The sequence below is a fragment of the Devosia salina genome, from assembly GCF_019504385.1.
Lineage (GTDB): Bacteria > Pseudomonadota > Alphaproteobacteria > Rhizobiales > Devosiaceae > Devosia > Devosia salina.
Genome location: NZ_CP080590.1, coordinates 2,213,566 through 2,323,853, shown reverse-complemented (window position 1 = coordinate 2,323,853; position 110,288 = coordinate 2,213,566). Strand labels below are relative to the sequence as shown.

The window sequence follows — 110,288 nt, the reverse complement described above, 5'->3', positions numbered from 1 at the left end:
GCGCACAACGGCGGTGGTGATGACGCGCACGCTGGCGGCGCCCAGGCCCTGCACGAAGCGCAGCACCAGCAACATGGTGAAGCTGGGCGCAAAGGCAGCCGTGATCACGGCGATAATATAGAGCCCGATGCCGGCCAGCAGCGGCGCGCGGCGGCCGAAGCGGTCGGTCAGCGGGCCGAAGGCCAGCTGGGCCACGCCCATGCCGATCATGTAGGCGCTGATCACGAACTGGCGCTCGTTCTCGTTCGCGACATTGAGCGCTTCACCCATATAGGGCAGGGCAGGCAGCATCACGTCGATGGCCAGCGCATTGAGCGCCATGAGCGCGGCCATGAGGGCAATGAATTCAGGACGGGAGAGGACCCGCGTAAAATGATCGGACATGTGTGAAACTCGTCAAAGCCGAAAGGAGTCCGGCCGAAGGAATTGGCCGGACCATGAACCTGTTGCTTTCGTTTGGCAACCCGTCAATCGGCAATAGCCGATGGACGGGTCAGGCCAGCTTGAGCGCGAAATTGGCGTCGCTGCGCTCGTTGATGGGGATGTGAACGGCGGCCGAGGCCAGGCCGAGCAGGATGCCGAGATACCAGACCAGGTCATAGGCACCGGTCAGGTCATAGACATAGCCGCCCAGCCACACGCCGACAAACGAGCCGACCTGGTGGCTCAGAAAGGCGATGCCATAGAGCATGCCCATATAGCGCGGGCCGAAGAACAGGGTCACCAGCCCCGCCGTCAGCGGCACTGTCGAGAGCCACAGCAGCCCCATCACGGCGGCGAAGGCATAGGCCGTCACCTCGCTCACGGGCACCAGCAGGAAAGCGGCGATGGCGATGGCGCGCAGGAAGTAGATCGACGCCAGCAGCATCTGCTTGGGCAGGCGGCTGCCGAGCCAGCCGGAGAGGAGCGAGCCGACAATGTTGAACAGGCCAATGACCGCAATGGTCCAGCTGCCCACTTCAGGCGACAGGCCGCACTGCACGAGATAGGCGGGCATGTGCACGTTGATGAAGGCCAGGTGGAAGCCGCAGACGAAGAAGCCGATCACCAGCAGGCGATAGGACCCGAAGCCCCAGGCGCGGGACAGCGCCTGCATGAAGGGCAGGTCGGCCTGGCCGGGCACCGACTCGGTGCGCCCGCGCAGGGCTGCCGACAGGGGAATGATCAGCAGCAGCAGCACGGCGATATAGACGAGCGCCATCTGCCAGCCGAAGGCGGAGATGAAGCCCTGGCCGAGCGGGGCGAAGATGAACTGGCCGGCCGAGGAGGCTGCCGTGGCGATACCGAAGACAAAGCTGCGCTTTTCGGCCGGCACGACGCGCCCGAAAGCCGCCATGACGACGCCGAACGAGGCAATGGCAATGCCCACGCCGGTCACGACGCCGGCCGTCAGCGTCATGGTCAGTGTATCGGGGGAGAAGGCCATGCCCAGAACGCCGAGCGCATAGATCACGCCACCCACGGCCAGCACGCGGCCCGAGCCATAGCGATCGGCCATGCCGCCGGCAAAGGGCTGGGCAATGCCCCAGACCAGGTTCTGGATGGCCATGGCCATGCCCCATTGCTCGCGGCTGAGCCCCAGATCGGCGGTGACCGGCAGGGTGAACAGCCCGAACGAACCACGGGTGCCGAACCCGATGGCGGCGATGATGCAGCCCGCGATGATGACGAGCGGCAGGGGAACGACAGGGCGTGCGGCAGTGACAGTCATGGCGGGAGTCCCGGGAGGATTGGGTGCACAATCTACGCCCGGCGGGTCATCACGCAAAGCGATAATAGCTTATGGCGTCGATCAGAATTGGTGATGGGTGCCGGTCGGTCCAAGTGCCCCAATGTAACACCAATGCCGTCCTCGGGCCTGACCCGAGGACTACTCGCAACAGCCGCATCTACCTAGAACGGCCCTCGGATCAAGTCCGAGGGCGGCGCGGGGGATGGGGTGAGGGCGGGGCAAAAAAGAAAAAGGCCCAGTCGGTTATGACTGGGCCTTCCGAAATTGATTCCGTGTCAGCGCGCGATCAGGCGCTCTGCTTGACCGTCACGCCGGCCTGCTGCAGATGCGTCTGCAATTCGCCCGACTGGAACATCTCGCGCACGATATCGGCGCCGCCGACAAACTCGCCCTTGACGTAGAGCTGGGGGATGGTCGGCCAATTGGTATAGGCCTTGATGCCTTCGCGCAGTTCGTCGCTCTCGAGCACATTGGCGCTGGAATAGTCGACGCCGAGATAGTTCAGGATCTGGACGACCTGGCCGGAAAAACCGCATTGCGGGAAATCCGGCGAGCCCTTCATGAAGAGGAACACGTCGTTGTTCTTCACCTTGTCGTCGATAAAGGCGTTGATATCGGTCATGGGCGGAGCCTTTCGAAAGTCCGGGTTCAAGGGCCGGCTGAATGCGCCCTTAAATAGGATAGGAGCCGGGCGCTGTCGAGTGCGGCACGATTGCTACAGCCGGGCCTTCACCCAGGGGTGATCGATGAGGTCATCGACGGTGTCGAATTCGATAGCCTCCCATCCGGCTTGGCGGGCGCCTGCAACGACGGGTTCGGAGTCGTCGAAGAACAGAGGAGGTTCCTGACCGGTCCCGATCCGGTCGTCGACGAACCGGTAGAATTTCGGGTCGGGTTTGCGGACGCCGATCCGCGCCGAATAGAAGATGTCGTCGAACAGATCGCCCAGGCCGAGCACCGACCAGAGCCAGTGTGCCCTGAGATGTTCCTGGTTGGTAGCGACATAGAGACGGGCATCGCCGCTGGCCCGCAGTTTTCGAACCACCTCGAGCACGGGGTGATTGAGGTTGGAGTCCTTCTCAAGCCAGTATCGCGCAAAGGCCATGGGACTGCCCTTGTAGCCGAGAGACGGCAGACGCCGCTCCAGCGCATCGATGAAGGCCATTTCGCCCACAATCACCTTCTTGAGAAAGATGTCGAAGGTGAACTCCTGTCTCAGGCGATCGGGATCGACCCCTGTGTCCGCCAGCAGGTTCTTGTCCCAAGGTACGACGCGTTCGGGGTTCGAATGGTAGCCATTGATCAGCACCCCATCGACATCGAAGATCACCGCACGGGTCATGGTGTCGTTCCCGGGGCGGTCGTCTTCAGCGGGTGGCGGATGCCCTTGCCCTCCATGGGCTCACCACGGAACCGGGCGATCACATGAAGATGGGTGTGGCTGACGGTCTGGCCGGCCACTTCACCCACATTCCAACCGAGCGTGAAGCCGTCGGGCCGCCTTGGTGCAAGCGCCTGCCGCGCCCCATCCAATGCGGAAGGCAGGTCGGCCCATTCGGTGGCCGTCATTTCGAAGGGTGAGGTGCTGTGCCGGCGAGGAATGACCATGGCCGCGTGGGGCAGGGCGGGATCATGGCTCATCAGCACGTAGAACTGGCCGGTTTCGAAGACCGGCGCATCCGCGAGCAGGCCGTTGTCCATGCAGAACCGGCAGGGCGCAGCGCTCATCTGGCACGCGCCGGCATGGCGCCGAGTCCGTTTAGCACGTCGGGCGGGATGCGCAGGTCACGGATGACTTCGGTGTGCCGGCGGAAACCGATCAGCTCGCGTTGCACGAAATAGGCCCAGACGGCCTGCCTTGCCTCGGCCAGCCAGGTCTCGCGGTCATTCCCGCTTTCCAGTCCGGCTATGGCCTTGATCACCCGGCGCTCGGCCGCGCTGAGTGAGGAGGCGCGCTCGGCCTGGATTTCATGATCGATGGCGGCGGTGCCGGCCTCGGGCCGCACCATGCGGATCAGGTCGAGCGAGTCCCGCAGGCCCGACACGCGATTATTCCGGCACGCTGGTCTGGAGGGCCAGCGCATGCAGCGCGCCGCCCATGTCGCCCTGCAGGGCCGAATAGACCAATTGGTGCTGCTGCACCCGGCTCTTGCCGCGGAAGGCCTCGGAAATCACGGTGGCGGCATAGTGGTCGCCGTCGCCCGCCAGGTCGCGGATTTCTATCTGGGCATCGGGCAGCGCGGCCTTGATACGGCGCTCGATCTCACTTGCGTCCATGGCCATGTTCTGTCTCCCGCTGGTCAATAGAGCGGCGCGGGCACTGCCCGGCCGATCTTCTTGATATGGCATGCGGAAGAGGACGCTTCAACCGGTCCCCTACTGTGCGGCTGGCGCCTCGTCCTCGGGGACGACTTCGACCCCGATGCAGCATTCGGCATCGGATCGGGTGGCGAAGTTGGCGATGATGAAATCGACTATCGGCCGGGCCTGTTCTGCCTGGTCGGTGGCGTAATAGCAGTCCAGCGTATAGCCGCGGCCATTGGCGACGGTTTCGGTGTGCACCACGGTCAGCGGCATGCCCATGCTCGACTCGGGGCTATTGCCGTCATAGATCAGCGCGGTTGCGTCCTGGTAAGGCGTGGTGCCTTTGCTGCCCATCGCAAAGCCCGGCATGATGTCAGACCAGGAGGCCGCCACCGCGCCATCGTCGAGGGCACCCAGCGCCCCCTCGGCGGTCCAGCCGGTGTCTTCCGCCGGCACCACGCGCATGTCGCATTGTAGCGGGGCTGCCGGGTGATTGATGGTGACCGGGTCTTCGCCCCCGCCGGACGCCACCATGGGCTCGGGAAAGATCAGCGTGTAGGGCAGCGTCGGCAATATCGAGCGGGTGATGTTGACACTCTGGGCGGCCGCCAGCGTCGGGGAGAGAACAAGGCCAAGGGTGGCAAGGGCCACCACCGAAATCTGCTTCATCATCTTCTCCTGCAAGACGCATAGTACCGAGGAGAGCAAAGCGACCCAAACAACGGCGATCATAAGGCAAGGCGGAGGCTTGCCCATGGTTATGAAGCGGGCCCGGCCGCCACAGCCAGGCCCGTCAGCAATAGTCGTGGCGGTCACGCCGGACTGCGGCGGGCGCTCAAAGGCTCGGTTCGCCGCTCATATAGCTGGGGAACCAGCTTTCATGCGCGCCCTTGAGGGTCGCTACCGCCACCGGCTTGGCGGCGCCCAGGGTCAGCGTGGTGCCGCCCGTCGTGCCGATCCAGGGTGCGAAGATGCCGAGCGCCTTGGCCTCTTCCCACAGGGCGGCGATCTCCTCGCCCTGCGGATCGAGGTTCAGCGTCACCAGATAACGCCCCTGGTCCTCGCCGAAGAAGGTGAGGATCGGGTCATTGCCCTCGACATCGGTGACCGTGGCGCCGATGCCGCCGGCCATGGCCATTTCGGCCAGGGCGACGCCCAAGCCGCCATCGGAAAGATCGTGGCAGGCGGTGACGGCACCCGAGCGGATCAGCTTGCGCACGAAATCGCCGGTCTTCTTCTCGGCGGCAAGGTCGACATGCGGCGCATCGCCATCGCGGCGGTCAAAGAGGTCGCGCAGATAGACCGATTGGCCCAGATGCGTCCCCCGCTCGGCCGGGCCGCCAATGAGCAGGATGGGCTGGTTTTCGGCGACAAAACCGATGCCGACGCTCTTTTCCCATTCGGGCAGGAGGCCCACGCCGCCAATGGTCGGGGTCGGCAGGATGCCGCGGCCATTGGTTTCGTTGTAAAGGCTCACATTGCCCGAAACGATCGGGAATTCCAGCACCCGGCAGGCTTCGCCAATGCCCTCGATGGCCTTGACGAACTGGCCCATGATTTCGGGGCGTTCGGGATTGCCGAAATTGAGGTTGTCGGTGGCCGCCAGCGGCTCGGCACCGGTCGCGGTCAGGTTACGCCAGCATTCGGCCACCGCCTGCTTGCCGCCCTCGAAGGGATTGGCCTCGCAATAGCGTGGATTGACGTCAGAGGAGAAGGCGAGACCCTTGGTCTCGTGCCCATCGACGCGGATGACACCGGCATCGCCGCCCGGGCGCTGCATGGTATTGCCCTGGATCAGCGTATCATATTGCTCATAGACCCAGCGGCGTGACGAGCACTGGTGCCCGCCGACCAGCGCCAGCAGCGCCTCGGCAACATCCATTTGCGGCACGTCATCCTTGGCGAGCGTGGCAGGTGCCTTGGGCTCGGTCCAGGGTCGGTCATATTCCGGGGCCTCGTCGCCCAGTTCCTTGATCGGCAGATTGGCGACTTCGTCGCCCTGCCAGATGACGCGGAAGCGCAGGTCGTCGGTGGTGTGGCCGACGGTGGCAAAGTCCAGCTCCCACTTCTCGAACACCTTGCGCGCTTCGGGTTCCTTTTCGGGATGCAGCACCATGAGCATGCGCTCCTGGCTTTCCGAGAGCATCATTTCATAGGCGGTCATCCGCTCTTCGCGCACCGGCACCTTGTCGAGGTCGAGCTCGATGCCGAGATCGCCCTTGGCGCCCATTTCCACGGCCGAGCAGGTCAGGCCCGCCGCGCCCATGTCCTGGATGGCGATGACGGCGCCGGTCTGCATCAGCTCGAGGCAGGCTTCGAGCAGGCGCTTTTCGGTGAACGGGTCGCCGACCTGGACGGTCGGGCGCTTTTCCTCGATATCGTCGCCGAATTCGGCCGAGGCCATGGTGGCGCCGCCGACGCCATCGCGGCCGGTCTTGGCCCCGAGATAGACTACCGGCAGACCGACGCCTTCGGCCTTGGAATAGAAGATCTTGTCGGTATCGGCGAGGCCCGCCGCGAAGGCATTCACGAGGTTATTGCCGTTGTAGCGCGCGTCGAATTCCACTTCGCCGCCCACCGTCGGCACGCCGAAGGAATTGCCATAGCCGCCGACGCCGGCGACCACGCCATTGACCAGGTGCCGGGTCTTTTCATGCTCCGGGGCGCCGAAGCGCAGCGCGTTCATCGCCGCCACCGGCCGCGCGCCCATGGTGAAGACGTCGCGCAGAATGCCGCCCACGCCGGTCGCTGCACCCTGATAGGGCTCGATATAGGAGGGGTGGTTGTGGGATTCCATCTTGAACACCACCGCCTGGCCATCGCCGATATCGACCACGCCGGCATTCTCGCCCGGCCCCTGGATGACGCGCGGCCCCTTGGTTGGCAGGGTGCGCAGCCATTTCTTCGAGCTCTTGTAGGAGCAATGCTCGTTCCACATCGCCGAGAAGATGCCCAGCTCGGTATAGGTCGGCTCGCGCCCGATCAGGTCGAGGATCTTCTGGTACTCGTCCGGCTTGAGGCCGTGGCTGGCGACCAGTTCGGGAGTGATGGCGATGTCGTTGCGAAGGGTCATCAATGGGTCCGGTACGGGATCGTCGGTGGGGGCGACTAGGCGACCTGCTTGAGCACGGACGCAAACAGCGCCCGTCCATCGTCGCCGCCATGGGCGGCTTCGATCAGGTTTTCCGGGTGCGGCATCAGGCCGAGCACGTTCTTCTGTTCGTTGAGAATGCCGGCGATGTCGTTGATCGACCCGTTGGGGTTGGTGCCCTCGGCATAGCGGAAGGCGACGCGGCCATCGCCTTCGAGGCGCTTCAGCGTCTCCGCATCGGCGAAATAATTACCGTCATGATGGGCCACCGGGCAGCGGATGATCTGGCCCTGGGTGTAGCCCCGGGTGAAGTCGGTATCGGCATTGACCACCTCGAGCTTGACCTCGCGGCAGACGAATTTGAGCGAGGTATTGCGCATCAGCGCGCCGGGCAGCAGCCCCGCCTCGATCAGGATCTGAAAGCCATTGCAGACGCCCAGCACCTTGGTGCCCGCGGCGGCGCGTTCGCGCACCTTGTCCATGATGGGCGAGCGGGCCGCGATAGCGCCGCAGCGCAGATAGTCGCCATAGGAGAAACCGCCGGGAATGACGATCAGGTCGGCCTCGGGAATGTCCGTGTCCTGGTGCCAGACGACGGCCGGCTTTTCGCCCCCGATCTTGGTCAGCGCCGCGATCATGTCGCGGTCGCGGTTAAGGCCTGGAAACACGATGACAGCGGCCTTCATCGGTCAATCCTCATCTCTGTCAGGGGTGCGCGTGGCCCTTGTGGTGAGTCTTGTCCGAAAAGGCAAGGGTCTCCCGCGCCGCTCCGCAAAATTTGCCTGCCAATCCGGCGCAATTGTGGGAACCGGCGCACGGCTCCAACGTTGCTCTCCCGTGTTCCCGCAGGGAGGAATGACCATGCAACCCCAGACCCCAGCCGATGGCAAACCGATGACCGTGCGTGGCGCGGACGGCAAGCCGCACCTGGTGAGCGATCTCGACCGCAAGCCGCGCCCGGCACCGCTGCCGCGCGTGCGGCCCATCGTGCCGCCGATCTTTCGCGCCCCGGATTGACCGCCAGACCATGGCGATCAGTGAAATGGGCCGGTCGCTGGACCGGCCCTTTCCTTATTCGGCGGGCACCGTCTTGGACGATGTCTGCCGCCGCGCGCCGGGCAGGTGGGCCCAGCCCGGACGGGTGAACAGGAATTTCCCGATGCCCAGCCTCTCGGTGATCCACCACAGGGCCAAGGGCGCGGTGATCGCGACGAGCATGGTCAAAAGGCTCAGCATATTGGGTTCATCGACCCCCAACCGCAGCAGCAGGATGCGGGCTATGCCCATGGGCAACACGAAGGCCACATAGACGACCAGCGATTTCGATCCCAGCCAGCGCAGCCAGTCCATGGCTGGCAGGCGTGCGAGCAACGCCGCAGTCACGCAGATGGCCGTCGCCCCGGCCAGCGCGAGGATCAGGTGCAGGCCGGGCAGGGCGCCCCAACCCATTTCGATATGCACCGGATCAAGCCGGAACCCGGGCGAGAACACCATCATGGCGTTGACAATGGCCCACACCGTCAGAGCGCCCAGCGCGGCCAATACATGATCGGCGGCCCAGTCGGCCAGCCGGAACAGCTGCCGCGCGAACACGGACCCAGCGTAGAAATAGACGAAGTACTCGGCGAACTGATCGACGAGGTAGCTGCCAGTGTGGATGCTGCCCATCTGCAGGATGGCGGCAACGGTCAGCACGACCCAATGCGGCGCCGTCACTTCATGCAGGATCTTGCTGACAAGGCCGAAGAGCGCGAGCATGTAGATGAACCACAGCACGCCATAGGGCTCGACCACGGCCCAGGCCAGCGATGCCCCTGCACCGCCCGGATCGCGGCCCACAAGCGCTTCCTTGAAGAGAATGTGGATGATGGCCCAGAGGGCATAGAAATAGAAATAGTGAACGACGCGCCGGTCGGCATAGGCCTTCCAGGGACGGTCGATCACCTGGCCGAGGAACAGCCCCGACAGCAGGAAGAATTCGGGCATGCGGAACGGCATGGCGAACGCGATGGTCCAGTGCAGGAACCCGGTCTGCCCGGTATCCTCGCCCACGCTGGCCGCGCAATACATGATGACGACGAGAAAGATGGACAGGCCTTTGGCCATGTCCACCCAGGCGAGCCGCCGCGTACCGATTTCCATCATCCCTTGCCTCCCGCCTGTTGGTGCGGTGCAGCATAGGGGCAAGTCCTTGCCAACCCCATCAAAGGATAGGGTCAGCCTTAAGGAAAATGCTTAATGGGTAAGGATTGGCTGAACAGCCAATCAGACCGGCACGGAGGCGTAAGCTGCAAACAGCAGGCCGAGCGAGGCAAAGAACATGACGGAGAGAGCGAGGGTCTTGCGCATAGTGGTACGGTCCTGCGCCTGAAAGCGGCGCGAATTGGTTTATAGCCGTGAGGCGTTAATTTGAGATTTCGACCGAGTAGTTTTCGATCACGGTGTTGGCGAGGAGCTTGTCGCACATCGCATTGATCTGGGAACGCGCGGCCTCCGCGTCGGTTCCCTCGATCTCGAGATCGAATACCTTGCCCTGCCGGACGCCGGCGACACCAGCAAAGCCGAGGCTGGCGAGCGAGCCCTCGATGGCCTGGCCCTGGGGGTCGAGAACGCCGTTCTTGAGCGTGACGATGACGCGCGCTTTCATGGCCGCTTTCCCCAAACCTACTGCACCAGGCGCGGACCGGTGGTCAGCGCATTGTCGTTTTCAACCAGGATGCCCAGGCGCTGGGCAACTTCGCGATAGTTTTCGACCAGACCGCCAAGGCCCTCGCGGAAGCGGTCCTTGTCCATCTTGTTGCGGGTCTTGATGTCCCACAGACGGCAATTGTCGGGGCTGATCTCGTCGGCCAGCACGATGCGCATCAGGTCACCCTCATAGAGGCGCCCGCATTCGATCTTGAAATCGATGAGCTGGATGCCGACACCCATGAACAGGCCCGTCAGGAAGTCGTTGATGCGGACCGCCAGGCTCATGATGTCGTCGAGTTCGGCCGGGGTGGCCCAGCCGAAGGCGGTGATATGCTCTTCGGAAACCATCGGGTCGCCCAGGGCATCGTCCTTGTAGCAGAACTCGATGATCGAACGCGGCAGGCGGGTCCCAGGCTCGAGGCCCAGCCGCTTGGCCAGCGAGCCGGCGGCGACATTGCGCACGATCACTTCGAGCGGGATGATCTCGACTTCCTTGATCAGCTGCTCGCGCATGTTGATGCGGCGCAGGAAGTGGGTCGGGATACCCAGATCGTTGAGCTTGGAGAAGATGAACTCGGAAATGCGGTTGTTCAGCACGCCCTTGCCATCGATCACTTCATGCTTGGCGCCATTGCCGGCGGTGGCATCGTCCTTGAAGTACTGCACCAGCGTGCCGGGCTCGGGACCCTCGAACAGGATCTTGGCCTTGCCTTCGTAGATTTTGCGTCGACGGTTCATGGCGAATCCGGTGCCTTGGAAGGGGAGGGGGTAAGTTGGGCGCTTCATGCGCCAGAACGGCACAAAAAAGCAAGGGCTTTCGTCCCGGGGATCCTCGCGGGTCATGCCGTCGCAGCCCCGTGCGAGCCGTTGATTTGCGGGCGCGAACCGCCTATGTCCACATGCGAAAGCCGATTGGACGGCAGCAAAGCCAAGTGGGAGTGACCATGAGCGGGTTCGACGAACGCAAGAAGGGCCAGGAAGCCAAGTTCGCCTTCGACGCGGAAAAGAAGTTCAGGGCGGAAGCACGCCGCAACAAGCTTCTGGGCCTGTGGGCTGCCGAACTGATGAGCCTGGAAGCCGACGCCGCCAAGGCCTATGCCGCCGAAGTGGTCGCTTCCGATTTCGAGGAAGCTGGCGACGAGGATGTGTTCCGCAAGGTGTCCGGTGATCTCAAGGCCAAGGGCATTTCCATCTCCGACGATGTGATTCGGGAAAAGATGCTGAGCCTGATCGCTGTCGCCAGCGAGCAGATCGCCTCTGAAGGCTGAACTTGCCGCAGGAATTGAGAAAAAGCCCCGCCAGGAAACTGGCGGGGCTTTTTTGTGTGTCGTGGCGTCCCGTGCTATAGGGTTTTTCATGGCCAAACCTGAGACGATCAGCATTGATGTCTATCCCTGGGCGGCTCCTACGCCGGAGCAGCGCGCGCAATTTGACGCTCTACCGCTTGAGGAAAAGCGAGGGATGATCCGACGGGCCATCGCTGACGGTTTTGATAGCGGTCCGTCCGGCAAGTCGATCGACGATATCATTGCCGAAGCCCGACAGGGCGTCCGGCATGCGTCATGAGATTTCGCGCGCTGCGGAAGCCGATCTAAAGGACATATTTCTCTATACTCTAGAAACCTTCGGATCGCGTCAGGCACAGCGCTACCTGCGCGATCTCGGCGCGGTTTTCGAAATGCTCGGCGACTTCCCCGAATTGGGCAGAACCTTCGAAGCAGACAGTCGCTCCTTCATCCACGGCTCGCATATCGTGATCTATCGAGTCGAAGATGACGTTGTGCTCATAGGGCGTGTCCTGCATGGAGCCCGGGATCGGTCAGATCCCTAGGCTCTCCTCAGCCACATCGCCATGCCGATGGACGCCGGCATCACCGGCTCGAAACCGTATTTGGCATAGAGGTGCTTCGCGTCGCCATCGGCAATCAGGCTGACATAGGCGCCTTCAGGCGCCTCGGCTTTCAGCCGCTGCACGAGCGCCGCCATGATCGCCTTGCCCAGGCCCTTGCCCTGGTGGGCCGGCTCGAGGGCGATATCGACGACCAGGAAGGCCGTGCCGCCGTCGCCGATGATGCGGCCCATGCCGACCACTTCGCTGCCCATGTGGACCGACACGCCGAACCAGGTGTTCGGCAGGCCCTTTTCGGCCTGCTCCCGTGTCTTGGGGCTGAGGCCGGACGCCACGCGCAGGCGCAGGTAATCCTCGATGCCGGGAACCTCCGGCACAATCTCGTAACCGTCCATCACAGCCGCTGCATCAGTCGCGTGAACATCAGCAGGCCCTCCGGCCAGGGTCCGTGGCCGGAATGCACATTGATGTGCCCGGCATTGCCGGCCTGGTGGAAATCCGAACCCCAGGCGCCGGCATAGTCGGCCGCGCATTCGAGCGAGCAGAACGGGTCGCTGTCCGAGATCACCAGCAGAGACGGAAAGGGCAGGGGATCGCGCGGCACGATGCCGAACGCCCGCGCCTCCTCGGGCACGTCCTTGTTGCTCTCGATATCGGGCGGGGACACCAGGAACGCGCCCCTGACCTTGCCTTCGGGGAAGCGCGGCGCGGCCTGCACCAGGGCGATGCAGGCCAGCGAATGGGCTACCAGCACCACCGGCCGCTCGGCCAGCTCGACCGCCTTGACGATGGTGTCGGTCCAGTCCTCCGGATCGGGATCGTCCCATTCGGCCTGCTCGACAATGGCGGCGGTGGACATCTTCTCGGCCCAGCGCATCTGCCAGTGCCCCGGTCCGGAACTGCCCAGTCCCGGCAGGATCAGGATGTCAGCGTCGGCAATTCTCATGCGCCGAACACCCGCGAAAAGATCGTATCGACATGCTTCAAATGATAGCCATCATCGAACATGGCGTCGATTTGCTCGTCGCTCAGAGTCACTTCCGGGTCATCCTTGAGGTTCTGGGCAAACAGGCCGGCGCGATCGCCGCGGTGCTCCCAGACCTTCATGGCATTGCGCTGCACGGCCGCGTAGCTGTCCTCTCTGGAGTAGCCGGCCTGGGTCAGCGCCAGCAGCACGCGCTGGGAATTGTGCAGGCCCCCCAGCAGGTCGAGGTTCTTGCGCATGTTCTCGGGGTAGACCACCAGCTTGTCGATGACGCCGGTCAGCCGCGCCAGGGCGAAGTCGAGCGTGACCGTCGCGTCCGGCCCGATCATGCGTTCGACCGAGGAATGGGAAATGTCGCGCTCATGCCAGAGCGCCACGTTCTCCAGCGCCGGGGTCACCATGCCGCGCACGAGACGCGCAAGGCCGGTGAGGTTTTCGGTCAGCACCGGGTTGCGCTTGTGCGGCATGGCCGAGCTTCCCTTCTGGCCCGGCGAGAAGAATTCCTCGGCCTCGAGCACTTCGGTGCGCTGCAAATGGCGGATTTCCACGGCCACGCGCTCGATGGACGAGGCGATGACGCCAAGCGTGGCAAAGAACATGGCGTGGCGGTCGCGCGGGATCACCTGGGTCGAGACCGGCTCGATGGAGAGCCCGAGCTTTTCGGCCACATATTCTTCCACCGACGGATCGATATTGGCGAAGGTGCCGATGGCGCCGGAAATGGCGGCTGTGGCGATCTCATCCCGCGCCGCGACGAGGCGGGCGCGGTTGCGGGTGAACTCGGCATAGGCCTCGGCAAGCTTGACGCCGAATGTGGTCGGCTCGGCATGGATGCCGTGGCTGCGCCCGATGGTGATGGTGTTCTTGTGCTCATAGGCGCGCTTCTTCAGTGCCTCGAGCAGCGCGTCGATATCGGTGAGCAGGATGTCCGCGGCATTCTTCAATTGCACCGAAAGGGTGGTGTCGAGAATGTCCGAGCTTGTCATGCCCTGGTGCACGAAGCGCGCGTCGGGGCCGACGATCTCGGACAGGTGCGTAAGAAACGCGATGACGTCATGCTTGGTGGTGCGCTCGATCTCGTCGATCCGGGCGACGTCGAAGCCATAGTCGCCGCGCTCGGCCTTCCTGGCGTTCATCACCTCCCAGATCCTGTCGGCGCTTTCCCTGGGCACGACACCCAGTTCGGCCAGCTTGGAGGTGGCATGCGCCTCGATCTCGAACCAGATGGCGAACCGGCTTTCGGCCGACCAGTTGGCAACCATTTCGGGACGGGAATAGCGCGGAATCATGGGCTTAGCCTTGGTACGTCAGAGTTTGATTCAGGGGCGGCGCCAGTCCGCACTCACCCCCACCTAGCCTTCCCCTGAAGAAGGGGGAGGGACCGGATCGAGCTTGCCGCTCGTCCTGTGAACATCACCGGACCAACTCCTCCCCCTTCTTGAGGGGGAGGCCGGGTGGGGGTGCTTTTGCACCTGAATTTTGGCCCTAAACCACCATCCCCGTCGCCGCCGCGCGGATCGCCTTGATCCGTTCGGCATAGGTTTTGGGGTCATTGCCGCCATAGACCGCCGATCCGGCCACCAGCACATTGGCGCCCGCCGAAACGATCGCATGCGCATTGTCGGCGGTGACCCCGCCATCGACCTCGAGATCGATATCCCGCCCGCCGATGAGCGCCCTGGCCTGCCTGATCTTGTTGAGGCTCTCGGGGATGAAGCTCTGGCCGCCAAAGCCGGGATTGACGCTCATGATCAGCACCAGATCGCAGTCCTCGATCACGTGCTGGATGGCGGAAACCGGCGTTGCCGGATTGAGCGCCACGCCGGCCTTCTTTCCAAGCGCACGGACGGCCTGCAGCGAGCGGTGCAGATGCGGTCCGGCTTCGGCATGAACGGTGATGATGTCGGCGCCGGCCCTGGCGAAGTCGGCGAGATAAGGATCGGTCGGCGCGATCATCAGGTGCACGTCGAAGACCTTGTCGGTCACGCCGCGCACCGATTTCATCACCGGTGCGCCGAAGGAGATATTGGGCACGAAATGCCCGTCCATCACATCGACATGGATATAGTCGGCACCCGCATCCACGATTGCCTTCACCTCGTCCCCCAGCCGCGCAAAATCGGCCGAGAGGATCGAGGGCGCAATGCGAAGCGGTCGAGCGGTGGTCATAGGCACCTCAGCCGATGGGGATATGCGCGTGCTCTAGCGCGCGGCGCGGCAGCGGGCAAGGGCGTGGGCGCTGTTCACAGGCCGATTTGGTCATTGGGGCAAATGATGATACCCCACGCCCGGGCAGTCATCCGGCTGCTTCCGTCTGCCCGATTTCAGGTGAGGCGACGAAACAAGGTTAGGATAGTTTTTGCAGGTTCAGGTTCGCGACAACAATATCGACCAGGCGCTCCGCGTCTTGAAGAAGCGCCTTCAGCGCGAAGGTGTGTTCCGGGAAATGCGGCTCCGGAAATATTTCGAAAAGCCGTCCGAGGCGCGCGTGCGCAAGAAGGCCGAGGCCGTGCGCCGCAATCGCAAGGCGGCCCGCAAGCAGGCCATCCGCGAAGGTCTGATCGCCGCCCCCAAGCGCCCGGCGCGTCCGGGCATGGCGCCGCGCGGCTAGAGCATTCCCGTTCTGCTTGAATCAGAACGGGAGCTTTATCTCTTTGTTTTCATTGTGCTTTCGAATAGCAAGAGTGGTGCCCACTCTTGCTGAAAGCGCTCAAGGTGCGGCGTTCTAGCGGCCGGGCTGTCTGGCTTGGCCGAGATCGGCCATCTGCCGATGCAGGCGCCGGATCTGTCGGGCGCCGAGTGTGTGATTGCCCACGCGCAGCGTGGCCCCATGCAGGCTGACCGGGGCGGCCTGTTCCATGGCGAAGCGAATGGCCTTGGCGGCGGAGCCGAAGCGGCGCGCCCCCTGGGCAATGGCAGTTGCAGTGTCGCTGCCGAGGAACAGATCCCCCGGCGCGCTCAGGATATCGATATTCATGGTTTGTCTTTCTTCCGGCCTTTTGGCCGGTGTGTCAGCGCTTGGGGCGCTGGAGGGGATAATCCTGCGCGTCATACTGCGCGCGGATATGATCACCCTCTAATCTGGTGTCGCCGCATTCGATGGCGATGCCGCGCAGGGCTGCGCCGGGCATTTCCTCGATTGCGAAGCGTACGGCCTCTGCGGCCGTCGCAAATCTGAAATAGCGGGCGTTTCGCGTCCTGAAGGTGGAAACGCTGGAATAGAGTTCAGCGGGCGCGGACCAGTCGAGGTCCGAGTTCACCGCTTGTTGATGGCGATGGAGAACGGGCTGTCGCCCTCGGAGAAGACCGTTTTCATCGCCGCACTGGGGCTGAGGTCCACTTCCTCCACCACCCGCTCATTGCTTTCACCCCAGGATTTCACCCGGTAGAGCACCGGGCCCTTGTCGTGGGGCAGGCAGGAGATGACTTCGCATGGCCCGGCGGGCCGGTTGCTGTGGCGTGGGGCCGAACGCAGTTCCAGCATCTGGCCGACTTTATAGAGGTGCGGCACTGAGTGCTCCTACTCTTTCGGGCACGGGGGCGTCAGCGACGCCCCCGGCGGGCAGGCCTTAGGCCAGCGAAATGTTGATCGCGGACTCGCGACCATCGCGACCCTTTTCAAGGTCGTAGGAGACCTTCTGGCCGTCGGGCAGGCTGTTGATGCCGGCGCGCTCGAGCGCGGAGACATGGACGAAGGCGTCCTTGCCGCCGGTGTCGGGCGTGATGAAGCCGAAGCCCTTGGTGGCGTTGTAGAATTTAACGGTGCCGTTGATCATTTTGGCGCCTTTCAATTTGGCTCGAAGCATTGCAAACGAGCAGGTTTCCCCCGCGCACTGCGCAGCAGGGGCCTATCAACGTTTGCAGATCAGAAGGAAAGCCAAGCGTCCGGCTAGCCGGCAGGCTGAGTTTGCCAAAGGGGCAGAAACGTATGCCTGCACCATCTACTGCAATTGCGGTGAAGTCAAGGCGGTGCCTGATTTGGGGAGTTAGCCAAAGGGCGTCACCCGGTCTTCGTGCCACGCTTTCCGAAAATGCCCGGCAGCGGAGCGGCAAGTCTCTTTGCAGCTGAAGAAGTGCCCTTCGAAGGCTTTCGTCAAGAATGGCTGGAGAGGCATTTGTCGGTAAGGCATGTATTGGCCGCAGGCTCCCACCAGCGCGCATGCATCGTCGCTGTCAGAAAACGAACCGCGCCAAGAGCCAAGTCAGGTCTGCTGGTCGGCGGCAAATGGCGGGCGGCAGAGTCCCGCTTGGGACGGTCGGACGTTCCGGCGTCTATCGGTAGCAGCTACGCCAACTGATCGCCAAAGCCCGGCTCTGAGGCATAGTGTAGGAATATAATCTCGCATCCATCCGAGCATTGCCGTTTCCGAAGCCCATCGCTGTACCCGTCCGCAAAGTCGATCCCGTGGGCTCATCTGTTTCTTCGGTGCCGGCCAACTAATTCCATCACTCGGTTTATCCACAGTCGGCCGGCATAGCTGCCGCGTCGATGCTGAGCCCATCCGTCCATGGTCATTTCTGAAGCATACGCGGCTTCAAGATAAGTGTCTGAAGGCAGTGCGGAACGAGGGAGATCAGATAGGCGTTCTATCCTCGGGCTCATCCTGACGGTCGCGACCGCAACAAACAGAGAGATCGTTTTGAGCACCTTTGCGGAACTGTCCCGCCCTGCAGCGCGTGCCTTTGACCTTCTGATGCACCCTGTCTGGGTATTTTCCACCGATACGCTTGCAATCCTCGCATCGAACCGCGCGGCTCAGGACTGGCTGGGCTTCAGCGCGGCCGAACTTGAGGCCCTGACAATCGCTGATCTAAGACCAGAGCGGGCGCGAGAAGCACTAGTGGAACAGGTCAAGACTTTCGAGGGGGAGGCCTGCGACGGCGGCATGTGGACGATTGCCGCCAAGGATGGCCGGTTGTTCAGGGTATCGTTTCATTGGCGAAGAGTGATCTTTGACGGAGCGACTGCGGTCGTGGCCACCATCCAGGACAAGACCGAGGCCGTGGATACCCGCAGCGCCGCAGCTGATCTTATGGCCAAGGTTGAAGATCTGCGCGACAGGTCTGCGCAGTCTGAACTGCGATATAGACAGATCTTTGAGGCCGCGCCTGGGAAAATGCTCGTGGTGCGCCCTCAGACCTATGAGATTGTTGCCGTCACACAAGAATACGCCCAGGCGACCATGATAGATCCGTCGGGTATTTATGGCCGATCGCTCTTCGAGGTGTTTCCTGATGACTCTGAAGACCCCGCATCTGATGGCGTTCGCAACCTCTCTACCTCTTTGGCACGTGTTGAAAAGTTCGGCGCGCCTGACGTCATGCATGTGCAAAAGTACCCGGTACGGCGGCAGGATGGCCATTTTGAAGAGCGACATTGGCTGCCGACCAACAAGCCCGTCTATGATGAGGCCGGTCAGCTTGCTTTCATTATCCACCGAGTTGAGGACGTTACCAATCTTGTAAAAGAATTTGGCGCCGAACAAGTTGATGCTGAAGCGGCAAAAGGCGCCCTTCTCAGCATCCTGCTGGAACTGACAGAACTGAGAACGTCTCTCACGGCACTGCAGGAAAGAGAAGCGCGTCTTCGGACCGCTGAGCGGCTGCTCGAACTGGGCTCCTGGGAATACGATATTGCGAGCGGGGCTATGAATTGGTCGCCACGCGTTTTCGACATCTTTGGACTACCCAAGGAAAACGTGACGCCAGACTTCGAGGGCTATGTCGCATTGGTCCATCCCGAGGACCGCCAGCAAATGATCGATGCCTGCTCATTGTTCGAGCGATCGGGAGAGCCTCACATTGTTTTCCAGCATCGGATCATTCGGTCAGACGGCACGGTCTGCCACATCAGGGGCGTTGGCGAACGCCATGATCTCGACGGCAAGCAGATCATTGTCGGTTCCGTACAGGACATCAGCGATGTCGTTGCATCGCAGGAGAAACTTGCGGATCTTGTTCGGCAGCAGCGCTTTGCCGGACGATTGGCCAAGCTCGGCAGCTGGCGCTTCGACGTCGATCCGCCCAAGCTGAGCTGGAGCCCGGAGACGGCGGCGATCCATGGGGAAGCTGCGGGTTTCTCACCCACTGTCGAGGGCGGCATCAAGTACTACGCCCCCGAGCATCGCGAAACAATTCGCGTGGCGTTCTCCATCTGTTTGGAGACTGGAGCCCCTTTCGATGAAATCCTCCAATTGGATCCCGCCAATGGCAATCGGATCTGGGTGCGCACCATCGGAGAGGCAGTGAAGGATGATCAGGGCAAGATCATCGCGGTCGAGGGCGCGTTTCAGGATATATCGGAACTGGTTGCAGCACGGGACGATGCCGACGCTCTGGCTCGCCGGCTGCACCAAACACTGGATAGCATCAGCGATGCCTTCTTTCTTGTCGATGAAGGATGGCGCTTTGCCTACCTGAATAGCCAGGCGGAAGCTTTGCTACAACGCCAGCGCGGGGATCTGCTGGGAAAGGTAATCTGGGACGAATTTTCTGACGCAGCAAACAGCAGGTTTCAGCGCGAATATGAAAAGTCGGTGCGGACCGGCAGACCGACAAACTTTGATGAATACTTTGCGCCGCTCGAGAGTTGGTTTGCAGTGAGCGCCTATCCAACGCCTGAAGGGCTGGCGGTCTACTTTCGTGACATCACAACATCGCGTGCCCGGGAGGAGCAGCTCCGTCTGCTCGAATCGGCGGTCTCCAGGCAGAACGATATATTGCTCATCACGGAGGCCGAGCCAATTGAGGGACCTGATGGCCCCAGAATTGTTTATGTTAATGATGCCTTTGTCAGACGGACCGGATATCGGCCTGAAGAGGTTATTGGGCGAAGCCCGCGTATTCTGCAGGGTCCCAAAACGCAGCGGCATGAGCTGTCCCGCATTCGCAAAGCACTCGAAACCTGGCAACCGGTCCGCGCCGAGCTCATCAATTATACCAGGACCGGCGACGAGTTCTGGCTCGAGCTCGATATTGTCCCCATTGCCAATGATGACGGCTGGTTCACCCATTGGGTGGCAGTCGAGCGCGACATATCCGAGAGAAAGTACGCCGAAGAGAATCTGCGGATCGGGGACGAACGCTTCCAGCTGGTAGCGAGAGCAACCAATGACGTGATCTGGGATTGGGACCTAGTCAACAATACAGTCTGGTGGAACAAGAACCTCAAGGATGTCTACGGCCTCGACCCGGCCGAGGTCGAGCCAGACGCGCGTTCATGGACAAACCGCATCCACCCCGAAGATCGCCAGCGTGTGCTTGATAGTATCCATGCCGTAATCGACGGTTCGGCTTCTCACTGGTCGAGTGAATACCGCTTCCAGCACTTCGCAGGTCGCTATCTGGACGTGATCGATCGGGGTTTCGTCATTCGCAATGAAGACGGAAAAGCTACTCGCATGCTGGGAAGCATGCTGGACGTCACGCACCGCCGCGATCTGGAGGCCCGCCTCCGACAGGCCCAGAAACTGGAAGCGGTGGGGCAGTTGACCGGTGGTGTCGCGCACGATTTCAACAACCTTCTAACGGTCATTCTTGGCAACTCCGAGCTGCTAATTGAAGAACTCGAGGACCGGCCCGAGCTGCGGGTGCTGGCGAGCATGAGCATGTCGGCCGCACAACGCGGGGCCGAGATGACCACAAGGCTGCTGGCATTTGCCAGAAAGCAGCCGCTTGAGCCCGTTCTGATCGATCTCAATGAACTGGTCGCAGGAATGGAGGAACTTTTACGGCGAACACTGGGAGAGCAGGTGGACATCGAATGGGTGAGAGCAGACCGGCTGTGGACCATCGAGGCCGATCCGGGTCAGCTTGAATCAGCGCTTCTCAATCTGGCGATCAATGCCCGGGATGCCATGCCTGGAGGGGGACACCTCACGATCGAGACGGCCAATGTATCGCTCGATGATGACGATGTGGCTTCGACGCTGGATAGCGCGCCGGGTCAGTACGTGCTGCTTGCGGTGACCGATACTGGTCATGGCATCCCGCGCGAACTCATTGACCAGCTGTTTGAGCCGTTTTTCACCACCAAGGATGCTGGCAAGGGATCGGGACTGGGCCTCAGCATGGTGTACGGGTTCGTCCGGCAATCAGGAGGACACATACGGGTCTATTCCGAGCCAGGAGAGGGAACTTGCTTTAAGCTCTATTTCCCGCGTTCGTTCGGGAGCAGCGAGAAGCAGCCGGAAATCAGGGCCAGGGCCCCAAACCTTGGCGGACGCGAATTGATCCTGATCGTCGAGGATGACCGCCTGGTCCGGGAGAACCTCGCCAACCAGCTGGAGCGTCTTGGCTACCGTGTCCATACCGCTGGCTCCGGAGACCAGGCGCTACAAGTTCTCGAAGAAACGCCCGACATAGACCTGCTGTTCACCGACGTGGTCATGCCGGGTATGAATGGCAGGCAGCTTGCTGACCGTGCGCTGGCGTTGCGACCGGGGCTGAAAATTCTCTTCACGTCCGGGTACACAGAGAACGCCATTGTGCATCACGGGCGCCTCGACCGGGGCGTCGACTTGCTCAGCAAGCCATATAGGCGCGATCAGCTGGCTGCGAAGCTTCGGAAGATGCTTGGCAGCTAGTGTTGATTGTTGGGCAGGCTTCTTCAGATTTGAGCGCGCCGCGGTCCTTGTCCAAGTTGGACCATCCACGCCTGCACCTGGCCGCGCTCGCCTTTGTGATAGCTGGATGTGGCTGACATAGGACTTGCAGGCCGATCAGCGAGTTGGCTCCGAAGATGTTCAATGCTTGGCATTCCACAGATTTCCAAGCGCTTCGTTGTTCTCTACAACCGGGACCATAGCAGGACCTTCACCAAGTCCAGCCCATGGTCCCGTTGAAGCAGTCAGACAGACATCGCGAGGTGCCTCTCTAATTACTGCCGACCATTGGCTGATTGCGGACACTGCAAGCTCCACACCTGCGCCGCTTTCCCTTTTGGATCGGTAAGATGTGATCGGGCCACGTTCTGTTTTGTTAATCAATGTCACTGCAGACTAAAGGCTTTAACGATCTAGTGTTTTGCTGGCATGACAGTTTTTGGCCTGATCAAGAATCTGTTCCAAAAGGAGGATACGGCCCATCTTCTTTCGGGCGATGCAATATTGGTTCGGCGCCCAGCCAAGTCATATGCTCTGGGCGCCGCAGCGCCCAATGACGGACTGGCCCCGAAACCTCCAGCAAATGACGCGCTATCGCAACTGATCAGGCAAAGGAACGATGCGTCGTCAGTGATGGCCGGCAGCTTGGAGCTCGTCGGCCTAGACGAGATCAAGGAGGCACTTGGCAATCGCTGGGAGGGGTTGGCGGCCAGAGCGGCACAACTTGCGGAGCAAGGGATAAGGAGGCGCCTGGGGGACGCCGACGTCTTGCAGGTCCTGAGCGACACCGAGTTCTCGATTTGCTTCGCCAAGCTTGGTCGGGATGCTGCGGTCGAGCGCGCCAGGCAGATTTCGCGCGAGATCAAACAGGAGATTTTTGCGGAACTGCCGGAATTTTCGTCCAGCGTGACCGTCAAACAGTATGTCGCTGAGATCGAGCTAAAGAACCTGGATGGTGACACAGGCAGCCTTGCCGATCGGCTGGTCCTTACACTTCGTCGCATGCGTCTGGAGGCAGACCGGGCAATTTTGAACTACCGTCGTTTGCTGCTTAAGGACTTCCAGATTCTGTTCGCTCCTGTTTGGGAGCCTGAAAGAGCTGTCGTGGACCTCAATCGGTGCGTTTTGGACCTTTCTCTGGGATGTACGACGTTATCGCAATTCCAGGCGATTGCCGATCCGGACCAGATGGTCGACACCCTGGCAGACATGGACTGTCTTGCACTAACTCGCGCGCTCGAAGTGCTGCATCGATATGGGCGTGCCAGCAAAGTCGCCAGTCTGCTCGTTCCCGTGGGCTACCAAACGCTCGCAAGAAGCGCCACACGACGGGAATATCTCAAGCTGCTGACGAGCTTGCCAGAAGTCTATATGCCGTTTGTGAAACTCGAAGTGACCAACGTTCCCTCGCGTCTGAACGTTGACCAGCTAAACTATCTGCTGTTCGCCGTTAGTGCAAAGTGTCCCGGGCTGACCCTGCAGGTCGGCGGCGGCGCGGACTATCTGGCAGGGCTCGATCCTACACCGCTGTGGGGGTTGTCCAGCAATCTGTCGATGGGACAGATGCGCGACGCTTCCTTGAGGTCCGTGCACCCCGCATTCTGGGATTTTGCCAGAACGAACGGGCTTCGCACCTTAGCCCACAGCGCAAACACGATCGGACTTGCGCTTGCTGCCGTCGATAGCGGGTTTGATTATGTCAGCGGTACTGCAATTCACCTGTCTCAGGACACACCTAGGGCGCCGTCGCGGCTTCAGCCTTTGACGTTCCCCAAACGCACCTCGAAATAGGGCCCCATGTCGATCAAGGTGGAGGCAAGCTGGCCATGACTATTCAGCGCCCAGAAATGAATGATCGAAGCGTTGCTTCCGAAGTCAGGCTGTTGGTCCTCGACGACGATCCACTCGTGGGCGATACCGTTGGCAAGATGGCTAAGTCCCTCGGGGCCGCATGCATATACTGCCGGGCCGCGCAGGACTTTTTCGCACAAATTGCCACCTTTGATCCAACTCACCTTGTTCTTGACCTCGTGATGCCGGGAGTGGATGGCATTGGGATCATTCAGCGCCTGGGGGAATTAGAGTGCGATGCGGAGCTGATCATCGCCAGCGGCGTGGACAGCCGTGTACTGGACGCGGCTCAGCGATCTGCGCAACAACACGGACTTAGTCTGGCAGGGGCCTTGCCCAAACCCTTTACACGAGCGGCTTTGGCCACACTGCTTGAAAGACGCTGTGATGTGCCCGTTGAACAGTTCGCCCGGGGGGCACGCAGGAAGGCTGCGGCTCGGGCAACGACGGCGGCGCCGCGTTCGGCATTGTAGCTCTTGCCGGGGGCTAGGCTGCCGGTTTTGGCGATGACATCGGTGCCGTAGAGGGCGTCGTAAAGGCTGCCCCAGCGGGCATTGGCGGCGTTGAGCGCGAAGCGCGCATTGCTCACCGGCACCACCAATTGCGGCCCGGCTATAGTGGCGATCTCGGGATCGACATTGGTCGTATCGATCTCGCAAATCTCGCCTTCGGGCACGATGTAACCAATCTCTTCGAGGAAATTGCGATAGGCTGCGGGGTCATAAATCTGTCCCGGGTGTTGCAGGTGCCAATTGTCGATGCATGTCTGCAAATCACTCCGCTCGGCCAGTAGCGTCCGGTTGATCGGCACCAGATCTGCCAATAGCGCGGCATAACCCTTCCAAACCTGATCTGGGTCGATCTCGGTGCCGGGGGCGATTTCCTGTTCCACCAGGTCCAGCAGGGCCGGGGCGATGCTGATGCCATGGCGTTCGATATACCGGGTCATGTCCGCTCCTCTTCCAGGTGGTCGGCTGGATAGACCGGGCCGTAGGCCGATTGCGATGCTCTCTTCGAGAATTTCCGTCACGTGGAAATGGGCTCCGTGCGTGCTCGCGAAGGCAGCGGGGCGATGCTAGACTTGCACCATGCGCTCAATCATCCCGCCCAAATCCACAGATGCCGACCGGTCCGATCGCGTCCGCTCGGTGGAGCGCGCGCTTAGCCTGCTCGAAGTGCTCGGTGAGCGGGAGGAGGGATTCCGGCTCACCGACCTGGCGACAGAGACGGGTCTTTCCCATTCCACAGTCCATAGGCTGCTGACGACTCTGGAGGCCAGACGTTTCGTCGAGTTCGACCGCACGGACAATGTCTGGCATGTGGGGCGGCAGGCTTTCGTCGTCGGATCGGCCTTTGTGCGCCAACGCAATTTCGTGGCTTCAGCACTGCCCTTCCTGCGCCGGCTGCGCGACCAGACGCGGGAGACCACCAATCTGGGGGTGATCGATGATGGCGAGGTGGTGGTGCTCACCCAGGTCGAAAGCCGCGAGATCATGCGCGCCATTACCCGGGTCGGTGGTCGGGTACCGATGGTGACCTCGGGCATGGGCAAGGCGATTTTGGCCACCTACGCGCCGGCGGATATCTCAGCCATTATCGAGGCCAGGGGACTGATGAAGCGAACGCCGCAGTCGCTGGCCCGTGCCGCCGATCTTCGGGCCGAGCTGGAGATCATCCGTGCCCAGGGCTATGCAGTGGACAATGAGGAATTCATGTCCGGCCTTCGCTGCATCGGCGCTGTTGTTTACAATCACCAGGCAGAGGCGCAATGCGCCATATCAGTATCCGGCCTCTCCGGGCGCGTGACGCAGGATCGTATAGCGAGCCTTGGGACGCTGCTTAAGGCGACCGCCAGAGAGCTCACCATCGCGCTGGGTGGGGTCGAGCCGAGCCAGGTCTCAAGCCCTGCGGTCTGAGCGGCCGGCCGGCATGATTCGGACTCGACGGTCTATGCCTCGGAGAGGAAACGATTGCGCGACTCGAGGATGTGCTGGCGCATGGCCGCTTCGGCGTCGGCGCTGTTGCGCGCGCGAATGGCTGCGATTATCTGCTCATGTTCGTTGATCGCCGTCGAGGTTGCACGGGTGTGATAATAGAGCCTGAATAGGTGCACATGGACATAGAGGCGGGACAGTGCCTCTTGAACCAGTTCATTGCCGCTGCCCTCGGCAATCTTGTCATGAAAGGCGGCATCCTTGCGCGCGAATTCGCTATAGGCGTTGCGCGATCCGCCTGGGGAGATGCCGCCCATGTCGAGCGCCAATTGCTCAAGTTCGCCGATAGCCTCATCGCTCATTTTCTCGGCGGCCTGTCCGGCGGCAAAGGGCTCCAACAGGAGACGCAAGTCATAAAGCTGGGCGAGTTTGTTGCGGTCAATCTGATTGGTAGCGGTGTAGCCGATCAGATGGGTCTTGGTGACCAGCCCCTGTGCCTCAAGTCGAGACAGTGCCTCCCGGATCGGGGTTTGCGAGACGCCGAGTTCGCGCACTAGCGCGTCCACGGAAATTCGGCCTCCGGGCGGAATTTCGAGGGACATGAGCTGGGAATAGATGGCGTTATATACCTCCTCGCCCAGTCGCTGCGGTCGACGGATCGTAACTCTGCTTTCGGTTGCCACTGTCATCTCGCCCCAGTGTTGACAGGGCAGCCATAGCACCCTAGGGTCCGTTCCACAATAATATATCCGATCGGATTTTATATCTTGCCTACCCTTCCTGTCGAGAGTGTCAAAAACGTCATCAGCGGCCTGCTCCAGTCAAAGGGGGTGCCAGAGGTCAACGCGGACGTGCAGGTGGCGCTGTTGATCGATGCCGAGCTCCGCGGGCTGGCCTCGCATGGACTGCTGCGGCTGCCTCGCATCCTCGAGCGCATCGAAAACGGTGTTGCCGATCCGCAGGCCGAGGGTGTCGCGCAATGGGATGCGCCCGGTTTTCTGCGTGTCGACGGACAGAAGGGTCTGGGCCCGGTCGTGGCGATGTCGGCGCTATCGCTGGCCGCGGCTAGGGCACGTGAGCACGGCGTGGTGGTTGCCGCCATCACCAATGCCAATCATCTGGGAAGCCTGGCCTTCTATGCGGAGCGCGTTGCGCGGCAGGGCCAGTGCCTGATCGCGTTTTCGACCAGCGAGGCGCTGGTACATCCCTGGGGCGGGCGTCAAGCGATGATCGGTACCAATCCGATTGCCATCGGCATGCCGGGCGGGGACGAGCCCTTCGTTATGGATACTGCGACCAGTGTCGTCTCGATGGGTAAGATTCACGATCATGCCAACCGCGGCGAGCCGATTCCGGCCGATTGGGCGCTCGATGCGGACGGTGCCCCGACCACTGATGCCACGAAGGCCAAGTCCGGTGCGATCGCACCCTTCGGCGGCGCCAAGGGCTATGCGCTGGGCCTGGCTTTCGAATTGTTGGTTGCCGGGCTGGCCGGCGGGGCGCTGGGGCGGGACGTGCGGGGCACGCTCGATTCCACGACGGTCTGCAACAAGTCGGACCTGTTCATCGTCATCGATCATCCTGTGGAGCCCGTATCGGCCTATCTGGCGGCGATCCGCGATGCCGAGCCGGCGCAGGGTTTCAGCAACGTGCGCGTTCCCGGCGAGCGCGGCCGCGCCTTGCGCCGACAACGCCAGGCTGACGGCCTGCCGGTCGATGACGCCTTGTGGGCCCAGATTGTAGCGATGCGGCAAGAGATGGAGATCAGGTGATGTTTGGTGTCAACAGATCTCCGCGCAACGTCGTGTTCGGTGAAGGGCAGCGGGCCTCTATCGGCCGCTTTGCCGCGCAGCTGGGCCGCCGGGCGCTCGTCGTCACCGATGCTCGCATGGAAAATCTGCCCGAATTCAAGGCAATCCTCGATCAGCTCGACGCGGTCGGGCTGAAGCATGCGACATATTGTGGCGTCGAGGCCGAGTTGCCGGCCGCCTCACTGGATGGCGGGGTCGTCGTGGGGCAGGCGCTGGACGCCGATGTGGTGCTCGGCATTGGCGGGGGCAGTTGCCTGGATGCGGCAAAGGTTATCGCGCTGCTCCTGAGTCATGGAGGGCGGCCCTCAGACTACTACGGTGAGTTCAAGGTTCCTGGGCCGACGCTGCCAGTTATTGCCGTTCCTACGACGTCTGGTACCGGTTCGGAAGCGACGCCGGTGGCGGTGGTTTCCGACAAGGACCGGGCCCTCAAAGTCGGCATTGCCAGTCCGCACCTGGTCCCCCATACAGCCATCTGCGATCCCGAACTCACCTATACCTGTCCACCGGCGCTGACCGCCATTGCCGGGGCCGATGCCCTGGTGCATGCGATCGAGGCCTTCACCACAAAGCCGCGCACCACCGATGGCGCACTGGTGCATGACCATGTGTTTCTGGGCAAGAATGTCACCAGCGATCTCTACGCGCTCGAAGCGGTGCGGAGGATTGGTGTCGGTCTCGCACGGGCCTGCAGCCATCCCGATGATGTGCAGGCCCGGGCCGATGTAATGCTGGGGTCACTTTTGGCCGGACAGGCTTTCGGAGTGGCCGGGACCTCCATCTGTCATGCGGCGCAGTATCCGATCGGGGCCCGCACTCATACACCGCACGGCTTGGGCGTTGCGGCGATGCTGCCATATGCGCTGGAATTTAACCGGCATCATGCCGGGCGCGAGATCGCTCAGATCGGCATGGCGCTGGGAGCCGTCGGGACCGATGTCGCCGAGCAGGAAGCCGTCGAGGTGACCATCGTCTTCATCGAGAATTTGCTGGCCAATATCGGGGTGCCGCCCAATCTCGAGGCGCTGGGACTGGCTGCGACCGATCTCGACTGGACGGCGGAGAACGCCATGTCCGCCAATCGCTTGATCAAGAACAATCCCAGGACGATCGAACTCTCCGACATGGCGGCGCTGCTCCGGGCGGCCCATGCCGGCGATCGCATGCAATTGCGTCAGACCGAACACCGCGAGACCGCTTCATGAACAAGCCAATCATTCCCACCGGCCTTGGCCTCGACCCATCAGGCATTCCCACCGATCTGCATATTGCCGGGCAGTGGCGCGAGGCCCGCACTGGCCAGCGCATCGACGTGTTCGATCCATCGACAGGCGCCGTGATCGCGCGTGTCGCCGATGCTGGTGTCGAAGATGCATTGGATGCGGTGCGTGCAGCGGCCGATGCGCTGCCAGGCTGGTCGGCCACAGCGCCGCGCAAGCGCTCGGAGATCCTGCGACGTTGCTACGAGCTGATGATGGAACAGCAGGACATGCTGGCCGCGCTCATCGCGCTGGAGAACGGCAAGTCGCTCACCGACGCCAGGGGAGAGGTCGCCTATGCCGCCGAATTCTTCCGCTGGTTCGCCGAGGAAGCGGTACGTCTCAACGGTGAACTCTATACTGCGCCCAGCGGCGCCAACCGGATCATCGTTCAGTATCAGCCGATCGGCGTCGCGGTGCTTGTCACGCCGTGGAACTTTCCGGCGGCGATGGCGACGCGCAAAATCGCTCCGGCGCTGGCCGCGGGCTGCACGGTGGTGCTGAAGCCGGCCACAGAGACCCCGCTCACCGCCAATGTGCTGGCCGATATCTACAAGGAGGCGGGTGTGCCCGACGGGGTGGTCAATGTCTTTACCACCTCGAACGCGGGACCGACCATCAGCGCCCTGCTGCACGATCCCAGGGTGCGCAAACTCTCCTTCACCGGCTCGACGCCGGTCGGACGCAAGCTGCTGCGCGAAGCCGCCGACACGGTGATTTCGTGTTCGATGGAATTGGGCGGGAACGCGCCTTTCGTGGTGTTCGACGACGCCGATCTTGAGGCCGCGCTGGACGGGGCCATGGTGGCCAAGATGCGCAATGGGGGCGAGGCCTGCACGGCGGCCAACCGCTTCTATGTGCAGAAGGGCATTGCCAAGGCTTTTTCCGAAGGATTGGCGGCGCGCATGTCGGCGCTTCAGGTGGGCAAGGGCTATGACGCGGCCACCCAGTGCGGGCCGATGATCAACGCGGCGGCCGTCACCCGTATCGGAGAGATGGTCGATGCGGCGAAAAAAGCCGGCGCCGATGTGGTGGTGGGCGGCAAACCAGCCGAAGGGCCGGGTTATTTCTATCCCCCGACCGTGGTCGCTAGCGTGCCGGCCGATGCGCGCCTGATGCACGAGGAAATATTCGGGCCGGTGGCGCCGATCAGCGTCTTCGAGACCGAGGAGGAGGCGATCGCGCGGGCCAACGACACCGAATATGGACTGATTGCATATGTTTATACCCGCGACCTGGCGCGCGGCCTGCGCGTCTCCGAGCGCATCGAAAGCGGCATGGTCGGGCTCAATCGCGGACTGGTCTCTGACCCGGCCGCGCCCTTCGGCGGCGTGAAGCAGTCGGGCCTGGGCCGGGAAGGCGCCCATCACGGCATCCTCGAATTCACCGAAGCAAAGTACATCGCCACCAGCTGGTAGGCGGGAGAGGGAGACAGATGAAGATCACCAAGGTCGAGACCTTCCAGGTCGATTGGAGCGGCGAGGGGTTGCCGGGCGGCCAGGACCGGCCCGCAGGACGCAAAGGCCCGCGCAGCGCCTTTGTGCGCATCGAGACCGATGACGGTCTGTTCGGCATGGGCGAAGCCTCGCCCATGCAGGGTGGTCTGGCCTCGCTCGTCATCATCGCCCAGGACATGGCGCCTGCCCTGATCGGCGCCGACCCCCTCGACCATGCCATCCTGCTCGACACGCTGATGCACAAATGCATCAAGCTGGGACCGGAAGGCGCAATGACTGGTGCGTTGGCGGCGCTCGACACCGCGCTCTGGGACCTCAAGGGCAAGGCGCTTGGCCAACCGATCTACAAGCTGCTCGGTGGCGCCTGGCGCAAGCAGATGCCCTGCTACGCCTCCATCGGCGGCAATGCCTGGCGGACGGTGGACGAAGTGCTGGCCGTGGTGGAACGGCGGGTGGAGAAGGAAAAGCCGGCAGCGGTCAAGATCCGCTGGGATGGCGACCGCACGAGGCAGGACGTCGACATCGCCGGTGACATCAGGAAGGCTGCGGCCGTTCGCAAGCTGCTTGGCGACGATTTCGTCCTCGGATTCGATGCCAATAATGGCTATTCGATCGGCGGCGCCATGCGCGTCGGCCGGGCGCTTGAGGACCTGGGCTATACCTGGTTCGAAGAGCCGGTGCAGCACTATCACATCTCGGCCATGGGCGAAGTCGCCCAGCGGCTCGACATAACGGTGTCGGCCGGCGAGCAGACCTATACGCTGCAGGGCCTCAAGGATTTGATCAATGCCGGGGTGCGCATGGTGCAGCCCGACATCACCAAGATGGGCGGCATTACCGGCCTTATGCAATGCGCCGCCATCGCTCATGCCCATGGCGTCGAACTGGTGCCGCACCAGACCCAGCCGTCCCTGGGCCACCTGGCCAATCTGCATGTTCTGTCCACGCTCATTCATCTGAGCAAACCGGTGGAACTGGCTGACGGCTGGGAGCGCGCCGGTGCCATTTTCGAAAACCCATCCGAACCCAAAAATGGCCTGTTCACCGTCCCGGACGCACCGGGGTTGGGAGCGGTCTTTGATCAGTCGGAACTGCAACGGCGCAGCGTTCCGATTTCCATCTAGCGCCAATAGGGAGGAATAAAATGACAATCAGCAGACGCAGCTTTCTGGCTCGCAGCGGAGCCCTAGGCGCCGCATCCTTCGCGGCCATGCATCTGGCGATGCCCCGAGCCTATGGGCAGACCGAGGACGGCACGATTTCAATCGCGCTGGCCGCTCGTTCGCCTAACGGCATCAATCCGCAGCAATCGGGTCTCACCGGCGGCGACAACTGGGCGCTGTACCAAGTATTCAACGCCCTGGTTGCGTCAAAGCCCGGTACTTTTGCGGTCACCCCGGAGGACTTCCAGCCGGCTCTGGCCGAAAGTTGGGAAGTGTCGGAAGACGCCCGCACCTGGACCTATCACCTGCGTCGAGGTGTGCAGTTCCACAAGGGTTATGGGGAGATGACGTCAAAGGACGTCATGTTCACCTATGGCCGCCAGCTCGATCCGGAGGTCGTCTCCGCGGGAAAGGTACTGTTCGGCAATATCGAGAGCATCGATGCCCCGGATGACTATACATTCGTGGTCACCCTGGTTCGTCCCGATCCGTTGTTCAATGCCAGCACGGCGGTGACGTTGGCGGCCAGCATCATCTGCCAGGCGGCCTTCGAGGAAAAAGGCGAGGCCTTCAATCTCGATCCGGTCGGCACGGGTGCCTATTATGTCGAAAGCACCGATGAATCGGGCATCAACCTGACGGCCTTCGACGAGCACTGGAACGGCCCAGCGGCCACCCGCAATATCCGGGTCTCCTTCATCGCCGATACCACGGCGCGGACGCTGGCCTTTGCGTCGGGGCAGGTGGACATGATTGAGGGGGTGCGGCAGCCGGGCTGGATCCCGACCATGCGTCAGCGCGATGCCAACACGATCTTCGATGCCACCGCACCGGGCAGCTTCAACACCTTGCACCTCAACCTGCAGCGAGAGCCGCTGGACAACATCAAGGTGCGTCAGGCCTTCCGCTATGCCATCGATAATTCTCAGATCGCCGAGGCTTATGGCGAACTCAGCACACCGATGGTCGGCATCATCGCACCGCAATTCGCCGGTTCGGTGACCAAGGAAGAGTTGCCCGAGGAGCTCAAATACGAGCCCAGCATCGACAAGGCTAAGGAACTGCTCGCAGAAGCCGGATTCCCCGACGGGGTGACAATTCCGTGCTTCACCAGCCAGCGCGAGGACTATGCCACGATCATGTTGATGATCCAGGAGCAGCTTCGGGCAGCCGGGATCAATCTGGATCTGAATATCATCGATCATGCAACGATGCATGCGGAGAACAATACCGACAAGAATTCGCTCACTCTGAATTCGTCGAGCTTCCCGCCGGTGCCCACCATGCCGTTCCTGCAGCGTCTGGCCGCCTCGGCGGACACCAAACCCGACGGCAGTGGACAGGGCAATTACAGCCATTATGGTGTCGCTATCCCCGGCATCGACGATCTGCTGGATCAGGCTCAGGACGAGCCCGATTTCGACAAGCGTATCGAGGTGATCAAGCAGATTGAGGAGAAGGTTCTCACCGATCTTCCCCTGCTCGGCATCATCACCCTGTCGTATGTGATCGCCCGCAATCCACGGGTGGATCTTGGCTTCGAGGTCCAGTCCGGTTATGCCTATTGGCCCCTGAACCAAGCCCGCATTACAGGCTGATCCGGGGAGGGTCGCGAACATGCTCCGCATGATCTTATTGCGTCTGGTCGACGCCATTCCAACGGTTCTGTTGGTCTTGACGCTGGTCTTCGTGGCCCTCCGCATTCTTCCCGGTGACCCGGCGCAGGTGGCGCTGGGTGACATGGCGACGCCTGATCAGCTCGAATTGTTCCGCGAGCAGATGGGGCTCAACCTGCCGCTCTGGCAGCAATATTTCATCTTTATCTGGGATATGTTGACGCTCAATCTGGGGCGCTCGTTGGTCTCCAATACCCCCGTGGCTCAGATCATCGCCACCAATCTGCCCTACACAATCGAACTGACAATCGTCGCCACCGGCATGGGGGTGCTTTTTGGCGTGCCTTTGGGCGTGCTCGCCGCCACCAATCGCAACAAGTTGCCGGACAATGGCGTGCGCATTTTTTCGCTGATCGGCTATGCCATTCCCGATTTTTATCTCGGGGCGCTGCTGCTGATTGTCTTCGCACTCAATCTGGGCTGGTTCCCGATCAATGGCGGCGGCACCGATTTCGCCAGCCGCATGTACCACGTGTTCCTGCCGGCCCTGACTCTGGCCATGGTCAAGACTGCCTTTTTGGGTCGCCTTACCCGCACCTCGTTGCTCGAGGTGCTGGGACGCGACTACGTGCGCACGGCCAGGGCCAAGGGCGCCAGGGAAGGTCGCGTCATATACCGCCACGGCCTGCGCAATGCGCTGCTGCCCATCACCACGGGATTGGGACTAAGCCTTCTGGCGACACTGTCCGGGTCGGTGGCGATCGAGATGGTGTTCAACCGACCGGGCTTAGGAGAAACGCTGATCAGCGCCATTGCCGAGCGGGATTATCCGGTCATTCAAGCCGGCGCAGTAATCTTCGCCTTCTTCGTCGTCTTCATCAACCTCCTGATCGACATCGCCTATATTGTGATCGATCCGCGTATTCGGGTTCAGTAATGACCAGTATCGAAACCACGCCGGCTAGCGGTCGGGGCGAGTCACCGTTTCTTACCGGTCTTGCCGCCATCTTTCTGGGGCGTCCCGTGACGATCGTGGCGGCCTGCGTAATCCTCATCTTCGGCTGTATCGCGATCTTTGCGCCAATGCTGGCACCCTATGACCCGCTGGCGCAGAGCTATCTCAAGATCAATGCCTATCCCTCCGCGGAAAACTGGCTGGGTACCGACCAGTTCGGTCGTGACGTTTTGTCTCGATTAATCTATGGCTCCCGCAATTCGCTCATCTTCGGCCTTATCGCGCCGGTACTCGCGGCGCTGGTCGGCACCACATTGGGGGTGATTGCGGGCTATTTCGGTGGCATATTTGACCGCCTCGTCACCCGCCTCATCGATCTTCTGCTCGCCTTTCCCGAACTGCTTCTGGCCATCATCATCTCGGCTGCGCTGGGCGGCGGATTCTGGAACATCATCATCGTTTTGACTATCGCCTTCGTGCCTGGATTCGCCAGGGTGGCACGGGCATCGACCCTGTCGGTCAAGCAGGAGCCTTATATTGAGGCGGCAATTGCAGTCGGGGTGCGCACGCCGGTTATCATTCTGCGCCATGTCGTGCCAAATATCGCGGCGCCGATTGTGGTGCTGATGACCCTTTGGGTGGCCTCGGCCATTCGCCTGGAAGCGGCATTGAGCTTTCTCGGCATGGGCACGCGGCCGCCCCATCCGAGCTGGGGCAATATCATCCGCGACGGCTTAAGCAATATCTTCGGTTCGCCCTGGCCGATCATCGGCGCTGGTTTTGCCATCACCCTGGTAGTGTTGTCCTTCAACCTCATCGGCGATGCCATTCGGGACGTCCTTGATCCGGAGATCAGCGAATGAATAAGCCGTTGTTGAGTATCAAAGACCTCTCGGTGGAGTTCGGTTCACCACAGAACCCCATCCGGGTGGTGGATTCGGTGGGTTTTGAGATCGAAATGGGGGGCGCCGTCGGCCTCGTCGGGGAATCCGGATCTGGCAAGTCGATCACTTCGCTGTCCATCCTAAGGCTTATTCCCGAGCCGCCAGGACGGATCGTCTCGGGCAGTATTGCCTTCGAGGGCCAGGACCTACTCAAGCTGCCAAAATCGCGGATGCCTGCCATACGCGGCCGCGATATCGCCATGATTTTTCAGGAGCCGATGAGTTCGCTCAATCCGGTGATGACCATCGGCGACCAAATTGAAGAGGCGATCAAGCTGCATGAGCGTCTGGATCCGCGCACGCGCCGCGAAAAGGCCATCGAGATGCTGGGCCTTGTCGGCATTCCCGATCCGGCTTCGCGCATGGGCGCCTATCCACACCAGTTCTCCGGCGGCATGCGCCAGCGTGTCATGATTGCCATGGCGCTGGCCTGCAATCCCAAACTGCTGATCGCTGATGAGCCGACCACGGCACTGGATGTCACCATTCAGGCACAGGTGCTCGAGCTGATGAAGTCCATCCGCAACAAGACCAATTCCGCCGTTCTGCTGATCTCACACGATCTGGGGGTTATCGCCGAAGTCTGCGACCGTGTAGTGGTGATGTATGCGGGACGAGTTGTTGAGGATGCGGATGTGAATTCGATTTTCGCAGATCCCCGACATCCCTATACGCAGGGCCTGCTGCGCTCGATCCCCCGTCTTAACGATGATCGCGCCCGGCTCTACCAGATTGCGGGCTCGGTGCCGCCCGCGGGTTCGGTGCGCCAGGGCTGTCCCTTCTATGCCCGCTGCGAGGTGCGGCAGGTTCGATGCCAGCAGGAGATGCCACCCATGTTCGACATGAGTGTGAACCACAAGGCGGCCTGCTGGGTTGCCGGGGAGAACGCCCAATGACCGCCCCCCTGTTGCGTGCAGAAAATCTAGGCAAGGTGTTCGGCGATGCCGGGGGCATCGGCTTCCGGCCCGCCAGACCGCCCGTTCATGCGGTGGATGGCGTCGATTTTGACGTCAAGCGCGGTGAAACGCTGGCCGTGGTGGGTGAATCGGGCTGCGGCAAATCCACGCTCGGCCGGCTGCTGCTGCGCCTGATCGAACCGAGCCAGGGACAGATCTATTTCGAGGGTCAGGACCTGACAACGCTGAGCAAGGCTGGTCTGCGGCAATTGCGGCAGAAGATGCAGATGGTGTTCCAGGACCCTTATGGCTCGCTCAGTCCGCGCCGCACGGTGGGCCAGATCATCGCCGAGCCGCTCGAAGTGTTCGGACTAGCGGGCTCGGTGCGACAAAAGCGCGACGCAGTGGCGGCGCTGCTGGAACAGGTCGGCCTGCCGACTGCCGCCATGGACCGGCATCCACGGCAATTTTCGGGCGGTCAGCGCCAGCGAATTGGCATTGCCCGGGCTATTGCGCTCGACCCGGCCTTCATTGTGGCGGATGAACCTGTCTCGGCGCTGGACGTATCTGTGCAGGCGCAGATCGTTAACCTGTTGCAGGACTTGCAGGCCCAGCGCGGCTTCTCTTATCTGTTCATCGCCCATGACCTGGCGGTGGTCCAACATATCGCCGACCGCGTCATGGTGATGTATCTGGGACGGGTGGTGGAAATCGGCCCCAAAAACCAAGTCTATGGTGCGCCGCATCACCCCTACACCCAGGCGCTGCTCTCTGCAGCGCCGGAACCGGATCCTACGCGAAAAGGAAATCGGATCGTCCTGGAGGGCGACGTGCCTAGCCCCACCAAGGTTCCGCCAGGCTGTAGTTTCCATACGCGTTGTCCTTTGGCCCAACCACTATGCCGGGAGAAAGTACCGCCATTGGCAGAAGTGGCGCCAGGTCAGGCTGCGGCATGTCATTTTGCTGCACCTTTTCCGATTAAGATTTAGCTGGCGCCGCAGCGCGAGGGTTCGAGCAGCACCCGCTTCGAGAATAAGCACCCAGGCAGTGAAACTTAGGATCGGGGAATTGTTGTGCTCTACTGGTCGGTCCGTCGGGTGGCACTCTCTCTTTCTGGCTCTGACTCGAACCTGGCGGGAAGGGCAGGGGCCTTTAATAATCCGTCGGGCAGCAACGCGCCCCATTCCTGCCACTCATGATCCCCGATCAGGATCGCGTTGCTGTGACGAGGCGAGACGGTCCACTCGCCGCGCCCACCGCTCCCCCTCACAACGTCACTCCTGATCGCCCATTTCCAGGCCGGTCCATCCGAAGGAACCGCTAGCTGCCACCAATTGCCGGTGAAGTTCGTCGATCAGCACGGCCTTGGCCCCCGAACGCGACTCGATCAATCCGATCTGCCGAAACACCTGGGGATTGCCGAAAGGGGCGGTGACGAGCGGCACGCTGCTTTCCGCAACCGCAATCTGCGGCACGACTGATACGCCCAGCCCATTGATGACACAGGCCGTGATTGAGGAGACTGTGTCCATTTCGGCGACCTCGTTGAGTACGACATTCATCCTGGCCAATTCGCGGTCGATCATATGAGCAAGTGGGACATTGCTGCGGAACCGCACGAAGGGAAATCTTGCCAGCAAATCCGAGGCTGATCCCGCTGCGGTTCCGGGCGGGGCGATCACCAAGAGGGGTTCGCGCAGGAACGGACGCCAGCGCAATGTCGACGGAAATTCGTTGATTTCGGCCACCATCGCCGCGTCGAGCCGACCCACCACGACATCAGACATCAACGTCTCGGACATCGAAACGCGCAACTTGGTGCGCACCTGCGGATAAAGAGCATTGAGACGGGTAATGGCGTTTGGCAGGAGGCCAAGAGCACTGGTGCGAACAGACCCAAGGGAAAGGGTGCCGCTGATGCTCGTGCCGTTGATCGCATCTACGACGGAGTCGGTGAGGCGGAGCACTTCCTCGGCAAGGCTGACCATCTGCATGCCTGCCGGTGTGAGGCTGGGGGGGCGGCTGGAGCGATCGAAGAGAGATGCCCCGACTTCCGACTCAAGTGCTTGAATCTGCTGGCTGACCGCCGAGGGCGTCAGGTTGACCAGTTCGGCCGCCCGGGCAAAGCTGCCGGTGCGGGCAATGGCCGTCAGCGACTTGAGTTGCCTTGTGTCCATGTTAAGTTTCTCTAATTATAATGGAAAGAATTACCCGCTTTGATTTAGACTGTCTATTGATAAGGTTCCTCATAGACCGGCGGAAGGCCGGCTAGGAGGATTTATGGCATCGACTATCCTGATCACCGGGCCAAGCCTGGCTCCAGCCGCCGTGGCCGTGCTGAGCGAGGCCGGCTATGAGCCGGTCTATCTCCCGGCCTATGCGGATGCAGAGGTGCTCAGGTCCCATGTGGTCGAGCACCGGCCGATCGCAATCATTTCGCGCATGGGCCGCATCGAGGCCCCGATCTTTGAGATCGCTCCGCAACTCAGGATAGTTTCCAAGCATGGCGTGGGGGTCGACAATATTGACCTCGATGCAGCAAGCGCCCATGACGTGCCGGTCATCGTCGCCTCGGGAGCCAATGCGGTTTCGGTCGCCGAGCATGCCCTGGCCTTGCTGGTCGCGGTGGCCAAGCGCCTGGTGCCACTCGACCGGGGCTTGCGGGAGGGACGTTGGGAAAAGCCCGATTTCAAGGGTCGCGAGCTTGCCGGATCGACCATGGGGCTGGTCGCCTTCGGGGCTATTGCCCAGCACACTGCGCGCCTGGCCAAGGCCTTCGACATGGCCGTCATCGCCTATGACCCATTCGCCGCCGACGAGGTCTTCGTGCGCTGCGGTGTGGGGCGCGCGAGCTCGGTTGAGGACCTGTTGCAAAACTGCGATGTCATCAGCCTTCATTGCCCGCTGACCGAACAGACGCGCGGCCTGATCAATCGCGGGTCGCTGGCCCTGATGCGAGAGGATGCTATCCTCATCAACACGGCGCGGGGCGGGCTTATCGATGAGGCGGCATTGATCGAGGCACTCGACGCCGGAAAAATCGCCGGCGCCGGCCTTGATACCTTTGCCAAGGAGCCGCCCGCTGCGGACCATCCCTTCTTTGCTAGCGACCGGGTCGTCCTGACACCCCATATCGGTGGCGTCACCACCGCGGCCAATGCCCGGGTGGGTGTCGAGGCAGCCCAAGGCGTCATCGACTACCTCGCGGGTCGCCCGCTGCCAGCCAGCCGCATCGTCAATCGCGAGCAGCTATCAAAGAGTGCCGCAGTTCAGTTGGCAGGAGGCCTGCAATGATCCCTGGATTCCGAGTCCTCCAGCGCCAAAGGCGGGTCTCCGGCGAACTGGTGGAGCAATTTCGGACGCTTCCCGTCGCCAATGTGAGCGACAGCATGCATCGCATGAGTGCTGCCGGTCCGCGTCTCGCCATGATGCATCGGGACGGGCAGCTGGCCGGCCCGGCGCTGACCGTCAAGACGCGGCCGGGCGACAATCTCATGCTCCATAAGGCCATCGATATGGCCGAGCCGGGCGACGTCATCGTCGTTGATGCGGGTGGCGATCTCACCAACTCGCTCATGGGAGAGTTGATGCTGGCCTAACCGGCTCCATGAAGTTGTGAGAGCGACGCGATGTGATGGCGAAACCGGTCAGGCCGGAAACAGGGACAACCCGTCGAATGTCTGAGGCATCATAGCCTGAATTTAAGATTGGGACCCTGTTCGCCGGCCCCATCAGGGCCAGCAGTCTCTACTGACTGCATCAACAGGCCGGACAGAAGACTGCACCCGACCAACGCGCCAGAACACCGAATTACCTCTTGCAATGCGGGGGCCATCCACAGAAGACATCCGGGCCCCTCGGTCGATTTCCGGAAAGCTGCCATCCGAAACGGCTCAGCAGAAACGCTCTAATGGGGTGGAGACCGGACTGCCAGGCTGTGGAAGGAGGGCATCGAAAGCAGACAAGGGCAGGCGAGGCATCTCTTCTGGAGCAGCAATCGGCCATGTGCGGTTCTAAGCTTCATGCTCAGGATCAATAGGTTCCCTCATACGCCTGAGCCGAAGACGCGGCACGATCAGGGCACTTCCGCCCAAAAGGTTGCTTGTTGCCTTACGTACCTCACCGAAGCTAGCATGGGGCACTCACCGCAGAAGTGAGCAGCCAAATGGCTGATCGAAGGAGGAAGAAATTTTCAGCGTAGAGATAGACGGTCCGCGTCAGGCAATGATGACGGACCGGGCCGAACCGCGTGCCAGCGGAGATGTCGTCAAGGTGAAGATCCTTGTCGCACCCATGTGTACGGAATGGCAGGGTTGGCGCGCCGGAACGCATTCGTGCGAACTTGGTCACGAAGCAGTGGGACTTGTTGTCGATGCGGCTAATTCGACGCGGCTCAGGACTGGCGACCGGGTCATCGTCATGCCGCATGCCGGATGCGGCACCTGTCCGGCCTGCGAGGCGGGCGAGCATATCCACTGCATCGAGCAGCGTGACCTGTTGGTCGAAACCGGATCAACCAGCGGTATCGGCACCTATGCAGATTATCTGCTAAAGCCCGACTACCTGCTGCACAAGGTACCTGACGACATCGAGACCGATCATGCGGCGATGGCAGTTTGTGCCCTTGGGCCCAGTTTCACTGCGATGGAGCGAATGGGGGTCAAGGCCGGTGAGACCCTGCTTGTGTCTGGTTGCGGCGCAGTCGGCCTTGGAGCGGTGGTCAATGGCAGGACAATAGGTGCGCGTGTCATCGCGCTCGAGCTTCATCCCTATCGGGCTGAACTGGCGCGCAAGCTCGGTGCGGAACTTGTTCTCGATCCGCGGGCGGAGGACATTCTTCAGCAGGTGCAGGCTCTAACCGGCGGATACGGCGCCGATGCCGGCATCGAGACCAGCAACAATCCTTCGGCGCCACCAGTTGTTCTGGAACTAATCCGCGCCCGCGGCCGCCTTTCCTTCGTCACTTGGTCGGGTGAGTTGCCGGTCAAACGCATTACCGGCAAGGGAGTCGAAATCTATGGCTGCTGGCACTGGAACCATGATCGGTTTGGCGACGCGATGATGCAACGCCTGCGCGATGCGCGGCCATTGCTCGACGCGCTTATGACACACCGCTTCAGCATGGCAGATGTGGCGAAGGCTTTCGCGCTGCAGGAAACAGGGTCCTGCGGCAAGGTTCTGCTCTACCCAGCCGGGGTGCCGGAGCATCGGAACCAGCACAATTCGCAGCCGGAGGACGTACAATGACCCTTCGGATCGGCGGCTATGGCATCGACTATCAGGGCGATCCGGACGCATATGCACGCGCGCATGTGGAGTTCGGATACAACGCCGCCTATATGCCCAATATCAGCATCGACAAGCACGAGGAGATCGCCGCTATCGTCAAGGCCATGGCTGCTGCTGATGTCGTCATCGCCGAGGGTGGCGCGTGGAAGAACCTCATTGCGCATGACGATGCACAACGACGGGCTAATCTCGACTATGCCGTCCACCAGTTGGCGCTCGCCGAGGAGATGGGTGCCCGGGCCTGCGTTGCCTTTCATGGCACGGTCGGCCATGCAGGTGATCCGTGGCAGTTGAGTGACAACTACGACTATGGCCCGCATCCCGATAACCAGAGTGAAGCGGGATTTCAGCGGGCTGTCGATACGGCCCGCTATGTGATCGACGCGGTCAAGCCAAAGCGGACCAAATTCTCGCTTGAGATGGTGCCCTGGCTCGTCACCGACACGGCCGAGAACTACCTGAAGCTACTCAAGGCGATCGACCGCCCGCAGTTCGGCGCCCATATCGATGCGGTGAACATGGTGATCACACCAAGGCTCTACTTCAACAGTGGGCGCATGATCCGGGAAGCCTTTGCGCTTCTGGGGCCCTGGGTGGTTTCTTGCCACGCCAAGGATATAGTAATGCAGGGTGGCCCAGGTACAATCTCGTTCCACATGGACGAAGTGCCGCCTGGCGAGGGTAATCTCGACTATGCCGCCTACCTGTCCGAGATACATAGGCTCGGTCGTGACGTGCCGCTGATGCTTGAGCATTTCGATGTGCAGGCGTACCGGCGCGGTTTGGCACATATTAAGTTGGTTGCTCAAAGGCTGAGCTTGTCTTGACCTGCAGTCGGTTAGCACGGAGTCGCGTTGACGGCTGGCGATGCGCGGCGTTGCGCCCCCTGCCAGCTCGCCCGGATCGAGGCGTGTCTGGCACGCTATCCAGAGACACGGCTGTTGCTTTTTCTGTCTCTCATTCCAAAGCTGCCCGTCCACTCACGGCCCCGCTCAAGGCGCTGACGTGGAGGATTGGAGGGAAGGGCGCTTTGATGACGCGACGGGCAGATGCGCGACCCATTCCTGCCACTCAGGCTACCGAAGGGCCGGCCCAAAAAAACTGCTGGTTGAAATTTCTAATTTTTGCAATTGCGTTGCGCCCTTCTGGATATTCTCCCGGGTCCTTTTCACGTCCCCGCGGAGCCACAATGCGCAAGGGGCGATACCAATTCCCTGGCCAGCTTCCCTGCGTTGTCAGAGAATCCTCGCGAGGGTTAGTCCGAGATGGCATTTAGCTTTGACAGAGCAAGCTGCGCTCTGCTCTCAACCGCTTGCCGATCGTACGCTTCCGGAAGGTTTCTGGCAGCCGCCGCGCACACCATGCCCAATTGGTGACGCAGTGCCTCCCGCTGCGCCTCGAGCGTCGAGAACTCCGCGATGCGGTGCAGAGCTTCAACCAGGTGAATATAGACCAAAGCTGCGCCACCGGCATTCTGCCTAAGCTGGTTGTATGCAGCACTGACAAGGGTGCCGTAGGTTGGTCTTTGGCAGATCACGCGCAGATGCCCTCGCTGGTCGTGAAGCTGCCCAGAAGGCAAGGCCCGTGCCATCAACCGGCAGAGCGAAGCGGAGAGCTGGTTGATAACAGCGACGGCTGTGTAGGGATCGCTTACCCCTGGTGAAAGTGCACGGACGCCAATCTCCACCAAGTGCCGAATCGAATATTCCGGATCCTGAGCGGGGGTGCGCTGCGACGCGACGGTGATGGCTTTTTGAACTTGCTCACGCGTTCGGTCAGTACATCGGGAAGCTGGATAGACGCCCAGGCCGACGCCGCCCTCAACCACATATTCGCCAGGTCCGAAGCCGATGCTGATGAGCACATCATGCCGCTCCGCAAGGTCCACAAGGTGGGAAAAATCTATGGTGGCGACATAGCCGTCACGTGAGGGGCCAAATAAGGCTGCTCCCGTTCGGTAGTCGTCAGGTACCGGTGCCTCCCAATTCTGCCCCTGCTCGTGGGGAACGGGATCCAGTTCGTCCCATAGCGAGCCGATCTCCTTTCCTACTCTTTCGATTACGCTTTCCGACACAATGGAACGGGCCAGAAAATGAAGGAAGAAGACCAGGAGGCCAACGCTAAGCAGCACGAGTCCTATTGAAAGGCTCACGCTCAGATAGGCTTGCTGCTGATTGGCGGCGCGTGAACCAATAGTGCCCAGAGTGAGCAGACAGTAGATCGTGGTCATCACGAAGGTGCCAAGAACCACCTGCGTGTGCGGGCTAGCCATGAAATTGCGGATCAGACGTGGACCGAACTGGCTGGCAGCAAGTGTCAGAACAACCATGGTTATCGAGAACACCAGGCTCGTCATCGTCATCATCGAACCCAGAAGGGTCGAGGCCACGTCACGGGCGTTGGCGCCGTCGCTGACGTAAATCACCGGCGGGAGCTCATCCCGTTCCAGCAGCGCAATCCAGAGGTCGCCCTTGTGGGCAACCCACGCCAGGGCCATGGCCAGCAAGGCCATGGCTCCGGGCACGAACCAGAAGCTAGTGCGAATGCGATCCCACGTGACCGCCAATCGGCCGGAACGTAGAGGCGAAGACAGGTTGGTTTGCGGTGGCAGTTGCTGCTCCTTACCTCGTGGTGGGCGCGGCCAACGACAATCGGCGGCTAATAAGCACAACGCGGCAGGCTAGCCACGGTTCGGTCATCACACATCGCGCAAAAGAGGGCCGCCTTCGCCGGAGCAGGGCGGTTCTGAGATGGTGGAGGCCACTGAAGGCGACCTGGCAACCGACACGGACGAAGTGGGTGGCCAGGCGATGGGCACTGTGCCGGAGGCGGCGGACAACCTCCTCGAGCGGCGAAATACCAAAAAGTGGGTTACCCGATGGGGTTCGGCGACTCCCGGTCTGTAATCCCCGATCAATGAAATTCAATACTGTTCATTGGACTGGTTTCTCCCGGATAGTTCGCCCCAGCCAAGTTATTGGGTTAAGACTGTTCAAGAGAGCAGCGCAGCACAACTGTCAGAGAGGGCGGTGGCATTTGTTGTTTCCTAACCATGAGCCGGGACGTGATGCCAGGCATACAGAATGCCTGCGATGATTAAGCTCTCGACAATCACTGGTGTGGAAATTCTATGGCTATCAGGAGGTAAGCCGTGGCGTGCTGGAAGAACAACCAACCAGGTGATGGGCTGGGAGAGCCTCAGAATGTACGCCTCCGGCGGCTGAGGTTGGAGCCAGTAGTATGGAAGGCCGGGCGCTAATGATGCAGGTCACCGCATCACAAAACCTCGGTCAAGAATTGGACGATGACTTCGGCATTCTTTCCAGGCTACTCGACCAGGCTCCCTTGCCCAGCTACATCCTGGATCTGCGGGGCGTTGTGCTTTATGCCAACGGACCGGGAGACGAGTTGTTGGGCCGGGGCCGGACAGGGTGTTTGGGCCTAAACCTGGTGCAGGCAGTCTACCCTGCCGATCGTGACGAGGCTCAATGGCTGACTGAGGCATTGCTTGAAGGACGCAGGCCCTCATATCGGGCCGAGCATCGCTTCGTTGATGCGAACAATCGCCGCCTTTGGGTCAGCATATCGGTATCGCTCCTCAATGATAGCTCGGGGCAGCCAAAGTATCTCTGGCTTCAAGCCGCCGATATCGAGGAGCAGAAGAATGCCGCGCTGGGGCTGGCTGCAGCGGAGAGGCGCTGGAGCTTTGCGCTCGAAAGCGCCGGCCAAGGCGTATGGGAGTCTGATCTTGAGCGTGGCACCGTTTTTTACTCTCCGAGCTGGACTTGCCGTCTGGTGTCTCGGTGCAATTCGACTTCCCGCCCGAAGACCGGGGAGAGTGACGCCATGACCGAGAACCAGATGCGCGACCATCCGATCGACGCCGAAATTGCCGCCGTCCGCACAGAGATTCCTCGCTGGATTGACGAGACCATCGAGCTTGTTGAACTCGCCGTGAACCGGGAAAGGGTGGGCAATCGACTCAACCCCGATACGGCCGAGCGTTCGCGGAAGCTCATCGTCGAAGTCGCCCAGTGGCAACAAAAGCTCACCGATTGGCAAAGCCTCGATATCGGTCCGCGTCTCCATGCCGAACTCCGCATCCTCAAGGCGACGCTGGACGCCGCCATGGACGAAGCGAACGCGGCTGCGCGCCAACTGCTGCTGCAATAACGACAGCGCTATACCCGCCACTGCCAATCGCGCGAGGTCGCGCTGGAGACACAGAAATGCAACTGAGTACTGAAAGCCTCCTGATCATCCTCATCGTCGGCCTCGTCGCCGGCTGGCTGGCCGGGGTCATCGTCCGAGGTGCCGGCTTTGGGCTTGTCGGCAATCTCGCGGTTGGCGTGGTCGGCGCCTTCACTGGCAGTTGGCTGCTGCCCCAATTGGGCATAAGGTTGGGCGATGGGATCGTCTCGGCGATCGTCAATGCCACCGCGGGCGCTGTGCTCCTCCTCGTCCTCATCGGACTGGTGCGAGGCAGCGGAACGAGGGGCTTCTTGCGAAGCTGACGGGCGCCGCTGCCAAACCAGGAATCGAGGGTGGATGACGGCGTCGCTGAAAGTCACGGACCACCCCCTGTGGGAACCTGACAATCTGAGGCGCGCGCTGCAGGCGGCGGGCGTCTCGCTGTGGTCCTGGATGTCGACACCGACAGTTCACGATGGACGAACAGGGCTTTGTCCACTGGGGACTGCCCCAGAGCGATACCGTCGCTTTGGAAGACCTTTCCGCTCACATCCACCCAGCCGACCGCGATCGCGTACGGGCAGCGTTCACGGCGACTTCCGCGTCATGCTGGGCGAAGTCATCCACTGGATTTCGGCACGCGGTCTGGGCAATGATTCCGAGCCTCCTCGCCATCGCTGCTGGACTGACCCGCATCTCGGCGCGCTCCACAACCACAGCCAAGGAAATGGCCAACGTCCTCACCGACAGGTTGACTGCCCTGGGGCTGGCCCACGATCTGGTCCGGCCGCTGCCGGGCAAAAGGGCGGTACTGCCCTGCTGGGCGATTTGCTGACCATCCTTCTCGTCCCCTATGAGAACACCGGCGCATTCACCGGCCGCATCCGCGTCGCCGTGCCAGCATGGGCATCGGCGAGAGCACTGCGACCGCGCTGGCTTTGACCGCGCATGAACTGGCCACCAAATTCCTGATAATACGGCGCCCTCTCGATGGAAACCGGAACACTCGATATATCGGGGACCTGCGACGGTGAGGTCGTCACGATCGTCTGGACTGAACGCGGCGGCCCTGATGTGCAGCCATCCAACGGCGCCGATGGCTACGGCAGTCAGCTGGTGATCCGCAGCGTCACGGGTCAACTCGGCGGCTCCATCGCTTACGACTGGTCTGCCGAAGGCGTCATCGTCACTCTCACCATAGCGGGGCGTTGAACCGCCCGATCACTTAGCTGGGACTTTGTCGCATTATCGTTCCATGGTTCCTACATTAGACAAGACAATCACATTACCGGCCGAGGCTTCATGGCGGCGCTCCCCCACTATCCGAGCGACCAGGCGCGTAACGCCGACCTGGTCGTGCATTTGCTTGGCCTCTGCCTTGCCATCCTGGGCGGCGGCATCCTGCTTTGGATGGGCGTTCAGGATCCAGCCCCTGGCAAGCTTGCCGTCATCGCAATCTACTCCCTTGGCGCGGTGTGCATGTTCGGGTTCTCCACCGCCTACAACTTCGCGCCAGCTGAATGGAAGCCCATCCTGCGCCGGCTCGACCACGTCGGCATCTTCCTGATGATCGCGGCCACGTATACGCCGTTCACGGCGTATTTGCTCTCGGGCGCCTGGGCATGGTCGCTGACGACAAGCCTATGGCTGCTGGCCGGCCTGGGAATTGTTGGCAAGATCTTCCTGCCTCCGATAAGCCAGAAGATATGGGTGCCCATCTATCTGGGCCTGGCGTGGATCGGCGCCATCGCGGCAATTCCCCTTGCGAACATGACGTCTGGGGTGGTGCTGGGGCTCCTCGCCCTAGGCGGCCTGTTGTACTCAGCTGGTGTTCTCTTCTACACCAACAAGCGACTGCAGTTCGCCAAAGCCATTTGGCACGGCCACGTGGTCGCTGCGGCTGCGACGCACTGGGTAGCCGTACTGGCGGGACTGTTTGTGGTCCGCTCCTGATCGCCGGGACCAACCGAGCGACACAACATTGAAGGCTGTGGTGCCGCATTCTGGTGCTTTGCTCGGAGCTGCATGTCCGCTTCAATTTGACGGTCTTACGCCCGGCCCTTCAGCCAACCATCAATCTCCCGCTGCACTTCTTCCTTTAGGCGCTCTTCCAGACTTTGATCTTCTTCACTTTCGTCCCTAGTGCCTTCTGCATGCTCAAAGTCATAGGGGGACATCGTGCCCGGTGGGCATTAGTTTGCCCATCCGTCAGGCAGGTACGCGCCCCATTTCTGCCGCTCGACAAACCTTAGCCGGTTCCCGACAGCTGACATCGGCGGACTGCTGGGGTTGGCAGCTCCTGGTAGCTAGAGCTACCGAAAGTGACTTCTGGTCTGCCACCACATGGCAGGTAAACAAATGACGGCACAGGCGCTCAATACTTCGGAGGCGTGGCCGAGCCGCGACGTTACCTCAGGCGGCAGAAATCGGGATCGGCAACGTGCCGCCTTTGCCCGTGATGCAAGGTAGGCGGCCAGTGCTTACGGCGTCGCCGCTCTTGAAGTCCTGGCCAGCAATATTACAGGGAGGATGCCTATGGCGACGATGATGAGGGCCGCCAGCGCCGCGTCCTCATAGGTCCCACGCGCCGCCTCGCCGTAAAGCAAGGTCGCGAGGCTCTCGAAATTGAGCGGGCGCAGCAAGAGCGTTGCCGGCAGTTCCTTCATGCAATCGACAAAGACAAGGAGCCCCGCCGCCGTCAGTGCTGACCGCGACAGCGGCAAATGAACCTTAGTCAAGGTCCCGCCGGCCGACTGCCCGAGCGTGCGCGATGCATGATCGTAGGAAGGCGGAATGCGGCTCAGCCCCGCATCGATGCCGCCGACGGAAATGGCGAGGAACCGCGCTGCATAGGCATAGATGAGCGCCGCACCCGAGCCGAGCAACAGCAACCCGCCAGACAGACCGGTCCAGGCATGCCAGAGATTGCCCAGCGTTCGGTCGAAGGCGGCGACCGGCACGAGGATGCCGATTGCCAGCACAGTCCCGGGCACGGCATAGCCTAAGGCGGCCACGCGCATGGCGCCGGACGTCCAGCGGGATGTCGAAAGCCGCGCCGCATAGGCGACGGCAAAGCCGATGGAGAGAATGGCCAGCGTCGCCATGGCGGAGACGCTGACAGTATTGATGGTCGCCCGCAGCAGCGACGCGGAGAGGCCGGCAAACTCCACGCGCCGGATGGCGGCGACAATCAGGTACAGCGCCGGCCCGGCAAAGCCGATGACGATGGGCGCCACACCGAGCAGGAACGCAATGAGCGCCGCCGGACCGCGCAAGACCTGGCGCTGCATCTGCCGCGCATTCTGGGCTGTGGAGGCAAAGCGCTGGTTGCGTCGGGCCCAGCGCTCCAGCATCAGCACGGCGAGGACAATCGCCAGCATGCTGATGGCAATCTGGGCGGCGCCTGCGAGGTCTGTGCGCACGATCCAGGTCGTATAGACCGTAGCCGTCAGCGTTCGCACGCCGAGAAATTGCGAGGCGCCGACATCGTTGAGCACTTCCATCAGCGCCAGCGACACGCCGACCACGATGGCCGGCCGCGCCAGAGGCAGGGCCACGCGCCAGAAAATGCCCGAGCGCGGCACGCCCAGCGTGCGGGCGACCTCGGTGACATTGGCGGCCTGGGTGAGGAACATGGCCCGGGCGGTGAGGTAGACATAGGGGTAGAGGACGAACCCGAAGACGAGTATGGCGCCCCACATGGCGCGGATATCGGGCAGGCGGAATTCGCGCGGACTCGAATAGCCCAGGACCCAGCGCAGCACCCCCTGCACGGGGCCTAGCGGGTTCAGAATGTCGAGATAGGCATAAGCCATGATGTAGGTGGGCACAGCCAGGGGCAGCAGCAGGCCCCATTCGAGGAACCAGCGGCCGCGGAAATCATAGGCGCTGACGATCCAGGCGGCGCCGGTGCCCACCATGGTGGCGATCAAACCCGAGCCCGCGAGAAGCACCAGAGTGTTCCAGGTCGCCTGTGGCAGCACGAACTGGACGATGTGGCCCCAGAGACCACCGGTGTCGGCCATGGCGGTTGCGGCGATGGCGATGATGGGCACAAGCGCGAGAGTCGCCGCGGCAAATGCCACGGCGGCCCAAGGGGTGATGGCGATGTGGGTGCGCCTCTGTCGGCGTCCCGCTCTCAAGTCGGCCACGCGAAAACGCGGCGGCCCAAAGACCGCCGACCTTGGACCTAATTGCCGAAGGTGTCGAAGTTGACTTCGTCCACCAGCTCGCTGGCGCGGGCGCGGAACGGCAGCACGTCGGTCAGCGGCTGGCTGTCGGGGTTCAGCGCGCCGAAGGCAGCGATGATCGGGTGAACTTCGGCAGTGGTCGATACCGGGTATTCGAAATTGGCTTCGGCATAGAGCTTCTGAGCCGCATCCGACACCAGGTATTCCAGAAGCTGCACCGCCTCGTCGCGGTTCGGGGCATGGGCTGCAACGGCAGCGCCGCTGACATTGACCAGGGTGCCGCCGCCCTCAAAGGTCGGCAGGATCACCTTGACCGTATCCGACCAGGCCTTCTGCTCGTCGCCACCGGCGCCGCTGGCCATCAGGCCGAAATAGTAGGAATTGCCAACGGCTATGTCGCAGATGCCGGCGGCGATGTCACGGGCACCATCACGGTCGCCGCCGGCGGCGGCGCGGGCCTGGTTCGCCTTGATGCCTTCGAGCCAGGTCTTGGTTGCTTCTTCGCCATGCTTGGCCATGTAGGCAGCGAACAGCGCCGTATTGTAGGGGTGCTGGCCGGAGCGGATGCACAGCTTGCCGCGGAATTCTTCGTCGTCGAGCTGCTCATAGGTGATGCTGTCGAATTCGAGTTCCTTGGCGGCATAGACGACGCGGGCACGACCCGAAAGGGCAAACCAGTTGCCATCGGCATCGCGCAGCGATTCCGGAATTGCCGCTTCAAGAACCTCAGAATCGACCGGCTGGGTGACGCCGGCATTGACGAGATCGATCAGCGCGCCGAAGTCGACAGCCATCAAGAGGTCAGCCGGGGAGCTTTCGCCCTCGGCCTGCACGCGCTCGATCAAGCCGCTTTCGAGGAACACAGTGTTTACCGTGATGCCAGTCTCGGCGGTGAAGGCGTCGAGGATCGGTTGGATCAGGCCCGGTTCACGCGTGGTGTAGATGTTGACCTCCTGGGCCACCGCCGAGACGGCTGGTCCCATAGCCAGCATGCCGACAACGCTGACGGTCTTGAAAAGATGGCGCATAGTCGATCTCCCTGGGTGCCATTCCGGGCCTGCTGACAGACCTGCAGCGCCCTTGTTGGCGCCGCTAAAGCCATAGCGGACTAAGAAAGTCAAGTTATTCCGGCAACGCTTAGAATGACTCTAATGTGCTGATCGTCTTCAATAATCAGTTCGGATCGGCTTCCTGCGGAAAAATCATGACTTCATGGGCGTTTACCGAGATGAAGACGTCGTCGCCGGGCCTGACGTCATGTCGGTCAGTCCCTCGTACCACAAGAGGCCTATCAATGCCCGAGACCGCTACGAGCAGTTCTTCGATCTCGCCAAGAACCGACCGGTCGACGATGGTTGCGGCTATCCCAGCCTCGCGGAGGATGATCGATTGTGGGCGCAAAAGAACAGTGGGCACGCCTTCAAGGGCCGGCGCCGGGAAACGCCCCAGCGGCGTCTCCAGCACACCAGCCGATAGGCGAGCAGGAATGACATTCATGCGCGAAAAGAAACGCGCGGCATAGGTTGTCCAGGGCGCGTCATAAATGCGCTCTCCCGTCCCGGCCTCCACCAGCTTTCCCTTTTGCATCAGCGCCACCATGTCCCCGATGGCCAGTGCTTCTTCGGGGTCGTGCGTGACCACTACGGCAGTGGTTCCCAGATCGCGCACGATGGAGAGGGTCTCTTGCCGCACCCGGTCGCGCAGGCCGCGGTCGAGATTGGAGAAGGGTTCATCCATCAGCAACAGGCGCGGCTGCGGCGCCAGGGCTCGGGCGAGGGCCACACGTTGTTGTTCGCCACCCGAGAGCATATGCGGATAGCGATCAGCCAGGCTCTCGATGCCAATGCGGCCCAAAACATTGCTGATCCGGGACTCGCGCTCGCCACGCGTCAGCTGGCTGAGGCCGAAGCCGATATTGTCCCACACACTCAAATGTGGAAAAAGCGCGTAATCCTGAAACATGAACCCGATGCGGCGGTGCTCGGGCTCGACAAAGACACCCTCTCCCGAGACAGGCGCGCCATCGATCGCGATGCTGCCCGCATCCAGCGTCTCGATCCCGGCAATAGCTCGGAGCAGCGTAGACTTGCCGCATCCCGAATGCCCGACAAGGCACAGAACTTGTCCGGCTCCTAGCTCAAGTGAAACATCCTGCAACGCTGCCACATTGCCAAAGTAGCGGGTAACACCCGAGAGAACGAGCATGGACTGGGGCGATGTCATGAGCGGTAAAAAGGGGACTCGCCAGGGTTTGAGTCAAGTAGTGATATGTCTGCCTCGAACTGGGTTTCGCCAATGCGCCCCTTTTCATGCAAGTGCCATTGGCCGTCGCCCTTACGGAGCTGGTACGTCGGACGCTGAGATGCGCCCCAAATCCGTCGTTCAGACCGCCTCCCCGAGTTCCCAGAAGCAGTCGGTCCGCTCAGTCGCTAATGTCAGCGCTCGGGAGAGCCGACGGTGCTTGCCGGCGTATAGTTGCGACTGGATTGTCGGGACAGAGACACGGTAAGGAATCTGTGATGTGGCCGTGTTGCCTTTTTAGGCCGCCTGGAGCCGAAGCCGTGCGACATCCTTGAGCGGCGGCAAACCGAACTGGCGGGCATATTCGCGGCTGAATTGGTTTGGGCTTTCATAACCGACACCAAAGGCAATCGCCGTGGCGGACCCCTCTCCGGACAGGAGCAGCGATCGCGCATGCAGCAGCCTGACGTGCTTCTGATACTGGATTGGACTGAGTGCGGTGACCGCCTTGAAGTAGCGATGGAAGGCTGAAACGCTGAGCGCAGTCATTCTGGCCAGATCATCAACCCGCAGCGGCGCCGAGAAGTTCTCGCGAATCCAGCGGATTGCCACGCCGACGCGCGAAATCGGCGTTTCCGGCATGGCGATATCGCGCAGCATCCAGCCCAGCGGACCCTGGAGCACGCGGAACAGGATTTCGCGCTCATAGGGGGGTGCGAGCGCCGCGATTTCATCTGGCCGATCCATCAGTCGCAGCATACGGATCCAGGCGTCGAGCAGTTCCGGCGGGGTCGGGGCAACGGCAAAGCCGGTCTCGCAAAGGGCGCCACCCGAGGGTTTGGCCATGTCGGCCAGAAGATTGGCGACCACAGCCGGGTCGAGCGTGAGGCTGAGGGCAAGATAGTGCTCGCCGCCGGGCGCGGAATGCACCGAGCCGGCCGCCGGAAGGTCGACCGACATGACGAAATAGGTCGCCGGATCATAGTGCAGGGTGCGGGTGCCCACCGTCATGGTCTTCGAGCCGGTGAGGATCAGGTTGACCATCGGCTGATAGACGGCGGCGAGCTGATGCTCGGGGATTTCACCCTGCACCATGGCCACACGGGGTATGCCGGTTTCGGTGCGCCGGTTCTTGGCCCGCGTGGCCAGTTGGCGCAGTACTTGTAGCAGCTCTTGCATGACCCGATCCCTCGCACGCAGGGCGGTTCACGACAAGTCAAAAGCAGAACTAGGCAATGATCGAGGAGGATCCGGTGAGCGCTGGATCGCGGCAGGGCCCATCCCTTGGCGAGCCCGACGAGGTTGGCGGCCGTCATTGCGAGAGCCTCTTGTCGGCCGACAACCGCTGGACAATGCGCAGGATATCGAAGTCGCCGGCGGCTATATCATCTGAGCGGGAGACAAAAATGCTCGACCATATCTTTCTGACCGTTGGCGATCTCGACCGTGCCATCGGCTTTTACGAAGCGGTTCTACCGATACTCGGGATCAACCGGCGGCTCGACTACGACGGCAAGGAAGGCCCTGTCGGCCACCCCGACCTCAAGGGCTTTGGGGCCAATGGTCGGATGTTCTTCTGGCTGCGGGCAGGCCAGGCAACACCGGGCGCCGTGCATGTCGGCTTGGTCGCGGACTCCGGCGACATGGTGGATGCCGCCTATGCGGCAGCACTGAACGCCGGTGCAGGGAGCATCCATCCCCCGGGGCCGCAGCTCCATTACGACGCCCGCTACTATGCAGCGCAGGTCACCGACCTCGACGGCTACTCGCTCGAATTCGTCTACAAGAACTGGCAGCACGGGAACGGATGACATGACCGCATCTCGCGTTCCAGTCTCTCGTCGGTGCCTTTTTGGCGGCGACCAATGCATTCGACACCGACGCAGCCGTCGCGCTGTTTGCACCGAATGCCGTGATCGATGACCCATCGACCGGCGAGACCTTCGACGGCCAGCATGGCGTGCGCGAGGTGACGCCCCTGGATGACGATCGCAGCCGCGCCCGTGTCGATTTCACCGGCGACTTTGGCCATGAAATCGGCCGCCTCGATCTGGCCGTCGATGACGATGGCCGCATCGTCCGTATCGACGCCGACCTCGAGTAGTCGGCCAGCTTCCTCGCTAACAGAAGAAACGCATGAAAAAACTGATGATCTATGGTGCCGCCGGTTATACCGGTGGCATGGCGGCAGAGCATGCCGCAGAAGCAGGCCTGCCACTGGTTCTTGCCGGCTTCGAAGGCAACCGAGCCGATATGGCGGCGCTTGCCGCGCGCCTCGGGGCGGAGACACGGATCTTTTCGCTCGATGACCCAAAGGTCCTGGCACAACATCTGGCGGGCGTCGATGTGCTGCTCAATGCGGCTGGCCCCTTCGCCAATACCGCCGAACCGCTGATGGCGGCGGCGATCGCTACGGGCGTGCACTATCTCGACTTTTCGGCCGAGCTGGACACCTATCACGAAGCGCTGTCGCTGGATGCTTCGGCGCGTACCGCCGGCGTCACGCTGCTGCCTGGCAGCGGCGGCAGCGTCGCCCTGCTGGGGAGCCTTGCCGCGCATGCGGTGCGGCGCGTCAGCTAGCCGAAAAAGCTCAGCGTTGCGCTTCTGGTTGCCGGCGGCATGTCGCGCGGCTCGGTGGCCAGCGCCAGCCAGAGTGTCGTCAACGAGATCCTGCATCTGGTGAATGGCGAATTCCTGTCACGCAGGGCGCCCGACCTGCGCGACTTCGATTTCGGACAGGGACCGCTGTCGTCCCCGCAACCTTGCCCGATCTCGTCACCATCCAGCATGCGACCGGCGTGCAGGATATCGAGACTTACGTGCATGTGACGGCCGGCGCCTTTCCGGATGCAGGCAAAGCCGCGCCGACGGCCGGGCCCAGTGCCGCCGAGTGTAGCGCCAACCGCTATCGCGCCGTGGTCGAGGTGACCGGAGCAGATGGCAGCATTTTGCTCGCTGCTCGAGACGGTGAACGGCTATTCCTTTACGGCGTAGGCGGCAGCAGAGGCAGCACAACGGGTGCTTCACGGTGAAGTTCAGCCGGGCTTTCAGACGCCCGCCACACTGTTCGGTTCCGGCTTCGCTCAAACGATCGCCGATACCAGCATTATCGACCTCCAACATCCACCGCTTGGCTTAGTTGACGGGCACAGCTTATATGCCTACCAGGATCCAACTAGATTTTGGCAGGCATGGGCTTGGCTGCCCAGGTAATCGCGGAGCATGGCTCCATCTGCGAGACCGAGCGGCTGCTCTTGGTTCAGCCGAATTCTTCCCATCGGGGGAAATGGGGTCGGTAACCGCCGGACGGCAACGCGCCCCATTCCGGCCATTCGGGCGACAATTGCGGATTCCCGAGAGTTGCCGGTCCGCATGCCCAATCCAGGCGACGACAACGGCGCAAGTTGCGGAATGGCGGCCTGCGATGCAGCGGGGGTGAACCTACATCACTACCGCTTTTTCTCCTTCTGAGCGACGCCGGATTCCAAGCTTTCCCAGACGGTAGTCAAGACTCGCCCTTGAAAGCTTGAGGTCACGAGCGGCACCCGAAACGTTTCCACCATTTCGCTCTAGAGCGTCAAGATAGATGGCGCGTTCCATGTCCTCAAACGAGCCGCTGCTGGGATCCGGAATAGTCGGCTCTGCAAAGGGCCGCTGATCCAATCGCCCGTCCTGAGACAGCCGGACCGAAAAGGGCGGCAGCAGTTCTGAGCCGCTGAACAGGTGCACCACGTCGATATGCCCGTCATTGTCCGCATAGACGGTGCCGCGCTCGATGAGGTTCTGCAGCTCGCGGATATTGCCCGGATAGTCGTACTTCAGCAGCGCCTCGGTGGCCCTCCGCGTGAAGCCGAGGATCTTGCGCCCATGCCGCGCCGAGTAAAGGCGCAGGAAATGCGCCATGAGAAGGGGTATGTCGTCGCGCCGCTCCCGCAGCGGCGGGATCAGGATAGGAAAGACGCAGAGGCGGAAGTAGAGATCCTGCCGGAAGCGGCCGGCTGCCACCTCCTGGGCGAGATCGACATTGGAGGCGGCGACCACGCGGACATTGACCGAAATGGTGCGGCTGCCGCCCACCCGCTCGATCTCGCGCTCCTGCAGGGCGCGCAGCAGCTTGCCCTGTGCCGAATAGGCGAGCGAGGCTATCTCGTCGAGAAACAGCGTGCCGCCCGAGGCGCGCTCGAAATAGCCGGCGCGTGAACTGGTGGCTCCCGTATAGGCGCCCTTGTCGACGCCGAACAGCTCCGATTCCACCAGGTTGTCTGGAATGGCGGCGCAATTGATGGCGATGAAGGGACCATCGGCCCGAGCGCTCATTTCGTGCAACTGGCGGGAAAACAGCTCCTTACCAACGCCGGACTCACCCACGAACAGTACAGTCGCGTCGGTGGCGGCAACTTTCTGCAACAAGTGCCGTGTCCGGACGAACGTGGCTGAAACACCCACCGCCACTTCGTCGTCATTCGGGGTCGCGGGCGTTGCCTCGGAGGTCTCTGGTGCCTGCCCGGACCAGCCATAGCTCTTGCGGTTCTTCCAGTTGAGACCAAAGTACTCCCGTTCCGGGGCGTCCTCCTCCCAGGCCTCGGCATTTTGCCCGATGACGGTGCAGTGCTTGGCTCCCATGCCGACGCATTCCACCTCCCGGAAGATCACCGGCTTGCCAAAGAGCTTGCTCGTATAGCCAGAGGGATACCCAGTCTGCAGCCAGCAGACGGGTTGGGTGGATACCCCATAGCTCGCCAGATGCTCGGCGGCTTCGGAAGAGTCGTCCCACAGGAATTCGCCGAAATAGGTGCCCTTGTGCCCATCGAACTCGAAGTGCTTGGTCGTCACCTTCACGAAACCTTCGAGCGTGTGGACGCGCGGCCCGGCGGCGAGCGCATGGGTCAGATCTTCGTTCGGCCAGCGCTTCTGGATCAATTCGGCATCGCGCACGCCCTGCATATAGCCGATGCGCATGAACATGGCGCGCGCCGTGTCGGTGCCGAAGGCATCGATGATCTCCTCGCGGATGCGACCCAGCACCGAGGACTGCATCAGCACCACACGCTGGTCATTGAGCCAGATGCGTCCGTCCCCCAGGGCGAAGTGCAGGACCTCGGTCAGGTCCTCGAAGGTGGGGGGCGCGCCGGTTTCTAGCTCGCTGCTCGCCCCGCGCGTCAGAATGCCTTTGGCCTGGCGCGACGCCTCGGCGAGCGAAATCAGCCGGTCTGCTTTCCTCATCCAAGTCTCCTCTCTGAAGGTAGTATTCATCATTTCATGAACGCGTCCTGCAGGAAATCATGAAATCCTGAACCTGTGCCAAGGATCTGCTGTTCGTTCCGGTTTGCGGTGCAGATTCAGGGCGCGGCAAAATTCTCGCATCCGCCGACGTTTGGCCCCATCGCCTCACGGTCCACTCGGTTCTGGCACGGCCCTTGCAAAGTCGTCGGCAAGCCCGTTTGAGGAAGCGGGCGTGGGAGGATATCGACCGATCCGGTCTTCGTGACGGCCACTGCGACAGGCGGAAAACGCCGTGTTCGCCAGCGCTACCGGCTTGCCCGGCGGTCGGCTCGTCACCCCCACGCTCGCTCTCCCAAGCGGCACGCCGGCCAAGACCGGTGCAAGGACCAATGGAGGAGAGCGACATGAATATGCAGAGCCCGAATTTCATCGCCGTCGAGAAGTGGACCGGCAAAGCCCTGTTCAGCGATTGGCAGACGACCGGCGCCGGTGCCATTGAGGTGCGGGATCCGGCCACCGATGCGCTGCTGGCCAGCGTCGGCCTGGGTGGCCCGGCCGACATTGCCCGCGCCGCGGCAGAAGCCAAGCAGGCCCAGCGCGCCTGGGCGAAAACCCTGCCCACCGAGCGTGCCGCCATTCTCAACAAGGCCGCCGACCTCCTGGTCGCCAATGGCGAAGAACTGATCGGCTGGATCATGCGCGAAAGTGGCTCCATCCAGCCCAAGGCCGGCATCGAGATCGAGCATGGCGCGCTGTTCATCCGCCATGCCGCCAACCTCGCCACCCAGCCGACCGGGCTGGTCCTCTCCGGCTTCGACAATCGCACCAACTATGCCAAGCGCGTACCCCATGGCGTGGTCGGCGTGATCTCGCCGTTCAATTTCCCGCTGGTGCTGTCGGTTCGCGCCATCGCCGCCGCGCTGGCGCTCGGCAATGCCGTCGTCCACAAGCCCGACCCGCGTACGGCGATCAGCGGCGGCATCATCATTGCCCGCATCTTCGAGGAAGCGGGTCTTCCCAAGGGCGTCTTGCAGATCGTGCCGGGCGGTGCCGATGCCGGCGAAGCCATCTGTACCGATCCCAATATCGCCATGGTGTCCTTCACCGGCTCGGCCCGCGGCGGCTCAAAGGTTGGTGAGCTCTGCGGCAAGCATCTGAAGAAAGTGCAGCTCGAACTGGGTGGCAAGAATGCGCTGATCGTGCTCGATGACGCCGATCTGGACATCGCGGCCTCAAATGCCGCCTGGGGCGCTTTCCTGCATCAGGGCCAGATCTGCATGGCCACCGGCCTGATCCTCGCCCACAATTCCATTGCCGAGGCGCTGACCGAAAAGCTGGTTGCCAAGGCCAGCCACCTGCCGGCCGGCGATCCGTCCTCGGGTCGTGTCGCCCTCGGGCCGATCATTTCGGACGGACAGGTCGCCACCATCCAGGCCATCGTCGACGACGCTGTTGCCAAGGGCGCAAAACTCCTGGCCGGCGGCACGCATGACGGGCGCTTTTATGCCGCCACCGTGCTCGATGGGGTCAAGCCCGGCATGCGCGCCTTCGAAGAGGAAATCTTCGGGCCGGTGGCCTGCATCGTGCGCTTCGCTTCGGACGAAGAGGCTGTCGAGATCGCCAACATGTCCGACTACGGCCTGGCCGCCGGCGTGATCTCGGCCGCCTCCGGCCGCGCCCTGGCCCTGGGCGAACAACTCAATGTCGGCCAGCTCCACATCAACGACCAGACGGTCAATGGCGGCCCCTTCGCTCCCTTTGGCGGGCGGGGCAAGTCCGGCAATGGCAGCCGCATCGGCGGTCCGGCCGATATCGAGGAATTCACCCAATGGATGTGGATCTCGGTCAAGGACCAGGCCACGGCCTACCCGTTCTGACCCCGCAGGAAGAGGAAAGCTGCCATGAATCTTTCAGGCAAGACCATTGTCGTTACCGGCGCCTCCTCGGGCATTGGCGGGGAAGTCGCCCGCCTTGCCCGGTTCTCGGGCGCCCGCGTCATCGGCGTGGACCGCAATGACCCGCTCATTACCCTGGACGGCTTCGCCAAGGCCGATCTCGGCGATCCCGCCAGCATCGACGCGGCAATTGCGGCCCTGCCGGATCGCTTGGATGGGCTGGTGAACGCTGCGGGTGTGCCCGGCACCGCCGACAAGGAGCTGGTGGCTCGTGTCAACTATCTCGGGCTGCGCCACCTGACCGAAGGCGTAGTGGGTCGCCTGACCCCTGGCGCTTCAATCGTCAACTTCGCCTCCGTTCTTGGCGGCGAATGGCAGCAGCGGCTGGCCTTGCACAAGGCGCTGGCAACGACCACCAGCTTTGCCGATGGCGCAGCCTGGCTGGCTGCAAATCCTGTGCCGCAGGAGACCTGCTACCAGTATTTCAAGGAGGCCCTGATCGTCTGGACCTATGCAAGGGCGCAGGAGCTCTTCCTCAAGTCCGACATTCGCATGAACTGCGTCGCGCCCGGCCCGGTCTTTACCCCCATCCTGGGCGACTTCGTCACCATGCTGGGCGAGGAACGCGTCGCCAATGACGCCCCGCGCATGAAGCGCCCCGGCTTCGGCGACGAGATCGCGCCGCCCGTCACCTTCCTGCTCTCGGACGCCGCGCGCTGGATCAACGGCATCAACCTGCCGATCGATGGCGGGTTGGCATCCACCTACGTTTGAGGGGCCAATAGATGTCCAAGCAACAGCTCGACTTCATCCTCAGGCTCAGCGCTGAGAATCCGCCGCCTGCCAATGCCACCCCACCGCAGATGCGGGAATGGTTCGAGGCCATCAACGCCCAGACGCCCATCGCCGAAGGCGCCACGATCGAGACGATCTCGGTGGGCCCGTGCCCGGCCGAGCTCATTCGCCTGCCGGGCAGCGACGAAGGCAAGCTGATGATCTACTATCACGGTGGCGGCTTCCTGTTCGGCTCTCCGCGCTCGCACCGGACCATCGCCACGCATCTGGCCAAGGCAAGCGGCGCAACGGTGCTCAGCGTCGACTACCGGCTCGCGCCCGAACATCCGGCTCCAACCGCTCACGACGATGCCTACGCAGCCTATCTGTGGGCCCTCGACCATGGCTACCAGCCGGAATCGGTCGTCCTGAGCGGGGACTCGGCAGGGGGCAACCTGGCGCTGGCCGCCGCAGTGCGCGCACGGGACAACGGCGTTCCGCTGCCGTCCTGCCTGGTGCTGATGTCGCCGGCACTCGACCTTGCCAGCGAGGGGGAGTCACATCGCACTCTTGCCGATGCGCCGCTGGTCAACCGAGAACTCATGGGCCTGTTCAACGCAGTCTATGTTGGCGCCGGGGATTTGCGTTCGCCCAAGGTTACGCCCTTCTACGGGGACCTTTCCGGGCTTCCGCCGGTGCTGGTCCATGTCGGCTCCTGGGAGCTGCTGCGGGACGACAGCATCACTCTCGCGGACCGCATTACCGCTACCGGCGCGAGCGCCGAACTCAAGGTCTGGGAGGGCATGTGCCACTCCTGGCAGCTCTTCGCGCCCATGCTGGAGGAAGGCATGGCCTCGATTGTGGAGGCTGGCGCCTTCGTGCGGCGCCATACCGCCTGACCATACGTGACTGATATGGGCCGGTTGGGAGGCCGGTCCGCCAGACGCTCAAATCCTGGGAGGAAAATATGAGCATCTATAAGACCCTTAGCAACGGTGTGACCCGTCGCGGCTTCATCAAGGGAGCAGGGGCGATTGCCGGTGGCGCCGCAGCCGCACTCAGCGTGCCCGCCAGCGTCCGCTCTGCCTTCGCGCAGGGCGACGACGTCATCCGTGTCGGCTTCATCGGCCCGCGTTCGGGCCCGCTCGGTGTGTTCGGCGAAGGCGATGCCTTCCTCGTCGAGCAGTTCAACAGCCACATGGCCGAAGGCGTCCAGGTCGGCGACAAGCGCTATGGCATCCAGCTCGTGCTGGCCGATACCCAGTCCGATCCGGTCCGCGCCAGCCAGGTTGCCAAGGACCTGATCAATGGCGAAGCCATCGACCTCATGCTTGCCTCCTCGACGCCTGAGACGGTCAATCCCGTCGCCGACGCCTGTGAGGCTGCCGGGGTTCCTTGCCTCAGCACGACGGCGCCGTGGGAAGCCTTCTATTTCGGCCGCGGCGCCAAGCCCGGCGAGCCGTCCCCCTTCAAATGGACTTATCACTTCTGCTTCGGCGTGGGCAATTTTGCCAAGCTCTATGCCGACCAGTGGACCAAGGTGGAGACCAACAAAAAGGTCGGCGTGCTGCTGCCCAACGATGCTGACGGAAATGCCATTCGCGGGCTGCTGTTGCCCGAACTGGAAAAGGCCGGTTTCACCATTGTCGACTCGGGTCCGTACGAGAACGGCACCGCCGATTTTTCGACACAGATCAACACCTTCCGAGATGAAGGCTGCGAGATCTTCAATACCTTCCCCTTCCCGCCCGATTTCCCGGTGTTCTGGCGTCAGGCGGCGCAGAAGGGCCTCGCCCAGCAGATCAAGATCTGCCAACTCGCCAAGGCCGGCCTGTTCCCGGCGGAACTGGAAGCCATGGGCTCGCTCGGCTATGGCCTGCATGCCGGGGCCTATTGGCACAAGCTCTTCCCCTTCAGCTCCCCATCGACCGGCATGAGCAGCCGTGTCATCGCCGAGGGCTATGAGGTCAGTGTCGGCAAGCAGTGGAACCAGCAGGTGGGCGCCAATGCTTCGCTGCTCGACGCTGCCGTGGCGGCGCTGGCCGGTTCCGGCAAACCCAAGGACAAGGCGGCCCTGGCCCAGGCGCTGTCGGTGCTCAAGGCGGAAACTGCCGTCGGCCCGATCGATTTCACCGCCGGACCGGTCCCCAATTGCGCCACCACCGGCGTCGTCGGCGTCCAGTGGGTCAAGGCCAGCGAAGGGCCATGGGAGTTCGACCTGCCCATCGTCTCCAATGCCGACCACCCCTTCGTGCCGACCACTGCCAACATGACCGCCTATACGGTTCAGGGCTGAGCCATGCAAACCGATTCGGCAATCGAACGGCCCATGCTGGCGTGTTCCGGCATCGACAAGAGCTTTGGCGCCTTCCGGGTGCTGAAGTCGGTCGATTTCACCGCGTCACCGGGCGAGGCCGTCGGCATTGTCGGTCCGAATGGTGCCGGCAAGACCACCTTATTCGGTGTCCTGGCGGGAGCTCATCCTCCCTCCGCCGGAACCGTGTGGTTTGCCGGCGCCGACCTGACCGGCACCAGCGCTGCGGCGCGGTGCCGGTCGGGCATAGCCCGCACCCACCAGGTGCCCAGGCCATTTCTCGGCCTCACCGTCTTCGAAAACGCGCTGGTGGCCGCCCAATATGGGGCCGGGCTCTCCGGCAGCGAGGCGGAAGCCTGCGCGGCCGAGGCGCTGGAGCGTTCGGCCTTGCTGCAGCATGCCAATCGGCCCGCTGTGGCTCTGGGCCTGCTCGACCGCAAGCGTCTCGAACTCGCTCGGGCGCTGGCAACACGTCCGCGCGTCCTGCTGCTCGACGAGATCGGCGGCGGGCTGACCGAAGCGGAACTGCTAGTGCTGATCGCGCTGATCAGCCAACTCAAGGCCGACGGCCTCACAGTCGTCTGGATCGAGCATATCCTGCATGCGCTTCTGAAGGTCATCGATCGCCTGGTCTGCATGAGCGCCGGCGAGATCATTGCCGAGGGGCGACCCGAGGCGGTCATGGCCGATGCGGAAGTGCGGCGGGCCTACCTGGGAGGAGGCGTGGAATGACCATGCTGGCTGTCGACAGTCTCGTGGCCGGTCACGGTCTCCTCGCCGCCGTCCGCGAGGTGAGCTTCCGGGTCGGTCCCGGCGAAGTGCTGGGCGTCATCGGTGCCAATGGCGCGGGCAAAACGACCCTTTTCCGCACGCTGGCCGGCGTGCATACGGCAAGCTCCGGCACGATCGCGCTGGATGGCAAGTGCGTCACCGGCCTCACCCCATCCCGCCGCGTCGCTGCCGGCATTGCCATGGTCCCCGAGGGCCGGCGGCTCTTCACCGACATGACCGTCCGGGAGAACCTCCTCGTGGCTGGAGAAAACGGCCGGGCAGGGAACTGGACCCTCGAAACGGTTCTCGATGCCCTGCCGTCGCTCAAACCGCTGCTGCCCGTGCTGACCGGTGGGCTCTCCGGAGGGCAAAGGCAGGCCGTGGCCATCGGCCGGGCACTGATGAGCAATCCCAAGGTGCTGCTGCTCGACGAGGTGTCGCTGGGCTTGTCGCCCGTGGCCATTGAGGGGCTTTACGAACAACTCGCCGGCCTCAAGGCCCGCGGCGACACGGCGATGATCGTGGTCGAACAGGATCTCGACCGGGCCATGGGTTTTTCCGATCGGGTCATCTGCATGCTCGAAGGCCGCATTGTGCTCGAGGGCGAACCGCAGGTGCTCGGCAAGCCAGCCATTACCGAGGCCTATTTCGGCCTGACGACGGGGGTGCTCACCCATGCTTGACGCTTTGATCCAGGGCTTTCTGCTCGGCGGCTACTACGCCATTCTGGCCGCAGGCCTGTCATTGATGTTTGGCGTGGTCCGCTTCATCAATCTCGCCCATGGCGACCTCGCCATCTTCGGCGCCTACCTCGTTCTCTTTGCCGTTGAAGTCCTCGGGCTCTCGCCCTGGCTTGCGGTGGTGGCAGCGGTGCCGGTCATGGCGCTGCTTGGCTGGGTCTTGCAGGCCACGCTCTTCGCCCGCACCATCAAGGGCGGCTTTCTCCTGCCGTTGCTGACCACGTTCGGCCTCGGCGCGGTCCTGCAAAACGGCATGTTCGGGCTTTTTGGTTCCGACACCAAGTCGCTTGGCAATCATATCGGCAACCTCTCCTGGGCCAGCTGGCAGTTGCCATTCGGCCTCAGCGTCGGGCAGTTGCCGGTGATCACCTTCATCGTCGCTGTCACCGTATTGGGCACGCTGCAACTGGTCCTGAGCTTCACCCGGCTCGGCCGCGCCATCCGCGCCACAGCCAGCGATCCGGAGGCGGCCGAGCTCTCGGGCATCGATGCACGGGCCGTGCATCGCGCCGCTGCCGCCATCGCCGTGGCCCTGGCCGGCCTCGCCGGTGCCTTCCTCGCCATGCGCGCGCTGATAAATCCCTATGCCGGCCCCACCCAGCTCATTTTCGCCTTCGAGGCCGTCGTCATCGGCGGAATCGGTTCACTCTGGGGCACGCTGGTCGGCGGCATTGTCCTGGGTGTCGCCCAGAGCTTCGGTGCCACCGTATCCGCCCAAGGCTTCCAGCTCGCCGGACATCTGGTGTTCCTGGCCGTGCTCGGTACGCGCCTCTACCTGGCGCATAGTCGCAATCTCGGCGGCTGGCGGGCCGTGTTCCGCCTGCCGTCGCCGCCAAGTTCCACTTCCCTGAAGCCAGTCGCCAGCGAGGCCCGGTCATGAACACGTTTATCATCGAGCGCTGGACGCAATCGGGCCGCCTCGCCGTCGGCGCCGCTGCCCTCGTTCTGCTTGTTCTCGCCCTTTTGCCGGTCCTGGCCAGCGGCCTCGTCATCGACAAACTGACGACGCTGTTCATCTACATTCTCGTGGCCGTCATGTGGAACCTGCTGGCCGGCTATGCCGGACTGGTCTCGGTGGGGCAGCAGGCCTTTTTCGGTGTCGGCGGCTACCTCGCCTTGCGCCTCGTCGATGCCGGCATGCCGCCATACCTGGCGCTGGTCGTGGGTGCCGCGGGTGCCGGCCTCGTCGCCATTCCCATCTCCACCTTTGCCCTGCGTCTCAAGGGTGGCGAATTCGCCATTGCCATGTGGGTGATCGCCGAAGTGCTGCGCATCGTGGTCATGTTCGACCCACTGGTGCAGGGCGAGACCGGCACCTCGCTTCTCGCCCTCAACGCCTTCGATCCCCAGATGCGGCGCAATCTCAATTATTGGCTGGGACTCGGCGCCCTGGCGCTGATGTTGGGCGCGACTTTCTGGCTGCTTCGCAGCAGGATCGGTGCGGCCGCCCAGGCGATCCGCGACGATGAGGATGCGGCCGCCTCGATCGGCATCGACGTGATGCGGATCAAGCAGATCATCTTCGTCCTCGCCGCCTTCGGCTGCGCCCTGGCCGGGACCGTCTGGCTGGCCAGCGCCATCACCTTCCTGCCGCGCACCAATTTCGGCGTGCAATGGACGGTCTTCATGCTCTTCATGGTCCTGGTGGGCGGTCTCAGGACGTTCGAAGGCCCGATCATCGGCGCGGTGATCTTCTTCCTGCTGCAGGAAGTTTTCGGCAATCTCGGCGTCTGGTACCTCGCCGGGCTGGGCCTCGTCGCGGTCGCCTTCGCCCTCTACCTGCCCGATGGGCTCTGGGGCTTCTGGCGCCGGCGGACCGGCATTGATGGGCTCTCGAGCGGCGTCGTGCTCAAGGCGCCAACCGGATCCTGAGGGGAACCCGCCAGCCCCGGCTCACTGGGTGATGCCCTGCCCGTGAAGGATGAGGGCAACGCCGATCGGGTGTCGACCCGCCTCCGGCAGCGTCACTTCCAGCGCGGTGTCGGTGCGGCGGAAGGGTACCGGCGTCTGGTCGCCGGGCAGGGTGACGCGCTGGATTTCCCCTGAGAGGGTCGGGTAGCTTCTGCCCAGCCTGGTCAGCCGGACGATGTTGTCCTCGGGCCATCCGAGGCCCAGCGCGTGTAGCCTTCCCTCGCGCGTGACATAGCGGATGTCCTGCGCCCCAAAGGGCGACTCCGGACCGCCCTCGGAAAACAGGCCCGCGCGCGTCCGCGTCGGCCCTTCCCCGAAGAGTTTCCACGGGCACGTGGCATAGATCGCCTCGCCGAACCGGATCCGCTCAGCCGTTGCTGGATCAACACGGCGTCAGTAACCCGGTGGCCATTGGAGCGCTCAACGGTGATGGAGTGCTGGGCTCCGATGGCTCCCCGCTGGAGGGAAACACCATTCACTTTGGCCAGCCCCTCTACACGAGCAACTATTCGCGTCCCCTCGTGGCCCGTCGAGATTTGATCGGCTTTAACTGAATTGGAGTCGGTCGCTGCCGCTCACGTGATGGATCGACATTGAATTCTTGCCGTGTTCCGGATGGCCCCCATGCAAAACTAGCAGTTCAAGCCTCCTGCCGCGTTGTCGTCCCCGGCTAATTGCAGCCGTTCCAGCTTCTCAAAGCAAGTTTCGCCTAGGAGGGCGTTGACCGTCACGAGAACCGCAGCCACAAGAAGAACCGCCAAAACAACGCGCCGCACGTTCCGGATTTTCAGCGCCATTCTGATCGCAGTAGCGACGGTGTGATTAGAAAGACTAAAGGTCCGGAAAGCTCGGCGTAGGGCTCACAACTCGCAATAGCATCCTGGGCGGCAGCGGCGGCTTGTTGTTCCCAAGAACTGGGTTGTGCGCTGTCAAAGCCGATGCTGGCAAACGTGGCTGTTCCGTCTTCGAGCATGACACGCGCGAGCATTTTATAGTGGCTGGGCTCACCCGTAGGCAGTTGCAGGCACGGCATGATTTTGCGGGCCAATTCCCTGCCGTCGTCGCAGGCTTGCTGGTTCACTACGCAAGCCTGTTTGACATACTCATCAATCGTCACCTGGGCATTGCTGACGCTCGGCATTGCGACCATGGTAGCCGCCATCACCGCCGCAATTATCCACTTCAGCATTTGCCCCTCACCAGTCCGTTTCCGTCGCCTGATATCAACATGTGAGTCAGGCGGACAGCAATAGCCCGCCAGGTTCAGTACGGGACGGCTCAGAGACAGCATGTTGCGCGCCGGAATGTCGCGCATGATAGAAGCCCGCAATGGGGCGGTTTGCGGACGGGCGGCTTTTGGATCGCAGTCAGCGAAATCGGCCGTTCCATTGACGGCCGGAGGTGCGCCTCACCTTGGGCTGCGCTCACGATCCCGATACGCCATACACCTGATAGCCCGACCAGGAGTTCTGGGCCATGTCGGCGAGAAACACGGCGAGGCTCAGGCGCGCCACGGACGAGCCATCGGCGGGCAGTGAACCGGGTTCCGCACGATATCGCCTTTCCTCGCCATTGGTGAGAAAGCCGCACCGCGCGACGATGACATCGAGATTTGCCGCCCGCAACTTGTGTTCCATGCGCGTGGCGCTCTGCACGACATTGCCCACGATGACCATCAAGAGCCTGTCGAGCAGCCGCCCGGACGGGAAGAGAAGCGCGCTGGAGGTGACCAGGATTTTCCTGATGCCCGTTTCCAATGCCGCTTCCACGATGGCATCCGCCGACCGGTAATAAATCGAGGTTGCCCTTTTTGTCGGGCGGCGTCCGCCAAGCGTGGAGATCACGGCATTCTGACCTTGGAACACTCCGGCAAGAAATCCCGGATCGCAAGGGTCGCCGATGGCAACGCTCAATCGGCCGTGGCGGATCGCCGGGCGTTTTGCATCGGAGCGGACGACCGCGGTTACGGTGGCACCCCTTTGGAGCGCCTCGCACACCACATGGCGCCCGGTGCGGCCGTTGGCACCTAAAACTACAAGTTTCATATCGTCGGGTCCTGTCTGCCTGCCTGTGCAACGCTCCTGTGCAGATACGTATCGATACGTTTTTCACTGGTAAATTAGCGAAACTCGTAGCCTCAGTATGCAGAAACAGCATATATTGCGTCATGTCGTTCGACTGGAACCTTGCAAAGACATTACTTGCGGTTGCCGACGAGGGCTCTCTCTCGGCGGCCGCCCGTTCGCTCGGCCAGACACAGCCCACGGTCAGCCGGCAGATCGCCGCTCTCGAACATGCCTTGGGGGTCACGTTGTTCGAGCGGACCGGACGGTCGGTCGCGCTCACGCAGGCCGGGGTGGAATTACTCGATCACGTGCGTTCGATGGCGAGCGGTGCCAACATGCTGTCGCTGGCCGCATCGGGGAAATCCCAATCGATCGAAGGCAAGGTGCTGATCACCGCGTCCGAGCTGATGTCAGCTTATATCCTGCCGCCGATCCTCAACGACCTCGTCCGGAAAGCGCCGTTACTGGAGATCGATGTCGTCGCCGACAACGTCGTCAGGGACCTCATGCGCCGCGAGGCCGATATTGCCATCCGGCATACCCGTTCCGATCAACCCAACCTGATCGCCAGAAGCGTTCGCGACCAGGTCATGCGCTTTTACGCCACCCCCGCCTACCTCGAGACGAGGGCAGAGCCGAGGGAAGACGATTTCGCCGGGCACCAGATCATCAGCTACATCGAAGCCGACCGGATGCTGGATTACCTGCTGCCGGTGGGGCTCAATCTCACACGGGCGAATTTTCGCCTGAGTTCGTCGTCCCAGGTCGTCGCTTTGCAGATGGCGCGCGCCGGACTGGGCATGATCATTCTGCCTGAGCAAATCGCGGTGCCAATTCCTGATCTCGTGCCCGTCCTGGGTACCCTCAACGCCTTCACGGTGCCGACCTGGCTCGTGGCGCACCGCGAACTGCGCACAAGCCGCCGCATCAGATTGGTGTTCGATCACCTTGCGGACAATCTGTCATAGCTCTGCGCCGGCGGCCCGCCAGGAACGCTGAAATGACCGCTCCTGGAATTCGCAGGTTTAACGGGAATGGCCACAATGGGGTCAGTTGCGGGCGCGCCGGATTTCAAGGCAAGCAGGAGCGCTATTCACGGGGCCCTGACGCCGCTAGGGTTTTCGCCATGACGCCTGCCGTGTCCGAAGTCGGCCATCCGGATCGGTGACGCGCAGAACGGAGCGCCAGTTCCAGCAGGCCCAGAGCCAGGCCGGCGTTCCGGCGCCCACCATGAACAGCGTGGTATTGGCGCTGCGGTTTTTCTTCGCCAATGCCCTCGGCCGACCTGATCTGGCGCGCAAGCTGGTGCGGGTGGCTGTGATCGGTAATCCTTGCCTGCACAGTTGGCGGAGATTCCTTAACCAAGTCAACTCGCACTTCCTTTACCTCGGCCACACCAGAGTGGGCTAGCACGTTGTATGGTAACTCTCCTTGACCAGCCTCAGTTTTCCCAACCGTCTCATTCTTCTTGTCTTCGGCTTATTGATCGTCCTCCTCTCGTTGGTCGGCGGCGTTGGGTGGTGGGCTGTCACCCGCATTGACGAGGGGGCTCAGGAGCGACAGGCACGCGCCCTCGTTAGAGGACTGGCAGAGATAGAGGCGAGGATACCGATAGAACAGGACAGCTCCGCCGTCTGGAACGACGCCGTGCTCAACCTGACCTCGGGAAATCAGGAGTGGATCGCCGACAATCTTGTCGACTGGATGAGCAGCTATTTCGGCCACAATCGCGTCTATGTGCTGGACCCGGCCGACAACCTGGTGCGGGCCGCTCACGAAGGATTGGTACAGCCCGCGCAGGCCTATGAACGCGACAAGCCCGTTGTCCAACCTTTGGTGGATGAGCTCCGGCGGCAGATCGCCAGCCTTGCGCCTTTGGGAACGGACTCCACCGATGCTATTGCAGGCTCTGGGATTCTTGAGCGTATGGTGCTTGGCGATGGCGCCGTGGGAATCGTCAGCGTACGCCCTGTGGTCCCGGACGACAGCGCCGAGCTAAGCCAATTGTCCGGCTCCGAATACATACACGTCTCAGTTCGGCTGATCGACCAGACCGTAAGTGCAGCAATCTCCGAGAACTACAATCTGGCAGGGCTGCGGTTCGATACGGACCTCGCCGCCGATCCGGCCAAAGCTTCGCTGCCGGTCCTGAGCAGTGGTGGTCAGGTTCTGGGCTATTTCAGCTGGGACCCATTTCGTCCTGCCACTCAACTGGTTTCAGATACCGCGCCGACCATTGCCTTGTCGGCAGTCTCAGTGTTCTTGGTTGTGATAGCTTTGTTACGGCGCCTGAGCCTTACCGCTGCACGACTGAGGGTTAGCCAAGCAGAGGCACACTTCCTGGCTTTTCACGATCCGCTGACGCGTGTCGCAAACCGGGCGTTGTTTGAAGAGCGCCTGCAGCGCGCAATCGTCAATAGCAGGCGCCTCCAGTCGCCACTTGCCCTGCACGCAATCGATTTGGACCGCTTCAAGGCCGTCAATGACGGCTTGGGTCATCCGGCGGGGGATGAACTCCTCCGGCAGGTGGCTGGACGCGTGGAAAAACTGGTGAGCGAAGTGGACACCGTCGCCAGGCTGGGAGGTGACGAGTTCTCAATCGTGCAGGTCGATATCCGTTCTGTCGAAGACGCTCTGCGCCTGGGCCGGGCCATCCTTTCGGCCCTGGAGCGCCCATTTGACCTCAACGGGCAAGAGGTGAGCATCTCCGGCAGCGTGGGCATCGTGTACTCGAGCGACGCCAAGCAGGACGCTGTCGATCTGGTCAGGCAGGCGGACGTTGCCCTATACGAAGCCAAGACGAGCGGGCGGGCCCGCTATGAGGTGTACGCTGGTGAGCTGGATCAAGCGGTGCAGCAGCGGCGTGCGCTGGAGCATGAGCTGCGCCACGCGCTAAACGCGAGCGAGGGGCTGGAGCTGGTTTATCAACCCATCTTCGAAGCCAGGAGTGGGGCACTGCTCGGCTGTGAGGCGCTTGTTCGCTGGAACCACCCAACCAAAGGTCGTATGCCGCCCGACGCTTTCATTAGCCTCGCCGAGGAACGTGGACTGATCAATCAACTTGGGCTATGGGTATTGCGGCGGGCGGCCGAATATGTTCGAGCCTCCGAGGTCCCCTGGGTGGCTGTCAACGTCTCACCGGTCCAGTTCCAGAACCAGGACTTCGCCGCAAGTGTATTAAATGTTCTCGATGAAGTGGGATTATCACCCCGGCGGCTGGAACTGGAGATTACCGAGGGCCTCCTGCTTCAAAACTCCGAGCATGTGCAGCAGACCCTGCGGCACCTACGCGCCAGCGGCATCCGTGTGGCATTGGACGACTTCGGCACCGGCTATTCTTCCATCAGCTATTTGCGCACCTATGGGGTGGACAAGCTTAAGATAGACAAGTCCTTCGTCTCTCAATTGGGGCGGGACGATGAGATCGACGGTATCGTCAAATCGATCATCGATCTCGCCAGGGCAATGCGGATGAAGGTGACTGCCGAGGGTGTAGAAACACAAGAACAGCGTGTCATGCTGGAGAATCTCGGGTGCGGAGAACTGCAGGGGTATTTGTTGTCCAGACCTTTGACTCCTGAACGTCTTATTGGATTGTGCATTCCGCAAGCATTGGGCAAGAAGGTTGGCTAGGTCCACCTTGTAACCCAGTCGGCCGGGCGTCTGGCTATAGCGAACCGCGCCAGTCCCTCCAATGAGATGGCATCAGTTGGTGCAGCTCTTGGCCGGTGAGGGAGTTTTTCCACCCGGCCGTGGTGCGACGACAGGGAAATGCGACTTTATGAGTGCCCTTCTCATCGATGACGGAAAGGTCGACGTCGCGATCATCCGGAGCAGATGCGATCTCCTGCCAATTGTCCCTGCTGCCATCCTGATCCTGGGGCACTAGACCTCGCGATCCCATCTCTTCCCTGCCTCCATGTATACTTTTGGTTCCGGCGTCCGCCGAAGCGCGGCATGTGGTGCAACCAGCCCAACATTGTTGCGTGCGTAGACTGACGCGTTTGCTCCTTGTCAGATTCGGCACACAATCACCCATCTCCGCCGCCGTCGCACCATAAGTAAGGTCCGGGCGTTGTGGCCCATGGTGGTGGATCAGCATCGCGGAGCAGGCGCCACCACCCGTCGCGACTGCGCATGAGTCTGAAGCTCGTCAACTAGTGGGTTACCATCATCGGTCAATTTGCAGGAGGCGTCAGAGGCCCCAACGCACTTTCGCCAGTTCACAACCGCCCGGCGTGTTTCTGACGATTGGTGCGGGGTAGTCCGGAAAGATTACTGGCTGAGGCTCAAGATTGTCGAGGCCGGATTGAATGCGCTGATGTCTCGCACTGTTGCTGCGATCGTGGAGCGGTTGCTGGTGTGGCCGTAGAGGTTGCACGTGAGAAGCGCTTTCCATCGGCAACTGGACCGAACAGTGCATGACAGCCTCGTTGCGTCACCCGTCAGTCTCTATCGCCGCCAAGTGGTCGAGGACAAGGGAACGTCACGTCTCCCTTTTCGTTCTTGAACTAGACGTGGAGGATGCAATGGCAGTACGTGCCGTATGGAGCGGAGTGATCAGGATTGCCGAGTTGGTGTGCCCTGTCAAAATGTATACGGCGGCCACCACTTCTGAACGTATCTCACTTCACATGATCAACCGGAAAACCGGACACCGCTTGAAGCGCATCTATGTCGACGAAAAGACTGAAAAGCCAGTCGACAAAGAAGACCAGATGAAGGGGTACGAGACCAGCCCCGGCCAATATGTAGAGCTGGAACCAGATGAAATCGCAGCTGCAGTCCCGGACAGCGACAAGGTACTAAAGGTCGGAAACTTCCTCACATGCAGCCAGATCGAAACCACGTTCTTTGATCGGCCATATTACCTGCTGCCGGCCCACGATGCCGCAGAGGAGAGCTTTACCCTGATCCGCGAGGCGTTGAGGAAGCAGAAGGCGGCAGCTATTGCCCACACGGTGCTGTTCCGCCGCCTGCGTCCGGTCCTCATCCGTGCTCACCGCAAGGGTCTGATCGCCACAACCCTGAACTTTGACTACGAGGTCAGGTCATCCAAACAAGCGTTCAAAAATATTGGAAATCACAAAATCGAAGCCGAAATGCTCGACCTCGCTAAGCACATCTTGTCGACGAAGGCGGGCAAATTTGACCCGGCAAAGTTCGATGATCGGTATGAGGAAGCTCTTGCCGAGCTCGTTCGCGCCAAGATTGAAGGGCGAAAAGTCGTACCGCTTAAGCGCCCCGAACCGACAAAATCCAATAATTTGCTTGAGGCGCTGCGCATGAGCGCTGGAGGGAACAAGGCGGCCGGCAAGAAAGCGCCGACAAAGAAGGCTAGCAACTCAAAACGTGAGGCCCCCCAAAAGAAAGCGAGTTAGCGTCGTGACCGCTTAGTCGTTTCTGGCTTGCCTTCGAGGCTTTTCTTCAGCGCAGCCATCAGGTCAATCACATTGCTCGAGGACTCTTCTTCATCCGCCGCAGGCTGTTTGGGCTTGGCCTTTTTGCTTGGCTTGGCTTTGGCCCTGATAATCTCCTTCAGGCGGTCCTGAACAGGATCCTTCACCATGGCGTCTGACCACGCCGTCGTGCGTTCTTCGATCAGCTGCTCCACCATCGAGAGCATCTTCTTGTCGACCTTTTCGTCGTCGACCTTTTCCCAATATTCGTCTTCGTCGCGGACTTCGTCACCGAAACGCAGCGTCCACAAAATGATGCCAGTGTCCCATGGCTGGAGCATCACTGCGCGCTCGCGATTGCCGAGGACCAGACGGGAAACGCCCACCACATTGCTCTGGGCCATTGCCTCGCGAATAACGGTGAAGGCCTCCTCTCCGACTTCGTCGGCAGGCACCACGAAATACGGGCTATCGAAGTAGACCCATTCGATCGTGTCCGTCTCTACGAATTCATCGATGTCGATAGTTCGGGCGCTCTCCAGTTGAACCGAATCCAGATCCTCTTCTTCCAGGATCACATAATCGTCTTCGCCCATTGCGTAGGCCTTTGCCTGATCATCATCATCGACAATCTTCTCGGAGCTGGAGTCGATGTAGCGCGTTCTGATGCGATCTCCGGTTTTCCGATTGAGAGTGTGGAAGCGAACTTTCCCGCCTTCTGAAGTTGCTGGGGATAGGGTCACCGCGCAGGTCACTAAGGAAAGCTTCAGGTAGCCCCTCCAATATGGTCTTACCGCCATTGCGTTCCTCCCTTCCAACCAGTCGAAAACGTTTCGTGGCGATTGTGGTTCCTCGGGCAGGAGCTCCTAGAGAACGAGGGTTTGAGACGTTTCGTGGCTCACCCTCGACCAGCTCATGCCCGAGACCTCACAGGGCATCGGCATCCACTGCAAACCGGCCCCAGCGACTTAGGCTGTTGCGCTCGCCGGAACCGACGACGGCCGATTTATCGAGCCCGATGGGTACATACCCTGGTCAGCGGAGACTGGGCATTGGCCCGGCCCCTTAAGCCGGTAACTCCTGTGTGCAGCAGGATTCGGTTTGGGCCCAAAGCGGTCTCAAACGCAGAGACCGGCCAGTAGTCGAAATGGGGTCGGAACCTGCCGATCGGTAACGCGCCGCTCGATTCACGAAAGAGGAGCGTCCGGAGCAGGGTGGTTCTGAGATGGTGGAGGCCACTGAAGGCGACCTGGCAACCGACACGGACGAAGTGGGTGGCCAGGCGATGGGCACTGTGCCGGAGGCGGCGGACAACCTCCTCGAGCGGCGAGATACCAAAAAGTGGGTTACCCATGGGGTCCGGCGACTCCCGGTCTGTAATCCGTGATCAATTAAATTCAATACTGTTCATTGGGCTGGTTTCTCCCGGATAGTTCGCCTCAGCCAAGTTATCGGGTTAAGACTGTTCAAGAGAGCAGCGCAGCACAACTGTCAGAGAGGGCGGGGGCGTTTGTTGTTTTCCCGACCATGCGCCGGGACGTGATGCCATCCGCCTACCACAGGTGCATGGTATATAGATCGATCTGAGTGCAGTCGTCAGCGATCGATTGACACCGCGCCCATTCAGTACGCCGTGCGTCTCGACGCCTTCTCCCGCCTTCGGAGTGCCCGCGGGGTGCGGCAAGCTCTCAACGAGGATGTCGTGAAAACCAATACCAGGCAGCTCACATTCGACGACATGGACGCCGCGGCAAAGGTGCTTCGACGTTCCTTTGATGACCGTCTGCCGTCATTGGCGGGCCTGCATACCCCGGAGGAAGACCTGGAATACTTCCGAACCCACCTTTTCCGCGAAAGCGAAATGTGGGGGGCGTTCACTGGTCAGCTGGTCGGGTTTATCGCCTTTGCCGGAGAATGGATCGAGCAATTGTATATCCTTCCCGAATGGCAGGGCATGGGAATTGGGAAGGTCCTGCTCGAGATTGCGAAGGTGAAATCTCGATCGCTCAGGCTTTGGACATTTCAGCAGAACGCGCCTGCCAGGCAATTCTATGAACGGCACGGCTTTGTGCCAATCGAAGCGACAGACGGCCTTGGCAATGAGGCCAAGGCGCCAGATGTGCTCTATCAGTGGATCAGACCTTAAACGCTCGGCGATAAGCAACGTGCGCTGACGTGCCGAGAAGGCGTCTCATGGACGCCCTTTCGTTCTTACAGCAATCCCAACAACATCCGGACTTGCTCGACCACCACATCAGGATGGTCCAACTGCACATAGTGGCCGGCATCTTCCGCCACGATCTGCCGGCTGACGCCCGACAGCCCCGCAAGGTCGCCCTCCAGATCGCCCCATGCCTGTTCGAGTGCATTCAGATCGGCGGGCGTTGCACCCGGCGGCCCATCAACGCGGCCGCGGCTGACAACTGTAAGTGGCAGGTCACCAAGATGACAGGGCAGCTGCGCCATTGCTGCGAGATTGGCTGGCAGCATACGCGTCTCCTCGGCCGCCACCGCGAAGTAGCCCCTCGTGGCGAGCACCGCGGTGTAGTCCGCATGCGCGTCCTCCGGGATCGCAGCCTTCGTCTTCGGCCTCGCCGTGCAGTCGGCGGCCTGGCTGTTCCGTGACCAGTGGGACGCGCTGTTCACCGATGATCCGGAGGTGATGGCGATCGTGGCCCGCATCCTGCCGCTGATGACTGCGGCCTATTGCCTGACGGGGCCGCAGGTGATGCTGGTTAACTACTTCCAGGCGATCAGCGATGCCAGGCGAACGGCCCTGCTGGGACTGGGACGGACCTATCTGCTGCTCCTTCCGTCAACGGCGCTGCTGCCTATGGTGCTGGGAGAGACGGGAATCTGGCTAGCGCGACCCTGCCAACTGAGGCAAAGAGCTTTGGGCCACCGGCGAATGTACCGAGCCAGCTCTTTGACGGCCGCGGCAACGTAAACCAGACGGGCTCTTACCTCACCTTTAGAACATTGCCGCACCTAGCCGCGCCAATAGAGCGACTAGCTCCGCCTGTCTACCACAACCAGTCTTGTCCATGATCGCGGCGACCTGGTTGCGAACGGTATTCCGGCTCTTTCCGGAGATCGTGGCGATCCTGTCGATTTTGTTTCCGTTGGAAAGCCTATAGGCCACTTCTGCTTCCGCCGGCGTCAGGTCGAAAAGTACTTGGAGCAAGGCCGGATTTCCCTCCTTGGTCACCGCTGCGGTAAACACCAGGATCGCTGCCGACCCAGAAAATATGTCCTGCGCCGACCGTCGCACCGGTACGACGTGAAGCACGTGTCGAACAGTGCCAGTTGCGCCCCGCAAGGGGATAGAGCGAACGCCCGCGGAGCCACTGATATGCCCCAGTGTTGCGTACAGCTGTTCGTGCGCCGTCTTATCAAAAAGCACGAACCGCTCCCCCCCAGCGGTCGTCCATAGCTCGTTGACGTGATCGAGCGCCTGGTTGCAGAGCAGCATCCTTCCTGCCCCAGAAATCGCTGCAGCAGCATAGCCCATGTGATTGAGCGTATCGACAGCCGTGCGTACGCGTTCGAAACCGAGTCGGGAGGCAATCGTCGCGGAGCGGACCAGATGCGGCCGTAGGGCATTCAGTCTTTCCACTACCTCATAGTCAGCGTGTCCCGCACTGCGGTCGCGTTCAAAGCTGAGGCACAACAGATCGCCCTGCGGCAACTGCGCAAGGGTTCCGCACGAGTACCCGACCCCGCGGGGAAAAAAGAACTCCCGATGCAACACGTCATCCATCAGGTCGCCATCGTCGTCGTAGTAATCCCGTTCGGTAAGGAACCGTGGCTGTAGATGCAGACCTTTTCTCATGCCGTTAGACATCCGCGTGTTCCGAGCCGCCCAACCCCCGTCGACGAACTCCTGCATAATGCTATGAACACTTTCAGAGGCGGTCCAACGCGCCGCGACGTCGTCAACGGAAAACAGCACGCCACCGCGCGCTTCTCCATATTCAGCAAGTCGCGACAAAGCGGTCGGCCAAAGTTCGGGCACAAGAGCTGCCTCATAGGCCAGGTCCTCAAGCCGATCGAAGTCATCTACCGACATCTCATCTCCTCATGACACGTGGTATAATCGGACTATTGCGATGGTCATCTTTCCGGAAAATAGTCTTCTATCCAAGAGGATTGAAATGAGGCATCCGAGTGATCAAGTCGCTTCACATCCACCGCAAAGGCACGCCGGCCAGCGTTCTGGCTGCTCTGATTCTGGTGTTGGCCGCTGATGCTGCTGTCGGGCGAGACGACGTTCTGGCGCAGGCGCAGTGGCACCTGTCAGTCCTCGGTTATGATCCGGGCCCGCTGGATGGCTCGTGGGGCAACAAGACCGCGACGGCGTTCGCCGGGTTCTACAAGGACAGTGGCAAGGAATTCGACGGTCAGTTCTCTCAAAACGAGGTCGACGACCTCTATGGTTCGCTCTCAGATCTGCGCTTCAACAGCGCTCCGCTCGAGCCCCTGCTAGATGCTACGACTAGCCAGACGAGTGAAAAGCCCGAATATGATTTCGTACCGCCGTCGGATCTGACCAAATCCATACCGATTGTCGACACAGTTCAACCTTTCCACCACTTTGCCGAACGGATACGGGCCGCGTCAGGTCTCAAGCGGATCAACTCCTGCAACTGGGTGGCGAATGAGCCCATCCCCCCGCCAGGGGGGCGCCTGGTTACCTATGCCTCATTTGCCGAGTTCGAAAGCGCCAGCCGCACGCCTCATCCCGGCAATCGCTGGCTCGAGGACGTCGGACATCGCTTCGCCCGCGCAAGCGCGCACTTGGCGGCCACTGACAACTGGCGATTTGCCGAAATGCTTGCAGCCGCGTTCGTCGACCATGCCGAAGCGGGTACAGGACTCTCCAGCGCAAACCTGCTGGATCGGGACGGCAACGTCATTGTGACGTCTGACTTCGGCAATGCACTACGCGTCGCAACTTCGTTGATGCTCAGCTATGCCTTGGTCGAACCGCAGCTGCCGTTGTCAGACGAAGACAGATCCGCGGTTGAACAATGGCTAAACCGTCTGCACGAAAACTACGCTGATAGCTTCTTCCTGCTGCAGCCCGGAACCAGGCATGACATACGGTCGGTCGACATCGTGGGCCGCGCATTCATGGCCAGGGGACTTCTGAACCGCGATGCTGACGACTTCAATTTCGGGGCAAGGCTGGTTGCCACGGCCATTTCCTTCACCCGACCCGACGGTTCCAACCGGTTCGGCGCTTCGCGGGGCAATCGCGCACTCTGGTACCAGGGGACGGCCATGACGACGGCCCTTGAAAGTCTGGTCTTATTGGAGAGCCAAGACCTTGACGTGCGCAATTCGATTTTGCCGACGATCGACCGCATGGCCATGTTCCTGGACCAAGCCTGGGCCGACAACTCCTTACTCGAGCCGTATGCCCGCGAGAACGTGTCCGTTACCCCCGGATCCGACTATCGAAAACAGGACAAGTTCACCACCCCGGAGGGTCTCGACCTGTATTTTGCTCTCCGGCCTGACGCTGCACTTGGAAAGTTGCTTCAAGTGCGAGATGACTATCCTCACTCGACCCTCTATACTGAAGTCTTCAACGGCACCTGTCTCGGACTTGGATTTCCAGATGGCTCCGGCGATGCCGCCCGTCAGCTGGCGAGCCTGACCGGCGGCGAACTCGGTTTGCTCCCGGCGGACGCAAATGAAACCTACTCAAGCTTCAGGGCGACCATCGCCGGTGCCGAGTTGGACGGCGAATTGCTGCAGCCGTTGAATTTTCTGGTGTTGACGGACTATTCCGACCCCGAGAAGACCGCCGAGAGCATCGCTTTGGTTCGGATGCAGGCGAGAAACCAGGAACTGTCTTCGGCAACCGTCAGTGCGGATTATTCCGAGTGCGGAAACATCACCAGTAACCCTTTCGGGAAGTTTCTGCATTTTGGCCCAGACTCTCTGAGAAATGATTGCGTCCTAGACCGCATGACAGACGCCGAGGCCGAGATATGGGGAGCGGCGTGGAAGGCATTCCCCACCCTCGTGCTTGAAGCGGCGTTAGGCGGAGACCCATCCGCGGTGACCCTGCACCACCTCCTTCAAGAGTTGGGAGCAATTGAGCCTGTCGATCTTCCTGAACCGGCGGCTACTGCCTCGACTGCTCCTTCCATCAAGTTTGAGTCCGGCCGGTTGACGATTACCGGCAAGGAAGATGGGGATGCTTTCACGGGTTACAACATGATGGTCTATGGTGCGAAACTGGCTGGCAAGTCTGCGCCTGCTATCCGATTCGAGATTTTCGCGGATTTTGGAGCCGAGAGCCGTCTTAAAGTCGCCGAAAACCTTGAACTTCTAAGGATTGCGGTCGATCGGTCCGTCCTCACGGACCCGCAGTCTCGAAATGCCGACTATGCGATTTGTGGGGAACTTGCTTCCGCGGAGTGGGGCTTCAAATTGCACTATGGCCCATCAGAGGAAGCATATGACTGCGTTTGGAAGCGCATGGCTCCCCAAGAGGCAGATCTGTGGCGCGCCGCTTGGGCCACATTGCCCGATTTAGTGGCACAGGCCGCAGCTCAAGGGGATCAGCGTGCTGAAGAGCTGGCAAAACTGTTCACTGCAGCAAGAGCTCAAGAATAGGCAATTCGGCACTGCTATTTAAGTAGCGGGATTGGACATACTACGTCATCAGGTAGTGACCGGCTGGTGCCCAATCGAGCGCCGGCAAGTTAGTGTAGACATGTATCGTGTACAGTGACGCCGGTCCGCCGGCCGATCTGTTGGGGCGGCCGGTGAAGGCCGCGCCGGCGACAACCCGTCCGGCACCGGTGATCTTCCTTCAGCATGCACAGCCCTTGCCGAGAACTGCCAGTGGTGGCGGAAAGACAATATCCGCTTCCAGGGAATCACAATGGCAGGCTGAACGGCCGACATGGGCGCCGTACCGGCAATGCTCGACAGCTACCTAGCTACGCCGCCTTTTCTGCTGCGATTTGGCCCGTATGCGAAGGGCGCGGCCTTCGGGTTGATCGAGTTCGAACGCTTCGGTTCGACGTACCAAGTCGCTAAGCTTCCGGAAGCCGTAAGTGCGTGGGTCAAAGTCAGGAGCCAAATTGGCAAGTTGATTGCCGACCGCGCCAAGCGGTATCCAGCCGTCTTCAGTGTCCATTTGCTCCAGGACCCGCAAAAGAATCGGCACGGCATCCGCAGGCGGTTGAAGTGGAGCAGCCTTAGCTCCCGCGTCCTCCACGTTTGCTGCGGCCTCTGGCAAAAGGTTCTCGGTGTAGACGAAGCGGCGACAGGCTTGTCGGAAACTTTCCGGCGTTTTCTGCTCGCCGAACCCAAAGACATCAATACCCTGCTCTCGAATTCGAGCGGCTAATCGTGTGAAGTCACTGTCGGATGACACGAGGCAAAATCCATCAAACCTCCCGCTGTGCAGGAGGTCCATAGCGTCGATCACCAGCGTGATGTCGGAAGCGTTCTTACCCGTTGTGTAGGCGAACTGCTGCTGTGGAATGATTGCGTGCTTCGCCAACACATCAGCCCAAGCCTTCGACCGCGAACTAGAAAAGTCCCCATAGATTCGGCGGACACTGGCCTCGCCGATCTTGGCTATTTCTTCGAACAGGCCATCGGCAATTCGAGCAGAGGCATTGTCGGCATCGATCAGGACGGCGAGACGAGGGGAACGAATGTCAGGCATGAGCATATCCGTAAGCGACCGTTCAATATGACAGGGCTCGGGGTCAAGCGGTCAAGGGCTGATAGAGTGGTCGACCTGCGTCTGCTTCTGGGTAGGTCACCCCGCCGGCTTCAATGACTGAAATGGGCGCGTTGTCGGTCGGCAGGTCCGACCCATCGCGGCCATTCACCGCTTTCGATTTGCCGAAAGCTGAAGGTTCGCTCGATGTCAAAAAATGGGGGTAGGAACCGGACCGGCAGCTCCGCACGGCTTCCCCCGATTGCAGCGTCAACGTCGGCAATTCCGTGCGTCTTCGACGGGACCACAAACGACCTCGCCAGGAAGTTAACACAAGAAACGACCTTGCAACTATATAGGACTCCTATATGAAGGGTGCATGGAAACGCCAACTGTACCCAAATCGCTGCCCCTGCGCATTCATGAAGGCCTGGAACGGGTCGCAACAGCGCTTCGTGCCGATGACTGGGTCAGCGCGCGCGCTGCCGGCGTAAACCCAACCCAGTTCGCCATCATGGCCGTTCTTGAAGGGCGCGCCATGGGCATGAGCGTTCGGGACATTGCCCTGCAGCTTGGTGTCTCCCAGCCTTCGGCCACCGACTCCATCGCGGCACTGGAGCGCAAGGGCTACCTGATCAGGTCCCCCGCGCCCCAAGACCGGCGCTCCGTTCGCATCATGTTGACAGACCATGGCCAGGCTTCTCTGACTGCCGCCCATGCAACGCGCAGTGTTGCCGAACGGGCGGCCCGCTCTTTGGATGCGCGGCAGCAGGAGGATCTGCTTGTCTCGCTCGTCACCATGATCCGGCACCTGCAGGAGACCGGCGTCATCCCTGTTCAGCGCATGTGCGTCAGCTGTCGCTATTTCCGGCCGTACGCTCATGCGGATGCGGCGCAACCGCATCACTGCTCTTTCGTGGACGCAGCCTTTGGCCAGCATGAATTGCGGGTCGATTGCCGCGAACACGAAACTGCTGATCCTTCGTACCGGGCTGCCACCTGGGCCGAGTTCCAAAAGGATCAGCCTCTCAACCCTCCAGGTCTCTGAAGAAAAGGAAATCTCACTATGACCCGTCTACCTCTCCTGGCAGCGACGCTGCTGGCAATCCTTCCGTCTGCGCCGAGCTTGGCAGATGGTACTGGTATCCATACCGAACCGTCAGAGGCCGCTATGGCCTCGTTCGACATCATCGAAACTACCATTGTGATCAAGGACGAGAATGCCGTCTTCACCACACGCGTGCGTGGTGAGGCGGGCATCGACAGGCCTGATGCCGCCGGCAAGTTCGAAGGCTCCAGCGTTTACGCTTATGTCTGGCCCACCAGCCTCAACAGCGGCGACATCGGTTTTGATGCGAACCAGGGCATTGTCGCCCTTGCCGTGACCTTCCATCCCGATTTCGATGACGCTGCCTATGGCGGCGCCAACCGCCACGTGTGGCATCCGCACTGGGTCGTTTTAAGTGAAGACGCCGCTTGCCCCGGCGGCCTCAAGGTCAATGATATTCCCGAAGGCGCCACCCCCAAGGTGCCGCAAACCTGGCCCAACGTACCGCTGCTGATAGATAGCCCGGAATATCCGACGAACTTTACCGGTGAGACGGTGCAAGTGACGATCCCACTTGAGTTGATCAGCGGCATTGCGGATGCAAGTTTCGACGGCGTCACGGCAGGCCTTAAGGTGAATGGAAAGCTCCATGCACCGCTGCTCTGCGTGGACAACGTGTTCAAGGTCGCCTCGGGTGACCTGAGCCTCCCCGGAAAGGTCAGTGCCAGTCACTAGCCGAGCGGCCGGTTCGTCGACTGCCATCGACGAACCGGCACGTTTCCACCCTCCAGGCACGAAGAGAAGAAACATGAGCAGAATTAACTATCGCCCCCACCGACGCAACCGGCTCGGTCGAGCAGAACTTTCGAGAGATCAAGTTTGCATTCGTTGTGATTGCCAATCGGCTGCCGGCAATTCGCCTGCCGCCCTGGCCAACATGTGGGGTTCCTTCGCTGCCGCAGGCGGCGGCATTCTGGGACGAAGTTGGGCGAGCAGATCGCCGTGGCCATCGCCGATCGCAACAGCGGCAACCTTTGCCTGGCCGCCCATACCGGCTTGGTCAAAAATGCTAGCGCCACCGCCGTGGAGATGACCGAGGCACAAGCCGGCCGCTCCAGCGATCCGCGCACCAGCAGTAGCGCTGAACTTCGCTGTCGCACTGATCGCTAAGCGGGGCGTCGACGCTGGTGAAGCGAAAGAGCCGGCGATTGCTGGTTCAACCAAGGCGAGATCGTCGAGGTCATGCAAACGTCGCCCAACCTGTCCACCAAATACATCAATGTCACCCTCGACGTGCCGCTTAACTTCCCCGGCGTCGAGCTTACGCGCGCCGCCACGCTCACAGGCCCCGCACCTTGCGGTCCGGGTCACTTTCCCCCAAGAGGTCGATCATGCCCTTGCCCCCAACACTCCGCCGCGCCGGAACTGCACGTTCAGGAGTGACTGAGCATCATCGCCCAGCCGTCGATAGGGCAATCGCGTGACGTCCAGGCTCTCTTGACGTCATCTGCCTAGCCATCCGCCATCGACAACTATGGTATGGCCATTCATGTAGGCAGAGGCGGGGGACGCAAGGAAGACAACTGCGCCGGCAAAATCGTCAACGGTGCCCCACCGCCCAGCTGGAATGCGGTTGAGAATGGCATTGGAGCGCACCGGGTCGTCGCGCAAGGCCTCAGTATTGTCCGTCGCGACGTAACCAGGTGCGATCGCGTTGATGTTGATGTTCTTGCCGGCCCATTCATTTGCGAGAGCCATCGTGATGCGGCCTATGCCGCTCTTGCTTGCGGCATAACCCGGGACGTTGATGCCGCCCTGGAAGGTCAGCAGGGAAGCGGTAAAGATGATCTTGCCGCCGCCATTGTCGATCATGCGGCGCCCGAACTCCCGCGCCAGAATGAAGGGCGCCGAGAGATTGGTTTCGAGCACCTCGTCCCAGATCACATCGTCATGCTGTACGGCTGGAGCGCGCCTGATAGTTCCTGCATTGTTGACCAAAATGTCGATGCGGTGCTGGGCTGCGGCCGTATTGATGAAGGCGTGTGTGGAGGCGCGGTCCGAAAAGTCGCAGTGGTAGGCTGTGAACTGCCGGCCGCGTGCCCGAACCTCCTGCTCACAAAGGCTCCCAGACGCAGAAAGACTGGCGCTGACGCCCACGATGTCGGCCCCCGCTTCTGCGAGTGCTACTGCCATGGCCAATCCGATTCCCCGATTGCAACCGGTGACCAGTGCCGTCCGCCCGTCTAGGCGGAACTTATCGAGAATGCTCAAGTGCCAGCTCCCACCTGGATCAACGTCTTCATGGCGTTGGAATTGCCTTCAAGGCCTGTAAATGCCTGTTCGATCTCGTCGAGGCCGCGAATGTCGGTGATCAGGGGAGCAACATCTACGGCGCCCGATTCGAGCAGTTCGATCGCCCTATTGTAGTCTTCTGGCTCGTAGACGCGCGCTCCCAGCATTTCGAGCTCTCGCCAGAAGAACTGAAAGAGGTCTACGGGCGGCCTCTTGTTGTTGATGGCTACCATGACGATGCGTCCGCGTGCTGCGGCTGCTGCCGTCATGGCTTCCACTCCCGCTTGGGAGCCCGACACCTCAAAGACCACGTCGGCGCCGCGGCCGTCCGTTCGCGCCATGATGGCTGGGCCTATGGCGCCGTCTTTGGGGTTGATCGTTTCGAGCTCCAGTTTCCTGGCAATAGCCAGTCGGTTCTCGTTGATCTCGGCCACGATCGCATTCGCACCAGCATGGGCTGCAACCAACGCAATTAGCATGCCGATGGGGCCGCCTCCGATCACGAGGGCGATTTCACCGGCTGCAATACGACCGCGGCGAACATCATGGCATGCGACGGCCAGCGGTTCGACCATCGCGGCGAGCTTGAGATCGAGGTTTTGCGGCAGCACATGCACGGTATGAGCCGGCACGGTCCACTTCTGCTGGAATGCTCCGTTGGAATCGAGGCCGAGAAATTTGAGATTGTGACAGATATGGCTGTGGCCCGCCCGGCAGGCCGGACAGTCACCGCAGTGATCGAGCGGACGCACGACCACGCGCTGGCCGGTTCGGATGTGCTCCACGCCAGCTCCGACGGCCGCGATCACCCCCGACATCTCGTGCCCAATGATCCGGTGCGTGGTGACCCGCGCGTCCATGTCGCCATGAAACACATGCATGTCGGTGCCGCATACACCGCAATAGGCGACGTCAATCTGCACCTCGCCCGGGCCGGGAGCAACGGGGACCACTTCTTCGAGGCGGAATGATTTCTGGCCGGCATAGAATGCGGCCATTGCGGTCTGACTGCTCATCGTTTCTTGCTTCTCCTTGTGCTATTCGCCAGGGGCGCTTTGGGCAGCGGCATGCTTGAGTTTGGCCCAATCGAACTCGACGCCCGTTCCGGGTGTGTCGGGCGCCACGGCAAGGCCACCGCTCAATTGCAGAGGGCGGTGGGTGAAGGTGTCGATGTCGAAGCTGTGGGCCTCCACCCAGCCGGCATTGGGCTGGGCCGCAACCAGGCTAACATGGAGTTCCTGCATGCCGTGGCTGCAAACGGGAATGCCGGCGGTGCGGCTCATCTGGGCAACACGCAGGAAGCCGCTGATGCCGCCGCAGTTGGATGCATCGGGCTGCAAATAGGAAAGCTTCGACTGCGCAATGGCGTATTCGAATTCGTGAATGGTGTGCAGGTTCTCGCCCATGGCAAGCGGCATGCCGGTCGCGTCGGCGATCTCGCCATAGCCGCGAAAATCATCGGGAATGATGGGCTCTTCAAACCAGAGAATGTCGTGGGGCTCGAATGCCCTGGCCGCTGCAATGGCGCGGGGAACGTTGAGCGCGTAATTGGCGTCAACCATGAAAGGCATGCTGGGACCGATCAGCCGGCGTACCGCTGCGACCCGCTCCTGATCTTCGGCAAGATCATCCTTTCCAACCTTGATCTTGACGGCAGTGAAGCCGGCGGCGAGGTAGCCCTCGATACTCGCAAGCAGTTCGTCGAGCGTATAGTTAAGGTCGATGCCGCCACGATAAACTTTTGCCCGGGCGCTCGTGCCGCCCGCCAATTTCCAGAGCGGCAGGGCCTCGCGCTTGCCGCGAAGATCCCAGAGTGCGATATCAACCGCGGAGATGGCAAAGCTGGTGATACCGCCCCGGCCCACGTAATGAATGTGCCACCACATCGCGTCATACAGCGCCTCGATTTGGGCTGCGTCCTTGCCAACCAGCGCGGGAGCGAGATCGTGCTCAAGCACGGCGCGGATAGCGCGGCCGCCCTTGCCGCCGGTATAGGTGTAGCCAACGCCTTCCAGGCCATCGGCCGTCCGCACCGTTGCCGTAACGAGCTCAAAATGGGTGTGAGCGCCATGCTTGGCGTCGGACATCACCTTGGGCAGCGGCACGCGGAAGAGCTGCGCCTCAATGCTCTCGATCCTGCTGTTCATTGCCCTCTCACGACCAGTTCACATACATGGTTTTCTTGCGGAAATAGCCGTCGAGGCCATATTTGCCATCTTCTCCGCCAAGCCCGGATTGCCCCCACCCGTTGTGGAAGCCCTGGACCAATTCGCCGCTGGTGCGATTGACGTAGATTTCGCCGAATTGCAGATCCCTGGCCGCCTGCATCAGTCGGCGAAAGTTTTGCGAGTAGACGTAGGCAGAAAGGCCGTACTCGCTGTCATTGGCCAGCGCCAGCGCTTCCTCGAAGCTTGAGACTGTCATGGCGGGCACGACGGGTCCGAAGATCTCCTTCTGCATGGCCGGGGCCGTGTTGTCGCGGACCTTCAGCACGGTCGGCGAATACCAGTGCCCTTTCGCGTAGGCGCCATCGCGTAGGCGACCGCCCCGCAGAAGCACCTCGGCACCCGCCGCAAGGGTGTCCTCCACGATTGCCTCGATCTTGTCGACCTCGGGGCCGCTGATCTTTGGACCAATGTCGGGGTTGCTCAGTGGATCTCCGACCCGGAGGCTGCTGGTGCGGGCCAAAAACTTGTCGAGGAATTCGCCTGCGATTGCGTCATGAAGATACATGCGCTCGTTGCAAGTGCAGATTTGCCCGCAATTGCTGAAGCGGGCAACAACCGCACTTTCCACGGCGGCATCGATATCGGCGTCGTCCATGACGATGAACGGTGCTTTGCCACCCAGTTCGAGCCGCAGCACTTTGATCCGATCGGCGCTGGAGCGGTAGATTTCCCGGCCGGCACGGGTGCTGCCTGTCATGGTTATGAGATCCGAGGCGGGACTTGTCACGAGGGCTTCGCCGACGGTGCGCCCGGCGCCTGTGACCACGTTGAACACCCCGGGTGGAAAGCCGATGTGGTCGGCTAGTTGGACCAGCGCGATGCCCGAAAAGGGCGTGAATTCGTGGGCTTTGAGCACAAAGGTGTTGCCGGCCACCAGCGCCGGACCCAATTTTCGGGCAGCCAGGGCAGCGGGAAAATTCCAGGCCGTTAGGCCAACCACGACGCCATGCGGAACGCGGCGGATCCAGACCTCTTCATTTACGCTGTCGGAAGGAACGATGTCTCCTTCGATGCGGCGCGCGCTTTCGGCCGCATAGCGCAGAAAAGTCTCGGTGGCCCCCACTTCGCCCATTGCCTGGTTGAGCGGCTTGCCCTGTTCGGCGACCACGATGCGCGCCAGCACGCCGGCGTGTTCTTTCACCGCATCGGCAAGGGCGACCAGCAGTTTGGCTCGCTCAAATGGCGGCAGCGCCGCCCAGGCAGGTTGCGCGCTTTGCGCTGCGTCCACCGCGGCCGCGGCATCGTCCGCTCCTCCTTGGGGAATGGTGCCGATGATGCGCCCAGTGGCGGGGTTTTCTACCTCGTACACGTCGCGGGAGCTGCCGTCGGTCCAGTGCCCATTGATGAACATCTGGCCACGATAAGCGCCTGCGCCGGTCAGCGCCGACAACATCTCCTGCAACATTGGTGCTCTCCGCAGACATTTGATCCGACCAAATTGAGGGTAAATGAGCTGAGGATCGTCACCAAAGTCAACCCCTATAGCCATGGAAAGAGATTGATCGTAAGTTTGGAGCGACCAAACGTGCTTTTGGGATTGCCTTTTGGCGCAAATGTGGTTCAGTGAGGTGAGAGAGACGATCGGGGTGGTAGGTGCAGTGGAGCAGTTTGCGGAGGCAAGTCGGGGCGGCGCGGATCGGGCGGCCGATGCGGTGGTCACGCGGCTCGAGGCAATGATCGGTGCGGGCGAATTGGCCGATGGCAGCTTCCTGCCTGCCGAACGCGAACTGATGTCCCGGTTCGGCATCAGCCGTACGGTCGCCCGCGAAGCGGTGGTTCGTCTGGCCGGACGGGGTTTGGTCGAAACACGTCCGCGCTTTCGTCCCGTGGTGCGCCGCCCCGGCTATGATGCCGCGCTTTCAGCGCTGGGCGGAGTGGTTGGTCAACTGCTCGGCCAGTCGGCCGGGGTCAAGAATCTTTACGATACGCGGGTCTTCATGGAGGCCGCGCTGGTACGCTACGCGGCGCTTCATGCTCGCAAGGACGATATCGCTGCGCTCAAGCGGGCGCTGGATGCCAACGAGGCGGCGATTGCCGACGCAGCCGAATTCTATCGTAGCGACATGGCCTTTCACGCGGTGCTCTATGAGCTGCCGCGGAACCCGGTAATGCCCTCGATACACCGTGCCTTCACCGCCTGGCTGCGCCCTCATTGGGAGCGGATGGATCGCTCCTCTGAGCGAAACCGGAGCAATTTCCTCAGTCACCGCGAGATCTATCGTTGCATCGTGGAGCGGGACGCGGAAGCGGCGGAGGAGGCGCTGAAAGGGCATCTCGCTGCCGCCTGGGAATACGTGCGGGGAACATTCGAGCCGGCCTGAGTTCCGCAAAGAGAAACAGGTTGGGTGGGAGGACGAGACGTGGCTGACGAATATGATCATATCGTCGTGGGAGGAGGCGCTTCGGGTTGCGTCGCGGCCGCGCGGCTTGTCGAGGCTGGGCGCCGCGTGCTGCTGTTGGAAGCCGGGCACTCGCATCACCATCCGCTGCTCGACATGCCCCCGGGCATCTTCAAGATGATCAATGGCAGCAAGTTCATGCGCTATCATGCGACCACTCCCCAGGAGCATCTGGACGGGCGCGTGCATGAGATAAGCCAGGGCAACGTGCTTGGCGGCGGCACCTCCGTGAATGCCCAAGTCTACATGCGCGGACGCCCGTCCGACTACGACTCCTGGGACGAGCTTTTGCGCGGCAACAACAGTGGGGTCCGCTGGGACTGGGAGCATGTGTTGCCCCACTTCCGCAACATGGAAGGCAACAACCGCTTCTTCGACGAACGCCACAACGACAGCGGCCCGCTCCTTGTCTCCGATCCCGGCCATATCGATGATGTGTCGCGCTGGTTCGTGCAGACCATGCAGGGACTTGGTGTGCCGTTCAACCCGGATTTCAACGGGTCCTCGCAGACTGGAGCGGGCTTTTATCAGTTCATGAACCGGCGGGGCAAGCGCAGCAGCGCCGCGTACGCCTTTATCGAGCCGCTCCGGAGCAATCCCCTGCTGACGGTCAGGCTCAACGCGCCCGTGAAGCGGATCCTCGTGGAAAACGAACGGGCCACCGGCGTCGTTTTTGCTGATGGAACTGGGGAGCGAACCGTGTGGGCGCGGAGCGAGATCATCGTAGCTTCGGGCGCGCTGGTCACGCCCCAGCTGCTGATGTTGTCCGGGATCGGTCCGGCAGATGACCTGCGGCAGCAAGGGATCGAAGCGGTGATAAATGCACCGGGCGTGGGGCAGAATCTGATCGACCACCCCGAAGTGCCAATCCTTGCCCATTTCGACGGACCCTACGGCTATTTCGGGCATACCGATGGCTGGCGCATGATCATGCATGGGCTGCAGTTCAAGGTGTTCGGCACCGGGGTGGTCACCTCGGCGGGGGTGGAAGCAGGAGCGTTTGTCAATCCACTTGATCCCGAAGGCGAGCCCAGCATCCAGGCCTTCTGTGTCCCCTTCGTTTATCTCGATCGCGACCTGCTCAAGTTGATCGATCCGACCCATGGTGTGACGATCACCACCGTGGTGACCAAGCCCAAGTCGCGAGGCTTTGTGAAACTGCGCTCTGCGGATCCTGCCGATATGCCCATCGTGTCGCCGCATCTTCTCAAGCATCCGGACGATATGGCCACCATGATTGCCGGTCAGCGCTTCTTTCTCCAAGCCTTCCAGGACGGACCGCTGGGCAAGCGGGTGGATAAGGTCCTGCGGCCCGATACTTCAGATCTCAGCGATGAAGCATTGGCGGCCCATTGCAGAAAGATGGTCAAGACCAATTACCATCCGGCCGGGACCTGCCGAATGGGGCCGGACGGCGATCCGTTGGCGGTGCTCGATGCCCAGATGCGGGTACGCGGCGTGGCAAATCTGCGCGTCGCCGATATGTCGGCATGTCCCACGATCAATTCGGGTAACACCGCGGCGCCGGCAATGATGCTGGGCGATCGCTGCGCCAGCTTCATTCTGGGCGCTCCGCGGCAGCTGGGCCAGGAGCGGGTGAGCCATGTCGCTTGAGGGGAAATCCGTTCTGGTTACCGGTGCCGGCAAGGGCATCGGCCGGGCAACCGCCCTGATGTTGGCCGAACAAGGTGCCCGGGTCATCGCCATGAGCCGGACGGAGGCTGACCTGCACGAACTCCGGGATCACATCGGCTGTGAGGTCATCCCGGTTGATCTTGTTGATGCACAGGCCACACGGGTCGCCGCGCATAAGGCGTTGCCGTGCGACTATCTGGTCAACAATGCGGGCATGACCGTGCTCGAGCCTTTTCTCGACGCCAGCGTGGCAAGCCTCGACATCCTGCTGGCGGTCAATCTCAAGGCGCCGATGATCCTGGCGCAGGAATATGCCAGAGACCGGATTTCGCGGGGGCAGGGCGGGGCGATCGTCAATGTCTCGAGCAACGCGTCCTGGGTGGGGTGGGCCGATCATGCCGCTTACTGCGCCAGCAAGGGTGCGCTCGACGCTATGACACGGGTCATGGCCAACGAACTCGGCCGGCAGGGCATCCGCGTCAACGCGGTCAATCCCGCCATCACGCTGACGCCCATGGCCGTCAAGGCCTGGAGCGATCCGGTTAAGTCCGAGCCAGTGCTGCGTCGCATGCCGCTGGGGCGCTTCGTGCGACCGGAGGAAGTCGCCTCGGTGATCCTGTTTCTACTCAGCGATGCGGCGGCAATGATCAACGGCGTGGCCATGCCGGTGGACGCCGGATTTGCGGTGAACTGAGACAAAAAGGAGGGTTGAACAATAGGGAGGAATCCGCCGGCCCTAAGGCCGGAACAGGATCAGTGCTGGGACCGCAATGAGATTGCGAACCAGTGTCGTCAGCTAATTGCAACCACCTCGCCAGCGCGCGAGGAATTTGGGAGGAACCATTAAATGAGAATAACCCGTCGCCGTCTACTAATCGCCTCGGCCGCCAGTGCCGCGGCTTCGATCTTGGCTTCGCGCGCCTTTGCCGCGCCGCCGCCGCTCGAGCAGAAGGAAACCTATAAGGTCGGCTTTGCGCAGACCGAGAGCAACAATCCCTGGCGTTTGGCTCAGACCAAGTCCATGCAGGACGAGGCGGCGGCGCGGGGCTGGCAGTTGGTCTATACCGATGCCGCCGGATCGGCCGCCAAGCAGGTAGCTGACGTCAATTCCATGATCGCGCAGGGCGTCGACCTGATTTTTCTCGCCCCTCGCGAAGAGAAGCCGCTTATCCCGGCGATCATGGCAGCCAAGGGGGCCGGCATCCCGGTGATCCTGCTCGACCGCAATGTCGATCAGAGCCTTGCCAAGCCCGGCGAGGACTACATCACTTTTATCGGCTCGGACTTCGTCGAGGAAGGTCGGCGGATCGCCGAATATCTGGTGGGCATGGGCGGGGACAAGAAGACCATCATTCAGCTCGAGGGCACGACCGGGTCCTCTCCTGCCAATGACCGCAAGCGTGGGTTCGAGGAATTCCTCGCCGACCATTCCGACTATCGGGTCGTTGCCTCCCAGTCGGGCGACTTCGCCCGCGACCGCGGCCGGCAAGTTGCCGAAACGCTGCTGCAGGCGCATCCCGACGCCAACGTGATCTATGCCCACAACGACGAGATGGCGATCGGCGCTATCGCGGCGCTCGAGGCCGCTGGTCGCACGGCCGGCCGGGACGATTGCCTGGTGTTCTCCATCGATGGCGGCCGCGAGGCGGTGCAGCTGGTTGTGGACGGCAAGATCGAGGCCGTCGTTGAGTGCAACCCGCGCTTCGGACCCAAGGCGTTCGACACGGCCTTGGCTTATGCCGCAGGCGAGGAAATTCCGCCGGTGATCATCAATCCGGACCAGATCTATACGCCAGAAAACGCTGCGGACCTCATCGATACCGCCTACTAAGTCCCATCCACGCAGTATCCGCCCGCCATCTTGCGGGCGGATGCGCCAATGTGAAGGCAAAGGCATGGCAGATACCCCATTGTTGTCGATGAGCGGCGTGGAAAAGCGCTTCGCCGGCATTCCGGCGCTTGCGGGTGCTTCGCTCGAAATCTTGCCGGGAGAGGTGCATGCGCTGATCGGCCAGAACGGCGCCGGCAAATCCACCATGATCAAGGTGCTCACCGGCTACCATCGCCGCGATGGGGGAACCGTGAGTTTTGCCGGAAGGCCCTTCGAAGTGCATTCGCCACACCAGGCTCAGGCCCGCGGCATCAGCACGATCTATCAAGAAATCAATCTGGTGCCGCTCCGCTCCGTTACGGAAAACGTTTGCCTGGGCCGTGAGCATCGCCGCTTCGGCCTTCTCGACTGGAACGCCATGCACCGGGAGGCCGAACGCCTCCTGTCCACCTTCGGCATCCGCATCGACGTGCGCCGTCCGCTGTTGGACTTCAACACCGCCACCCAGCAGATGGTGGCCATCGCGCGGGCCATTGGCTTTTCGGCGCGCCTCGTCATCATGGACGAGCCCACCTCTTCTCTGGACGAAAAGGAGGTGGAGGTGCTGTTCCGGGTGATCCGCCAGCTCAAGGCCGATGGCGTTTCGGTTGTCTTCGTCAGCCACAAGCTCGACGAACTCTACGAAGTCTGTGATCGAGTCACTATCATGCGCGACGGCAAGACCGTGCGCGTCGCCAACATGGACAGTATTGACAAGCTCGAGCTAGTCTCCGCGATGCTGGGTCGTGACGTGGCCCGCAGCGATGGTCACGCCACCGCCTTCGCCGCGCGGCAACGAAGCGCGGGCGAAGTTGTGTTGCAGGCGCAGCATCTTGCCGCTGGAAATGCAGTGCGCGACGTCTCTTTCGCCGTCAAGCGTGGGGAGATCGTCGGGTTTGCCGGCCTCCTCGGTGCAGGCCGGACCGAGACTGCGCATGTGCTGTTCGGCATGGACAGGGCGCAGGCCGGCCACATGAAAATGGAGGGGCAAGTCTATGATCCCCGGAATCCGAAGGATGCTATTGGAGCCGGCCTTGGCTTTGTCACCGAGGATCGCAAGCTCGAAGGCATCGTGCCCGAGCTCAGCGTTGCCGATAACCTGACATTGGCCCTTCTCCCACGGATCAGCCGACGGGGCGTGATTTCAGAGCGGCAGCAGCGTGAAGTCGTAGATGGCTTCATCAAGCAGCTTGGTATCAAATGCTCGGGCCCGGCGCAGAAAATCCGCGAACTGTCGGGGGGCAACCAGCAAAAGGTGCTGCTGGCGCGTTGGCTCGCCACACATCCACGCCTGTTGATCCTTGATGAACCGACCCGCGGCATAGACGTGGGGGCTAAAGGGGAAATCCAGCGGCTGATCCGCAAGCTGGCGGACGAAGGCCTGGCAGTGCTCATGATCTCTTCGGAACTCGAAGAGATCATCGAAGGGGCCGACCGCGTCTTTGTGTTGCGAGAGGGCCGTACAGCGGCAGAACTCGATGGTGAGGCCATCACCGAAGAACGCGTGCTCGAGGCCATGGCCCATGGTCACTCCAATCAGATCGAACAGGTGGCTTCATGAGCGAAACTGTTTCCTCCTCATCGGCCAAGCCGGCGCGCTTTGTTGATCCGCTCGACTTCCTGGCGCGCTACGGCACGCTCGTTGCGCTGGCGCTGCTGATCGTTTTCAACCTTTTCTTCACACGTAACTTCGCGACGCTGCAGACGCTCAACGTCAACTTGACGCAGGTCTGCACCATCGTCATCGTCGCCATCGGCATGACGATGGTGATCGGCACCGGGGGCATCGATCTCTCCGTCGGCTCGATCATGGCCATTTCGGGTGCGCTGGCGCCCTTGATCTTCCTGGGCACCATCTTTCCGGTAGGCAATATGGGTGTGTCGGTTGCCGTCGCCATCGCTGTTGCACTGCTGGCGGCGACGCTGCTTGGGCTCTTCAACGGCTGGCTAGTGGCCAAGATGCGCATTCAGCCCATCATTGCCACGCTGGTGCTGTTTATCGCCGGCCGTGGCATCGCGCAGGTGCTGACCAACGGCAATCTTCAGGTATTCCGCGTCCCGGAGTTTCAGTGGATTGGCCTTGCCCGCCCGTTCGGCATACCGGTCCAGGTGATGATCATGGTCGTGATGATCGTTCTTGCGGCCTGGGTCCTTCAGCGCACCGTCTTCGGCAGGCAGATCCTGGCGACGGGCGGCAACGAAAAAGCGGCCGACCTGGCGGGAATCCCCGTGGATCGGGTCAAGCTCGCCGTTTACGCCATAAGCGGTTTTTGTGCCGGCGTCGCCGGCTTGGTGGTGATCGCCATAAACTCCGCCAGCGACGCCAATCTGGTTGGCTTGGGCATGGAGCTTGATGCCATTGCGGCGGTTGCCGTCGGCGGGACCTTGCTGGTTGGTGGCAAGGCCACCGTCATCGGCACGCTAATCGGCGCGCTAACCATTCAGCTGGTGCGCTACACGCTTCTGGCCAACGGATTGCCCGAAGGGGCGGCGCTGATGGTGCAGGCGGCGATCATCGCGGGAGCTGTTTGGCTGCAGCAGCAGGGGAGGGTGCGATGAAACGTAAAGTCGACATGCGCGTGCTTCTGGGCACCTATGGTGTGGTGGTTGCGCTTGTGCTGCTGATCGCCTTCGGCTGGTGGCGCTACGAAAATTTCTTGGGCATGTTCAACGTCATGAGCGTGCTGCGCTACAATTCCATGTTCGCGCTCGTCGCGCTGGGGATGTGCTTTGTAATCATGACTGGCGGTATCGACCTGTCGGTCGGCTCGGCCGCGGCGCTGGGAAGTGTCGCTGCGGCGCTCGGCAGCCACTACGGCATCATCCCGGGCATAGCGGGAGGCGTGGGCGCCGGCTTGCTGGTCGGCGTGATCAATGGCGCCCTAGTGACCCGGCTCAACATCATGCCATTTATCGCTACGCTCGCCACCATGCTCGCTGCAAGTGGCGCGGCTCTGCTGCTGGCCAACAATCAGTCGGTATCGATCTCCTACGAAACCGGCTTTATGAACCTGGGTCAGGGCAATCTCTGGATCCTGCCGATCCCCGCAGTGATTGCGGCGCTGGCCTATGTGGTGGGATCGGTGATCCTCAACTTCACCAGCGCTGGACGCACGGTGCTGGCGATAGGAGGCAACGAGGATGCCACGAACATGATGGGCCTGCGCACCGGGCGCATCAAGTTTCTCACCTATCTTGCAAGCGGCGGTCTGGCCGGTCTGGCGGGCGTCATTCTGGCTGCCCAATTCGGCGCCGGGCAGCCCATCGAGGGCGTTGGCTGGGAATTGTTCGCCATCGCCGCCGTGGTGGTGGGCGGCACCCTGCTGACCGGTGGCAAGGGGTCGGTCGGCACGACCCTGGCGGGCGTGCTGCTGCTGGGCATCCTGTTCAACATGCTGAATTTCGAGAACGGTATGGGATGGATTTCCCTCTCTGCCTACTGGCAATCCGTCATCCGCGGTGGCTTCCTGCTGATCGTGGTGATCATCCAGGCAAAGTTGATGTCCAAGGGAGCCAGGTATGTGACGTCATAGAAGCTCGAGCCACTTGAGACGCCTGTGCTCCAGGAGAAAGACCGACCGGCTCCAGTCCAATGGGTTACATGCTGGTCCATTTGCTGAAGAAGACGGCGTGGAAGATCTGGCGAGCAAGTTTTGACTCATCTGACCACGCCATTGCCGCGCCCCGAAATGGCCCGCGCAGTCTTCGTTGTCGGTCGATTATAACCGCGCAGACCCAAGGCGTCGGAAATGCCTGAGCCGATTGAGCTAGTACACGCTCAACCTGCTGAGATGGCCATCCTATCCCCGTCGTTGGATTGGCTGACAGTCAGGTTTCAGCAGTCAGAAGCGAGGCCTGAGCGGCAGAATTGGGGGCGCTTCCCGACGGCACAGGCGGGCCGATCTAGTAGTTGGCGCCGCCGGCGATTTCGCGCACCTCCAGCACGATGTCGGAGAGGCCATGGTCGATATGCATTTGCAGGAATTCTCCCGCGAGGGCCGTGGCGGCCTCAAGGTCGGGGACCTCGAGGACTGCATAGCCGCCGATCACTTCCTTGGCTTCCGCGAAGGGGCCGTCTGTAATCGCGAGGCCCCCGGTTCGGCCGTTCAGGCGTATACCTTCGCTGGCGGGCTTGAGGCCGCCGGTCGAGATCAGCGTGCCATCGGCGAGACATCTTTCCATCCAGGGTCCCATGGCGTCCATCAGTCCTTGCGGGACCTGTTCCGGCTTAAGGTCTAAGGGCGGGATGATACTCATGAAATATCGCATGTCCGATGTCTCCACTTTGATCAGCAGCAGCTTATGCTTGCTCATGAGCATGACGAAGCGCCTTGTTGGGTTTCGACAAGGTACCGCCGATTTTTGTCAAGTTCTTCAGCGCAGCCGGGCGAAAGGGCCATGGGCAGTGTGGGGATGCGGCGCAGTGTGTTGGCACCCGCAGTGCCGCCCTCGGTCAGGCTCGAGAATGGCGAAGGGACGGCTGAGCACTCGACGCGCGCCCACCTGGCGTACCCCTAGATGGGGGAGCGCATCCGTGTTGGCGCGAGAGCAGTGAAGTCGTGCTCGCCGCAGTTGATCTACTTCTGCCCCGTCTTCAAGGAAGACCGGGTAGGGGTGTAGTAGAAGGAATTACCCTGCTCTTTGCCGCCCCCCATTCCCCCTCATCTCCCCCTCACTTCGCCGCGATGCGGCCAAGCGGCTCATTGCCTTCCGTGCAAGGCGCGCTAAACAGGGGCCAGAAACAAGGAGCGTCGCCAAATGGAGTTCTCCCTGCCGCTGGTTATCGGTGCGGGCGTCCTGAGCTTTCTCAGTCCCTGCGTGCTGCCGCTGGTGCCGCCATATCTGACCTATATGAGCGGGGCGAGCTACGATCAGTTGCGCGCCGAGGTAACTTCCGGCTCCGCCGGGCGGCTGACCGCGCGGGTGGCGCTCACCTCCCTCTTTTTCATCCTGGGCTTTTCCGTCGTCTTTATCGCCTTGGGGGCCACCGCCACGGCCTTCGGCCAGGCCTTCCGACAGCTCCTGCCCATCCTTACGCCCGTCGCCGGCGTGGTCATCATCGCCATGGGTCTGCATTTCCTTGGCATCTTTCGCATTGGTATTCTCGACCGGCAGCTGCGCCACAACGGCCCGGGTGCCGCATCGGGCCCCCTAGGCGGATTCCTCCTGGGCCTGGCCTTTGCCGTCGGCTGGACGCCCTGCATCGGCCCGGTCCTGGCGGCGATCCTGTCGGTCGCGGCAAGCCGCGACACCGCGTGGGAAGGCGCGTCGCTGCTTGGGCTCTATTCGCTGGGCCTGGGCATTCCGTTCTTCCTTGCCGGCATTGCCATCGGTCCCTTCCTCACCTTCTTCAATGGCTTCAAGAAGCATTTGGGCACGGTCGAGAAGGTCATGGGTGGCCTCCTGGTGCTGACCGGAGTGCTGTTCCTCACTGGCAATTTCACCCGTATATCTTACTGGTTTCTCGAGACCTTTCCGGTCCTGGCCAATTTCGGATAAGACGGCTTGGGATTTTTCCCAGGGAAGCGACTTCCGTAGCCAGCGGTTAACCCTCTTCGCGCTTGTGCGCGCGCCGCGCGCTTTTGACGGCCTATCTTCAGGTACGGTTTACGCCTCGGGGCGAGACTGGCGTCGATTTTGGGGGAAGAGCACAGACAATCGTGAACGCGCACAGCCAGTCCGTCGCTCGAACGGTGGGTCAGACTGAGAAAAGCTGGAGCCGGCCAATGGCGACGCTAGTGGCCGCGCACGGACAGTTCTCGGTCTCGGTCACGCACCGGATCGAGGAAGTGGAGACCATCTGGCGCCGCTTCACCGCAGGCGGCATCCAGTCGCCGGGCCAAAGTTACGACTTCATCCGCCTGTGGGTGAGCGACCGCGCAATCCCGCTCGACGAGCAGCACTATGTGGTCGGCTCCGTCAACGGCGAACCGGTGGTGCTGCTGCCGCTGCACCGCAAGCGCGTGCATGGAGCACGTCTGTTCACCTGGTTCCCCGGGCCACATGCAGGCTGCTATGCCCCGGTTGCCGACAATGAATGCCTGGCATCGCTGGGGCCGGAGGGCAGGGCAGAACTCTGGGAAGCCATGGCCGGTGCGTTGACCGGTGCCGACCTGATCTACCTGCGATCCGTGCCTGAGACTGTCGATGACCATGAAGGACTCTTCGAGGAACTGGGCAGCAACCTTGCCATCGAAACGCTTTATCGGGCCCAGTTCACCTCCTGGGATCAGTGCGACAAAGAGCAGCGCGGCCGCTCACGCCGCAAGCATGACCGGCAGCAGGGGGATCGCCTCGCTGCGCTGGGCGCGGTGAGTTTCGAGGAAATCGCCGACCCAGCGGAGGCCCACAAAGCCGTTGACATCATGTTCGCCCAGCGTTCCGCCCGCTTCAAGGCGCAGGGCATTCGCGACGGGTTCGTAGCCGACAATCTCATCGGTTTCTATCACAATGCTCTTTCGCCCGACTCGGGCATCGATGTGCGCTTGCACGTCCTGCGCCTCGATGGAGCCATCGTGGCGGTGCGCTACAATGTCGTGCATGGCGACCGCATGTTCTGCCTCATCTCCTCGATGAGTGATTGCAGCCGCATCCAGTCCGGTTCGCCCGGCAAGCAGTGCCTTCTGCATGTGATGCAAACGGTCTTCGACCAAGGCATCTCAGTGTTCGACATGGGCTCGGGGCTGACCGACGAGAAGCGCCACTGGTGCAATGTGCAGGTGCCGCTGCGCCAGCACTACATCCCCCTGACGCGCCTAGGCGACCTGGTGATCGGAAGCCATCGCAGCTTTCAGCGCCTTCGGGCCTGGGCCAAGTCCAACACGACGATCAAGTCACTGCTGCGCTCGGGCGTGATCCTGTGCGGGCGCTTGTTTGGCGGACGCTGTTCGGATCGGTTTTAGCCCGCGCAGCAAGACGCGGTTCGACGTACCCCACGACAACGTGGTCGTGGGGGACAATGAAAAGCGGTTTGGCGGCATCGGCGATTTCGATTTGTCATCCGAAAATCGGCTGAAGACGGGGTCGGATCGTCGGATGCATGATTTTGCACGAGGATCAGGGCTGTCGCTGACAGTTCGAGCGAGCGTTCTATGACTTCCCTGGGATTGGCGCATGTATGATCCACTGTGCCGGCCCGTTTCACCTTATCCTCCATCGGCCGGTTCCCCTAACGAAGAGGATACCGAATTGCTCGATGGTTCGAATGCGGCTTCGCTGCAGCAATAGTCGTTCAGCTGGCTCCAGGACGGGAGGATAGGCAGCCCATAAACGATGCGGCCGTGGGCGAAGTGTCCGCGTGTGGTCCTGGATCTTGGGATGCGCGACCGATGTCGGTCCGAGCATTTCGACCTTGTACAGCCTGGACTGGCCAGCTTCGAACACGGCGGCAAAGGAGCCGAATTCTGCAGAAGCGCCACGGCGCCGCCCTTGGTATCCTTGCGGGCCTGGCTAATTTCGGCGCCAGCTGGAGCAGCTCGTAATCTTCGAGCGCTTCGCCGCCGGGCTTCAGGAAACGCTCGCGATGGCGGTGCCCGGGATGATCATGGGCGGCGGAGCCGGATAGGCGACCTCGGCAAGTTCATCGGGCCGACGGCTCGTCAGGCGATCCGCCTGGCCAAGGGATTGAACAGCCCGGCCGGAGACAGCGTGAACACCTCGTTGCCGGTCTCGGTAATGCCGATTGAATGCTCGCACTGGGCCGATAGCGTCCGGTCGCGGGTCACGGCGGTCCAGCCATCGGAGAGGATCTTCACGTGGGGGCGCCCCAGATTGATCATCGGCTCAATGGTGAAGATCATGCCCGGCTTGAGCGGAACACCGGTACCCGGGGTGCCGAAGTGCAGGATATTGGGTTCATCGTGGAAGAGCCGCCCCAAGCCATGGCCGACAAAGTCGCGCACGACGCTCATGCGCTCGCCTTCCGCGACGGCCTGGATCGCCGCGCCGATGTCGCCGGTCGTATTGCCGGGTTTGGCCGCTTCAATGCCTGCTTCGAGGCTTTCATAGGTGACTTCGATCAGCCGTTCAGCCTTCCGCGAAATCTCGCCGACGGGGTACATGCGGCTCGAATCGCCATGCCAGCCGTCAAGCACCAGGGTGAGATCGACGTTGACGATGTCACCTTCGCGCAATGGCCGCTCGTCGGGAATGCCGTGGCAGACCACATGGTTGATCGAGGTGCAGACCGAATGCCGATAGCCCTTGTAGAAGATCGTTGCTGGTACGGCTCCGTGGTCGCGGGCAAACTCGTAGGCGACACGGTCAATGGTCGAGGTGGGAACGCCCGGCTCGACATATTCGGTCAGTATGTCCAGCGCCTTGGCCGTCAGCGCACCGGCGCGGCGCATGCCCTCGAAGCCTTCCGCGCCATGCAGCGGAATAACGCCAGGGGTCCGGCGGGGTTTGGTGGCGGCGTCGACATAGGTAATCATGCAAGAGGTCTCCTGAGAGGCAAAATAGGAGCTTAAAGAGATGAAGGGAAGGGCGGTGAACCGTTGACTTGGCCCGGGCGTAGAGGCATCCACATCTGCCCAGAGGAAATGGACGCATGACCCAGCAAGAGACCCGCGTAACCGCCGGCATGATCGTCATCGGCGATGAAATCCTGTCCGGCCGCACCAAGGACGTCAATATCGGCGCCGTGGCTGATTTCTGTACCGATCTGGGGATCGACCTGACCGAAGTGCGCGTCGTCTCGGACGAGATGGATGCGATTGTCGAGGCGGTCAACGCGTTGCGGTCCCGCTACACCTATGTCTTCACTTCGGGCGGTATCGGCCCCACCCATGACGACATCACCGCCGACGCCATTGCCAAGGCCTTTGGAGTGGCCTTGCCGATCAATGCGCAAGCCCGGGCTATGCTGGAAAGCCGCTGGAAGCAGACTGGCACCGAGGTGAACGAGGCCCGGCTGCGCATGGCGCGCATTCCGGAAGGGGCCGATCTCATCGTCAATTCCGTGTCTGCCGCACCGGGTTTCCGCATCGGCAACGTGCATGTCATGGCGGGCGTGCCGGTGATCATGCGGGCCATGCTCGAAGCACTTGCGCCCACGCTCAAGGGTGGCAAGAAGGTTTCGTCCATCACCATCAGGGCGGCGGTAGGTGAAGGCACGGTCGGCGGTCCACTGGGAGCCCTGCAGGCCGAGTTTCCGGATGTGAAGATGGGCTCGTATCCGCAGATGGGCAAGGATCGGGTGATGACCGAGCTGGTGCTGCGTGCATCGGACGAGGACCGGCTGGCCGAGGCGGCCGAAAAGGTCCGCGCCATGGTAGCCGCTGCCCATCAAAAGGCCGGCGTGGCGCCGCCTGACGCGGAATGATTGGCGTTTCCGTCCGGCTTTGCTAAGGACGATCCAACTTCAGACTTCGGGGCCGGGCCCCGCCAGGAGAGCAGCGTGACCAACCCCAACCAGAAGTCCTTCCCCGTCACCTGGGACCAGTTTCATCGCGACAGTCGGGCTCTCGCCTGGCGCCTGGCCGGCATGGGCACTTTCGACGCGGTCGTCGCCATTGCCCGCGGGGGTCTCGTGCCCGCGGCCATTGTGGCGCGCGAGCTCAATATCCGCACGGTCGAGACTGTGGCAGTCAAGAGCTATGACCACCAGAACCAGGGCGGTATCCAAGTGCTCAAGGCGATCAGCCAGCCGGTGCTGGACCTTGCCCGGAACGGAGGCAAGATTCTGATCGTCGACGATCTGGTGGACACCGGTTCGACCGCGCGCGTCGTCCGCGAAATGCTCCCCGGCGCCCACTTCGCCACCGTCTATGCCAAGCCCAAGGGGCGCGAACTGGTCGACACCTTCATCACCGAAGTCAGCCAGGACACCTGGATATTCTTTCCCTGGGATCTCGACGTTGCATATGTCGCCCCGATTTCCGGCGGCACTGACTGAGGGCCGGGGTACTCCAGCTGCGGCGGAGGAAGATGCAGGGCCAGCTCAAGTTGCCCGATCAGAGGGAAAAACGGTGCTTCAGTCACCCCCGTCCCCGAACCTCCACGAAGTATGATCTGCGGAGTCGTTTTTGTCGTTATGGCCTCGGCTGCCTGGACAATTGGCCACTTGGCAGCGCAACGGGACTGCTCTCAGGCCCACTCTTGCACCTCGGTCTAGAGCTCGTCCACAAACACAAACTCTGCGTCGGCGTCGATCGCCGGCGCTTTCGCATCGACTGGTTCGTCCTTGTCACTTGCGAAATCTACCGCGTGCGCCCGCACGGTTTCCTGGTCGAGAATCGCCACCAGGTTGTCGCCTTGGCGGGCAATGCCGGCGAGGAACCTGGCGGCGGATCCCTCGATCTTTGGCACCGGCAGCATGTCCTCGGCACTGATCTCGATGATGTCGCATACGCTATCGACCAGCAGACCCATGTCGCGGCCGTTGATGAAAAGAACCAGGATCACCTGGCCCTCCCGGCCGGTGCGACGCTCGACGGAACAGCCGATACGCAGGGCCAGGTCGTGGACCGGGATCACCCGGCCGCGGATTTCGATGATGCCCAGCACGTCCGGCTTTTGCGCGGGCAGGGGGGTTACCGGGCTCCAGTTGCGGATTTCGCGCATGGACATGATGTCGACGCCGAAAATCTGACCGGCGCAGGAGAAGGTGATGTATTGCCGCGTCTCCATTCCGGCGCCGGGCGGGGTCTCGAATTCGTCGAGGTCGATCGCATGGGCCGTCATCGTTACGCCTTACTCACTACACACTGCCGGCCAAAAAGGGCCGGAGGTGATCATTGTCGAGAAAGGTTGTCGCAAGGTTAGGATATGGTGCGGGCGGCGGGGATCGAACCCGCACGGCTATCGCCGAGGGATTTTAAGTCCCTTGTGTCTACCAATTCCACCACGCCCGCTTGGCTCGGCCGCCCGTGTTTGTCACAAGGCTTACGCCAAGACAATTGTGACGTGACGATTCTTCCCCGGAGGCGAGATGATCGAACGTATCGAAACCGGCATTGCACCGTCCACGGCGCCCATCAATGATGCGGTGCGTGCCGGCAAGCATCTCTGGTTGGTCGCCATTGCCGAGGACCCGGCTAGCGGCGAAATCGTCGAGGGCGGGATCGAAGTGCAGGCCCGACGCTGCATTCACAATCTGGAGATTGCGCTCAAGGCGGCCGGGGGCAGCCTTCGTAACCTCGTCATGATACAGATTTTTCTCGTCGACGGCGCCGACGCAGCCGGGATGAATGCGGTCTATCGCGAGTTCTTCACCGAGCAGCCCTTTCCGGTGCGCGCAACGGTGGTGGTCAAGGAACTGCTCGCCGAGGGCCTCAGGATCGAAATCACGGCCACGGCGGTGTTGGACTGATGCTGCTCAAGCGCGAACTTCTCGAGTGCATCAAGGCCGGCAAGGTCGATCTGATTTTTCGGCGCTGGAACCGACCGACTGTCAAGGCCGGCGGTACGCTCAAGACCAAGGTGGGGCTGCTGGCGATCAAGTCGATTACCGACATGTCGCCCGACCAGGTCACCGAAGCGGAGGCGCGGCGCGCCGGCTTCGCGGACTTGGCCGCGTTCCGGCGGTGGCTCGATACGATGAAGGCGGGCTCCCTCTTTCAGCGCATCGAAGTGGGGTATCTGGGGGAGGAGTAGTCAGAAGGGCGTTGGTGCCACGAAAGTGGTGAACACTTCCGTTGTGGGGTGGGTGAAGCCCAGTTCGGCGGCGTGCAGTTGCAACCGGTCGGCAGCAGCAAAGTCCTCGCCTTCGGCATAAAATGCATCGCCCAGAATCACATGGCCGATGGCTTTCATGTGAACCCTGAGCTGATGGGTGCGGCCAGTGAGGGGGACAAGTCGAACGCGCGTCGCCTTTGCTTCACGTTCGACGACATGCCATTCGGTCTGCGCGGAGCGGCCGTGGTCATGGTCGACCTTCTGCCTGGGCTTGTTGAGCCAGTCGGTGGCCAGGGGCAAGTCGATAAGGCCGCTGTCCTCTTCGATGATGCCGGAGACGCGGGCAATATAGCTCTTGGTCGTCTTGCGGTGTTCGAACTGGCTGCCGATGCGGCCATGGGCGCGCTTGTTGAGGGCGAGCACCAGAACGCCCGATGTGTCCTTGTCGAGCCGATGGCACATGCCGGCGCTCGGCCAGGTCTGGCGGGCGCGATATTCGATGCAGTCCCAGAGGCTGGGATCCTTGCCCGGTACGCTGAGCAGCCCCGACTGCTTGTTGACCACCAGGATATCGTCGTCGACGTGCAGCACGTCGAGATAGGGCTCCATGGGCGGGAAGTAGTCTTTGAGAGTGGGCATGGCGGGCATGGCACGCCCTCTAGCAGAGCGCGCGCCATTTTACCAATTGCGCAGGCGCCTCGTCGTACCGTTGTCCATCTGGTACGAGCGCATGCGAGGGCATATGAATGGGGAATGGAGATCGCGCTGTTCGATACCGCATTGGGACGCTTCGGGCTCGGCTGGACCGAAAGAGGTCTGGCGCGTGCACTACTTCCTGGTGACGACGATGCTGCAATGCTGGAGCGGCTGACCCGGGCGGGAGGGACGCAGGCCGAGCCGAGCCGGGCCATCGCCGCGCTCATGGACCGGATTGAGGATTACGCCGAGGGCGAAGCAATCGATTTCTCCGATGTCTCCATCGATCTGTCGGGCGTCCCGGATTTTCATCGAAGGGCGTACGAACTGTTGCTCGAGGTGCGCTGGGGGCAGACCATCACTTATGGTGCCTTGGCCCGTCGGTTGGGCGATGTCGGTCTTTCGCGGGCTGTCGGTCAGGCCATGGGCGCCAACCCGATCCCGCTGATCATTCCCTGCCACCGGGTGCTGGCCAGCGATGGCAAGCCCGGTGGCTTCTCGGCACCTGGCGGCGGCGCCAGCAAGCTCAAGATGCTGGCATTGGAGGGGGTCAGCGTTGGCGCCCCGGCGGGGCAGATGAGCTTCGGGTTCTAGCGATGGCTTATGCCTTCATACACTCGGACAATGTTGCCGATCAGGTGCGAGCCGTGGCCGATGAGCAGATCGACAAGGTTCTCAGAAGCATCGTGGGCAGCGCCGACTTCGATGAAACGGTCCACACATTGCGCAAGGCGAGCAAGAAACTGCGGGCGCTTCTGAGGCTGGTGCGGCCGCATTTTGCTGCTTTTCGCGATGAAAACGACGCCATAAAAGCGATTGCCGAGCGTTTTTCGACAGCCCGGGATGCCGCAGTGATGGTGACAACGCTAGACACCATCATCGAGCGCGCCGGAGATGGCATGGAGGCGGATGAGACAGCTTCGTGTGCCGAAATACGGGAGAAATTGAGGGCTCGGGCAGGGCATCTTCGTCAGCAAATGGGCGAAGAGGTGCTTCTGGCATCAGCGCGTGAGGATTTTGAGGCCCTCAAGGCGCGCGTAGGAGGCTGGCACTTTGAGAGCAAGGGCGAGGCACTCGTCCTGGCGGGGCTAGAACGAACCTATCGCAAGTCCCGCAAGTGCATGGACGACGTCTTCACCGACCCCACTGCGCTCCGCCTGCATGACTGGCGCAAGGCGGCAAAGGCCCACTGGTACCACGTGCGACTGCTGCAACGCGGTGCGCCCGCCGTGCTTGACGGGTTGGTGATGCGGCTGGAAGAACTGGGCGGTCTACTTGGCGATCACCACAATCTGGCCGTTCTGGAGGACTGGCTGCGCTCGGGAACGGCCGCCACGGACCTGTCACAGGACCTGCTGCTCCGCTTGATCGGGGAACGGCAGGCGGAGTTGGCGGGCAGCGCATTTGCACTTGGGCGTCAGCTGTTTGTTGAACGGCCGGGAGCACTGGCCCGGCGATTTGAGCGCTACTGGCGTTTGCTGGATTAAGGGCAGGATGGCTATCGAGATTGAGCGCAAGTTCCTGGTGTCTGGAGATGGCTGGATGGACGAGTCGACCGGCAGCGCTGCCCTGCGACAGGGCTATCTCTCCACCAGCGCCAAGGCCACTGTGCGAATACGCATTGTCGATGACGTGCGGGCTGTGTTGACGCTGAAGGGGCCCTCCGCCGGCATCAGTCGCGCCGAGTTCGAATATGACATTCCCTTGGACGAAGGGTTGGCGCTGCTCGAAATGGCGCGACCGAACGTGGTGGAGAAGCGGCGGCATGTCGTGCCCCATGCCGGACTGGTTTGGGAGGTCGACGTGTTCGAAGGGGCGCATGCGGGTCTGGTGATGGCCGAGGTCGAACTGACCTCAGTCGACCAGACCATTGCCTTGCCCGACTGGGTCGGCTGGGAGGTCAGCCACGATGACCGCTATGCCAATGCAAGCCTGTCGCGAAATCCTGGTGTTCCGCCTCTTGACCCTGACGCTGCGTGAGGGACTATCCGCTCATCTCGCGGAGGATGCGAGACCATGAGAACCTATACCGTCAATCAACTTGCCCGGCTTGCTGGCGTTTCAGTGCGGACCCTGCACCATTATGACGAGATTGGCCTGCTCAAGCCCGCATTCACCGGCGAGAACCGCTATCGCTACTATGGCGTCGACGAACTGCTGCGCCTGCAGCAGATTCTGATCCATCGCGAACTGGACATCCCCCTGGCCGAGATCGGGGCCATTCTCGATGCGCCGGGTTTCAACAGGCTTCAAACGCTGCAGAAGCAGCGGGAGCGTCTGGAGGAGCAGGCGAAGCGCTACGCCGGCATGGTGAGGACGATCGACCGCACGATCGCCCATCTCAAAGGAGAGCGCATGATGAAGGACGCTGAACTCTATGCGGGCGTGGTTTCGCCCGAGAAGCAGGCCGAATACGAGGCCTGGCTGGTCGATCGCTATGGCGAGGCAATGGAAGAGGATATCTGGCGCAGCCGCAAGGCCATGGCGGAGATGTCCAACACCGAGCGTGCTGCGATGATGGAAGAATTGCGCCAGGTCGAGGAGGCCCTCGCAGAAGGCCTTCGCCGAGGCCTGCCGCCCCAGGCGACGGCACTCGATCCGATGATCGAGAGGCATCGTGCCTGGGTCGGATCGACATGGGGCCGTCCATGCTCGCCCGAGGCTTATGCGGGGTTGGCGGAGGTTTATGAACACCCGGACTTCCGGCAGCGCTACGAATCGATAGAGATCGGTTTTGCCGACTATCTCATTGCGGCGATGAAGGCCTGGGCCGCACGGCAGGATGGCCGATAGGCGCAAACGGCGCCGGCAGTTTCCTGTTGCGTCTCTGTGAGTTGGAGCCGATAGAACGGGCATGCCTGTTCACAATCCCCGACTCGCGCTGGTCCTGGCGACGGGAGGACTTTTGTGCCTCATCGCCATGTCGGCAATCATCCATGCCGCGGCAGATCGTGCGGCGCTGGGACAGTTGATTTTCTGGCGCAGCGCCGTCGCCCTGCCACCGATCATTGCTTATCTGGCGGTCCGGGGACAGCTGGCGATCTCGATCCGCACGAAGCGGCCTGGGAAGCATTTGGTCCGCGGCATTCTGGGCTGCGTGGTGATGGCGCTCAACTTCACGGCGCTGGCACATCTGTCGGTGGGCGTGGCAACGGCGCTGAGCTATCTCACGCCGATCCTGGCCATGTGTGCGGCCATGGTGCTGCTCAAGGAACGGATATCGGCCCTCGTCATGCTTGGGGTGATTGCCGGCTTCGCCGGGGTGCTCGTCATGCTGTTCCCGGCTTTGGCTGGCAGCGAGGTCCATGAGGGCGCGCTGATCGGTATCGCGGCCGGCGTCGGCATGGCGGCCACCAATGCGTTGTCGCGGGTTCAAGTGAAGGACCTGACGCGAACGGATCCGCCTGCCAGCATCGCCCTGTCCTTTGGCGTTCTCAGCACCTTGCTTGGAGCGGTCACGGTTGTGTTCGGTTGGGCGCCACTCGATAACCCGACCCTCTTCCTGCTCATTGCAGCGGGGCTGCTTGGCGGGATGGGTCATGTGTTCATGATGGAAGCAGTGGCGCGGGCGCCTGTGTCTTTGCTGGCCGGCTACGAATATACCGGCATTGTCTGGGCATTCTTTTTCGACGCGGTGCTGCTCGGCATTCACCTCGACGCCTGGAACGTGGCCGGGGCGTGCGTCATCGTAGTGGCGGCGCTGCTGGTTGCGATCGGGCAGGGGGCATTCCGTCGACCCATCAGCGCGACCGCGGGCAGTTCGTAGCCGCCGGCAGGTTACTCCGGAATGGATCGATTTGCGGCCACAAGACATTGGTGGAGAGGGACCTCGAGCAAGTAGCGGCATGGCAGACGGACTGACGCCCACAGCCCTGTTCTTGATCACCCGGGCCATCGAATGGGTCGGGATTGCCATAATCGTCAGCGGCCTGATTTTTGGCACGGTTCGCTTTGCTGCGAGCGTGTTGGCACGAAACGCCAATGAGCAGCGATTTCGGCGCTACCGTGCGGATGTCGGCCGAGGTATCCTCCTGGGCCTCGAGTTTCTCGTTGCTGCCGATATTATTGCAACGATTGCCATCGAGCCGAGCCTTGAGAGCCTCGTGGTACTCGGCGGCATCGTGATCATCCGCACCTTTCTCAGCCTGTCGCTCGAGGTGGAAGTCAGCGGTCGCTGGCCTTGGCAACAGCCGCAGTCCGAGGTGCGGGAACGGCGTGGCTCCAGATGAACGGGTCTACTGCCAACGCTTGAACGTCTTGCGATCGAGCCTTCCAGCTACGGTCCGTACGATCTTGTCGACGCTGTCGGTCACTGGCACCGCAAGCACGTTTTCGGTGATCGGATCAGGTACTTCGAGTGTCGCAAACTGGCTGTCGAGCAGGCTTTGGGGCATGTACTCATGCTTGCGCCGGGCCATGCGCTCGCTGATCACCTCGCGGCTGCCGTCCAGATAGACGAACAGCACCGGTTCTCCCGCCTTGCTGGCGATAAAGTCGCGATAGGAGCGTCTCAACGCAGAGCATGCGCCGATGGCGATACCCTTCTTTTCCGAGGCAGATTTGAGCGCGACAGTCAGGGCTTCGAGCCAGGGCCACCGATCTTCATCGGTCAAAGGCGTGCCGGATCGCATTTTCTCGACATTGGCTTCAGGATGGTACTGGTCGCCATCCAGAAATGGCGCGTGCAGGGCGCGGCCGAGGGCGGCACCCACGGTGGATTTGCCCGAAGAACTGACGCCCATCACGATGATGATGCGGGCATGATCAGACGACTGCTGTGAAGGCGCCATCGACATAGAGAATGTGTCCGTTCACGAAACTGGAGGCATCGGAGGCGAGGAAGATCGCGGCGGGGCCAAGTTCCTCGACCTCGCCCCAGCGGCCCATCGGCGTGCGCTGGCGCACCCAGCCATCGAAGGTGGCATCGGCCATCGTGTCTGGTTGAGGTCGGTCTTGAAGTAGCCAGGCGCGATCGCATTGATGTGGAGGCCGCGCGGCGCCCAGTCGGCCGCCATGCCGCGCGTGAGATTGGCGATGGCCGCCTTGGCGGCGCCATAGGGGGCAGCCGTCGGGCGGGCGTGGTCGGTCAGGATCGAGCAAATATTGATGATCTTGCCGCGTCCGCGCGCCAGCATGTGCTGGGCGACTGCCTTGCTGACCGAGAAGGTCGAGACGACATGGGCGCTCAGCATGGCCTCAAAATTCTCATGGCTGTAGGTTTCGAGCGGCCCGCGGATCTGCATGCCGGCATTGTTTACCAGAATGTCGATCGGGCCGATCTCGTTTTCGCAATGGCCTACGGCCTCGGCCACGCTGTCAGGGCTGGTGACGTCGAAGGCCAGTGCCGTCACTTTTGCGCCGCCCTCAGCGAGATCAGCCGCCGCTTTGCCCAAAGCCACCTCGTCCCGACCATTCAATACCAGTTCGGCACCAGCCCCTGCCAAAGCCCTTGCCATGGCAAAACCCAGCCCGCGGCTGGAACCGGTGACCAGCGCCCGGCGGCCAGTGAGGTCGAATGGAGAAGCCTTTTCAGTCATGCTTGGCGCGTCCTCGCCGCTATGGCACCGTTATCGGGTGTTAGTTGAGCAGCGCCTTGTATGCAAGGCGGGAGGGAGCCATGGCACTGGACTATACGACCACGATTGTCATCGATCTGCCGCGGGACAAGATGATCGCCCTGTTCGACGATGTGGACAATTTGCCCAAGTGGCAAAAGGGCCTGAAGAGCTTTGAACCGCTGGAGGGTTCGCCGGGCATGCCGGGGGCAAAATCGCGGCTGACCTATCAAATGGGGAAGCGCGAAATGGTCATGATCGAAACCATCACCAAGCGGGAGTTGCCGGACGCCTTCGACGGCACCTATGAGATCGAAGGCGTTCACAACATCGTAGAGAACCGCTTTTCGGAGCTGGGGCCGGACCGCACCTTGTGGGAGAGCCACAACATCTTCCAGTTCGCCAGCCTGCAGATGAAGCTCATGGGTTGGTTGATGCCGGGAATGTTCCGACGACAAAGCCAAAAATACGCCGAAGATTTCAAGGCCTTTGCCGAACGGGGCGTCGACGTTCGAGACACCTGAGGGGCAAATTCTTCCATACAAGCTGTGTGATCTGACCGAAAATTGTGCTTTCCGCCCTTCCTTCAGGGGCTGGATTGTGGTCATTCTCCCGCCGCGCGCCATGCGTTGTGTGCATGCCAAGACGATTTCAGAAGGACTGTTTGTATGTCGAGAGCAGATATCGGCCTTATCGGCCTTGCGGTCATGGGTTCCAACCTTGCCCTCAACATCGCCGAGAAGGGCTATACTGTTGCCGTTCACAACCGGTCGGCCGGTCGCATTGACGAGCATATGGCCGACGCCAAGGCGCAGGGCCTGGATGGCAATACCATCCCGAAATACGATCTCGCCGAGTTCGTGCAGGCCGTGAAGGCGCCGCGTTCGATCATCATCATGGTCAAGGCCGGCAAGCCGGTCGATGATATGATCGAGCAACTGCTGCCCCATCTCGAGCCCGGCGACGCCATCATCGAATGCGGCAATTCGCTGTTCACCGACACCCAGCGCCGCTTCGACTATCTCAAGCCAAAGAATATCGGTTACCTGGGTGTCGGCGTCTCCGGTGGCGAAGAGGGGGCCCGCCACGGCCCCTCCATCATGGTTGGTGG

Annotated in this window: 116 protein-coding genes, 1 tRNA gene and 3 pseudogenes (2 of these 120 only partly in view); 68 read left to right on the top strand and 52 right to left on the bottom strand. The window is 61.7% G+C overall.

Annotated elements, in window-relative coordinates:
- The 10 genes from K1X15_RS11265 to purQ all read right to left on the bottom strand — a co-directional run.
- On the bottom strand, positions 1–384 hold the start of the coding sequence (locus K1X15_RS11265) for a multidrug effflux MFS transporter (protein WP_220303698.1). It extends 873 nt beyond the left edge of the window; only the first 384 of its 1,257 coding nucleotides appear in the window; it begins with the start codon at positions 382–384; the stop codon falls past the left edge of the window.
- A 109-nt stretch (positions 385–493) separates the two neighbouring features.
- Positions 494–1,711: an MFS transporter gene (locus K1X15_RS11260; protein WP_220303697.1), complete on the bottom strand. Its 1,218-nt coding sequence runs from the start codon at positions 1,709–1,711 to the stop codon at positions 494–496.
- 307 nt (positions 1,712–2,018) lie between these two features.
- Positions 2,019–2,354 (bottom strand): Grx4 family monothiol glutaredoxin, encoded by a 336-nt coding sequence (gene grxD, locus K1X15_RS11255; protein WP_220303696.1) that lies wholly within the window; start codon positions 2,352–2,354, stop codon positions 2,019–2,021.
- Positions 2,355–2,447: 93 nt separating this feature from the next.
- Positions 2,448–3,074 carry an HAD-IA family hydrolase gene (locus tag K1X15_RS11250; protein ID WP_220303695.1) on the bottom strand — a complete coding sequence of 209 codons (627 nt, stop codon included), beginning with the start codon at positions 3,072–3,074 and terminating at the stop codon, positions 2,448–2,450.
- Positions 3,071–3,460 (bottom strand): HIT family protein, encoded by a 390-nt coding sequence (locus K1X15_RS11245; RefSeq protein WP_220303694.1) that lies wholly within the window; start codon positions 3,458–3,460, stop codon positions 3,071–3,073. The genes K1X15_RS11250 and K1X15_RS11245 overlap by 4 nt, the downstream gene beginning before the upstream one ends.
- A complete protein-coding gene (locus tag K1X15_RS11240; protein WP_240549470.1) occupies positions 3,457–3,777 on the bottom strand; it encodes a DUF6665 family protein in 321 nt (106 codons plus the stop codon). The genes K1X15_RS11245 and K1X15_RS11240 overlap by 4 nt, the downstream gene beginning before the upstream one ends.
- A gap of 4 nt (positions 3,778–3,781) precedes the next feature.
- Positions 3,782–4,015, bottom strand: coding sequence for a BolA family protein (locus K1X15_RS11235; protein ID WP_220303693.1), 234 nt, complete (start codon positions 4,013–4,015; stop codon positions 3,782–3,784).
- A 93-nt stretch (positions 4,016–4,108) separates the two neighbouring features.
- The gene (locus tag K1X15_RS11230) at positions 4,109–4,705 is read right to left on the bottom strand and encodes a hypothetical protein (protein WP_220303692.1); all 597 of its coding nucleotides are present in this window, start codon (positions 4,703–4,705) and stop codon (positions 4,109–4,111) included.
- 166 nt (positions 4,706–4,871) lie between these two features.
- Positions 4,872–7,109 carry a phosphoribosylformylglycinamidine synthase subunit PurL gene (gene purL / locus K1X15_RS11225; protein WP_220303691.1) on the bottom strand — a complete coding sequence of 746 codons (2,238 nt, stop codon included), beginning with the start codon at positions 7,107–7,109 and terminating at the stop codon, positions 4,872–4,874.
- A gap of 35 nt (positions 7,110–7,144) precedes the next feature.
- Positions 7,145–7,813, bottom strand: a complete 669-nt coding sequence (gene purQ / locus K1X15_RS11220; protein ID WP_220303690.1) for a phosphoribosylformylglycinamidine synthase subunit PurQ — start codon at positions 7,811–7,813, stop codon at positions 7,145–7,147.
- Between the two features lie 175 nt (positions 7,814–7,988).
- On the opposite strand from purQ, the gene K1X15_RS11215 reads away from it, so the two are divergent.
- Positions 7,989–8,144: a hypothetical protein gene (locus K1X15_RS11215; RefSeq protein ID WP_220303689.1), complete on the top strand. Its 156-nt coding sequence runs from the start codon at positions 7,989–7,991 to the stop codon at positions 8,142–8,144.
- Positions 8,145–8,198: 54 nt separating this feature from the next.
- Here K1X15_RS11215 and K1X15_RS11210 read toward each other — a convergent pair whose 3' ends face one another.
- From K1X15_RS11210 to purC, 3 genes are all read right to left on the bottom strand, one after another.
- Entirely contained in the window at positions 8,199–9,272 is a 1,074-nt protein-coding gene (locus tag K1X15_RS11210) for an acyltransferase family protein (RefSeq protein WP_240549469.1), read from the bottom strand.
- A 259-nt stretch (positions 9,273–9,531) separates the two neighbouring features.
- Positions 9,532–9,774 (bottom strand): phosphoribosylformylglycinamidine synthase subunit PurS, encoded by a 243-nt coding sequence (gene purS / locus K1X15_RS11205; protein ID WP_220303688.1) that lies wholly within the window; start codon positions 9,772–9,774, stop codon positions 9,532–9,534.
- Positions 9,775–9,791: 17 nt separating this feature from the next.
- Positions 9,792–10,556 carry a phosphoribosylaminoimidazolesuccinocarboxamide synthase gene (gene purC, locus K1X15_RS11200; RefSeq protein ID WP_220303687.1) on the bottom strand — a complete coding sequence of 255 codons (765 nt, stop codon included), beginning with the start codon at positions 10,554–10,556 and terminating at the stop codon, positions 9,792–9,794.
- Between the two features lie 206 nt (positions 10,557–10,762).
- Between purC and K1X15_RS11195 the strand changes: the two genes are divergently transcribed.
- The 3 genes from K1X15_RS11195 (at position 10,763) to K1X15_RS11185 (ending at position 11,649) form a co-directional block, all read left to right on the top strand.
- Positions 10,763–11,086, top strand: coding sequence for a DUF1476 domain-containing protein (locus K1X15_RS11195; RefSeq protein ID WP_220303686.1), 324 nt, complete (start codon positions 10,763–10,765; stop codon positions 11,084–11,086).
- Between the two features lie 88 nt (positions 11,087–11,174).
- Complete coding sequence (locus K1X15_RS11190; protein ID WP_220303685.1) at positions 11,175–11,384, top strand: hypothetical protein; 210 nt, start codon at positions 11,175–11,177, stop codon at positions 11,382–11,384.
- Positions 11,374–11,649 (top strand): type II toxin-antitoxin system RelE/ParE family toxin, encoded by a 276-nt coding sequence (locus tag K1X15_RS11185; RefSeq protein WP_220303684.1) that lies wholly within the window; start codon positions 11,374–11,376, stop codon positions 11,647–11,649. Before K1X15_RS11190 ends, K1X15_RS11185 begins: the two co-directional genes overlap by 11 nt.
- Here K1X15_RS11185 and K1X15_RS11180 read toward each other — a convergent pair.
- The 4 genes from K1X15_RS11180 to rpe all read right to left on the bottom strand — a co-directional run bounded on the left by K1X15_RS11180 (position 11,646) and on the right by rpe (position 14,821).
- A complete protein-coding gene (locus tag K1X15_RS11180; RefSeq protein WP_220303683.1) occupies positions 11,646–12,062 on the bottom strand; it encodes a GNAT family N-acetyltransferase in 417 nt (138 codons plus the stop codon). The genes K1X15_RS11185 and K1X15_RS11180 overlap by 4 nt on opposite strands.
- Positions 12,062–12,613 (bottom strand): RBBP9/YdeN family alpha/beta hydrolase, encoded by a 552-nt coding sequence (locus K1X15_RS11175; RefSeq protein ID WP_220303682.1) that lies wholly within the window; start codon positions 12,611–12,613, stop codon positions 12,062–12,064. The genes K1X15_RS11180 and K1X15_RS11175 overlap by 1 nt, the downstream gene beginning before the upstream one ends.
- A complete protein-coding gene (gene purB / locus K1X15_RS11170) occupies positions 12,610–13,941 on the bottom strand; it encodes an adenylosuccinate lyase (RefSeq protein ID WP_220303681.1) in 1,332 nt (443 codons plus the stop codon). The genes K1X15_RS11175 and purB overlap by 4 nt, the downstream gene beginning before the upstream one ends.
- A 196-nt stretch (positions 13,942–14,137) precedes the next feature.
- Positions 14,138–14,821, bottom strand: a complete 684-nt coding sequence (gene rpe, locus K1X15_RS11165; protein ID WP_220303680.1) for a ribulose-phosphate 3-epimerase — start codon at positions 14,819–14,821, stop codon at positions 14,138–14,140.
- Positions 14,822–15,011: 190 nt separating this feature from the next.
- On the opposite strand from rpe, the gene rpsU reads away from it, so the two are divergent.
- Positions 15,012–15,263: a 30S ribosomal protein S21 gene (rpsU, locus tag K1X15_RS11160; protein ID WP_220303679.1), complete on the top strand. Its 252-nt coding sequence runs from the start codon at positions 15,012–15,014 to the stop codon at positions 15,261–15,263.
- A 114-nt stretch (positions 15,264–15,377) separates the two neighbouring features.
- Here rpsU and K1X15_RS11155 read toward each other — a convergent pair whose 3' ends face one another.
- Genes K1X15_RS11155 through K1X15_RS11140 form a run of 4 tightly spaced genes read right to left on the bottom strand, consistent with a single transcriptional unit; the run spans position 15,378 to position 16,428 of the window.
- Positions 15,378–15,629 (bottom strand): hypothetical protein, encoded by a 252-nt coding sequence (locus tag K1X15_RS11155; protein ID WP_220303678.1) that lies wholly within the window; start codon positions 15,627–15,629, stop codon positions 15,378–15,380.
- A 34-nt stretch (positions 15,630–15,663) separates the two neighbouring features.
- Positions 15,664–15,912, bottom strand: a complete 249-nt coding sequence (locus K1X15_RS11150) for a hypothetical protein (RefSeq protein WP_220303677.1) — start codon at positions 15,910–15,912, stop codon at positions 15,664–15,666.
- A complete protein-coding gene (locus K1X15_RS11145) occupies positions 15,909–16,163 on the bottom strand; it encodes a hypothetical protein (RefSeq protein WP_220303676.1) in 255 nt (84 codons plus the stop codon). The genes K1X15_RS11150 and K1X15_RS11145 overlap by 4 nt, the downstream gene beginning before the upstream one ends.
- Before the next feature lie 58 nt (positions 16,164–16,221).
- Positions 16,222–16,428, bottom strand: a complete 207-nt coding sequence (locus tag K1X15_RS11140) for a cold-shock protein (protein ID WP_220303675.1) — start codon at positions 16,426–16,428, stop codon at positions 16,222–16,224.
- Positions 16,429–17,292: 864 nt separating this feature from the next.
- Between K1X15_RS11140 and K1X15_RS11135 the strand changes: the two genes are divergently transcribed.
- Entirely contained in the window at positions 17,293–21,237 is a 3,945-nt protein-coding gene (locus tag K1X15_RS11135) for a PAS domain-containing hybrid sensor histidine kinase/response regulator (protein WP_220303674.1), read from the top strand.
- Positions 21,238–21,684: 447 nt separating this feature from the next.
- Positions 21,685–23,046 (top strand): hypothetical protein, encoded by a 1,362-nt coding sequence (locus K1X15_RS11130; protein WP_220303673.1) that lies wholly within the window; start codon positions 21,685–21,687, stop codon positions 23,044–23,046.
- Here the strand turns inward: K1X15_RS11130 and K1X15_RS11125 are convergent.
- Entirely contained in the window at positions 23,010–23,270 is a 261-nt protein-coding gene (locus K1X15_RS11125) for a hypothetical protein (RefSeq protein ID WP_220307654.1), read from the bottom strand. The two genes, K1X15_RS11130 and K1X15_RS11125, sit on opposite strands and share 37 nt — an antisense overlap.
- Here K1X15_RS11125 and K1X15_RS21630 point away from each other — a divergent pair.
- Positions 23,184–23,417, top strand: a pseudogene (locus K1X15_RS21630) (response regulator); the annotation flags it as partial. The gene K1X15_RS11125 and the pseudogene K1X15_RS21630 sit on opposite strands and share 87 nt — an antisense overlap.
- On the opposite strand, the gene K1X15_RS11120 reads toward K1X15_RS21630, so the two are convergent.
- Positions 23,396–24,055 (bottom strand): aldolase/citrate lyase/malate synthase family protein, encoded by a 660-nt coding sequence (locus K1X15_RS11120; protein WP_220303672.1) that lies wholly within the window; start codon positions 24,053–24,055, stop codon positions 23,396–23,398. The pseudogene K1X15_RS21630 and the gene K1X15_RS11120 sit on opposite strands and share 22 nt — an antisense overlap.
- A gap of 139 nt (positions 24,056–24,194) precedes the next feature.
- On the opposite strand from K1X15_RS11120, the gene K1X15_RS11115 reads away from it, so the two are divergent.
- The gene (locus K1X15_RS11115; protein ID WP_220303671.1) at positions 24,195–25,022 is read left to right on the top strand and encodes an IclR family transcriptional regulator; all 828 of its coding nucleotides are present in this window, start codon (positions 24,195–24,197) and stop codon (positions 25,020–25,022) included.
- 32 nt (positions 25,023–25,054) lie between these two features.
- On the opposite strand, the gene K1X15_RS11110 is transcribed toward K1X15_RS11115, so the two are convergent.
- Positions 25,055–25,729 (bottom strand): GntR family transcriptional regulator, encoded by a 675-nt coding sequence (locus tag K1X15_RS11110; RefSeq protein WP_220303670.1) that lies wholly within the window; start codon positions 25,727–25,729, stop codon positions 25,055–25,057.
- Positions 25,730–25,807: 78 nt separating this feature from the next.
- Between K1X15_RS11110 and K1X15_RS11105 the strand changes: the two genes are divergently transcribed.
- The 9 genes from K1X15_RS11105 to K1X15_RS11065 are packed head-to-tail and all read left to right on the top strand — an operon-like array spanning position 25,808 to position 36,130.
- A complete protein-coding gene (locus K1X15_RS11105) occupies positions 25,808–26,812 on the top strand; it encodes an Ldh family oxidoreductase (RefSeq protein ID WP_220303669.1) in 1,005 nt (334 codons plus the stop codon).
- Entirely contained in the window at positions 26,812–28,056 is a 1,245-nt protein-coding gene (locus K1X15_RS11100) for an iron-containing alcohol dehydrogenase (RefSeq protein WP_220303668.1), read from the top strand. The genes K1X15_RS11105 and K1X15_RS11100 overlap by 1 nt, the downstream gene beginning before the upstream one ends.
- Entirely contained in the window at positions 28,053–29,528 is a 1,476-nt protein-coding gene (locus K1X15_RS11095) for an NAD-dependent succinate-semialdehyde dehydrogenase (RefSeq protein WP_220303667.1), read from the top strand. Before K1X15_RS11100 ends, K1X15_RS11095 begins: the two co-directional genes overlap by 4 nt.
- A gap of 17 nt (positions 29,529–29,545) precedes the next feature.
- Positions 29,546–30,691, top strand: a complete 1,146-nt coding sequence (locus tag K1X15_RS11090; RefSeq protein WP_220303666.1) for a mandelate racemase/muconate lactonizing enzyme family protein — start codon at positions 29,546–29,548, stop codon at positions 30,689–30,691.
- Positions 30,692–30,711: 20 nt separating this feature from the next.
- Positions 30,712–32,328, top strand: coding sequence for an ABC transporter substrate-binding protein (locus tag K1X15_RS11085; RefSeq protein WP_220303665.1), 1,617 nt, complete (start codon positions 30,712–30,714; stop codon positions 32,326–32,328).
- 19 nt (positions 32,329–32,347) lie between these two features.
- Positions 32,348–33,283, top strand: a complete 936-nt coding sequence (locus tag K1X15_RS11080; RefSeq protein ID WP_220303664.1) for an ABC transporter permease — start codon at positions 32,348–32,350, stop codon at positions 33,281–33,283.
- A complete protein-coding gene (locus tag K1X15_RS11075) occupies positions 33,283–34,164 on the top strand; it encodes an ABC transporter permease (protein WP_220303663.1) in 882 nt (293 codons plus the stop codon). Before K1X15_RS11080 ends, K1X15_RS11075 begins: the two co-directional genes overlap by 1 nt.
- Positions 34,161–35,141 (top strand): ABC transporter ATP-binding protein, encoded by a 981-nt coding sequence (locus tag K1X15_RS11070; protein ID WP_220303662.1) that lies wholly within the window; start codon positions 34,161–34,163, stop codon positions 35,139–35,141. Before K1X15_RS11075 ends, K1X15_RS11070 begins: the two co-directional genes overlap by 4 nt.
- Positions 35,138–36,130, top strand: a complete 993-nt coding sequence (locus K1X15_RS11065; RefSeq protein WP_220303661.1) for an ABC transporter ATP-binding protein — start codon at positions 35,138–35,140, stop codon at positions 36,128–36,130. Before K1X15_RS11070 ends, K1X15_RS11065 begins: the two co-directional genes overlap by 4 nt.
- Positions 36,131–36,415: 285 nt before the next feature.
- Here the strand turns inward: K1X15_RS11065 and K1X15_RS11060 are convergent, their stop codons facing one another.
- Positions 36,416–37,318 (bottom strand): LysR substrate-binding domain-containing protein, encoded by a 903-nt coding sequence (locus tag K1X15_RS11060; RefSeq protein ID WP_220303660.1) that lies wholly within the window; start codon positions 37,316–37,318, stop codon positions 36,416–36,418.
- A gap of 103 nt (positions 37,319–37,421) precedes the next feature.
- Here K1X15_RS11060 and K1X15_RS11055 point away from each other — a divergent pair, with 103 nt between their 5' ends.
- From K1X15_RS11055 to K1X15_RS11040, 4 genes and pseudogenes are all read left to right on the top strand, one after another.
- Positions 37,422–38,435, top strand: coding sequence for a hydroxyacid dehydrogenase (locus K1X15_RS11055; protein ID WP_220303659.1), 1,014 nt, complete (start codon positions 37,422–37,424; stop codon positions 38,433–38,435).
- A pseudogene (locus K1X15_RS11050) lies at positions 38,432–38,737 on the top strand (RraA family protein); the annotation flags it as partial. The gene K1X15_RS11055 and the pseudogene K1X15_RS11050, both read left to right, overlap by 4 nt.
- Before the next feature lie 628 nt (positions 38,738–39,365).
- Positions 39,366–40,388 carry a zinc-dependent alcohol dehydrogenase gene (locus tag K1X15_RS11045; RefSeq protein ID WP_240549468.1) on the top strand — a complete coding sequence of 341 codons (1,023 nt, stop codon included), beginning with the start codon at positions 39,366–39,368 and terminating at the stop codon, positions 40,386–40,388.
- Positions 40,385–41,257: a sugar phosphate isomerase/epimerase family protein gene (locus tag K1X15_RS11040; RefSeq protein WP_220303657.1), complete on the top strand. Its 873-nt coding sequence runs from the start codon at positions 40,385–40,387 to the stop codon at positions 41,255–41,257. The genes K1X15_RS11045 and K1X15_RS11040 overlap by 4 nt, the downstream gene beginning before the upstream one ends.
- A gap of 428 nt (positions 41,258–41,685) precedes the next feature.
- On the opposite strand, the gene K1X15_RS11035 is transcribed toward K1X15_RS11040, so the two are convergent.
- Positions 41,686–42,996, bottom strand: coding sequence for a DUF2254 domain-containing protein (locus K1X15_RS11035; RefSeq protein WP_276315254.1), 1,311 nt, complete (start codon positions 42,994–42,996; stop codon positions 41,686–41,688).
- A gap of 692 nt (positions 42,997–43,688) precedes the next feature.
- Between K1X15_RS11035 and K1X15_RS11030 the strand changes: the two genes are divergently transcribed.
- From K1X15_RS11030 to trhA, 5 genes are all read left to right on the top strand, one after another.
- Positions 43,689–44,603: a PAS domain-containing protein gene (locus tag K1X15_RS11030; protein ID WP_220303655.1), complete on the top strand. Its 915-nt coding sequence runs from the start codon at positions 43,689–43,691 to the stop codon at positions 44,601–44,603.
- Between the two features lie 56 nt (positions 44,604–44,659).
- Positions 44,660–44,944: a GlsB/YeaQ/YmgE family stress response membrane protein gene (locus K1X15_RS11025; protein WP_220303654.1), complete on the top strand. Its 285-nt coding sequence runs from the start codon at positions 44,660–44,662 to the stop codon at positions 44,942–44,944.
- 152 nt (positions 44,945–45,096) lie between these two features.
- Positions 45,097–45,456, top strand: coding sequence for a hypothetical protein (locus K1X15_RS21510; protein WP_338033460.1), 360 nt, complete (start codon positions 45,097–45,099; stop codon positions 45,454–45,456).
- Between the two features lie 155 nt (positions 45,457–45,611).
- Complete coding sequence (locus tag K1X15_RS21505; RefSeq protein ID WP_338033459.1) at positions 45,612–45,833, top strand: hypothetical protein; 222 nt, start codon at positions 45,612–45,614, stop codon at positions 45,831–45,833.
- Between the two features lie 90 nt (positions 45,834–45,923).
- Positions 45,924–46,574, top strand: a complete 651-nt coding sequence (gene trhA, locus K1X15_RS11015; RefSeq protein WP_220303653.1) for a PAQR family membrane homeostasis protein TrhA — start codon at positions 45,924–45,926, stop codon at positions 46,572–46,574.
- Positions 46,575–47,101: 527 nt separating this feature from the next.
- On the opposite strand, the gene K1X15_RS11010 is transcribed toward trhA, so the two are convergent.
- The 4 genes from K1X15_RS11010 to K1X15_RS10995 all read right to left on the bottom strand — a co-directional run bounded on the left by K1X15_RS11010 (position 47,102) and on the right by K1X15_RS10995 (position 52,231).
- Complete coding sequence (locus tag K1X15_RS11010; protein WP_220307513.1) at positions 47,102–48,646, bottom strand: ABC transporter permease; 1,545 nt, start codon at positions 48,644–48,646, stop codon at positions 47,102–47,104.
- Positions 48,647–48,810: 164 nt separating this feature from the next.
- Positions 48,811–49,839: an extracellular solute-binding protein gene (locus tag K1X15_RS11005; protein ID WP_420828338.1), complete on the bottom strand. Its 1,029-nt coding sequence runs from the start codon at positions 49,837–49,839 to the stop codon at positions 48,811–48,813.
- Positions 49,840–49,984: 145 nt separating this feature from the next.
- A complete protein-coding gene (locus K1X15_RS11000) occupies positions 49,985–51,016 on the bottom strand; it encodes an ABC transporter ATP-binding protein (protein ID WP_240549467.1) in 1,032 nt (343 codons plus the stop codon).
- A gap of 333 nt (positions 51,017–51,349) precedes the next feature.
- Positions 51,350–52,231 (bottom strand): AraC family transcriptional regulator, encoded by an 882-nt coding sequence (locus K1X15_RS10995; protein ID WP_220303651.1) that lies wholly within the window; start codon positions 52,229–52,231, stop codon positions 51,350–51,352.
- A gap of 227 nt (positions 52,232–52,458) precedes the next feature.
- Here K1X15_RS10995 and K1X15_RS10990 point away from each other — a divergent pair, with 227 nt between their 5' ends.
- Genes K1X15_RS10990 through K1X15_RS21280 form a run of 3 tightly spaced genes read left to right on the top strand, consistent with a single transcriptional unit; the run spans position 52,459 to position 53,632 of the window.
- Positions 52,459–52,863 (top strand): VOC family protein, encoded by a 405-nt coding sequence (locus tag K1X15_RS10990; protein ID WP_220303650.1) that lies wholly within the window; start codon positions 52,459–52,461, stop codon positions 52,861–52,863.
- Between the two features lie 41 nt (positions 52,864–52,904).
- Positions 52,905–53,156, top strand: a complete 252-nt coding sequence (locus tag K1X15_RS10985; RefSeq protein ID WP_220303649.1) for a nuclear transport factor 2 family protein — start codon at positions 52,905–52,907, stop codon at positions 53,154–53,156.
- Positions 53,157–53,188: 32 nt separating this feature from the next.
- Positions 53,189–53,632: a saccharopine dehydrogenase NADP-binding domain-containing protein gene (locus tag K1X15_RS21280; RefSeq protein ID WP_240549466.1), complete on the top strand. Its 444-nt coding sequence runs from the start codon at positions 53,189–53,191 to the stop codon at positions 53,630–53,632.
- Here K1X15_RS21280 and K1X15_RS21275 read toward each other — a convergent pair.
- The gene (locus tag K1X15_RS21275) at positions 53,629–53,877 is read right to left on the bottom strand and encodes a hypothetical protein (RefSeq protein ID WP_240549465.1); all 249 of its coding nucleotides are present in this window, start codon (positions 53,875–53,877) and stop codon (positions 53,629–53,631) included. The genes K1X15_RS21280 and K1X15_RS21275 overlap by 4 nt on opposite strands.
- 616 nt (positions 53,878–54,493) lie before the next feature.
- Entirely contained in the window at positions 54,494–56,275 is a 1,782-nt protein-coding gene (locus K1X15_RS10975; protein WP_220303648.1) for a sigma-54-dependent Fis family transcriptional regulator, read from the bottom strand.
- A 404-nt stretch (positions 56,276–56,679) separates the two neighbouring features.
- Here K1X15_RS10975 and K1X15_RS10970 point away from each other — a divergent pair, with 404 nt between their 5' ends.
- The 8 genes from K1X15_RS10970 to K1X15_RS10935 all read left to right on the top strand — a co-directional run bounded on the left by K1X15_RS10970 (position 56,680) and on the right by K1X15_RS10935 (position 64,641).
- On the top strand, positions 56,680–58,152 hold the full coding sequence (locus K1X15_RS10970) for a benzaldehyde dehydrogenase (RefSeq protein ID WP_220303647.1): 1,473 nt from the start codon (positions 56,680–56,682) through the stop codon (positions 58,150–58,152).
- 24 nt (positions 58,153–58,176) lie between these two features.
- Positions 58,177–58,944, top strand: coding sequence for a coniferyl-alcohol dehydrogenase (locus K1X15_RS10965; protein ID WP_220303646.1), 768 nt, complete (start codon positions 58,177–58,179; stop codon positions 58,942–58,944).
- Between the two features lie 11 nt (positions 58,945–58,955).
- Positions 58,956–59,843: an alpha/beta hydrolase gene (locus K1X15_RS10960; RefSeq protein WP_220303645.1), complete on the top strand. Its 888-nt coding sequence runs from the start codon at positions 58,956–58,958 to the stop codon at positions 59,841–59,843.
- A gap of 68 nt (positions 59,844–59,911) precedes the next feature.
- Positions 59,912–61,240, top strand: a complete 1,329-nt coding sequence (locus K1X15_RS10955) for an ABC transporter substrate-binding protein (protein WP_220303644.1) — start codon at positions 59,912–59,914, stop codon at positions 61,238–61,240.
- 3 nt (positions 61,241–61,243) lie between these two features.
- Positions 61,244–61,990, top strand: coding sequence for an ABC transporter ATP-binding protein (locus K1X15_RS10950; RefSeq protein WP_220303643.1), 747 nt, complete (start codon positions 61,244–61,246; stop codon positions 61,988–61,990).
- A complete protein-coding gene (locus tag K1X15_RS10945; protein ID WP_220303642.1) occupies positions 61,987–62,712 on the top strand; it encodes an ABC transporter ATP-binding protein in 726 nt (241 codons plus the stop codon). Before K1X15_RS10950 ends, K1X15_RS10945 begins: the two co-directional genes overlap by 4 nt.
- Positions 62,705–63,649, top strand: coding sequence for a branched-chain amino acid ABC transporter permease (locus K1X15_RS10940; protein WP_220303641.1), 945 nt, complete (start codon positions 62,705–62,707; stop codon positions 63,647–63,649). Before K1X15_RS10945 ends, K1X15_RS10940 begins: the two co-directional genes overlap by 8 nt.
- Complete coding sequence (locus tag K1X15_RS10935) at positions 63,646–64,641, top strand: branched-chain amino acid ABC transporter permease (protein WP_220303640.1); 996 nt, start codon at positions 63,646–63,648, stop codon at positions 64,639–64,641. Before K1X15_RS10940 ends, K1X15_RS10935 begins: the two co-directional genes overlap by 4 nt.
- Positions 64,642–64,662: 21 nt before the next feature.
- Here K1X15_RS10935 and K1X15_RS21625 read toward each other — a convergent pair whose 3' ends face one another.
- The 3 genes from K1X15_RS21625 to K1X15_RS10920 all read right to left on the bottom strand — a co-directional run bounded on the left by K1X15_RS21625 (position 64,663) and on the right by K1X15_RS10920 (position 66,725).
- Positions 64,663–64,920 (bottom strand): alpha-L-fucosidase C-terminal domain-containing protein, encoded by a 258-nt coding sequence (locus K1X15_RS21625; protein WP_420828377.1) that lies wholly within the window; start codon positions 64,918–64,920, stop codon positions 64,663–64,665.
- A gap of 547 nt (positions 64,921–65,467) precedes the next feature.
- Positions 65,468–65,995, bottom strand: coding sequence for a hypothetical protein (locus tag K1X15_RS10925; RefSeq protein ID WP_220303639.1), 528 nt, complete (start codon positions 65,993–65,995; stop codon positions 65,468–65,470).
- Between the two features lie 109 nt (positions 65,996–66,104).
- Positions 66,105–66,725 carry an NAD(P)-dependent oxidoreductase gene (locus K1X15_RS10920; protein ID WP_220303638.1) on the bottom strand — a complete coding sequence of 207 codons (621 nt, stop codon included), beginning with the start codon at positions 66,723–66,725 and terminating at the stop codon, positions 66,105–66,107.
- Positions 66,726–66,847: 122 nt separating this feature from the next.
- On the opposite strand from K1X15_RS10920, the gene K1X15_RS10915 reads away from it, so the two are divergent.
- A complete protein-coding gene (locus K1X15_RS10915; RefSeq protein WP_220303637.1) occupies positions 66,848–67,714 on the top strand; it encodes a LysR family transcriptional regulator in 867 nt (288 codons plus the stop codon).
- Between the two features lie 144 nt (positions 67,715–67,858).
- Here K1X15_RS10915 and K1X15_RS10910 read toward each other — a convergent pair whose 3' ends face one another.
- Positions 67,859–68,017 (bottom strand): hypothetical protein, encoded by a 159-nt coding sequence (locus K1X15_RS10910; RefSeq protein WP_220303636.1) that lies wholly within the window; start codon positions 68,015–68,017, stop codon positions 67,859–67,861.
- Positions 68,018–68,177: 160 nt separating this feature from the next.
- On the opposite strand from K1X15_RS10910, the gene K1X15_RS10905 reads away from it, so the two are divergent.
- Both K1X15_RS10905 and ku (K1X15_RS10900) read left to right on the top strand, forming a co-directional pair.
- A complete protein-coding gene (locus K1X15_RS10905) occupies positions 68,178–70,379 on the top strand; it encodes a bifunctional diguanylate cyclase/phosphodiesterase (protein WP_220303635.1) in 2,202 nt (733 codons plus the stop codon).
- Between the two features lie 896 nt (positions 70,380–71,275).
- A complete protein-coding gene (gene ku, locus K1X15_RS10900) occupies positions 71,276–72,127 on the top strand; it encodes a non-homologous end joining protein Ku (protein WP_220303634.1) in 852 nt (283 codons plus the stop codon).
- Here ku (K1X15_RS10900) and ku (K1X15_RS10895) read toward each other — a convergent pair.
- Positions 72,124–72,945 carry a non-homologous end joining protein Ku gene (gene ku, locus K1X15_RS10895; RefSeq protein ID WP_220303633.1) on the bottom strand — a complete coding sequence of 274 codons (822 nt, stop codon included), beginning with the start codon at positions 72,943–72,945 and terminating at the stop codon, positions 72,124–72,126. The two genes, ku (K1X15_RS10900) and ku (K1X15_RS10895), sit on opposite strands and share 4 nt — an antisense overlap.
- 938 nt (positions 72,946–73,883) lie before the next feature.
- Between ku (K1X15_RS10895) and K1X15_RS10890 the strand changes: the two genes are divergently transcribed.
- A complete protein-coding gene (locus K1X15_RS10890) occupies positions 73,884–74,291 on the top strand; it encodes a GNAT family N-acetyltransferase (RefSeq protein WP_220307510.1) in 408 nt (135 codons plus the stop codon).
- 65 nt (positions 74,292–74,356) lie between these two features.
- On the opposite strand, the gene K1X15_RS10885 is transcribed toward K1X15_RS10890, so the two are convergent.
- Positions 74,357–74,635 (bottom strand): hypothetical protein, encoded by a 279-nt coding sequence (locus K1X15_RS10885; RefSeq protein WP_220303632.1) that lies wholly within the window; start codon positions 74,633–74,635, stop codon positions 74,357–74,359.
- Between the two features lie 79 nt (positions 74,636–74,714).
- Between K1X15_RS10885 and K1X15_RS10880 the strand changes: the two genes are divergently transcribed.
- Complete coding sequence (locus tag K1X15_RS10880) at positions 74,715–75,092, top strand: MATE family efflux transporter (protein ID WP_276315324.1); 378 nt, start codon at positions 74,715–74,717, stop codon at positions 75,090–75,092.
- A gap of 24 nt (positions 75,093–75,116) precedes the next feature.
- On the opposite strand, the gene K1X15_RS10875 is transcribed toward K1X15_RS10880, so the two are convergent.
- Positions 75,117–76,214 (bottom strand): helix-turn-helix transcriptional regulator, encoded by a 1,098-nt coding sequence (locus K1X15_RS10875; protein WP_220303630.1) that lies wholly within the window; start codon positions 76,212–76,214, stop codon positions 75,117–75,119.
- A gap of 98 nt (positions 76,215–76,312) precedes the next feature.
- Between K1X15_RS10875 and K1X15_RS10870 the strand changes: the two genes are divergently transcribed.
- Positions 76,313–78,775 (top strand): hypothetical protein, encoded by a 2,463-nt coding sequence (locus K1X15_RS10870; protein WP_220303629.1) that lies wholly within the window; start codon positions 76,313–76,315, stop codon positions 78,773–78,775.
- A gap of 325 nt (positions 78,776–79,100) precedes the next feature.
- On the opposite strand, the gene K1X15_RS10865 is transcribed toward K1X15_RS10870, so the two are convergent.
- On the bottom strand, positions 79,101–79,841 hold the full coding sequence (locus tag K1X15_RS10865) for an NYN domain-containing protein (protein WP_220303628.1): 741 nt from the start codon (positions 79,839–79,841) through the stop codon (positions 79,101–79,103).
- Positions 79,842–80,217: 376 nt separating this feature from the next.
- Here K1X15_RS10865 and K1X15_RS10860 point away from each other — a divergent pair, with 376 nt between their 5' ends.
- The 3 genes from K1X15_RS10860 (at position 80,218) to K1X15_RS21270 (ending at position 82,056) form a co-directional block, all read left to right on the top strand.
- Entirely contained in the window at positions 80,218–80,886 is a 669-nt protein-coding gene (locus K1X15_RS10860; protein ID WP_220303627.1) for a MarR family winged helix-turn-helix transcriptional regulator, read from the top strand.
- An 18-nt stretch (positions 80,887–80,904) separates the two neighbouring features.
- Complete coding sequence (locus K1X15_RS10855) at positions 80,905–81,621, top strand: hypothetical protein (protein ID WP_220303626.1); 717 nt, start codon at positions 80,905–80,907, stop codon at positions 81,619–81,621.
- Positions 81,622–81,870: 249 nt separating this feature from the next.
- Positions 81,871–82,056: a hypothetical protein gene (locus K1X15_RS21270; RefSeq protein ID WP_240549463.1), complete on the top strand. Its 186-nt coding sequence runs from the start codon at positions 81,871–81,873 to the stop codon at positions 82,054–82,056.
- 333 nt (positions 82,057–82,389) lie between these two features.
- Here K1X15_RS21270 and K1X15_RS10845 read toward each other — a convergent pair whose 3' ends face one another.
- Genes K1X15_RS10845 through K1X15_RS10830 form a run of 4 tightly spaced genes read right to left on the bottom strand, consistent with a single transcriptional unit; the run spans position 82,390 to position 86,811 of the window.
- Positions 82,390–83,157 (bottom strand): SDR family oxidoreductase, encoded by a 768-nt coding sequence (locus tag K1X15_RS10845; protein WP_276315250.1) that lies wholly within the window; start codon positions 83,155–83,157, stop codon positions 82,390–82,392.
- Positions 83,154–84,194, bottom strand: a complete 1,041-nt coding sequence (locus K1X15_RS10840) for a zinc-dependent alcohol dehydrogenase (protein ID WP_240549462.1) — start codon at positions 84,192–84,194, stop codon at positions 83,154–83,156. Before K1X15_RS10840 ends, K1X15_RS10845 begins: the two co-directional genes overlap by 4 nt.
- 21 nt (positions 84,195–84,215) lie before the next feature.
- Positions 84,216–85,325: a mandelate racemase/muconate lactonizing enzyme family protein gene (locus K1X15_RS10835; RefSeq protein ID WP_220303625.1), complete on the bottom strand. Its 1,110-nt coding sequence runs from the start codon at positions 85,323–85,325 to the stop codon at positions 84,216–84,218.
- Positions 85,326–85,332: 7 nt separating this feature from the next.
- Positions 85,333–86,811 carry an aldehyde dehydrogenase family protein gene (locus K1X15_RS10830; RefSeq protein ID WP_220303624.1) on the bottom strand — a complete coding sequence of 493 codons (1,479 nt, stop codon included), beginning with the start codon at positions 86,809–86,811 and terminating at the stop codon, positions 85,333–85,335.
- 193 nt (positions 86,812–87,004) lie between these two features.
- On the opposite strand from K1X15_RS10830, the gene K1X15_RS10825 reads away from it, so the two are divergent.
- The 7 genes from K1X15_RS10825 to K1X15_RS10795 all read left to right on the top strand — a co-directional run bounded on the left by K1X15_RS10825 (position 87,005) and on the right by K1X15_RS10795 (position 94,843).
- Positions 87,005–87,727: an FCD domain-containing protein gene (locus tag K1X15_RS10825; protein WP_240549461.1), complete on the top strand. Its 723-nt coding sequence runs from the start codon at positions 87,005–87,007 to the stop codon at positions 87,725–87,727.
- A 39-nt stretch (positions 87,728–87,766) separates the two neighbouring features.
- A complete protein-coding gene (locus K1X15_RS10820) occupies positions 87,767–89,419 on the top strand; it encodes a GMC family oxidoreductase (protein ID WP_220303622.1) in 1,653 nt (550 codons plus the stop codon).
- Positions 89,409–90,134: an SDR family oxidoreductase gene (locus K1X15_RS10815; RefSeq protein WP_220303621.1), complete on the top strand. Its 726-nt coding sequence runs from the start codon at positions 89,409–89,411 to the stop codon at positions 90,132–90,134. The genes K1X15_RS10820 and K1X15_RS10815 overlap by 11 nt, the downstream gene beginning before the upstream one ends.
- Before the next feature lie 153 nt (positions 90,135–90,287).
- The gene (locus K1X15_RS10810; RefSeq protein ID WP_220303620.1) at positions 90,288–91,271 is read left to right on the top strand and encodes an ABC transporter substrate-binding protein; all 984 of its coding nucleotides are present in this window, start codon (positions 90,288–90,290) and stop codon (positions 91,269–91,271) included.
- Positions 91,272–91,359: 88 nt separating this feature from the next.
- On the top strand, positions 91,360–92,871 hold the full coding sequence (locus K1X15_RS10805) for a sugar ABC transporter ATP-binding protein (protein ID WP_220307507.1): 1,512 nt from the start codon (positions 91,360–91,362) through the stop codon (positions 92,869–92,871).
- Entirely contained in the window at positions 92,868–93,869 is a 1,002-nt protein-coding gene (locus K1X15_RS10800; protein ID WP_220303619.1) for an ABC transporter permease, read from the top strand. Before K1X15_RS10805 ends, K1X15_RS10800 begins: the two co-directional genes overlap by 4 nt.
- A complete protein-coding gene (locus tag K1X15_RS10795) occupies positions 93,866–94,843 on the top strand; it encodes an ABC transporter permease (RefSeq protein ID WP_220303618.1) in 978 nt (325 codons plus the stop codon). The genes K1X15_RS10800 and K1X15_RS10795 overlap by 4 nt, the downstream gene beginning before the upstream one ends.
- Before the next feature lie 370 nt (positions 94,844–95,213).
- Here the strand turns inward: K1X15_RS10795 and K1X15_RS10790 are convergent, their stop codons facing one another.
- Complete coding sequence (locus K1X15_RS10790; protein ID WP_220303617.1) at positions 95,214–95,630, bottom strand: YciI family protein; 417 nt, start codon at positions 95,628–95,630, stop codon at positions 95,214–95,216.
- Between the two features lie 438 nt (positions 95,631–96,068).
- Here K1X15_RS10790 and K1X15_RS10785 point away from each other — a divergent pair, with 438 nt between their 5' ends.
- Positions 96,069–96,809, top strand: a complete 741-nt coding sequence (locus K1X15_RS10785; RefSeq protein ID WP_220303616.1) for a cytochrome c biogenesis CcdA family protein — start codon at positions 96,069–96,071, stop codon at positions 96,807–96,809.
- 227 nt (positions 96,810–97,036) lie between these two features.
- A complete protein-coding gene (locus K1X15_RS10780; protein WP_220303615.1) occupies positions 97,037–98,212 on the top strand; it encodes a GNAT family N-acetyltransferase in 1,176 nt (391 codons plus the stop codon).
- On the opposite strand, the gene K1X15_RS21620 is transcribed toward K1X15_RS10780, so the two are convergent.
- Both K1X15_RS21620 and map read right to left on the bottom strand, forming a co-directional pair.
- Positions 98,209–98,466, bottom strand: a complete 258-nt coding sequence (locus K1X15_RS21620) for a JAB domain-containing protein (protein WP_220303614.1) — start codon at positions 98,464–98,466, stop codon at positions 98,209–98,211. The genes K1X15_RS10780 and K1X15_RS21620 overlap by 4 nt on opposite strands.
- A 442-nt stretch (positions 98,467–98,908) precedes the next feature.
- Positions 98,909–99,742, bottom strand: coding sequence for a type I methionyl aminopeptidase (gene map, locus K1X15_RS10770; protein ID WP_220303613.1), 834 nt, complete (start codon positions 99,740–99,742; stop codon positions 98,909–98,911).
- Between the two features lie 116 nt (positions 99,743–99,858).
- Here map and K1X15_RS10765 point away from each other — a divergent pair, with 116 nt between their 5' ends.
- The gene (locus tag K1X15_RS10765) at positions 99,859–100,632 is read left to right on the top strand and encodes a competence/damage-inducible protein A (RefSeq protein WP_220303612.1); all 774 of its coding nucleotides are present in this window, start codon (positions 99,859–99,861) and stop codon (positions 100,630–100,632) included.
- A 75-nt stretch (positions 100,633–100,707) separates the two neighbouring features.
- Positions 100,708–101,205, top strand: a complete 498-nt coding sequence (gpt, locus tag K1X15_RS10760; RefSeq protein WP_220303611.1) for a xanthine phosphoribosyltransferase — start codon at positions 100,708–100,710, stop codon at positions 101,203–101,205.
- A 215-nt stretch (positions 101,206–101,420) separates the two neighbouring features.
- Here the strand turns inward: gpt and K1X15_RS10755 are convergent, their stop codons facing one another.
- On the bottom strand, positions 101,421–101,993 hold the full coding sequence (locus K1X15_RS10755) for a chemotaxis protein CheW (RefSeq protein ID WP_220303610.1): 573 nt from the start codon (positions 101,991–101,993) through the stop codon (positions 101,421–101,423).
- A gap of 85 nt (positions 101,994–102,078) precedes the next feature.
- Positions 102,079–102,163, bottom strand: a tRNA-Leu gene (locus tag K1X15_RS10750).
- Between the two features lie 77 nt (positions 102,164–102,240).
- On the opposite strand from K1X15_RS10750, the gene K1X15_RS10745 reads away from it, so the two are divergent.
- Entirely contained in the window at positions 102,241–102,621 is a 381-nt protein-coding gene (locus K1X15_RS10745) for a RidA family protein (protein WP_220303609.1), read from the top strand.
- Positions 102,621–102,905 (top strand): ASCH domain-containing protein, encoded by a 285-nt coding sequence (locus K1X15_RS10740; RefSeq protein ID WP_220303608.1) that lies wholly within the window; start codon positions 102,621–102,623, stop codon positions 102,903–102,905. The genes K1X15_RS10745 and K1X15_RS10740 overlap by 1 nt, the downstream gene beginning before the upstream one ends.
- Here the strand turns inward: K1X15_RS10740 and K1X15_RS10735 are convergent, their stop codons facing one another.
- Positions 102,906–103,574, bottom strand: coding sequence for a pseudouridine synthase (locus K1X15_RS10735; RefSeq protein ID WP_220303607.1), 669 nt, complete (start codon positions 103,572–103,574; stop codon positions 102,906–102,908). It abuts the gene before it with no gap.
- A 105-nt stretch (positions 103,575–103,679) separates the two neighbouring features.
- Here K1X15_RS10735 and K1X15_RS10730 point away from each other — a divergent pair, with 105 nt between their 5' ends.
- The 6 genes from K1X15_RS10730 to K1X15_RS10705 all read left to right on the top strand — a co-directional run bounded on the left by K1X15_RS10730 (position 103,680) and on the right by K1X15_RS10705 (position 107,851).
- Positions 103,680–104,216 (top strand): methylated-DNA--[protein]-cysteine S-methyltransferase, encoded by a 537-nt coding sequence (locus K1X15_RS10730; RefSeq protein ID WP_220303606.1) that lies wholly within the window; start codon positions 103,680–103,682, stop codon positions 104,214–104,216.
- Between the two features lie 2 nt (positions 104,217–104,218).
- A complete protein-coding gene (locus K1X15_RS10725) occupies positions 104,219–105,109 on the top strand; it encodes a CHAD domain-containing protein (RefSeq protein ID WP_220303605.1) in 891 nt (296 codons plus the stop codon).
- 7 nt (positions 105,110–105,116) lie between these two features.
- Positions 105,117–105,602, top strand: coding sequence for a CYTH domain-containing protein (locus K1X15_RS10720; protein ID WP_220303604.1), 486 nt, complete (start codon positions 105,117–105,119; stop codon positions 105,600–105,602).
- A 36-nt stretch (positions 105,603–105,638) separates the two neighbouring features.
- Positions 105,639–106,415: a MerR family transcriptional regulator gene (locus tag K1X15_RS10715; protein ID WP_220303603.1), complete on the top strand. Its 777-nt coding sequence runs from the start codon at positions 105,639–105,641 to the stop codon at positions 106,413–106,415.
- Between the two features lie 61 nt (positions 106,416–106,476).
- On the top strand, positions 106,477–107,388 hold the full coding sequence (locus K1X15_RS10710) for a DMT family transporter (RefSeq protein WP_220303602.1): 912 nt from the start codon (positions 106,477–106,479) through the stop codon (positions 107,386–107,388).
- 79 nt (positions 107,389–107,467) lie between these two features.
- Positions 107,468–107,851 carry a DUF1622 domain-containing protein gene (locus K1X15_RS10705; RefSeq protein ID WP_220303601.1) on the top strand — a complete coding sequence of 128 codons (384 nt, stop codon included), beginning with the start codon at positions 107,468–107,470 and terminating at the stop codon, positions 107,849–107,851.
- Positions 107,852–107,857: 6 nt separating this feature from the next.
- Here the strand turns inward: K1X15_RS10705 and K1X15_RS10700 are convergent, their stop codons facing one another.
- A complete protein-coding gene (locus tag K1X15_RS10700; protein ID WP_220307506.1) occupies positions 107,858–108,412 on the bottom strand; it encodes a gluconokinase in 555 nt (184 codons plus the stop codon).
- Positions 108,387–109,159 (bottom strand): annotated as a pseudogene (locus tag K1X15_RS10695) (SDR family oxidoreductase). The gene K1X15_RS10700 and the pseudogene K1X15_RS10695 overlap by 26 nt, the downstream one beginning before the upstream one ends.
- An 80-nt stretch (positions 109,160–109,239) precedes the next feature.
- On the opposite strand from K1X15_RS10695, the gene K1X15_RS10690 reads away from it, so the two are divergent.
- Positions 109,240–109,701, top strand: coding sequence for an SRPBCC family protein (locus tag K1X15_RS10690; RefSeq protein ID WP_220303600.1), 462 nt, complete (start codon positions 109,240–109,242; stop codon positions 109,699–109,701).
- Between the two features lie 144 nt (positions 109,702–109,845).
- A protein-coding gene (gndA, locus tag K1X15_RS10685; protein ID WP_220303599.1) for an NADP-dependent phosphogluconate dehydrogenase crosses the window boundary here: on the top strand, positions 109,846–110,288 show its 5' portion. It continues 976 nt past the right edge of the window; the window shows 443 of its 1,419 coding nt (coding positions 1–443); the start codon lies at positions 109,846–109,848; its stop codon lies beyond the right edge, outside the window.

Bases quoted from the DNA above. Each gene is read 5' to 3' on its own strand.
- map (WP_220303613.1), bottom strand. From the start codon at position 99,742: ATGATTACCTATGTCGACGCCGCCACCAAACCCCGCCGGACCCCTGGC.
- K1X15_RS10860 (WP_220303627.1), top strand. From the start codon at position 80,218: ATGGAAACGCCAACTGTACCCAAATCGCTGCCCCTGCGCATTCATGAA.
- K1X15_RS10875 (WP_220303630.1), bottom strand. From the start codon at position 76,214: ATGTCGGTAGATGACTTCGATCGGCTTGAGGACCTGGCCTATGAGGCA.
- K1X15_RS10920 (WP_220303638.1), bottom strand. From the start codon at position 66,725: ATGAAACTTGTAGTTTTAGGTGCCAACGGCCGCACCGGGCGCCATGTG.
- K1X15_RS11140 (WP_220303675.1), bottom strand. From the start codon at position 16,428: ATGATCAACGGCACCGTTAAATTCTACAACGCCACCAAGGGCTTCGGC.
- K1X15_RS10925 (WP_220303639.1), bottom strand. From the start codon at position 65,995: ATGCGCGACATTCCGGCGCGCAACATGCTGTCTCTGAGCCGTCCCGTA.
- K1X15_RS10940 (WP_220303641.1), top strand. From the start codon at position 62,705: ATGCTTGACGCTTTGATCCAGGGCTTTCTGCTCGGCGGCTACTACGCC.
- rpe (WP_220303680.1), bottom strand. From the start codon at position 14,821: ATGACCACCGCTCGACCGCTTCGCATTGCGCCCTCGATCCTCTCGGCC.
- K1X15_RS11000 (WP_240549467.1), bottom strand. From the start codon at position 51,016: ATGCTCGTTCTCTCGGGTGTTACCCGCTACTTTGGCAATGTGGCAGCG.
- K1X15_RS10795 (WP_220303618.1), top strand. From the start codon at position 93,866: ATGAAACGTAAAGTCGACATGCGCGTGCTTCTGGGCACCTATGGTGTG.
- K1X15_RS11075 (WP_220303663.1), top strand. From the start codon at position 33,283: ATGACCAGTATCGAAACCACGCCGGCTAGCGGTCGGGGCGAGTCACCG.
- K1X15_RS11100 (WP_220303668.1), top strand. From the start codon at position 26,812: ATGTTTGGTGTCAACAGATCTCCGCGCAACGTCGTGTTCGGTGAAGGG.
- K1X15_RS10725 (WP_220303605.1), top strand. From the start codon at position 104,219: ATGGCTTATGCCTTCATACACTCGGACAATGTTGCCGATCAGGTGCGA.
- K1X15_RS11030 (WP_220303655.1), top strand. From the start codon at position 43,689: ATGATGCAGGTCACCGCATCACAAAACCTCGGTCAAGAATTGGACGAT.
- K1X15_RS11190 (WP_220303685.1), top strand. From the start codon at position 11,175: ATGGCCAAACCTGAGACGATCAGCATTGATGTCTATCCCTGGGCGGCT.
- K1X15_RS10800 (WP_220303619.1), top strand. From the start codon at position 92,868: ATGAGCGAAACTGTTTCCTCCTCATCGGCCAAGCCGGCGCGCTTTGTT.
- K1X15_RS11025 (WP_220303654.1), top strand. From the start codon at position 44,660: ATGCAACTGAGTACTGAAAGCCTCCTGATCATCCTCATCGTCGGCCTC.
- K1X15_RS11045 (WP_240549468.1), top strand. From the start codon at position 39,366: ATGATGACGGACCGGGCCGAACCGCGTGCCAGCGGAGATGTCGTCAAG.
- K1X15_RS10730 (WP_220303606.1), top strand. From the start codon at position 103,680: ATGGAGATCGCGCTGTTCGATACCGCATTGGGACGCTTCGGGCTCGGC.
- K1X15_RS11060 (WP_220303660.1), bottom strand. From the start codon at position 37,318: ATGGACACAAGGCAACTCAAGTCGCTGACGGCCATTGCCCGCACCGGC.
- K1X15_RS11155 (WP_220303678.1), bottom strand. From the start codon at position 15,629: ATGAATATCGATATCCTGAGCGCGCCGGGGGATCTGTTCCTCGGCAGC.
- purS (WP_220303688.1), bottom strand. From the start codon at position 9,774: ATGAAAGCGCGCGTCATCGTCACGCTCAAGAACGGCGTTCTCGACCCC.
- K1X15_RS10935 (WP_220303640.1), top strand. From the start codon at position 63,646: ATGAACACGTTTATCATCGAGCGCTGGACGCAATCGGGCCGCCTCGCC.
- K1X15_RS11090 (WP_220303666.1), top strand. From the start codon at position 29,546: ATGAAGATCACCAAGGTCGAGACCTTCCAGGTCGATTGGAGCGGCGAG.
- K1X15_RS10990 (WP_220303650.1), top strand. From the start codon at position 52,459: ATGCTCGACCATATCTTTCTGACCGTTGGCGATCTCGACCGTGCCATC.
- ku (WP_220303633.1), bottom strand. From the start codon at position 72,945: ATGGCGGTAAGACCATATTGGAGGGGCTACCTGAAGCTTTCCTTAGTG.
- K1X15_RS11010 (WP_220307513.1), bottom strand. From the start codon at position 48,646: ATGGCCGACACCGGTGGTCTCTGGGGCCACATCGTCCAGTTCGTGCTG.
- purQ (WP_220303690.1), bottom strand. From the start codon at position 7,813: ATGAAGGCCGCTGTCATCGTGTTTCCAGGCCTTAACCGCGACCGCGAC.
- K1X15_RS10835 (WP_220303625.1), bottom strand. From the start codon at position 85,325: ATGAACAGCAGGATCGAGAGCATTGAGGCGCAGCTCTTCCGCGTGCCG.
- K1X15_RS10745 (WP_220303609.1), top strand. From the start codon at position 102,241: ATGATCGAACGTATCGAAACCGGCATTGCACCGTCCACGGCGCCCATC.
- K1X15_RS11005 (WP_420828338.1), bottom strand. From the start codon at position 49,839: ATGCGCCATCTTTTCAAGACCGTCAGCGTTGTCGGCATGCTGGCTATG.
- K1X15_RS10885 (WP_220303632.1), bottom strand. From the start codon at position 74,635: ATGCTGCCAGCCAATCTCGCAGCAATGGCGCAGCTGCCCTGTCATCTT.
- K1X15_RS11215 (WP_220303689.1), top strand. From the start codon at position 7,989: ATGCAACCCCAGACCCCAGCCGATGGCAAACCGATGACCGTGCGTGGC.
- K1X15_RS10995 (WP_220303651.1), bottom strand. From the start codon at position 52,231: ATGCAAGAGCTGCTACAAGTACTGCGCCAACTGGCCACGCGGGCCAAG.
- K1X15_RS11195 (WP_220303686.1), top strand. From the start codon at position 10,763: ATGAGCGGGTTCGACGAACGCAAGAAGGGCCAGGAAGCCAAGTTCGCC.
- K1X15_RS10890 (WP_220307510.1), top strand. From the start codon at position 73,884: ATGGACGCCGCGGCAAAGGTGCTTCGACGTTCCTTTGATGACCGTCTG.
- K1X15_RS10785 (WP_220303616.1), top strand. From the start codon at position 96,069: ATGGAGTTCTCCCTGCCGCTGGTTATCGGTGCGGGCGTCCTGAGCTTT.
- K1X15_RS10765 (WP_220303612.1), top strand. From the start codon at position 99,859: ATGACCCAGCAAGAGACCCGCGTAACCGCCGGCATGATCGTCATCGGC.
- K1X15_RS11130 (WP_220303673.1), top strand. From the start codon at position 21,685: ATGACAGTTTTTGGCCTGATCAAGAATCTGTTCCAAAAGGAGGATACG.
- K1X15_RS10805 (WP_220307507.1), top strand. From the start codon at position 91,360: ATGAGCGGCGTGGAAAAGCGCTTCGCCGGCATTCCGGCGCTTGCGGGT.
- K1X15_RS10915 (WP_220303637.1), top strand. From the start codon at position 66,848: ATGTCGTTCGACTGGAACCTTGCAAAGACATTACTTGCGGTTGCCGAC.
- purB (WP_220303681.1), bottom strand. From the start codon at position 13,941: ATGATTCCGCGCTATTCCCGTCCCGAAATGGTTGCCAACTGGTCGGCC.
- K1X15_RS11065 (WP_220303661.1), top strand. From the start codon at position 35,138: ATGACCGCCCCCCTGTTGCGTGCAGAAAATCTAGGCAAGGTGTTCGGC.
- K1X15_RS10855 (WP_220303626.1), top strand. From the start codon at position 80,905: ATGACCCGTCTACCTCTCCTGGCAGCGACGCTGCTGGCAATCCTTCCG.
- K1X15_RS10960 (WP_220303645.1), top strand. From the start codon at position 58,956: ATGTCCAAGCAACAGCTCGACTTCATCCTCAGGCTCAGCGCTGAGAAT.
- K1X15_RS11040 (WP_220303657.1), top strand. From the start codon at position 40,385: ATGACCCTTCGGATCGGCGGCTATGGCATCGACTATCAGGGCGATCCG.
- K1X15_RS11110 (WP_220303670.1), bottom strand. From the start codon at position 25,729: ATGACAGTGGCAACCGAAAGCAGAGTTACGATCCGTCGACCGCAGCGA.
- K1X15_RS10810 (WP_220303620.1), top strand. From the start codon at position 90,288: ATGAGAATAACCCGTCGCCGTCTACTAATCGCCTCGGCCGCCAGTGCC.
- K1X15_RS10865 (WP_220303628.1), bottom strand. From the start codon at position 79,841: ATGCCTGACATTCGTTCCCCTCGTCTCGCCGTCCTGATCGATGCCGAC.
- K1X15_RS10755 (WP_220303610.1), bottom strand. From the start codon at position 101,993: ATGACGGCCCATGCGATCGACCTCGACGAATTCGAGACCCCGCCCGGC.
- K1X15_RS11180 (WP_220303683.1), bottom strand. From the start codon at position 12,062: ATGGACGGTTACGAGATTGTGCCGGAGGTTCCCGGCATCGAGGATTAC.
- K1X15_RS10715 (WP_220303603.1), top strand. From the start codon at position 105,639: ATGAGAACCTATACCGTCAATCAACTTGCCCGGCTTGCTGGCGTTTCA.
- trhA (WP_220303653.1), top strand. From the start codon at position 45,924: ATGGCGGCGCTCCCCCACTATCCGAGCGACCAGGCGCGTAACGCCGAC.
- K1X15_RS21505 (WP_338033459.1), top strand. From the start codon at position 45,612: ATGGAAACCGGAACACTCGATATATCGGGGACCTGCGACGGTGAGGTC.
- K1X15_RS11120 (WP_220303672.1), bottom strand. From the start codon at position 24,055: ATGACCCGGTATATCGAACGCCATGGCATCAGCATCGCCCCGGCCCTG.
- K1X15_RS21280 (WP_240549466.1), top strand. From the start codon at position 53,189: ATGAAAAAACTGATGATCTATGGTGCCGCCGGTTATACCGGTGGCATG.
- K1X15_RS10815 (WP_220303621.1), top strand. From the start codon at position 89,409: ATGTCGCTTGAGGGGAAATCCGTTCTGGTTACCGGTGCCGGCAAGGGC.
- K1X15_RS11230 (WP_220303692.1), bottom strand. From the start codon at position 4,705: ATGAAGCAGATTTCGGTGGTGGCCCTTGCCACCCTTGGCCTTGTTCTC.
- K1X15_RS11115 (WP_220303671.1), top strand. From the start codon at position 24,195: ATGCGCTCAATCATCCCGCCCAAATCCACAGATGCCGACCGGTCCGAT.
- K1X15_RS10955 (WP_220303644.1), top strand. From the start codon at position 59,912: ATGAGCATCTATAAGACCCTTAGCAACGGTGTGACCCGTCGCGGCTTC.
- K1X15_RS11175 (WP_220303682.1), bottom strand. From the start codon at position 12,613: ATGAGAATTGCCGACGCTGACATCCTGATCCTGCCGGGACTGGGCAGT.
- K1X15_RS10970 (WP_220303647.1), top strand. From the start codon at position 56,680: ATGAATATGCAGAGCCCGAATTTCATCGCCGTCGAGAAGTGGACCGGC.
- K1X15_RS10690 (WP_220303600.1), top strand. From the start codon at position 109,240: ATGGCACTGGACTATACGACCACGATTGTCATCGATCTGCCGCGGGAC.
- K1X15_RS21510 (WP_338033460.1), top strand. From the start codon at position 45,097: ATGGACGAACAGGGCTTTGTCCACTGGGGACTGCCCCAGAGCGATACC.
- K1X15_RS11070 (WP_220303662.1), top strand. From the start codon at position 34,161: ATGAATAAGCCGTTGTTGAGTATCAAAGACCTCTCGGTGGAGTTCGGT.
- K1X15_RS10720 (WP_220303604.1), top strand. From the start codon at position 105,117: ATGGCTATCGAGATTGAGCGCAAGTTCCTGGTGTCTGGAGATGGCTGG.
- K1X15_RS11055 (WP_220303659.1), top strand. From the start codon at position 37,422: ATGGCATCGACTATCCTGATCACCGGGCCAAGCCTGGCTCCAGCCGCC.
- K1X15_RS11245 (WP_220303694.1), bottom strand. From the start codon at position 3,460: ATGAGCGCTGCGCCCTGCCGGTTCTGCATGGACAACGGCCTGCTCGCG.
- purC (WP_220303687.1), bottom strand. From the start codon at position 10,556: ATGAACCGTCGACGCAAAATCTACGAAGGCAAGGCCAAGATCCTGTTC.
- K1X15_RS10945 (WP_220303642.1), top strand. From the start codon at position 61,987: ATGACCATGCTGGCTGTCGACAGTCTCGTGGCCGGTCACGGTCTCCTC.
- K1X15_RS10700 (WP_220307506.1), bottom strand. From the start codon at position 108,412: ATGGCGCCTTCACAGCAGTCGTCTGATCATGCCCGCATCATCATCGTG.
- K1X15_RS11210 (WP_240549469.1), bottom strand. From the start codon at position 9,272: ATGATGGAAATCGGTACGCGGCGGCTCGCCTGGGTGGACATGGCCAAA.
- grxD (WP_220303696.1), bottom strand. From the start codon at position 2,354: ATGACCGATATCAACGCCTTTATCGACGACAAGGTGAAGAACAACGAC.
- K1X15_RS11250 (WP_220303695.1), bottom strand. From the start codon at position 3,074: ATGACCCGTGCGGTGATCTTCGATGTCGATGGGGTGCTGATCAATGGC.
- K1X15_RS10740 (WP_220303608.1), top strand. From the start codon at position 102,621: ATGCTGCTCAAGCGCGAACTTCTCGAGTGCATCAAGGCCGGCAAGGTC.
- K1X15_RS21620 (WP_220303614.1), bottom strand. From the start codon at position 98,466: ATGGAGGATAAGGTGAAACGGGCCGGCACAGTGGATCATACATGCGCC.
- K1X15_RS11235 (WP_220303693.1), bottom strand. From the start codon at position 4,015: ATGGCCATGGACGCAAGTGAGATCGAGCGCCGTATCAAGGCCGCGCTG.
- K1X15_RS10705 (WP_220303601.1), top strand. From the start codon at position 107,468: ATGGCAGACGGACTGACGCCCACAGCCCTGTTCTTGATCACCCGGGCC.
- K1X15_RS11080 (WP_220303664.1), top strand. From the start codon at position 32,348: ATGCTCCGCATGATCTTATTGCGTCTGGTCGACGCCATTCCAACGGTT.
- K1X15_RS11260 (WP_220303697.1), bottom strand. From the start codon at position 1,711: ATGACTGTCACTGCCGCACGCCCTGTCGTTCCCCTGCCGCTCGTCATC.
- K1X15_RS10735 (WP_220303607.1), bottom strand. From the start codon at position 103,574: ATGCCCGCCATGCCCACTCTCAAAGACTACTTCCCGCCCATGGAGCCC.
- K1X15_RS10965 (WP_220303646.1), top strand. From the start codon at position 58,177: ATGAATCTTTCAGGCAAGACCATTGTCGTTACCGGCGCCTCCTCGGGC.
- ku (WP_220303634.1), top strand. From the start codon at position 71,276: ATGGCAGTACGTGCCGTATGGAGCGGAGTGATCAGGATTGCCGAGTTG.
- K1X15_RS10830 (WP_220303624.1), bottom strand. From the start codon at position 86,811: ATGTTGCAGGAGATGTTGTCGGCGCTGACCGGCGCAGGCGCTTATCGT.
- K1X15_RS21275 (WP_240549465.1), bottom strand. From the start codon at position 53,877: ATGCACGTAAGTCTCGATATCCTGCACGCCGGTCGCATGCTGGATGGT.
- K1X15_RS11185 (WP_220303684.1), top strand. From the start codon at position 11,374: ATGCGTCATGAGATTTCGCGCGCTGCGGAAGCCGATCTAAAGGACATA.
- K1X15_RS10840 (WP_240549462.1), bottom strand. From the start codon at position 84,194: ATGAGCAGTCAGACCGCAATGGCCGCATTCTATGCCGGCCAGAAATCA.
- K1X15_RS10790 (WP_220303617.1), bottom strand. From the start codon at position 95,630: ATGCTCATGAGCAAGCATAAGCTGCTGCTGATCAAAGTGGAGACATCG.
- K1X15_RS10710 (WP_220303602.1), top strand. From the start codon at position 106,477: ATGCCTGTTCACAATCCCCGACTCGCGCTGGTCCTGGCGACGGGAGGA.
- K1X15_RS10950 (WP_220303643.1), top strand. From the start codon at position 61,244: ATGCAAACCGATTCGGCAATCGAACGGCCCATGCTGGCGTGTTCCGGC.
- K1X15_RS11085 (WP_220303665.1), top strand. From the start codon at position 30,712: ATGACAATCAGCAGACGCAGCTTTCTGGCTCGCAGCGGAGCCCTAGGC.
- K1X15_RS11095 (WP_220303667.1), top strand. From the start codon at position 28,053: ATGAACAAGCCAATCATTCCCACCGGCCTTGGCCTCGACCCATCAGGC.
- K1X15_RS10780 (WP_220303615.1), top strand. From the start codon at position 97,037: ATGGCGACGCTAGTGGCCGCGCACGGACAGTTCTCGGTCTCGGTCACG.
- K1X15_RS10975 (WP_220303648.1), bottom strand. From the start codon at position 56,275: ATGAGGAAAGCAGACCGGCTGATTTCGCTCGCCGAGGCGTCGCGCCAG.
- purL (WP_220303691.1), bottom strand. From the start codon at position 7,109: ATGACCCTTCGCAACGACATCGCCATCACTCCCGAACTGGTCGCCAGC.